Genomic DNA, 114,400 nt, shown 5'->3' on the forward strand with positions numbered 1-114,400 from the left:
TCCCAGTCCATCGGTGCCGACCTCACGTACGCGTGGCCCACCAACGAGATCGCCGTGATGGGCGCCGAGGGCGCCGCCAACGTCATCTTCCGCCGTCAGATCGCCGACGCCGCCGATCCTGAGGGCATGCGTGTGCGCATGGTCAAGGAGTACAAGGCCGAGCTCATGCACCCGTACTACGCGGCCGAGCGCGGCCTGGTCGACGACGTCATCGACCCCGCCGAGACCCGCGAGGTCCTCATCCGCTCGCTGGCGATGCTGCACACGAAGCACGCGGACCTGCCCTCCCGCAAGCACGGCAACCCCCCGCAGTAACCCTGCGGCTCCTCCGCGGCAGCGCCGCGGAAACCTCTCTCACGGAGACTGACACCTATGAACGACCCCGAGATCCGCGTCGAGAAGGGCCACGCCGAGCCCGAGGAGGTCGCCGCCATCACGGCCATCCTCCTGGCCCGTGCCGCCGCCCAGCCGGACACCACCCCCACCCACCGAGGCCGTGCGAAGGCCGGCTGGCGCCGTCTGGAGCGTGAGCCCGGCTTCCGTGCCCCGCACAGCTGGCACGGTTAGCCCGCGGCGCCTGTACGTGACGAAGGGGCCCGCTCCGGATACGGAGCGGGCCCCTTCGTCGTGTCCGGGCCCGTGGTGCCCCGGCCCGTGGTGCCCCGGGCCCGGGGGATTCGGGGCGTGTCGCGACGCACGACGAGGTTTCTCGCCCCCGCCGCCCCTACCCGTCCCATCCCCTGGGGGCTCCGCCCCCGTACCCCCGCTGTCGCCCGAAGGGCTCGTCCTCACACGCCGGACGGGCTGAGGGCGCGGACCTGCGCCGGAGGGCTGGGTGCGGGCTGATGGTGCGGCCCGTGCCGGAGGGGTCGGGGCGGGCTGGAGGTGCGCGCCTGGGGCGGAGGGCTGTGGTCCGGGCGTCAGGCTTGCAGCGCGGGCCCGCACCCTCAGCCCGTCCGGCGTCTCAGGACGAGGCCCTTGAGGCCGAACGGGGGTCCGGGGGACGGAGGGGCGCGGAGAGCGGCTGAGGGCGGCTTCTCCCCGCGGGGAGAAGCCGCCCTCAGTTGGCGTGCGTCGCGCGGAGCGGCTAGCGCAGGCGGGCCATGAGCGCGTGCTCGACCAGGGTGATGAGCGCGCTCTTCGCGTCCGCGCGGTGCCGGGCGTCCGTTGTGATGATCGGAGCGTCCGGGCCGATCTGCAGCGCCTCGCGGACCTCGTCCGGGTTGTACGGCTGGTTCCCGTCGAAGCCGTTGAGGGCGATGACGAAGGGGAGACCGCTGTTCTCGAAGTAGTCGACCGCGGGGAAGCAGTCGGCGAGACGGCGGGTGTCGACCAGGACGATCGCGCCGATGGCGCCGCGGACCAGGTCGTCCCACATGAACCAGAAGCGGTCCTGGCCAGGGGTGCCGAAGAGGTACAGGATCAGGTCCTGGTCCAGGGTGATGCGGCCGAAGTCCATGGCGACGGTGGTGGTCGTCTTGTCTCCGGTGTGCGTGAGGTCGTCGATGCCCGCGGATGCGGACGTCATGACGGCCTCGGTGCGCAGCGGGTTGATCTCCGAGACGGCGCCGACGAACGTGGTCTTGCCCACGCCGAAGCCGCCCGCCACCACGATCTTCGCGGACGTGGTGGAGCGGGAAGGCCCTCCGCTAGAGCTTGCGAAGTCCACTGAGCACCCTTTCGAGCAATGTCACGGCTGGCTGGCCGCCGGCGCTCTCGTCGCCGCCCGGCTGATGAATGGCGACCAGGCCCGCCTCCGCCAAGTCGGCGACGAGAATCCTGGCCACGCCGAGAGGGATGGTCAGCAGGGCCGAGATCTCGGCCACCGACTTGATCTCCCGGCAGAGATTGCAGATCCGCTGATGCTCGGGCAACTGGCCCTGCATCTGGTGCGGTTGTGCGGTGGTGTGCACCAGCGCCTCGATGGCGAGCTGGTAACGGGGCCTGGTGCGGCCGCCCGTCATGGCGTACGGACGCACCAGAGGGTTGTTCGACGAACCCGCGGGCGCCGCCTCCGGCGTGCGTCGCTGCGGCTGCACCGGCTGGATGCGCGGCGCCGGGGGCTGGTCGTACGGCGAGGGGCCGGGGCCCTGCGGCGTGTACGGCTGCTGGCGTCGGTGGCTTGGCGCGGAGGGGAAGTTGTAACGGTTCGGGTTCTGAGAACCGTCACCCTGGCCCTGCCCCTGGCCGGGGCCGTACGACCAGTTGCCCGAAGACGAACCGCCTGGGGGTGTTGCCACTTTCTCCTCCTCCGACTGTGCCTGGCACCCATCAGTGTGGGACCGCGTCCCGAAACCTTACGGCCCCGGGACGCCAAAACGCACGGTCTGACTGTTAGTTGAGAAGGCTCCCTTGGAGCTCCGCTCGTAGATCCGGTGTCAGGACCGTACCCGCACGGTCCACCAGAAGGGCCATCTCGTACCCGATGAGACCGATGTCCGCTTCGGGATGTGCAAGGACCGCGAGCGATGAACCATCGGAAACGGACATGATGAAGAGGAATCCTCGCTCCATCTCCACAACCGTCTGGTTCACGCTGCCGCCCTCGAAGATGCGGGACGCGCCCGCGGTCAGCGAGGTCAGACCGGACGCGACAGCCGCGAGCTGGTCGGCGCGGTCACGGGGAAAGCCTTCGGACATCGCCAGAAGGAGTCCGTCGGCGGAGACCACCACGGTGTGGGACACCCCGGGGGTGTTGTCCACGAAGTTGGTGATCAACCAGTTCAGGTTCTGCGCCGCCTGGCTCATCGGGCTCACACTAACGCTCCTGGTTGTAGGTGCTGTCAGAACCGAAGCCCTGACCGTTCGTGTCACTACTGGCATTGCGCCCCTGCTGCACGCCGCGGCGCAGGTTGCTGAGCCTGCCCCGGATGTCCTCGGGTGCGCGGGAGACCTGGGGGCCGCCCTGCGGGGTCGATTCCGCGGTTCCCTCGACCAGGTTGGCCTTGGGGACCCGACGCGGCAGCCCGGACGAGGTGACCCCGCCCGCCTTGGGCTTCTTGAGCTGCTCGGCACGCTGCCAGCGGTCGTCGTTGTTCGAACGCCAGTCGTCGGTGCCGTTGCCCTCGCCGTTGCTCGCGGTGGCCACGGGCGGAGTCTGGATCCCCTGGGCACCCGGGTCGACAGGGCGCCGGCCGTTCGCCCCGCTCGCGGCGGAACCGCGGCGCGGCAGACCGGCGTCGGTCATCTGGTGAGCGGAGGAGGGCGCAGGTCCCGGACGGCCGAAGCCTACGCGGTCCTGCTCACCCGCGTCAGCGACCTGCGCGGATTCCCCATTCGGAGCGTACCCGGAGCGGACGTCGTTCTGGTACGCGTCCTGTTGCGGCCAGTCGTCCTGGTAGGACGGCTCCTCGAACGCGGAGAAGGTCTCCGGGGCGGTGCCGCGGGCCTCCACGGGCTCTTCCCTGGACTGCTCCGGGTACCCGGGTTCCGGGTAGCCGCCGTTCGTCGGGAAGTACGTCTCGTCGTACGCCGACTGCTGCGGTGCCTCGTACGCCGACTGCTGGTCGTACGTCGCCGGCTGCTCCTCGTACGAGCCCTGTCCGTTGCCGTACGGGGGCTGTGCGTCATCGAAGGACGGCTGAGCGCCGTCGTAGCCGGGCTGGGGCGCGTTGAAGCCCTCCGGGTACTGCCCGGCCTCGAGAGCGTCCGGCTGGCCCGTCGTCTGGGCCTCCAGGGCCGCGCGGCGCTCCTCGCGGATCAGGGAGCGGCCGACCGGGTCCAACTCGCGGATGTCATCCGGGACTTCGGTGTAGCGGCTGTCGTCGAAGCCGAGCTCCGCGGCGGTGCGTGCCGACTCGGCCTGGAAGGACTCCGCCTGGAAGTTCTGCTGCTCCGGGATGATCTGCGAGACGGTGAACTCGTCGCGCTGCACTTGCTGTTCGCCTCCACCACCGTGGGTGATCGCGTCGGGGAGCATGACCAGCGAGGTCGTTCCCGCCTGCTCGCCCGAGGGACGCAGCTGGACGCGGATGCCGTGCCGGTCGGACAGCCGGCCGACCACGAACAGGCCCATGCGCTGGGAGATCGCGGCGTCCACGGTCGGCGGGTTGGCCAGTTTGTGGTTGATGTCCGCGAAGTCCTCGGCGGTGAGGCCGATGCCCTTGTCGTGGATCTCGACCATGACGCGGCCGTCCGGGAGGCGGGTCGCGGTGACGCGGACCTTGGTCTGCGGCGAGGAGAACGTGGTGGCGTTCTCCAGCAGCTCGGCGAGCAGGTGCACGAGGTCGGTCACGGCGCGGCCGTGGATCTCGGCCTCAGGGACGCCGGAGAGCTCGATGCGCTCGTACTGCTCCACCTCGGAGGAGGCGGCGCGCAGGACGTCCACGAGGGGCACCGGCTGGTCCCAGCGGCGGCCGGGCTCCTCGCCGGCGAGGACGAGGAGGTTCTCGCCGTTGCGGCGCATACGGGTCGCGAGGTGGTCCAGGCGGAAGAGGTTCTCCAGCTGGTCCGGGTCGGCCTCGTTGTTCTCCAGGTCGGTGATCAGGGTCAGCTGGCCCTCGATCAGCGACTGGTTGCGGCGCGACAGGTTGGTGAAGATCGCGTTGATGTTGCCCCGCAGGAGGGCCTGCTCGGCGGCCAGTCGGACGGCCTCGCGGTGGACCTGGTCGAAGGCGCGGGCGACCTCGCCGATCTCGTCCGTGGTGGTGATCGGGATGGGCTGCACGCGGGTGTCGACGCGGCCGGGGTCGGTGCGCGAGAGCTGGTCGACCAGCATCGGCAGACGCTGTTCGGCGACACTGAAGGCCGCGTTGCGCAGCTGGCGCATCGCGCGGCTCATCTGGCGGGCCACCATGCCGGCCAGGACGAACGCGGCGAGCAGGGCGAGCACGACGGCGCCGCCGGTGATGAAGGCGTCGGTCTTGGCGTTGTCGGCGATGTCGGCGGCCTCGGCCACCGCCTTGTCGGCGAGGTCCGACTCGATCTGCCGGTAGCCGTTGTACTTGGCGGTGTTGACCGCCCACCAGTTCTGCGGGGTGACGCCGCTCGACGCGAGCTCGGTGAGGTCGGACTGGAGCGGCGACTTAAGGCCGGCGACCTGCGCGACCATGTTGTCCGGCGGGGGGACGTACTTCTCGCCCTGGGCCGCGGCGGCCGTCGCGGCCTGGGTGCCCTGGCTCTTGAGCTCGGCCGTGATCTGCTTCGTGATCGCGTCGAGCTTGGCGGCGTCGGCCTCGGTGCCACCGCCGAGGTACTCCTCGACGGCGATGCGCTCCAGGTAGGCGTACGAGGAGAGGGCGGTGCGCTGGGTGGCGAGAGCACTCAGACCCGGGCCCGGCTTGATCAGGAGGTGCATGCCGATGGACCGCTCGAGGGACAGCGCGGCCTTGGAGAGCGAGATCGCGTAGACCGTGCGGCCGTAGCTGGTGATGTTTCCGGTGCCCAGACCGAGCTCGTTGGCGAACTCCATCAGCGGGTGCTGGATCTGGAGGTAGCCCTCTTCGGTCTTGACCTTCTCGAGCGTGTAGGCGGCCTTGCGCAGGTTGCCGAGACCGGGCTCCACCTTGCGGAAGTTGGCCAGGCGGCGCTCCAGACCCGGCGTCTTCGGCATGTTCTGGGCCGCCCGGTCGAACACGACCGCGGCCTGGTCAGTGTCCTTGTAGGCCTTGACGACCGTGGGGTCGCTGGCGCCCTTGCCGTTCTTGTTCTCCAGCAGCGGCTGGGCCGTGACGTCACGCTCCACGAAGAGCTTGTCGCCGTAGGCCAGCGCGGCCTGCACCAGACGGGCCGTCTTCTCCGCGTCCTGGGCCTGCTGCCAGGTGTTGATCGAACTCTTCACCTGGAAGCCGCCCATGACCAGGCCGACGACCACGGGTATGAGCAGGATCGCGTTCAGCCTGGTGGGTACACGCCAGTTGCGGGGGGACAGACGACCGCCGCTCGGCGCGGGCGCCGGCACGGGCTCCGGAACAGGCACCTGTGCGGGCGCCGCTCCGCGCGGCGGCGGGGTGAAGTTGCCCCGTGCCGACGGCTCGGGACCGTTCTTGCTTCGCCTCACTCGACCAACAACCTCTCGGCGTCGGCACCTACGTTGTGCCGCGGTGTCTCCAGCGCCCTTGACTACTGGGCAGTTCAGCGCATTCCAGCACGTCAGGCAGCGCCCTTCCAAACACTCGGAACCGACGGTTCCGAGTGATGCATCCCCCAGATAAAACGGTCATAAAGAGCGAGCCCCGTCAAAAGACGGGGCTTTTATGAGCGCAGCGGCACCGGGTGACCGCGATGCGTGTTGGTGCCCATCGAATTTCATGTCGAAACGTTATGAACACTGTGGCCGGCCGTGTCAAACGACACAGCCGGCTCCAATGCGTCTACGACAACTTCCTTATGCACCTGTCGACTTGGTTGCTAGCGCAGACGTGCCATGAGCGCGTGCTCGACCAGGGTGATGAGCGCGCTCTTCGCGTCCGCGCGGTGCCGGGCGTCCGTCGTGATGATCGGAGCGTCCGGGCCGATCTGCAGCGCCTCGCGGACCTCTTCGGGGTTGTAGGGCTGGTGTCCGTCGAAGCCGTTGAGGGCGATGACGAAGGGCAGCCCGGAGTTCTCGAAGTAGTCGACCGCGGGGAAGCAGTCGGCGAGACGGCGGGTGTCCACCAGGACCACGGCCCCGATGGCGCCGCGGACCAGGTCGTCCCACATGAACCAGAAGCGGTCCTGACCGGGTGTACCGAAGAGGTACAGGATCAGGTCCTGGTCCAGGGTGATGCGGCCGAAGTCCATGGCGACGGTGGTGGTCGTCTTGTCTCCGGTGTGCGTGAGGTCGTCGATGCCCGCGGACGCGGACGTCATGACGGCCTCGGTGCGCAGCGGGTTGATCTCCGAGACGGCGCCGACGAACGTGGTCTTGCCCACGCCGAAGCCGCCCGCCACCACGATCTTCGCGGAGGTGGTCGCCCGACCTCCGTCAGAGCTTGCGAAGTCCACTGAGCACCCTTTCGAGCAAAGTCACGGCCGGCACGCCGCCGTTGTTCTCATCGCCGCCAGGCTGGTGGATGGCGACGAGTCCGGCTTCCGCGAGGTCCGCGACGAGGATCCTGGCCACACCGAGCGGCATGGACAGGAGGGCCGACACCTCGGCCACCGACTTGACCTCGCGGCACAGGTGGCAGATCCGCTGGTGCTCCGGGAGCAGCCCCATCAACTGCTGGGGGTCGGCCGTGGTGCTGATCAGCGCCTCGATGGCGAGTTGGTACCGCGGCCGGGTCCGGCCGCCGGTCATCGCGTACGGACGTACCAGCGGCTGGTCGCCCTCGTCCCCGTACGGCTCAGCGTACGGATCATGAGAGGCGGTGGGCGGGGTCATGAATCCTCCGGGCGGGACAGCATGTCGGTCAGTCGTGCCGTCTGTTGGGGCCGGTGGGGGGATTGTGGCGGCCGGACGGTGATTTCGTGCAGTCGGTAGAACCAGGAGCCGTCAGTGGAGCAGACTTCCCTGTAGTTCGGCGCGCAGGTCCGGAGTGAGTACAGCGCCCGCCCGGTCGACGAGCAGTGCCATCTCGTAGCCGACAAGGCCGATGTCGCACTCCGGGTGGGAGAGGACCGCCAGGGACGATCCGTCCGAGACGGACATGAGGAAGAGGAAACCGCGCTCCATCTCGACGACCGTCTGGGCCACCGTGCCGCCCTCGAAGATCCGGGATGCCCCGGCGGTCAGTGAGGTCAGCCCGGAGGCGACGGCCGCGAGCTGGTCGGCGCGGTCGCGCGGGAATCCTTCGGACATCGCCAGAAGGAGCCCGTCGGCGGACACGACGACGGTGTGGGACACCCCAGGGGTGTTGTCCACGAAGTTGGTGATCAACCAGTTCAGGTTCTGTGCGGCCTGGCTCATCGGGCTCAACTAACGCTCCTGCTGGTGAGTGGGGCTGGGGAAGCTGCCGGTCTGGCCGGTACCGGCCTGGCGACCCTGCTGAATGCCCCTACGGAGATTGGTCAGCCGGCCGCGTACGTCATCGGGCGCACGGGAGACCTGCGGACCTGTTTGGTGCTGTTGCTGCTGTGCCGTGCCCGCGACGAGGTTGGCTCGCGGGACCCGGCGCGGCAGGCCGGAGGTGGTGACCCCGCCTGCCGACGGTTGACGGACGCGCTCGGCCTGACGGACGAGGTCGTCGTTCGGGGACGTCCGCCAGGAGGCGGAGGCCTGAGGAGTGGCGGCCCGCTGGGGGGCGACGGGAGCCTGGGGCTGCTGCTGGGGAGGCTGCGAGCCGTTGAAGTGGGCACCGTTCTGAACGCCGCCCTGGGCGCCGTTCTGAGCGTTGTTGGGCGCTCCGTTCTGGGAGCCGTTCGCCTGACCGTGGAACCAGTTGGTCTCCAGCGTGTCGTACAGCGGCGTACGTCCGTCACCGGGGCCGGTGGCCGGCGGCAGCGCCTCCGGCTCCTGGGCACGCGCGGGCCGCTGCTGCGGCCGCTCGTACTGTCCGGTGGACGAGGGATCCTGGCCGTTGCCGTAGCCCGGGTTGGCGAACTGGCCGGTGGACGAAGGGTCCTGGCCGTTGCCGTAACCGGGCCGCGCGAACTGGCCGGTGGACGAGGGGTCCTGCGGGTTGCCGTAGCCCGGGTTGGCGAACTGGCCGGTGGCCGAAGGGCCCTGGCCGTTGCCGTACCCCGGGTTCGCGAACTGGCCCGTGGAGGACGGATTCGTGGTCGCGGTGCCGTAGACGTCCGGGCGCACGAACTGGCCGGTGTTCTGGCCGTGGTTCTGCCCGTTGTTCTGCGGCGCGCCCATACCGGGGCGGGGGCCGTCGAAGTCGGGGCGGGCGAACTCGGAGGTGGCGGCGGGACCGTGACGGTCGTCGATGCGCGGCATCTCCGAGGTCGAGGCCGGGCCCTGCCGGTCGTCGACGCGCGGCATGCGCGAGGTGGTGTCGGGCTCCTCGTGACCGCGCGGCGAGTCGAGCGAGGCGCGCGGTACGGGCGGCTGGGCGTTCTCGTCGCTCCAGCTCGGCCGGGACTGCTGCGGGCTGCCACCGGGCAGCTCGGCACGCGGACCACCGCGTCCCGGCAGCTGCGGCCGGCGACGGCCGCCGCCCTTGTTGTTGCCCGCGGGCTGCTGCGGGGGCGTCGCCGCGGGGGCGCTGTCACCGAAGTTGAAGCCCTGGCGGTTGCCGGGTCCGTCACCGAAGCCCTGGGGCGTGCCGGCTCCGGTGGACTGCAGGCCCTGCGAGGCACCCGGCGCGTTCTGCCCGAAGACACTCGCACCGGCACCGGCCGGGGCCGGCCTGCCCTGCTGCGGGTTGCCCGGACCCTGCGGTCCGCGCGCGCCACCCGGAGCACCGGGGTGTCCGCCCTGGCCGCTGCCGGGAAGCGCGGCCCGCGGACCCTGTCCGGCGCCGACCTGGCCGCGCTGCGGCGCACCGCCGAGGAGACCGCCGCCGGCGGCGGGCGCGCCCGCTCCGAGGGACGGACCGCCCTGGCCGCCTCCGCGGCGGGCCGCGGCCACACCGGCCGAGGCCTGCGCGGCGGCCGGGCCGCCGGAGGAGGGAGCGCCCTGGCCCGGCTTGCCCGGAGCCTTCTTGCCGCCCTGGGCGACATCGACGGGGAGCATGACGAGCGCGGTGGTGCCGCCGGAGTCCGACGGACGCAGCTGGATACGGATGCCGTGACGCTGCGACAGACGACCGACCACGAAGAGGCCCATGCGCCGGGAGACGGAGACGTCCACGGTGGGCGGCGCCGCGAGACGCTCGTTGATCGCCGCGAGGTCCTCGGGCGACAGGCCGATACCGGTGTCGTGGATCTCGATCAGCACCCGGCCGTCGGGCAGCGCGTGACCGGTGACCTTGACCTTGGTCTGCGGGGACGAGAACGAGGTGGCGTTCTCGAGGAGCTCGGCGAGCAGGTGCACGAGGTCGTTGACCACCCGGCCGGCGACCTGCGTCGTCGGGACCGAGGCCAGCTCGATGCGCTCGTACTGCTCCACCTCGGAGGCCGCGGCGCGGAGCACGTCGACCAGCGGGACCGGGCGGGTCCAGCGGCGGCCGGGCTCTTCACCGGCGAGAACGAGGAGGTTCTCACCGTTACGGCGCATGCGGGTCGCGAGGTGGTCGAGCTTGAAGAGGGAGGACAGCTGGTCCGGGTCGGCCTCGCGGGACTCCAGTTCGGAGATGAGCGAGAGCTGACGCTGGATGAGGCCCTGGGAACGGCGCGAGAGGTTGGTGAACATCGCGTTGACGTTGCCTCGCAGGAGGGCCTGCTCGGCGGCGAGGCGGACGGCCTCGCGGTGCACGTGGTCGAAGGCCGCGGCCACCTTGCCGATCTCGTCCCGGGAGTGCACACCGACGGACTCGACGGAGGTGTCGACGTCCTGCGGGTCCGACTCCGAGAGCTGCTTGACCAGCTCGGGCAGGCGGTCCTGGGCGACCCTTGTCGCGGTGTCCTGCAGCCGGCGCAGCGAGCGGATCATGGACCGGGCCACGACGAAGGCGCCGACGAGGGAGACGCCGAGGACGAGGAGGATCAGCGCACCGGAGATGATCGCTTCCTGCTGGGAGGCGTTCTTCAGCTCACGGGACTTCTGCGTCATCTCGCCGAGCAGCGAGATCTCGATCCTCGCCATCTGGTCGATCTTGGCGGTGTCGGAGTCGAACCAGTCGCTGTAGGACTGCTTGTCCTGGGTGCTCAGGCCGCCCGCCGAGTCCAGCACGCGCTTGGCGTACTGGTCGGCCACCTGGATGGTCGGGTTGGCCTCGTCGATCGGCTTGGTCAGAGTCTCGGCACCGGCGCCGTAGATGCTCGCGAAGCTGGTGCGCTCGGAAGCCTCGCTGTCCTGGGCCGAGGTCGCGTACAGCCGGTCGTTCTCGGAGAGCTTGCCGAAGGTGGTGTTCCGCGTCGGCAGCGCGGCGGCGATGATCGCGCGCTGGATGGACGCGTACTCCTTGGCCGAGGAGAAGGCCGACAGGGCGCGGGTGCGCTGGATCATCTCCGGGTTGCTGGTCGCCTCCGCCATGTCCTGCGAGAGGTTGATCAGCTCGGTGATGAGGCGGTGATACCCGTCGACCGTCTGCGAGGCGTTCTGCGGGTCGGTGTAGGCCGCGTTGCGGATGGTGCCGAGCTTGTTCAGCTCGCCCGCGATGGCGACGAGGCTGTCACGGACACCGGAGAGCTGTCCGCTCGCGCTGGCGTCGTCGATCTCCTGGGTGCCGGAGAGGAACTGCGTCTTGGCCCGGTCCGTAGCGTCGCGGACCAGCGTGATCCGGGCGTCCTTGACCGAGACACCGTGCGCCAGGGGGCCGGCCGACCCGTCGCGCTCCTTCTGGAGCGCCGCGGCGAGCTCGGTCGCCTGCTTGGTCATGTCGGTCAGCAGCTTCATGTTGTCGAGCTGCTGGATGTCGTCCATGGACTGGTTGATGCGCAGCGCGCCCAGCGTGGTCGCGGCGACCACGGGGAGCGCGAGCAGCGACACCAGTCGCGTGGAGATGCGCCAGTTGCGCAGGGCCACGCGGGGGCCGGGACCCGGAGGGGCCTTCGGCTTCACGGGCGGCGTGTCGGGAGCCGTAGCGCCGGGGCGCGTGGAGCGCTCACCACCGCCGAGCTCTGATTGTCCCGGGTTCTGGGCGTGCTGGGGCGAGGAACCGCGGTCGGTCCCGCCGTGCGGCTCCGGCTCCGCCGAAGCGCTGCCATCCCTCTTGAAACGTCCCTGCACTAGCGTCGCAACCTCTGGACCAGGCGCCCCTCCGCGCAAACGGCGGGACGGTGTCGGCGTCGTTCAGGGGCGCAGACGCGCCCCCTGGTGTGGTCGTGAGTGACCGGCGCTGCTCCCCCTCCCCGCCGCCACTCGGCGCTGAGTCGCGCCTCCTGCGCGCCGGTTCGATCCCGCGGCGGTTCGTGGAATTCCAGCACAGTGCAGGATCTCCAACAAGGCCCGTGTACCAGGCTGTGACCACCGTGACAGCTTGTGAGTGCAAGGTCACGACACGTAGAAAGTGATCTCGTACATTCCGGTCTTATCCCTACGATCCAGCGGGGTGCATGGGGTGTCCCAGTCGCCATGATCAGGAGCGGAATAATGGGTTCAGTGGAGCAATGTCCGTTTCGCCGAGGAGGGTTGGCGGCCTGAATTGACCGGTTTGGCAGCCCCCTAGTGAGCAAACTCACACGCCGATCATGAGGTCTTCACGGCTTCCACCGGGAATCGGATGTTTAGCCTGGCGCTTTACAGGGATGGCAAATCCGACAACCTGCGCCGACGCGGGGGCTCTTGAGCCCACCCGGCGCCCGCTCTGACGAGGTCGAACGCAACAGTGAAGACGACGATGATGTTCCGCAACATAGCCAACCCGCGACGCACCACGCTGGCGCACCTCGAGGACGCCGACGCGATGCAGGCGCAGGAGCAGCCGGAGCACTCGATCGACCTCCCCGCCCAGACCGCCAACCCGCGGCGCACCATCCTCATGGAAGCCCCGGTCGCGGCCTCCGTCGCCGACTAGTACGCGCGCCGGCCGCCGCCCGCTCACCGCGCCGACGGATATGCGCGGGGCGCGGACCCCTCTCCGCGTTAGCCTGGAGCGTCAGACTCCAGCCAGCTCAGTGAGGGGCGCAAGGATCCCGTGCGCATCGCCAGGTTCTCCATCGACGGCAACGTCGCGTTCGGCGCGGTCGAGGGCGACAAGCCGGACGAGCTCGTCCTCGACATCATCAAGGGCATCCCGTTCGCGGACTTCGAGCTCTCCGGCACGAAGGTCCCCCTCAGCAAGGTCCGGCTCCTTCCGCCGGTGCTCCCGAACAAGGTCGTGGCCTTCGGCCGCAACTACGCGGAGCACGCGAAGGAGCTGGGCAACGAGGTGCCCGACGCCCCGTTCGCCTTCTTCAAGCCGTCGACCTCGGTGATCGGCCCCGGCGACGACATCCAGTACCCCTCCTTCTCGAACGAGCTGCACCACGAGGCCGAACTCGCCGTGGTGATCGGCCGGATGTGCCGCGAGGTCCCCCGCGAGCGGGTGAAGGACGTCATCCTCGGCTACACCTGCGCCAACGACGTCACCGCGCGCGACGTCCAGAAGCGCGAGAAGCAGTGGGCGCGGGCCAAGGGCTTCGACAGCTCCTGCCCGCTCGGCCCCTGGGTGGAGACGGACCTGGACCTCACCGCGGTCTCCGAGGGCATCACCATCCAGTGCACGGTCAACGGGCAGCAGCGCCAGCTCGGCCGCACCAGCGAGATGACCCACTCCGTCGAGGACCTGATCGTCAACATCACCGAGGCCATGACGCTGCTCCCCGGCGACGTGATCCTCACCGGCACCCCCGCTGGGGTCGGCCCCCTGAACGTCGGCGACGAGGTCGCCGTCACCATCGAAGGCATCGGCACTCTCACCAACAAGGTGATCAAGCGTGGCTAACGCGTCCGTCCGCGTACGTTTCTGTCCGTCCCCGACCGGCAACCCCCATGTGGGCCTGGTCCGTACGGCCCTGTTCAACTGGGCGTTCGCCCGGCACAACGAAGGCACTCTGGTCTTCCGCATCGAGGACACCGACGCGGCCCGCGACTCCGAGGAGTCGTACGGCCAGCTGCTCGACGCGATGCGCTGGCTGGGCTTCGACTGGGACGAAGGCCCCGAGGTCGGCGGCCCGCACGCGCCCTACCGCCAGTCGCAGCGGATGGACCTCTACAAGGACGTCGCCCAGAAGCTGCTGGACGCCGGCCACGCGTACCCCTGCTACTGCTCCACGGAGGAGCTGGACGCCCGCCGCGACGCCGCCCGCGCCGCCGGCAAGCCCTCCGGCTACGACGGCCACTGCCGCGACCTCTCCGCCGAGCGGAAGGCCGCGTACGAGGCGGAGGGCCGCACGCCGATCGTCCGCTTCCGGATGCCCGACGAGGCGATCACCTTCACGGACCTGGTCCGCGGCGAGATCACGTACCTCCCGGAGAACGTGCCGGACTTCGGGATCGTACGAGCGAACGGCGCGCCCCTGTACACGCTGGTCAACCCGGTCGACGACGCCCTGATGGAGATCACCCACGTCCTGCGCGGCGAGGACCTGCTCTCCTCCACCCCCCGGCAGATCGCCCTCTACAAGGCGCTGACCGAGCTGGGCATCGCCAAGGAGACCCCGGCCTTCGGCCACCTCCCGTACGTCATGGGCGAGGGCAACAAGAAGCTCTCCAAGCGCGACCCGGAGTCCTCGCTCAACCTCTACAGGGAGCGCGGGTTCCTTCCCGAGGGGCTGCTCAACTACCTCTCCCTGCTCGGCTGGTCGCTCTCGGCGGACCGCGACATCTTCGGCATCGACGAGATGGTCGCCGCCTTCGACGTCACGGACGTGAACCCGAACCCGGCCCGCTTCGACCTCAAGAAGGCCGAGGCGATCAACGCCGACCACATCCGGCTGCTCGACGTGAAGGACTTCACGGAGCGCTGCGCCCCCTGGCTGAAGGCCCCCTTCGCCCCCTGGGCGCCGGAGGACTTCGACGAGGCGAAGTGGCAGGCGATGGCCCCGCACGCGCAGTCCCGGCTGAAGGTCCTCTCCGAGATCACGGACAACGTCGACTTCCTGTTCCTGCCGGAGCCGGCCCACGACGAGGCATCCTGGACGAAGGCGATGAAGGAGGGCTCGGACGCGCTCCTGCGTACGGCCCGCGAGAAGCTGGACACGGCCGACTGGTCCTCCGCCGAGTCCCTCAAGGAGGCCGTCCTGGCCGCCGGTGAGGAGCACGGCCTCAAGCTCGGCAAGGCCCAGGCCCCCGTCCGTGTCGCCGTCACCGGCCGCACGATCGGCCTGCCGCTCTTCGAGTCCCTGCAGGTCCTGGGCAAGGACACGACGCTGGCGCGCGTCGACGCTGCGCTGACGAAGCTCGCGGCGCGATAGCGCCCCGCGGCGGACCCACGGCACAGCGACAGCGGGGCGGCGTCCGGTTCGGACGCCGCCCCGCCGCCGTACACCCAGTGGTCGCCGGGAGTTCACCGGTCCCGTCAACTCCCGCTCCCCGAAACGCGTTTGGATGTTCGAGCAGGCGTGTGACGCGCCTGAACACCATGTTCCAGGGGAGGCGAACGTGACCCGTTCACGAAGATTTGTCGGGCTGGCTCTCGGCGGAGCTGTGGCTCTGACCTGTGCGGTGCAGACCGTGCCCGCCCAGGCCGCGCCGACCGCCGACACCCCGGTCGCCACGGTCCAGCTGAACCAGGTCACGCCTCCCGAGGTGCTCTTAGGCTGGGCGGGAGCCTCCGGCTTCCGCTACACGCTGCCCGACACCGGATCGCCGACGGCGCACTGGGCGGACTACCCGGGCTACACGCCACCCGCGCACGCCGGCCCGGACGACCTGGCCACCGGCACCGACGTGATCACCACCGTGGGCGTCGGCACCGTCACCCAGAAGCACCAGTCCACCGGGGTGAGTGTCACGCTCACCGTGCCGCAGGGGCAGACCTACAAGACCGCCGTCGGCTGGAGCGTGCTCACCCAGGGCGCGGACGGCGCCCTGCACGTCCTGCGCGCGGCCGGCGACGGCACGACCACCGACCTCCCGGTCACCGGCCTGCCGTCGGGGGCGACTCCGGACGGCGTGTTCCGCACGGGCGGCTCGGTGCGCAGACTCGCCGTCGGCTACACCCTCGACGGCGTCGACTCGCTCGGACTGCTCGACCTCGCCGACGGCACCTTCCGCTCGTACGTCACCGGCGTCACCACCACGGGAGCGGTCAGGTTCAACGACCGCTGGCTCGTCGCCGGGAACAAGGTGGCCCAGGTGGACGCGGCACCGGGCACCGACCCCGTACCCACCCCCACCTACGGCGACTACAAGGTGCAGGGTGTCGTCGGCGACCAGCTGATGCTCGCCGACCCGTCCGTGGTCTTCAGCCCCGACACCTACCGGCTGGTGGGCATCTCCCTCGCCGACGGCACGCGGACCACGGTCATCGACCGCTCCAGCGGCAGTTACACCCCCACCCTCGACGGCGGCCTGCTCGCCACCGCGGGCCCGTCCAGCGCCGACTGGCACGTCTACCGGGTCACGCCCACCGAGACCGGCGCCACCGCCGCGCAGGTGCTCGACGTCGAGGCGAACCGGTCCACGATCGGGGGCATGATGCTCTCCGGCGGCGAGCTCCTGATGTACGGCAACGTCACCGACCAGGGCGGCTACGACTCCGTCCACGGTGTCCAGCTCGACGCCGCCGGCCGCCCGGCCGGGCCCCAGACCTACCGCGCCTCGATGCTGAACCTCTCGCCGTGCCTGGCAGGGGACGTGGCCTGCCCCCAGTTCGAGGCGCTCGGCGACGGCGGTTTCGCCTACCTGTCCACGGGCGCGGACGGCAAGGAGTCCGTGCACGTCACCGGACGCGAGCCCAACTCGTACGCGGCCGAGCCCACCGGCGCCTCCGGCGGACGCATCGGCACCGGCACCGGCCGCTACGTGCTGTACAACGGCGGAACGCCCGGTGTGCAGAAGGTCGCCGACTTCCCGCGCGGCGCCGACGGCCGGACCGCGCTCGACCGCACCCGCACCGCCGCGGCGGTATGGGGCCAGCGACTGTGGACGCCGGGCACCTCCCAGGGCAGCGTCGTGGGGTACGACCTGAAGTCGGGGAAGAACGTGGCCACCGTCGCCACCGGCGCCCCGTGCACGCCCAGCGAGATCCAGGCCGTGAACGCGTGGCTGTACTGGAGCTGCGGCGCGTCCGGCCCCGCGGGCGTCTACGACCGCGCGACCGGCCGCGCCATCACCGTGCCGGCCGGCCAGGCCCGGCTCGCCGACGGCTACCTGCTCCGCGAGAACCGCACCACGCACGAACTGCTGCTCACGGACTTCCACGCGGGGTCGGCCGTCACCCGCACGGCGGCCGTGCTGCCGACGACCGACCGGGACACGGGCGGCAACACCGGCCGCTGGACCGTCGACCGCTTCGGCGGCAACGTCGCCTACCTGACCGACCGCGGCCAGGTGGCGATCGTCACCGCGGGCGTGCCCACCTCGCCGCTCGCGCAGATGGAGGCCCAGACCGACGCCGCGCCCGGCCCGACGGCCGCCGAGCCGTGGCTGCCCGTGTGGCAGTTGAGCAAGCCCTCGGCGTGGACCCTCCAGCTGATCAGCACCACCGGCACGGTCGTCCGCACCCTCACCGGCACCTCCACCGCCGCCGCGGTGCGCGCCTCCTGGGACGGCGCGACCACGGCGGGGGGCAGGGCGCCCCGGGGGTCGTACACCTGGAAGCTGACCGCCGAACCCCGTGACCACGAGGGGCCCGGCCTCCTCCTGACCGGCACGACCACGGTCGACTGACGGACGTCCCGGCCCGCCCGGGGTTACCGTCGGACCATGACTGTGAGGGCCGTGGTGTGGGACGTAGACGACACGATCTTCGACTACACGACCGCGGACCGGGCCGGGATGCGCGCGCACCTCGCGGCCGAGGGCCTGCTCGACGGCTACGCGTCCGTCGAGCAGGCGCTCGCGCGCTGGCGCGAGGTCACCGACGCGCAGTGGGCGCGGTTCTCGGCGGGTGAGACGGACTGGCACGGCCAGCGCCGGGAACGGGTCCGGGTGTTTCTGGGGGAGTCGTTGGGCGACGCCGACGCCGACGCCTGGTTCGACCGTTACATCACGCACTACGAGTCCGCCTGGACCCTCTTCCCGGACGTCCTGCCCGTCCTGGACGATCTCGTCGCCAGCCACCGGCACGCGGTCCTGTCCAACTCCAGCCTTCTCGTGCAGGACCGCAAGCTGCGTGTCCTCGGTGTGCACGACCGCTTCGAGGCGATCCTGTGCGCCGCCGAACTCGGCGTCGCCAAGCCCGCCGCGGCCGCCTTCCACGCGGCCTGCGAGGCATTGGGCCTGCCGCCGCACCGGGTCGCCTACGTCGGCGACCACCCGGAGATCGACGGACGGGGTGCCGCCGAGGCGGGACTGCTCTCCGTCTGGATCGACCGTGAGGGCACTCACACCGCCGCCGGCGGCCCGCCGACGGGTCCGCACCGGATCGTCTCGCTGGCCGAACTCCCCGCGGTCCTCCGCGCCGATACCCGTTTTGGAGCGCCGTCCACCTTCAGGTAATGTTCTTCCTGCGCCGCCGAGAACGGGCCGTAAGGCCGGAGCTCGGAGGCGCAAGCTAAAACAAGATCCCTGCAGGGGATCGAGTTTCAGTGGCCTATGGTGTAATTGGCAGCACGACGGTTTCTGGTTCCGTTAGTCTAGGTTCGAGTCCTGGTAGGCCAGCTCGCAGAGCTCATCTGCAAACGCGGAGATCGATTCCGCAACGCCCCCGTTGTGTAGCGGCCTAGCACGCTGCCCTCTCACGGCAGTAGCGCCGGTTCGAATCCGGTCGGGGGTACAGATCCTTCCCAGGAAGGCAGTCCGGGTCGCACCCGCTGCCTCTCATGCAGGATCGCTAGGGCCCCCGTTGTGTAGCGGCCTAGCACGCTGCCCTCTCACGGCAGTAGCGCCGGTTCGAATCCGGTCGGGGGTACTGGTCTAAACCATCTGATGGTTTAAACCGCTTTGGGCTATGGTGTAATTGGCAACACTACGGTTTCTGGTACCGTCATTCTAGGTTCGAGTCCTGGTAGCCCAGCTCGGATCTGCGGAAACGCAAGATCCTAGGCCCCCGTTGTGTAGCGGCCTAGCACGCTGCCCTCTCACGGCAGTAGCGCCGGTTCGAATCCGGTCGGGGGTACAGAGTCCTACGGGCCTCCACTTCGGTGGGGGCCCGTAGGCGTTTCCCGGGGCGCGGCCCCGGACCCCGTCGTACGGTCCGACGCGCCCCGCCCGCAGGGCCGGTCACTCGATGCCGTACCGCCGCGCCGACTCCTGCTCCTGCGCCAGCCGGTGCAACGCCCGCAGCACCGGCTCGAAGAGCACGGCCGAGGCGACCGCCGTCTCCACCCGCTCCGCGTCGGACGTGTGCGTCTCCAGGTAGTCCAGGTCCCGCGCGGCCACCTGGTGCATCAACTCCGCGTACGGCGCCAGGAGTTCGGCATCCCAGGAATAGCCGAGCCGGATCAGCGTGGCCACCGCGGCCACCAGCGAACGGTGCACGGGGGAGAGCGGGGCGAGCTCCCGCGCGGTCTCCCAGCCCAGGTCCGCCAGCAACTGGTCCACCTCGCGGCGCGCGGACCGGACGGCCGGGTCCTGATCGTCCGGTTCCGGCTCCTGCGGCAGCGCCCACAGGGCCGCCCCCAGCCGGATCGTCCGGCCCAGGGACTCGTCGTCGACGTGCCCGAGGACCTCCCTGGCCGTGGCCACCGGCACCCGGCCCACCTGGATCAGGGCCCGCACCAGCCGCAGCCGGCGCAGATGACTCTCTTGGTAGTCCGCCGTCGTCGCGTTGACCTGCCGTCCCGGCGTCAACAGCCCTTCCCGCAGGTAGTACTTGATCGTCGCGGTGGACACCCCGCTCCGCTCGCTCAACTCCGCAAGCCGCATCCCTTGCGCCCTTCCTCGGGTGGCGCCACTATCCAAGCATGGCGCCATCGGATAGCGCCGCTCACCAACGGATGGGGACGAGATGCCCGGCACCCGTGGGACCGCAGGCCGTACCACCGCAGCCGCCGAGGGGGACGTGGTCGTCCTGTTGATCGGTATGCGCGTCAACCACTTCTGGGCGGTGCACCAGTGGGTACCGGTGTTCTTCGCCATGCTGCGCATGGTGCGGGACCTGGAGAAGGAGCCGGGCCGGGGCCTGCTCGGCCGCATCCTGCTGACGGCGTCGCCACGCACGTACTACGTCGTCCAGTACTGGGAGTCCAAGGAGAAGCTCTACGCGTACGCGTCGGCGCCCGACATGTTCCACCACAAGGCGTGGGGGATCATCAACCGCAAGGAGCGGGCGGGCAAGCTCCGGCAGCACGTGGGGATCTGGCACGAGACGTACGTCGTGCCGGAGGGGTCGTACGAGTCGATCTACGCGGACATGCCGCCCTTCGGACTGGCCGCGGCACACGGCTCGCTGCCGGTGGAGAAGCGCGGGCGGCGGGGGGCGGACCGGTTCGCGTACCGGGCCGCTCGCGCGGGAGTGGAGACGGGGGCGGAGACGGAGGCGGAGGCGGAGGTCGGGGGTGGCGCGGGTTGATCGGCCTGTGCCGGTCGTTCGTGGCTGAGCGCGCAGTTCCCCGCGCTCCCGGGGGGCGATGGCCGGTCGGAGGGTGATGGTTGTTCGTGGCTGTTCGCCCGGATTCCCGCGCCCCCACGGGGCCGCGGGGCCGGGAGTGTCCGGGGGCGAGCCTGCCGCGGCGTTGAGGCCGGCCCGTTCCCTTGACGTGTCCGCAGTGCGGGTCAGCCGGTGCGGCGCAGGGCCTCCGAGAGGCGGCCGGCGGCGTCGATGACCGCCTGGGCGTGCATCCGGCCCGGGTGCCTGGTCAGCCGCTCGATCGGTCCGGAGACCGAGACGGCGGCCACCACCCGGTTCGACGGCCCGCGCACCGGCGCGGAGACGGAGGCGACGCCCGGCTCGCGCTCGCCGATCGACTGGGCCCAGCCCCGGCGCCGTACGCCCGACAGCGCCGTCGCCGTGAAGCGGGCGCCCTGCAGGCCGCGGTGCAGCCGCTCCGGCTCCTCCCAGGCCATCAGGATCTGGGCCGAGGACCCGGCCTTCATGGTGAGCGTGGAGCCGACCGGCACCGTGTCCCGAAGGCCGGACAGGCGCTCGGCCGCGGCGACACAGATACGCATGTCGCCCTGGCGGCGGTAGAGCTGGGCGCTCTCGCCCGTGATGTCGCGCAGGTGCGTGAGCACCGGCCCCGCCGTGGCGAGCAGCCTGTCCTCACCCGCGGCCGCGGCCAGCTCGGAGAGGCGCGGTCCGAGAATGAAACGCCCCTGCATGTCGCGCGCCACCATGCGGTGGTGTTCCAGCGCCACGGCGAGACGATGTGCCGTGGGTCGTGCCAGTCCGGTCGCCGCGACCAGGCCCGCGAGGGTGGCCGGACCGGACTCCAGAGCGCTCAGGACAAGGGCTGCCTTGTCCAGAACGCCGACGCCGCTACTGTTGTCCATGAAACGATACTCGCGTCTCACTCTGTGAAACGCAAGTTCAATTTCCGGTGGAACGCGCCACCCTTGTAGACACAGCGGCCCGCGGACCAACGGGCCTGGCGGACGACGTCCGGACGAGGGGTACGGACGTCTGCCGCCCCGGAAATCTCTAGTTGGGCCGGCGCCACACAGGCCGGCCGGAGGGAAAGCGATGGGTAGGACACTCGCGGAGAAGGTCTGGGACGACCACGTCGTCCGGCGCGCCGAGGGCGAGCCCGACCTCCTCTACATCGATCTGCACCTGCTGCACGAGGTGACCAGCCCCCAGGCCTTCGACGGTCTGCGTCAGGCGGGGCGCCCGGTGCGCCGTCTCGACCTCACCATCGCCACCGAGGATCACAACACCCCGACCCTCGACATCGACAAGCCCATCGCGGACCCGGTCTCCCGGGTCCAGCTGGAGACGCTGCGCAAGAACGCGGCCGACTTCGGTGTGCGCCTGCACTCCCTCGGTGACGTCGAGCAGGGAGTCGTCCACGTCGTGGGACCGCAGCTGGGCCTGACCCAGCCGGGCACCACCGTGGTCTGCGGCGACTCGCACACCTCCACCCACGGCGCCTTCGGCGCGCTGGCGTTCGGCATCGGCACCTCGCAGGTCGAGCACGTGCTGGCCACCCAGACGCTGCCGCTGGCCCGCCCCAGGACCATGGCCATCACGGTCGACGGCGAGCTGCCCGAGGGCGTCACCGCAAAGGACCTGATCCTGGCGATCATCGCCCGGATCGGCACCGGCGGCGGCCAGGGCTACATCCTGGAATACCGCGGCTCCGCCATCGAGAAGCTCTCGATGGAAGCCCGGATGACCATCTGCAACATGTCGATCGAGGCCGGCGCCCGCGCGGGCATGATCGCCCCCGACGAGACGACCTTCGCCTACCTCAAGGGACGCGCCCACGCGCCGGAGGGCGAGGACTGGGACGCGGCGGTCGCGTACTGGAAGACGCTCAGGACGGACGAGGACGCGGTCTTCGACGCCGAGGTCGTCATCGACGGCCCCTCGCTGGCCCCGTTCGTCACCTGGGGTACCAACCCCGGTCAGGGCGCGCCGCTTTCGGCGTCCGTCCCCGACCCGGCTTCGTACGAAGACGCTTCGGAGCGCCTGGCCGCCGAAAAGGCCCTGGAATACATGGGGTTGACCGCCGGACAGCCGCTGCGCGACATCGAGGTCGACACCGTCTTCGTAGGTTCGTGCACCAACGGTCGCATCGAGGACCTGCGGGCCGCCGCCGCGATCGTCGGGGGCCGCAAAGTCGCCGAGGGCGTACGGATGCTGGTGGTCCCCGGCTCCGCCCGGGTCGGCCTGCAGGCCGTCTCCGAGGGCCTGGACGTGGTCTTCAAGGAGGCCGGCGCCGAATGGCGGCACGCGGGCTGCTCGATGTGTCTGGGCATGAACCCCGACCAGCTGGCCCCCGGTGAGCGCTCCGCGTCCACCTCCAACCGCAACTTCGAAGGCAGGCAGGGCAAGGGCGGCCGTACGCACCTGGTGTCCCCGCAGGTCGCCGCCGCCACCGCCGTGCTGGGCCATCTGGCCTCGCCGGCCGACCTGTCCGACGCGCCCGCCGCCCGTACGCCCGCTGGAGTCCGATAAGCCATGGAAGCATTCACCACGCACACCGGCCGGGCCGTGCCGCTGCGCCGCAGCAACGTCGACACCGACCAGATCATCCCCGCTCACTGGCTCAAGAAGGTGACCAGGGACGGTTTCGAGGACGGGCTCTTCGAGGCCTGGCGCAAGGACTCCTCCTTCATCCTCAACCAGCCCGAGCGCAAGGGCGCCACGGTCCTGGTCGCCGGCCCGGACTTCGGGACGGGCTCCTCGCGCGAGCACGCCGTCTGGGCGCTGCAGAACTACGGCTTCAAGGCCGTCGTCTCGTCGCGCTTCGCGGACATCTTCCGGGGCAACTCGCTCAAGAACGGCCTGCTCACAGTGGTTCTGGAGCAGAAGACCGTGGAGGCGCTGCAGGAACTCACCGAGAACGACCCGCAGGCCGAGATCACGGTCGACCTGGAGGCCCGTGAGGTGCGCGCCGAGGGCATCACCGCTGCCTTCGAGCTCGACGAGAACGCCCGCTGGCGGCTGCTGAACGGCCTGGACGACATCTCCATCACCCTCCAGAACGAGGGCGACATCGCGCAGTACGAGACCAAGCGGCCGTCGTACAAGCCGAAGACGCTCCAGGTCTGACGCCCGGCGCGCGGCGCGATCCGCCGCGCGGCCGTCGCACGGCTGATTTCAGCCACCGCAACACCCCTCTGTACCCCCAATCGTGGACGGTTGGGGGTACAGCTGTGTCTGCCCCCTGAGGGCCTCCGCGCACCGCTTCGAAGGGCTCCAACTACCGCAGGCGCAAAGGGAATTGCCTGGACAGAGGCTTCTCGTGGCGATGGCGCCCGGAGGCATCCAGGACCCCCTGGGGGCGCGGCAGTTACCCCCTGGGCAGGCGACAACTCGCCCCAGATGGCACAATCTGTGCATGGAACACGACGGCCAACTCGAGCTCTATACGGCAGTCGCGGTCCAACTCAAGGAAGCGCACACAAGAGTGCGTGCACTGCAAGTCCCGGAGGGCGTACGGATGGCGCTGACCCGGAAGCTGCTGGTCATTACGGCCGTGGCCAAGCACGATCTCGCCGACGCGGCAAGGCGGCTGGAGAGGTTCACCACCGACCTCGACGAGGGCCGATTCCTCGAAGGGGAACGCTGAGGAACTGCGCTGCAGCCCGAGTTCGTTGCGGCACAAGGGTGATTAGCCCGTTTCGTGTTTGATTTGCGGTATATATCTGCCTAACGTGCGAAAAAGCTTGAACGCATTCGTTCGGGCAATGTCTCCGAAGGGGAAGACGTGAACAAGGCGCAGCTCGTAGAAGCGATTGCCGACAAGGTCGGCGGGCGTCAGCAGGCCGCCGACGCGGTCGACGCCGTACTGGACGCCATCGTCCGTGCAGTTGTCGGCGGGGACCGGGTCTCGGTCACCGGCTTCGGTTCCTTCGAGAAGGTCGACCGTCCGGCTCGTTACGCCCGCAACCCGCAGACGGGTGAGCGTGTTCGGGTCAAGAAGACCTCTGTGCCGCGCTTCCGCGCCGGTCAGGGCTTCAAGGACCTGGTGAGCGGCTCGAAGAAGCTCCCGAAGAACGACGTGGCGGTCAAGAAGGCCCCGAAGGGCAGCCTCTCCGGCGGCGCCTCGGCCACCGTCAAGAAGGCCGCGGCCAAGAAGGCCACCACCGCCAAGAAGGCGACGGCCAGGAAGACCACCGCCGCCGTGAAGAAGACGGCCGCGAAGAAGACCACCACCGCCGCCGCGAAGAAGACGACGACGACCGCGAAGAAGGCCACCGCCAAGAAGACCACGGCGACGGCCAAGAAGGTCGCGGCGAAGAAGACGACGGCGAAGAAGGCCACCGCCAAGAAGGCCCCGGCGAAGAAGGCGACCGCCAAGAAGGCCCCCGCCAAGAAGTCGACCGCTCGCAAGACCACCGCCAAGAAGACCACCGCCCGCTGAGAAGCAGGGGCGCAGGGCAACTCACGCGCCGGGCCGGGCTCCCACGGGGAGCCCGGCCCGCGGCGTGTCCGGGGACGGTCCGAAGGCCCCGGTCAGAACGTCTGGAGCGTCACCAGGGTGATCCGCCGTGCCGCGCCGTCGCCCTCGGTCTCGATGCGCACGCGCTGCCCCGGGCGCAGCAGCCGCAGGCCGCCGGCGTCGAACGCCGCGCCGTCGAAGGGCACGGGGGTGCCGTCGTCGAGCAGCACCTGCCCGCTACGGGTGTCGGGGTCGTACGTGTACGCGGTCGCCTGCATGCCGCGAGTTTATCCAGCGCCGGTCCCGCCGGGGGCGCGTACCGAGGGACCGGGAGGAAGCGTGGCCCCTAGGGTGTCGCGAACGTCCCGTCGTCCGCCCGTGCGGCGAGAGTACGTGCCAGGCGTCGCGAGGCAGGCGGGACTTTCGCAACACCCCCTAGGCGGCCCTGGCGTCCCGGGCCTCGGTTCCCGCCCCGTGCACGGGCCGCCTGGACTCGCCCTCGGGTGCCGTGCTCGGGCGGTCCCGACTGACGCCGAGGGCTTCCGCCGTGGGTCTGGGTCCCGGTGTCCCGGTGCGCGGGTGCGCGGGTGGACCGGTTCCCGGATGCAGGGGCATCCGACGCCCGACGATCACTCCAGGAGCGGCCTGACACCAGCTCCGGGGTCCGGGGCGCCCCTGCGCGAGGCGCGAGGCGCGAGACACGAGACACGAGGCGCGAGACACGAGACACGAGGCCGGAGGGCGGGCCGGCTCCAGCGCCGCCCGTCGCGGGCGCGAGGCGTGAGCGTGGCGCGGACTGCGGGGCGGGCGTCGCGGTAGGGGACGAGGAGCCTCGCGGGTCCGCCGCGTGGACGCCGTGCCCCAGTACGGGCCCCCGCGGGCCTGACGGTGGCCTCCGTGCCCCTGATGCCGGGCCGCGCCGGCCCTGCGCCGGCCTGGTGCACACCGATGCGGGGCCTTCATGGACCCGGCACCCGTGAACCATCCACGCCTCGGACCCGCGAGGGCACCCGCACGCAGAGCGCACGACGTCGGTCCGTCGGACCCTCGGCCCGTCCGGCGCCCGGTGGGTCCGCCGGAGCCGGGGGACCGGGCCTGCCGCGCCCCCCGACCGGTCCGCGGAGCCTCCGGAGACCGGACCGCCACCGGCGGGTGCGCCCGCGGCCGCCCGGGGTCCTGGGCCCCCTTCATGCCCCCGTCCCGCCCTCCGTCGTGCCGCCCTCCGTCACGGTGGCCCCCACCGTGGCCTCCCGCGCGGCCCGGCGTCAGGTGCTGGGCTGGCCCGGGATGAGGAGTTTGGCCGCCACCGTGGCCGTGCGCGGACCCACGCCCAGGGCGAGCGCCGCGCGCAGGTCGTCGCCGGTGTCCACGTCCTGACGTACCGAATCCACCGCCGCGAGGAGGAGTTCCACGGCGCCCGAGGCGCGATGCCGGGCACGGGAATCGGTGCCGAAAGCGGGGCGCAATTCACGGCCGGGTGAGGCGGCCAGCAGCGTGGTCCCGATTGCCGCCGCGTCGGCGAGAAAAGCGCGCGGGAATTCAGCCGCGGCGTCGAGTACCCGGGTCAATTCCAGGGGGCGCAGCGCGGGCAGATCGGCGTTCAGGGCCGCCACCGCGCATTCGGGGCCGCGGGAACGTACGACGGCCGCCGCGTGCGCCAGGGCGGCGTTCAGGCCGCCACCCGGCTCGTCCGGGACGATCCGCGCCCCCAGCGCCGCCAGCTCCCGCCCGGCCAGCGCGTCGTCCGTGACTACCGCCACATCACGGACCGCCGCGCAGGCCAGCGCGGCCGCCACGGTGTCCTGCGCGAACGCGAGGGCCAGCCCCGGGCGTACTCCGTCGTCGGCGGTGTCCGACAGCCTGCTCTTGGCCCGCGCCAGGGGTTTGAGGGGTACGACCAAGGTCCACTGCACCGGCGCTCCGTTCCTGCCTTGTCGCGCCCATTGTGACCCGGTGGCCCTGGCGGTCCGGACGTCGGGGCGTACGGTGTTCTCGACAGACTGGCGGCCTGGGGCGACACTTGTCCGGCCCCCCAGGCTCTAAGAGGAAGGTGCCCGCGTGCCCCGCCGCAGAATCGGCTTCTGGTACCGCTTCGCAGCGGTTCTCTGCAAACCGCCGCTCGTGGTTCTGATCAAGCGGGACTGGCGCGGAATGGAGAACATTCCGGCCGAGGGCGGATTTATCACCGCGGTGAACCACAATTCGCATGTGGACCCGTTCGCGTATGCCCACTATCAGTACAACACCGGGCGTGTTCCGCGTTTCCTGGCCAAGGCCGGGCTTTTCAGGAAGGGATTCGTGGGGGCCGCGATGCGCGGCACCGGACAGATCCCCGTCTACCGCGAGAGCACCGACGCGCTGAGCGCCTTCCGGGCCGCGATCGACGCCGTGGAGCGCGGCGAATGCGTCGCGTTCTACCCCGAGGGCACCCTCACCCGTGACCCCGACGGCTGGCCGATGACCGGCAAGACCGGCGCCGCGCGGGTCGCCCTGCAGACCAAGTGCCCGGTGATCCCGGTCGCCCAGTGGGGCGCCAACGAACTGCTGCCGCCGTACGCCAAGAAGCCCAACCTCCTTCCGCGCAAGACCCACCAGGTACTCGCGGGTCCCCCCGTGGACCTCTCGCGCTTCTACGACAGGGAGATGAGCCCGGACCTCCTCAAGGAGGCCACCGAGGTCATCATGGCCGCCGTCACCGCGCTGCTGGAGGAGATCCGCGGCGAGAAGGCGCCCGGGACGCCCTACGACCCGCGTCAGGTGCGGATCGAGCAGCGCCGCCGCACCGCGGCCCAGGAGAAGGCCCAGGCGCGGGCGCAGGCCCATGCCCGGACCCACGCCCAGGGAACGGCGCAGGTGCAGGCACAGCGGGAAGAGGGGCAGGGCACGTGAGCAAGCCCGTCAAGGCGGCCGTCTTCGGGTCCGGGTCGTGGGGTACGGCTTTCGGCATGGTGCTCGCCGACGCGGGGTGCGAGGTCACCCTGTGGGGGCGGCGCGCGGAACTCGCCGAAGCGGTCAACTCCACGCACACGAACCCGGACTACCTGCCGGGTGTCGAACTCCCCGGGAACCTGCGGGCCACCACCGACGCCGCCGAGGCCGCGCGCGACGCCGACTTCACCGTGCTCGCGGTGCCCTCGCAGACCCTGCGCGCCAACCTCGCCGGCTGGGTGCCGCTGCTGGAGGCGGACACCGTGCTCGTCTCCCTCATGAAGGGCGTCGAACTCGGCTCCGCCATGCGGATGAGCGAAGTGATCGAGGACGTCGCCAAGGTCGGAGCCGACCGCGTCGCCGTGGTCACCGGGCCCAACCTCGCGCGGGAGATCGCCGCCCGGATGCCGGCCGCCGCCGTCGTCGCCTGCACCTCCGAAGCGGTCGCCCAGCGCCTCCAGGCCGCCTGCCACACCCCGTACTTCCGGCCGTACACCAACACCGACGTGGTGGGCTGCGAACTCGGCGGCGCGGTCAAGAACGTCATCGGTCTCGCCGTCGGTATCGCGGACGGGATGGGCCTGGGGGACAACGCCAAGGGCTCGCTCATCACGCGCGGGCTGGCCGAGACCACCCGGCTCGGGCTCGTCATGGGCGCCGACCCGCTGACCTTCTCCGGACTGGCGGGCCTGGGCGACCTGGTGGCCACCTGCTCGTCGCCCCTCTCGCGCAACCACACCTTCGGCACCAACCTCGGCAGGGGCATGACCCTGCAGGAGACCATCGCCGTCACCAAGCAGACCGCCGAGGGTGTCAAGTCCTGTGAGTCCGTGCTGGATCTGGCCCGCCGGCACGGTGTCGACATGCCCATCACCGAGACGGTCGTCGGCATCGTCCACGAGGGCAAGCCGCCGGTCGTCGCGCTCAAGGAACTGATGTCGCGCAGCGCGAAGCCCGAACGCCGCTGAGCCGTCGCAGTGCCGCCCCGGCACCGGCCGGACAGCCCTTCACGGCGGCTCCCGCGGCACCGCGGATCAACGCTGTGCGACCACTCGCGCGACGCTGAGCAACGGCCGCAGCGGGGCGCTGACTCAGCGCCGTACCACCGGGTACTCTCAACGCGATATGAGCACCGAGAACCTCCCCCAGAGCCCTGAGCAGGCGCCTCGCAAGCCGCGCGTGGCCGTCGTCTTCGGCGGGCGCAGCTCCGAACACGGGATCTCCGTGGTCACGGCCGGCGCCGTCCTGCGCGCCATCGACCGTACGAAGTACGACGTCCTGCCGATCGGCATCACCCTGGACGGCCGTTGGGCGCTCACCGCCGACGAGCCGGAGCGGATGGCCATCGTCGACCGGCAGCAGCCGAGCGTGGACCTCCTCGCGGAGTCGGACGAGGGCGCCGTGATCCTGCCCGTCGACCCGTCCAACCGCGAAGTCGTCTACAGCGAGCCCGGATCCGTCCCCAAGGCCCTGGGCGAGGTCGACGTCGTCTTCCCCGTGCTGCACGGCCCGTACGGCGAGGACGGCACGCTCCAGGGCCTCCTGGAGCTCTCCGGGGTCCCGTACGTCGGCTCGGGCGTGCTCGCCTCGGCCGTCGGCCAGGACAAGGAGTACATGAAGCGGGTGTTCACCTCCTTCGGGCTGAAGGTGGGCCCGTACACGGTGATCCGTCCCCGGGAGTGGGAGCTCGACCCGGCCGGCGCCCGCAAGCGGATCGCGGAGTTCGCGGGGGAGCACGGCTGGCCGCTGTTCATCAAGCCCGCCCGCGCCGGCTCCTCGTTCGGCATCACCAAGGTCGACTCCTTCGAGGGCCTGGACGAGGCGTTCGAGGAGGCCAGGCGCCACGACCCGAAGATCATCGTGGAGGCGCTGCTGCGCGGCCGTGAGATCGAGTGCGGGGTCCTCGAGTTCGAGGACGGCCCGCGCGCCAGCCTGCCGGCCGAGATCCCGCCGGTGCAGTCCCACGACTTCTACGACTTCGAGGCGAAGTACATCGACTCGGCCCCGGGCATCGTGCCCGCGCCGCTCACCGAGGAGCAGACCGCCGAGGTGCGGCGCCTGGCGGTCGAGGCCTTCGACGCGGCGTCGTGCGAGGGTCTCGTCCGCGCGGACTTCTTCCTCACCGAGGACGGTGAGTTCGTGATCAACGAGATCAACACGATGCCGGGCTTCACGCCGATCTCCATGTACCCGCGGATGTGGCAGGAGACCGGGGTCGGCTACCCGGAACTGGTCGATCTCCTGGTGCAGGCCGCGCTGCGGCGCTCCACGGGCCTGCGCTAGTCCCTGGACCCGGGCCTTTCCGGTCCGGTCCGGTCACTCCGGCGGGTCGGGTCGGGTCGGGTCGGGTCGCCCCGATCGGGTCCGGCCACTGTGGTCCGGCCCGGCTCGTTCCGTCAGGTCCGGTCGGGTTCCGTCCGTTCGTCTCAGTCGGCGATCCCCGCGGGGATCGCCTTCTTGATGGACGCCGCCAGATCGACGAGCGCGGCCGAACCGTCCCGCTCGGCCCACTTCTTCGGCACGCTGACCTCGACGTACGCCCGGCGCAGGCTGCTGGTGAAGCGGTACGCCCCGTCGCTCCGCTTCTCCATCAGCCAGCCGACGCCGTTCACCTCGCCGCTGAGCGCGTCCTCGTCGCTCATCTTCGAGGGTCGTTCGACACCGCAGCGCAGTATGATCGCCGGGCTTCCCCAGCCCGCGGTCAGCGCGGACCGGGGCTCGGGATCGTTCCGGTCGAGGCCGTCCACCTTCTTCGGCAGCACCTTGTCCAGGTTCCGGCACAGCGCGGAGACCTTCGCGTCCGGACCGGGAACCACGGCCGAGGCGCCGTCGTCTGCTGAGGAGCAGCCCGTGGCGGAGATCAGCAGGGCGAGAACGGGCAGCCCGAGAAGAGTGGTGTGCCGGTGACGGGAAGAGTTCACCGGCCAAGGGTAGACGGGGGCTAGAGGTGCACCACCGGGCAGGTCAGGGTGCGGGTGATGCCATCCACTTGCTGGACTTTCGCGACCACCATGCGGCCGAGATCGTCCACGGTGTCGGCCTGGGCCCGCACGATCACGTCGTACGGTCCTGTCACGTCCTCGGCCTGGATCACCCCCGGGATCTTGCTGATCGTTTCGGCGACGGTCGACGCTTTGCCGACCTCCGTCTGGATCAGGATGTACGCCTGTACCACGGAACCTCCAGGGCGGCCACGAGGATCATGTGGGGAAAAGGAACGCCACGGTATCGCGTCGCCGCTCGCCGCGGGGAGACCCGCGAGGACTGGGGCTTGCGCGCCGGGGTGCGCGGACTGCACAAGTTGACGGTCAACTCGACCGTACCGAGGACAGAGACGGCTCGCTACCGGGCACCGGTAGTGGCAGAGGGAGCAGTACGACGATGAAGGGCACCGTGGGCGAGTTGGGGGAGTTCGGGCTCATCAAGGAGCTCACCTCGCGTCTGACCACCACCCCGGCGGTCCGGGTCGGCCCCGGCGACGACGCCGCGGTGGTGGCCGCGCCCGACCGCAGGGTCGTGGCGAGCACCGACATCCTCCTGGAGGGCCGGCACTTCCGCCGCGACTGGTCGACGGCGTACGACGTGGGGCGCAAGGCGGCCGCCCAGAACCTCGCGGACATCGCCGCGATGGGCGCCGTGCCGACCGCGCTGCTGCTCGGTCTGGTCGTACCGGCCGAACTGCCGGCCACCTGGCCGTCCGAGCTGATGGACGGGCTGCGCGACGAGTGCCAGGTCGCGGGCGCGGCCGTGGTCGGCGGCGATGTCGTACGGGGTGACACCATCACCATCGCGATCACCGCGCTCGGTGATCTGCGCAACCACGAACCGGTGACCCGGGGCGGCGCACAGCCCGGCGACGTGATCGCCGTGACGGGCTGGCTGGGCTGGTCGGCGGCCGGGCACGCGGTGCTCTCCCGCGGCTTCCGTTCGCCGCGGGCCTTCGTCGAGGCGCACCGGCGCCCCGAACCGCCGTACCACGCGGGTCCCGCGGCCGCCGGGCTCGGCGCGACGGCGATGTGCGACGTGAGCGACGGGCTGATCGCCGACCTGGGGCACATCGCCGAGGCGAGCAAGGTCAGGATCGACATCCGCTCGGGCGCCATCGACATCCCGTCGCAGATGAACGACATCGGCCAGGCCGTCGGCGTCGACCCGATCCAGTGGGTGCTCACCGGCGGCGAGGACCACGCGATCGTGGCCGCCTTCCCGCCGGACGTGAAGCTGCCCGCGCGCTGGAAGGTGATCGGAGAGGTCCTCAACCCCTCCGCGTTGCCGCAGGTCACGGTGGACGGCGCACCGTGGACCAGCAAGGGTGGCTGGGACCACTTCGGCGACATCGAGTCGTGAGCCCGTCGGGGCCGGTGCGGTGCGCGTCGAGGGCGTGCGCCGCGCTTGCCCACGCGTCCCTGTCCCGGGCGCTCCTGGCCCGGGAGTCCGTGTGCAGTGCGCCTGTGTCCCGTGCGCCTGTATCCCGTACAACCTGTGCGCGGACAGCAAAAAACCCGCCCACCGTGAGGTGGACGGGTTCAGTGCAAGCGAACCAGCAGTGGCCGCGCGCTGGCGGTTGTCAGCGCGTCACCTTGCCGGCCTTGATGCACGAGGTGCAAGCGTTCACGCGCTTCGGCGTCCCGCTCACCACGGTACGTACACGCTGGATGTTGGGGTTCCAGCGGCGGGACGTACGGCGGTGCGAGTGCGAGATGTTGTTGCCGAAGCCCGGCCCCTTGCCGCAGACGTCGCAGTTGGCAGCCACGGGTCACTCCAAAGACTTCAGATGCACTTACGGTGGATCCCGGCATGCCGGGATCAAGATCTAGGATCTGAGTGGCGGTGCCAGGGGGAAGACCCGATCGGAATCGGGCAACTGGAGCAGCATACAACGACTGCGTCCGGAGAACGAAACTACCATGGCCGCCCCGGGACCGGCCCCGGCCCTCCTCCGGACCCGCTACCGACAGTAACCCGCTCTGGGTCTACGCTGCGTCCCACGTCCAGCAGCTCGAGGAGGCGCAGGTGCCGCAGGTGCCGCAGACATTGGATGCTCTCGCGGTGCGCACCTGGTGCGGCCTCGCGCTCGAGGCGCTGGGACGGGCCCGCGAGGAGATCGACGCCATCAATGTCTATCCGGTGGCCGACGGGGACACCGGGACGAACCTCTATCTGACCGTGGAGTCGGCGACGGCGGCGGTGGAGGCGGTCTTCGCGGGCCACGAGACGGTCGCCGAGACGGGCGACGGCCGCGCGAGCGCGGGGGAGGGACGGCCCACGCTCGCCGACGCCGTGCGGGCGATGGCGCACGGGGCGCTGATCGGGGCCCGCGGCAACTCCGGGACGATCCTCGCGCAGCTGTTGCGCGGTATGGCGCTGGTGCTGGCCGCCGGCGGTGAGAGCGCTCGCACCGACGACGAGGCACTCCGTCTCGCCCTGCGGCAGGCCGCCGACTCCGCGCGCGACGCCGTCGCGCACCCGGTCGAGGGCACCGTCCTCACGGTCGCCTCCGCCGCCGCCGAAGCGGCCGGCGGCGCCGAGGGGGACTGCGGCACGGTCGCGCGCGCGGCCTACGAGGGAGCGCGGGCGGCCCTCGTGGCGACCCCCCGGCAACTCTCCGTCCTGGCCCGTGCCGGTGTGGTCGACGCGGGTGGGCGGGGGCTGGTGGCGGTCCTCGCGGCACTGGTGGAGACCTTCACGGGGGAGTCCCCGCGCGCGGGGTGGGCGCTGGGAGAGGTGCGCACGCGCGTGGCCGTGGCGGCCGGGCCCGAGACCGAGGCCACCGGGGCCGCCGGCGCCCGTCCCGCTCCCGGCGTCGACGCCGGGAGCGCCGACGCCGGGTGCGCGGACGACCGGCCGGACGACGGAGGCCGGGCCTTCGAGGTCATCTACCTCCTGGAGGCGGAGGACACGGCCGTGACGCGGTTGCGCGACCGGCTCGACCGCCTCGGGGACTCGCTCGTGGTCGTCGGCGGCGACGGACTGTGGAACGTCCACGTCCACGTGGACGACGCGGGCGCCGCGGTGGAGGCGGGCGTGGAGGCCGGGCGGCCACACCGCATCAGGATCACGCACTTCGGGCTCGGTGACGCGCACACCGCGGGTGCGGCGGGGCTGCCGCCCCGGGAGCGGGCGCAGCGGGCCGTCGTGGCGGTGGTACCCGGCGAGGGACTGGCCGGGCTGTACGCCGAGGCCGGGGCGACCACCGTGCTCGCGCGGCCCGGCGAGCCGCCCGCCAGCGGGGAGCTCGTGGACGCCGTACGGCGGGCCCACGCGCGCGAGGTGGTGCTGCTGCCCAACGACGCCGACCTGCGGCACACCGCGGCGGCCGCGGCCGAGCAGGCCCGTACGGAGGGGGTGCGGGTCGCGCTGATCCCGACCCGTTCCGCGGTCCAGGGCATCGCCGCGCTGGCGGTGCACGAGCCGGGGCGGCGCTTCGACGAGGACGTCGTCGCCATGACCTCGGCGGCGGGCGCGACCCGGTACGCGGAGGTCGCCGTCGCCGAGCGGCAGTCCTGGACCATGGCGGGGATCTGCCAGGCCGGGGACGTCCTCGGTCTCATCGAGGGGGATGTGGCCGTGATCGGCGCGGACGTCGCGGCCACGGCCGAGGCGGTCATCGACCGCATGCTCGCCGCCGGGGGTGAGATGGTGACGCTCGTTCTCGGTGACGAGGCGCCCGGTGCCATCGCGGCGCGTCTCGAATCCCGGGTCAGGGAAACGTATTTGGCGGTCGACACGGTGGTGTATCGGGGGGGTCGGCAGGGTGCGTTGCTGCTGATCGGCGTGGAGTAGCACCGCCCGTCCGATCCCCGGGGGGTTCTTTCGCCCCTGCCGCCCCTACCCGTCCCATCCCTGGGGGCTCCGCCCCCAGCCCCCCCGCCAGGGGCGCTGCGCCCCTGGACCCCCGCCATCGCCCGAAGGGCTCGTCCTCAAACGCAGGACGGGCTGAAATGCATGGCCTGGGCGTCAGCCTTTCAGCACAGGCCCGCACCATCAGCCCGTCCGGCGCTTGAGGACAAGGCCCTCAAGGCCGGACGGGGGTCTGGGGCGGAGCCCCCAGGAACGGGATGGGACGGGTAGGGGCGGCGGGGGCGAAGGCAAGGTGGTTGACCGGCGGGCGGACGCGGGTCCCCGCTCCGGTCACCCCCCCCACGCCTCACTCCTTACCCCGCTCCTCCATCATCCTCAGCATGTTCTCCGCCTCGGCACACCGTGCCCCCGCGACCTCGTCCCCCTCCGACGCCCCGGCGTAGGCGGACAGAACACCACGTGCCCGCGCGGCCGCGGCGGCGGGCCGGAGCAGGTCCGCCTCCAGCCACCCCGCGGCAAGCTCCGCCCCGGTCCGCGCGTCCAGCCCCTCGTCCCCCAGGGACGCGAACACCGATACGGCTCGCGTGACATGACCCAACGCCTCCTCGAAGAGCCCCCGGGCGACGCCCTCCTGCGCGTCGTCGGTGACCGACCGGGCGACAAGATCACCGAACTGCCGGTGCGTGTGCCCGAGTTCGGAGGCGAGACGGAGGGCGACCGGGCCCCGCGGGTCCTCCTCGCTCCCCGTCCCGGAGAGCGCCCGCACCCCCTCCTCGCACTCCCGCACCGCCTCCGCCATCAGCTCCCGCGCCGCGTCCAGCCCCGAACCCGTACGCAAGGACGCCCAGGACCGCGCCCGCAGCGACCGGACCAGCGCGTGCACGTTGCCGAGCTCCCGCCACAGGTCCCCGGCCCGCACGTAGGCCCGCTCCGCCTCGGCGGGCAGCCCGGCGCGACCGAGCGCTTCGGCGGCGAGATGGGCGAGCATCGCGTGGTCGCGCTGCTCGGGCCAGTGCCGGGCGATGTCCGCGGCCCGCAGCCAGTTCTCGGCCGCGGCCCGGTGCTCACCGAGCTCGGTGAGACAGTCGCCGAGCCACCACCGTGTCTGCACGATGGCACCGTCACCGTGCATGTCACCGGTCAGATCGGGCAGCGCCGACTCCAGGATCTCCGCGGCCTCGGCCCAACGCCCCTGCCGGAGCAGGAAGCCGCCCAGCTGGTGGCGGGCCCAGGCCCCGAGCGTGGGTCCCTGCCCGGCCTCGTCGGCCCAGTGCGCGGCCTCCAGCGCGTGTTCCGCGGCGGCGTCCTGGTCGGTCTCGCCGAGGATCTCGGCGAGCTGGAGGTGCAGCTGCGCCTGCCCCATCGGCTCCAGACGGGGCCCGCCGTGCTCCAGCGCGGCCCGTGCGGCCCGCTCGGCACCCCGCGCGTCGCCCAGGTGCCTGGCGATTCCGGCGAGCCGGGACTCGTACTCCACGGCGAACGACGGCAGTCCGGCCGCCACGAACGCCTCCGCCGCGCGTCCGAGCAGTTCCGCGGCGGCCGCGGCGTCCCCGGAATGCGCCGCGAGCTCGCCGAGCATCGCCTGCGCCTCCGCGGCCCGCGAGGCCATCCGGACGTCCGCGACATGCGGCTCGGCGAGTGCCAGCAGCTCCCGTACGGCCGCCTCGGCGGCCCGGACCCCGTCGGCGTCGGCCGCATCGGGCCGACCCGGCCCGGACCCGTCCGCGTCGCCGCCCTCCTGCACCCGGTGCACCAGGATCCGGGCCCGTCCCACCAGCACGGATGCCGTCTGGGACACGCCCGTCCCGCCGTCCGCGAACAGCGCGAGCGCCTTCCCGTGCAACTCGGTGACGGCCGCCAGCGCCTCCTCGGACCCGCCGACGAGGGCGAGGACGTACGCGGCGCGGGCCCGAGCTGCGAGCGCCTCCCCGGGGTCGCCCGCCGCGTCGTACAGCTCCGCGGCCTCGTGGAAGAGCCCGATGCCCTCGGGCCCGCGCTCCATCGCCGCGTGGTCGGCGATCTCCGCGCGGTCGCGGACCTCCAGCTCCCGGCCCTCGGCCGCGCGCGCGACCGCCGCCCAGGCCGCCACGGCGTCCGGGCTGCGGGACTGCGACAGCCGCCGGGCCTCGGCGAGCAGCGCGGGCAGGTCGGGCCCGAAGGCCGGCTCGGGGCCGTCGTTCCCCGGCCGCGGTGCCCTGTCCGGGCTCGGGACGGACCCGGGACGCGCGTCCGGGTCCGACGCGGTGGCGGCCGTGGCCGTCGGTACGTGCCGTGCCGAGCGCACGCCCAGCGGCAGCCGGTCCACCAGCGGACGCCGGTCCATCCGCGCCCGCGCACGCCCGCTGACGTACGACGTGCCGTTGCGCGCGTCGAAGCGTGCCGCGAGGGAAAGGGCCTGCTCGCGCGCGTGGACGGCGAGTTCGGCCGCGGTCCACGCGCGCCCGGCCGGTCCCGGCACCGTCCGTCCGCCGAGGCCGAGCGCGGTCAGGCGGTCCATCACCAGGGCGGTCACGGCCATGAAGTCGAGCTTGCTGCGCGGGTCGCCGGAGTCCGTGAAGTAGGCGGGCCGCTCGGCGAGCAGTTCCAGGGCGCGCGCCTCGTTCCCCGACAGCGCGCAGAACTCCACGTGGTCCGCGTAGGCCGCGCGCATGCTCTCCATGGGGCGCACCAGACGCAGGCCCCGGAGGTGATGGGCACGGGCCTCCTCCAGGCGGCCCAGGCGCAGCAGCGGGACGAGGGAGGACGCCAGTACGGTGTGCGGCTCGTGGGCACAGCTGTGCTCGCCCTCCAGGACCGGGCGCCACAGCTCCAGCGCCTCCGTGTCGGCGTCGCGCTCGGCCCGCCACCATCCCTGGCTGTGCAGTTCGCACGCGTGGCAGTCCGCCATGCTGTCCCGGTCGGCGGCCAGCCAGGCGGCATGGGCCCGCTCCGCTCGCTCCGTGTCCCCCAGGTGCGCGGACACGCTGAACTCGGCGCCGCGCACGGCCCGTTCGGAGTGACCGGCGAGCCGGTAGCGGTACTCCATCTCGCCGAGCCACTTCTCTATGGAGGCGAGCGGGATGTGCGGCTGGTCGAGCATGCCGGCCGACATCCACTTGAAGACCCAGTGCAGCGAGTGGATCTCGTACTCGTCGAAGTCCTCGGGGTGTTCGTCCCACAGGCGCAGCAGGCGCGCGAAGGGGACGAACATCTTGTCCTTCTCGGAGCTGTAGTTGTAGACCTTCAGCTGGTGTCCGAGCGCTTCGATCACGGCGAGCGGGATGTCCAGCTTCTCCGCCTCGGCGAGCAGCTGTTCCGCGCGCGCGTTGCGGGCGGGCCCCTCCGGCTGCTCGTAGTTGTCCCCCATCGCCTGGCGCAGGGTGTCGAAGTCCATGGCCGGGCCGCTCATCCGCGGTCGTCCTCTCCGGTGTCGGTGTGGGTGGCCCATTCCAGGAGGCCGATGAACGAGCGGTTCAGGAGCGCCGAGTCGGCGGGCCGCAGCGGGCGCTGCGCCATCAGGAGGGCCTGGCCGTAGAGGGACTCGGTGGCGGTGCCGATCAGCTCCGGGTCGCGCAGTGAGCTGATGCGCCGGATCAGCGGGTTGAGATGGTTGAGCACCAGACGCGCGCGTGGAGCGCTGCCCCGCAGCGAGCCGAGAATGCCCGCCCACAGGTCGTCGGCCTGCTCCTCCGCCTGCGCGCGGGCCTGCTCGTGGCGGGCCGCCCGGTCGTCCAGGTGCAGGGCCGGGACCGAGAGCGGGTGGAAGGCACGCAGTGACACGTCGCAGCCCAGCGGGTCGAGCTTGGCCCGCGCGGCCGCCAGGAAACCCGAGAGGGCCAGCTCCTCGGCGGGGTCGATCGCGTCCAGGTGCGCCGTCACGGTGTCGGCGTCCAGCTCCGCGACCACCGCGCCCGGACGCACCGAGGGCAGCGCCTCCACCAGCTCGCTGTCGTAGGTGTAACCGCCGTTGACGACACCGATGCCCTGTGCGGAGGCGATGGGCGCGACCTGGCGGTACTCCTCCACCGTGCGCGTGAAGTGCACCACCGGGTGGCGGAGCGCGAACTCCTCCAGGGACAGCCGTCCGTCGGTCGTTTCGAAGGGCAGCCACGGCAGCATCGTGCGCAGCATCTCGTTGTCGTGCCGCGCCAGGGACTTCACACCCAGGTGGTGGACGGACAGGAAGGCCGCCAGCCGCTCCGGGTCACCCGCCGCGAGTCCCGTCAGCCACGACCGGATGCGCTCGCCGAGGGCCTCGCGCACGGCCGCCAGGGTCTCGTCCTCGTAGAGCGACTCGCGCGACGCGGTGGGCCGCAGGCTGTCGGTGTCCAGGACACAGCGCACGAAGAACGCCCAGTCGGGCAGCAGCTGTTCGGCCCGCTCGGTCAGCAGCATGCCCTTCAGATGCACCCGGTGGCTCGCGCGCTGCGCGGGGCTGACCGCCGTCGGCAGGACGTACGCGACGCCCCGTACCCCCGCGAGCGGCACGTTCAGTTCGATCGAGTCCAGCGGAGTGAAGCCGAACAGCTCGTGGCAGTGCCGGGCCAGGGCCACCCTGCGGGTGGCGGGGCTCGGGTGGGCGCGGTCCCAGGGCGTGGGAAGGTCCGCGATCGCCTCGTCGCCGACGCGTACGTCGTACGGCAGCAGGGAGCCGAAGTCGCGGGCCAGTGACCGCACCCGCTCCTCGGTGAGCCACTCGCCGGCTCCGGCGCGCGCCACCAGGTGCACGGTGGTGCCCGGTTCGGTACGGGCCTCCTGCGGCAGCGTGCGCACGGTGTACGAGCCGTCGTCGGTCGCCGTCCACTCCACGGGCGCCGCGTCGGGCGTCCGGGCGCTGCGGCTGACGACCCGGATGCGCTCGGCGACCACGAAGCACGCCAGCAGTCCGATGCCGAACTGCCCCAGGAAGTCGGAGCGGGCCGCCTGGATGCCGTCGTCCCGCTTGGAGCTGCGGCCGATCGTCGCGAGGAGGCTGTGCACGTCGGACTCGGTGAGCCCGATGCCGGAGTCCTCGACGCGCAGGGTGCCGCCCGCCGCGTGCAGCCGCACGGTGGCGGGCGCGTCCGGCTGTTCGGCACGCCGGGCGGTGATCGCGTCCACGGCGTTCTGCAGCAGTTCGCGCAGATAGACCTTGGGGCTCGAGTACAGGTGATGGGAGAGCAGGTCCACCAGACCACGCAGGTCGACCTGGAACGAATGGGGTGACGGGGATGCCTGGGATGGCTGTGAGGTCTGGGAGTCCATCGTCGCTGCGCCGAGGGTGGGGGGACGGGCGACGGCGCGGGGTCGGGCGGTCCCGGCGGACGGTGACCGCGAAGAGGTCCGGAGCGCGCCATCCTAGGCCCGAACGAGCCGCCTGACCAGCGGATTTCCAGGACGTATACGGCATTGTCGGTGGTGTGGTGTGCAATGGATCTCGTGCCCGCGCTCGATGAACCACTGAAGAAGGTGCTCGGTCCCCCCACCGCGAAGGTGATGGCCGAGCATCTCGGCCTGCACACCGTCGGTGATCTCCTGCACCACTATCCGCGCAGATACGAGGAGCGCGGACAGCTCACCCACCTCGCCGACCTGCCCATGGACGAGCATGTGACGGTGGTCGCCCAGGTCGCCGACGCGCGCCTGCACACCTTCGCCTCCTCCAAGGCACCGCGCGGCAAGGGCCAGCGCCTGGAGGTGACCATCACGGACGGCAGCGGTCGCCTCCAGCTGGTCTTCTTCGGCAACGGCGTGCACAAGCCCCACAAGGACCTGCTGCCCGGCACCCGCGCGATGTTCTCGGGCAAGGTGTCCGTCTTCAACCACCGCCTCCAGCTCGCCCACCCGGCGTACGAGCTGCTGACCGGTGACGGCGACGAGGCCGTGGAGAGCGTGGACAGCTGGGCCGGCGCCCTCATCCCGATCTACCCGGCCACCGCCAAGCTGGAGTCCTGGAAGCTGGCCAAGGCCGTCCAGACGGTACTGCCCAGCGCCCAGGAAGCCGTCGACCCGCTGCCGGACTCCCTGCGTGACGGCCGCGGCCTGGTGACCCTCCCCGAGGCCCTCCTCAAGATCCACCGTCCGCACACCAAGGCGGACATCGGCGACGCCCGCGCCCGCCTCAAGTGGGACGAGGCATTCGTCCTCCAGGTCGCCCTGGCCCGCCGACGCCATGCCGACGCCCAACTCCCGGCCGTGGCCCGCGTGCCCGCACCGGACGGCCTGCTCACCGCTTTCGACGCCAAGCTCCCTTTCACCCTCACCGAGGGCCAGCGGAAGGTCTCCAAGGAGATCTTCGACGACCTCGCGACGGAGCATCCGATGCACCGGCTGCTCCAGGGGGAGGTGGGCAGCGGGAAGACACTGGTCGCCCTGCGCGCCATGCTCGCCGTCGTCGACGCGGGCGGGCAGGCCGTGATGCTCGCGCCCACCGAGGTGCTCGCCCAGCAGCACCACCGGTCGGTCACCGAGATGATGGGGGAGCTGGCCGAGGGCGGGACGCTGGGCGGCGCCGAGCACTCCACCAAGGTCGTGCTGCTCACCGGGTCCATGGGGGCGGCGGGGCGCCGGCAGGCGCTGCTCGACCTGGTCACCGGCGAGGCCGGCATCGTCATCGGCACACACGCGCTGATCGAGGACAAGGTGCAGTTCCACGACCTCGGCCTGGTCGTCGTCGACGAGCAGCACCGCTTCGGCGTCGAGCAGCGCGACGCCCTGCGCGGCAAGGGCAAACAGCCCCCGCACCTCCTGGTGATGACCGCCACGCCCATTCCTCGCACGGTCGCGATGACCGTCTTCGGCGACCTGGAGACCTCCGTCCTCGACCAGCTCCCCGCGGGGCGCTCACCGATCGCCAGCCATGTCGTCCCCGCCGCGGACAAGCCGCACTTCCTCGCCCGCGCCTGGGAGCGCGTGCGCGAGGAGGTGGGCAACGGCCATCAGGCCTACGTGGTCTGCCCCCGCATCGGGGACGGTGAGGACGACCCGAAGAAGGGCGCCAAGAAGAAGTCGCCCGAGGACGAGGCAGAGAAGCGCCCGCCCCTCGCCGTCGTCGACATCGCCCAGCAGCTGGCCAAGGGCCCCCTCCAGGGGCTGCGGGTCGAGATCCTGCACGGCCGTATGCCGCCCGACGACAAGGACGCCGTGATGCGCGGCTTCGCCGCCGGCGAGACCGACGTCCTGGTCGCCACGACCGTCATCGAGGTCGGTGTGAACGTGCCGAACGCCACGGCCATGGTGATCATGGACGCCGACCGGTTCGGTGTCTCCCAGCTCCATCAGCTGCGCGGCCGGGTCGGCCGGGGTTCCGCGGCCGGACTCTGCCTGCTGGTCAGCGAGATGCCCGAGGCGAGCCCGGCCCGTCAGCGGCTGAACGCGGTGGCGTCCACACTCGACGGTTTCGAACTCTCGCGCATCGACCTCGAACAGCGCCGTGAGGGCGACGTCCTCGGCCAGGCCCAGTCCGGCGTCCGCTCGTCGCTGCGCATGCTCACCGTCATCGAGGACGAGGAGATCATCGCCGAGGCCCGCGAGGAGGCGGCCGGGGTCGTCGCCGCCGACCCGGAGCTCGCCGGGTTCCCGGGTCTGCGCACCGCCCTGGAGGCGCTCCTGGACGAGGAACGCGAGCAGTATCTCGACAAGGGCTGACGGGAACTCCCGAGGCCGACGGGAGCCGCGCGGGCCGACCAGGCGGACAGTGACCGTCGGGAGCCCCGCCCGGGAAGCGTCCCTGCCCGGGAAGCACCCGGACGCGGGGAGGCGGGATCCGGGCTCCGGCTGAGACACTGGCAGCCGACACGTCACCAGCGCAAAGGACCCTCATGACCCGCGTGATCGCCGGCCGGGCCGGCGGACGCCGTCTGGCCGTCCCGCCGGGCACCGGCACCCGGCCCACCTCCGACCGGGCGCGCGAGGGCCTCTTCTCCACCTGGCAGTCCCTGCTCGGCGGCCCGCTGGAGGGCGAGCGCGTGCTCGACCTGTACGCGGGCTCCGGCGCCGTGGGCCTGGAGGCGCTCAGCCGCGGTGCCGGACACACCCTGCTCGTCGAGTCCGACGCCCGCGCCGCCCGCGTCATCCGGGAGAACGTGAAGGCCCTGGGCCTGCCCGGCGCCGAAGTCAGGCCGGGCAAAGCGGAACAGATCATTCAGGCGCCGGCGCCCGCGGAACCGTACGACCTCGTCTTCCTCGACCCGCCCTACGCCGTGCCGGACGACGATCTTCGCGAGATTCTGCTCACACTCCGGACGCAGGGCTGGCTCGCGAGCGATGCGCTCGTCACCGTGGAGCGCAGCACCAGAGGCGGCGAATTCAGGTGGCCGGACGGTTTTGACGCGCTCCGGGCCCGTCGTTACGGCGAGGGGACCTTTTGGTACGGTCGCGCCGCCTCTACGTGCGAAGACGCACGATGACCGGACCGGAGAGCGAGGGACCACAGTTGCGCCGCGCCGTCTGTCCGGGGTCATTCGACCCCATCACCAATGGACATCTCGACATCATCGCCCGCGCTTCCAGGCTCTACGACGTCGTGCACGTCGTGGTGATGATCAATCAGTCGAAGCAGGGCCTGTTCACCGTCGACGAGCGGATCGAGCTGATCCGCGAGGTCACCGCGGAGTTCGGCAACGTCCAGGTCGAGCCCTACCACGGCCTGCTCGTCGACTTCTGCAAGCAGCGGGACATCCCCGCCATCGTCAAGGGACTGCGCGCGGTCAGCGACTTCGACTACGAACTGCAGATGGCCCAGATGAACAACGGCCTCTCGGGCGTGGAGACGCTGTTCATCCCGACCAGCCCCACCTACAGCTTCCTCTCCTCCTCGCTGGTCAAGGAGGTCGCGACCTGGGGCGGCGACATCTCCCACCTGGTGCCGCCGGTGGTCCTGGAGGCGCTGAAGGGGCGGCTCGGCCAGGACTGACGGGCTGACAGTCCGTCACCCGGTGTCGGGTGGGGCGGGAGTGGTCGTACAGTCGAACCGTCCGTCTCCATCACAGCTGTAGAGAGTGGCGAGCACACGGTGGACGTGCAGAAGAAGCTCGATGAGATCGTCTCGGCGGTCGGCAGCGCCCGCTCCATGCCCATGTCGGCCTCGTGCGTGGTCAACCGCGCCGAGCTGCTCTCGATGCTCGAAGAGGTGCGCCAGGCCCTGCCCGGCTCCCTCGCCCAGGCCGAGGAGCTCATCGGCGGCCGCGAGCAGATGGTCGAGCAGGCCCGCATGGAGGCCGACCGGATCATCGAGACCGCGCACGCCGAGCGCGGCTCCCTGATCTCCGACACCGAGGTCGCCCGCCGCTCCCAGAACGAGGCGGACCGCATTCTCGCCGAGGCCCGCCAGGAGGCCGAGGAGATCCGCGCCGAGGCCGACGACTACGTCGACTCCAAGCTCGCCAACTTCGAGGTCGTCCTCACCAAGACCCTCGGCTCCGTCGGCCGGGGCCGCGAGAAGCTCCTCGGCACCGGTCCCGGCATCGACGAGCAGGGCTACGAGGACGAGGACGCCCCCGAGCGCAGCCACGACCCCGAGACGCTGCGCCGCAACGCCGACGACTACGTCGACGTGAAGCTCGGCGCCTTCGAGGCCGTCCTCGCCAAGACCCTGGAGGCCGTCGGCCGCGGCCGGCAGAAGCTGCACGGCCGGATCGCCAGCGACGACCTGGGCGACCTGGGTGCCTTCGCCGAGGACGGGACCCCCGTCCAGCACACCAGTGACGCCGACTACCTGGCCGGCCTCGCCGAGCTCTCGGAGGTCCCCGAGCGGGTCGTCCAGAGCCCCGAGGTGCCGGCCCAGCCGTCCTACGCGCAGCAGCAGGACGCCTACGCGTACCAGCAGCAGGCGGACCCCTACGGCTACCAGCAGCAGTACGCCCAGCAGGACGCGTACGGCTACCAGCAGGCCGATCCGTACGCCGCCTACCCGCAGCACGGCTACGACCAGCAGCAGGCGTACGACCAGGGCGGTCAGCAGGGCTATCCGCAGCAGCCGACGCACGCCCTGGACCCGCAGGCGAACGCCCTGGACGAGACCAGCCTCTTCGACACCACCATGATCAGCGCCGAGCAGCTGCGGGCGTACGAACAGGGGCGCTGACACCGGATTGGGCCGAGAGCGAAAGGTCCAGTATCCTGGCTCTTCGGTCGCGTGTACGTCCGCGATCACCGCTGCCCGGGAACACCAGGGGCGGCGCCCCACGAGTTTTTGAAGATCGAAAGCAGGAACGGCTCTGAACACCCACCTCGACCACCGCAACCCTCTCGTGTTCGACACACACGAGCTGGGCCGGCGTCCTGGTGCGCTGCAGCGCCTGACCCGCACGATCGAGGCCCCCAGGGATCTCGGGATCCAGGGAGTCATCGGAGTGCCGGAAGGCACCCCGGTGGAGCTCGAACTCAGGCTCGAGTCGGTCATGGAAGGTGTGCTCGTCACAGGCACCGCCCGTGCACGGGTCGAGGGGGAGTGCGTAAGGTGTCTGGAGCCGCTCGAGCAGTCGCTCGCCGCGGACTTCCAGGAGATGTTCTCGTACCCTGACGCCGACGACCGGGGCCGCGCCAAAGCGGATCCGGCCGACGACGCCGGGGAATCCACGGATAACGAGGACATGCTCTTCATCGAGGACGGCCTGTTCGACCTCGAACCCGTGCTGCGTGATGCGGTGGTGCTCGCACTGCCGATGCAGCCGGTGTGCCAGGACGACTGCCCCGGCCTGTGCTCCCAGTGCGGAGCCCGGCTCGCGGACGACCCGGACCACCACCACGACGCCGTCGACATCCGTTGGGCGGCACTGCAGGGACTCGCTGGTTCATCCGGAGACGGCGAGAAGGACGAGTTGAGCGGCGGCGCGCTTCCATCAGCGCACGTCGACGAGAAGCAGGAGAAGTAGCCGTGGCTGTTCCGAAGCGGAAGATGTCGCGCAGCAACACGCGCCACCGCCGGTCGCAGTGGAAGGCTGCGGTCCCCACCCTGGTTGCGTGCGAGCGCTGCCACGAGCCCAAGCTGCAGCACATCGCGTGCCCGGCTTGCGGCACCTACAACAAGCGCCAGGTCCTCGAGGTCTGAGCGGCCGGTGAGAGGTCTGATGTCTGACGCCAAGGCGGAACCAAACGCCAAGAAAAAGGCGGAGAACACAGCCTCGTCCCACACGCTTCTGGAAGGGCGGCTCGGGTACAAGCTCGAGTCCGCCCTTCTGGTGCGCGCGCTGACCCACCGTTCCTACGCGTACGAGAACGGCGGTCTGCCGACCAACGAGCGGCTGGAGTTCCTCGGGGACTCCGTGCTCGGCCTCGTGGTCACGGACACGCTGTACCGCACCCACCCCGACCTGCCCGAAGGCCAGCTGGCCAAGTTGCGGGCCGCGGTGGTCAACTCGCGTGCGCTGGCGGAAGTGGGCCGCGGCCTCGAACTCGGCTCCTTCATCCGGCTCGGCCGGGGCGAGGAAGGCACGGGAGGCCGGGACAAGGCATCCATCCTCGCCGACACCCTTGAAGCGGTGATCGGCGCGGTCTATCTCGACCAGGGTCTGGAAGCGGCGGGCGAACTCGTCCACCGGCTCTTCGACCCGTTGATCGAGAAGTCCTCGAACCTGGGCGCCGGCCTGGACTGGAAGACCAGTCTCCAGGAGCTCACCGCGACCGAGGGGCTCGGCGTACCCGAGTACCTGGTCTCGGAGACCGGCCCCGACCACGAGAAGACCTTTACTGCTGCCGCCCGCGTCGGAGGCGTCTCGTACGGCACCGGCACCGGCCGCAGCAAGAAGGAGGCGGAGCAGCAGGCCGCGGAGTCCGCGTGGCGTGCTATCCGCTCCGCCGCGGACGAGCGCGCGAAGTCGGCCCAGGCCGCCGAGCAGGTGGCTCAGGCCGCTCAGCAGGCAGCCCAGGCCGCCGAGGAGGCCACCGACGCCCCCTCGGCTCCGACCAGCGATCCGGCCACGGCCTGATTCCTTCGTAAGAACGCCGGCAGCACCCGCGGCGACCGCGGACCCCGCCCCTCAGCGGTGTCAGTGGTCCCGCGGGAACAGCGGCACCAGCAGTAGCGCAGTAACCGCAGGGCCCGAACCCCGTCGCAGCGTCCGTGCCGCGGCGGGGTTCGAGCATCCCCGCAACCACATTCCGAAGGAGCGCCGTGCCCGAGTTGCCCGAGGTCGAAGTCGTGCGGCGCGGCCTGGAGCGCTGGGTCAGCGGGCGGACCGTGACCTCGGCCGAGGTACGCCATCCACGGGCCGTACGCCGTCACCAGGCCGGACCCGAGGGCTTCGCCCAGGCACTCGCCGGGCAGCGCGTCGGACCGGCGATGCGCCGCGGCAAGTACCTCTGGCTCCCCCTGGACGACTCACCGTTCTCCGTACTCGCGCACCTCGGCATGAGCGGTCAGCTCCTGGTGCAGCCGGAGGACGCCCCGGACGAGAAGCACCTGCGCGTCCGCGTCCGCTTCGACGACGCGCAGGGCACCGAACTGCGCTTCGTCGACCAGCGCACCTTCGGTGGCCTCTCCCTGCACGAGACCACCCCGGACGGCCTGCCGGACGTCATCGCGCACATCGCCCGCGACCCGCTCGACCCCCTGTTCGACGATGCCGCGTTCCACACCGCCCTGCGCGCCCGCCGCACGACGATCAAGCGCGCCCTGCTGGACCAGTCGCTGATCAGCGGCGTCGGCAACATCTACGCGGACGAGGCGCTCTGGCGCGCCAGGCTCCACTACGAGCGCCCGGTGGCCGGCTTCACCCGGCCGCAAACCGCCGAACTCCTCGGCCACATCCGTGACGTCATGAACGAGGCCCTCGCCGTCGGCGGCACCAGCTTCGACAGCCTGTACGTCAACGTCAACGGTGAGTCCGGTTACTTCGACCGCTCACTCGACGCCTACGGGCGCGAGGACGAGCCCTGCCGCCGGTGCGGCACGCCCATGCGCCGGCGCGCCTGGATGAACCGGTCCAGCTACTTCTGCCCCCGCTGCCAACGACCGCCCCGGGTCACCGGCTGACGCCGACGCCCGCCCGAAGGGCCCTCGGCGACGGCACGCCCGCGAAGACCTTCTCGTCCCCTCAGGCCTCACGCGTCTCGTCGTAGTGCTCCCGCGCCTCCAGGACGTCGTCCATGCGCCCCTCCAGGAAGTGGATGAGGGTGAGCAGACGCTCCGCGACCTCCTGGCCGAGCGGTGTGAGGGTGTAGTCGACGCGCGGCGGGTTCGTCGGCTGGGCGTCGCGGTGCACGAGGCCGTCGCGCTCCAGCGCGTGCAGCGTCTGGGAGAGCATCTTCTCGCTGACGCCGTCTACCCGGCGCCGCAGTTCGTTGAAGCGGAACGTGCCGCCGTGCAGCGCTCCGAGCGTGAGCGATCCCCAGCGTCCCGTCACGTGCTCCAGCGTGCCCCGGGACGGGCAGCTGCGCGCGAACACGTTGTAGGCGAGGTCCTGAAACTCACCGCTCTCGGCGGTGGGCACGGCGATTTCCATGACATCACCATACTCCGGGACAGCGCTAACCAGAAGGTTGCACTAACTAGAAGTTAGTGCTTTCCTTTTGTTCGTTGTCACCACCTGGAGGAGTCCTATCGTGAGCACCCCTGTTGTCTCCATCGCCTACCACTCGGGCTACGGCCACACCGCCGTTCTCGCCGAGGCTGTCCGCTCCGGAGCGGCCGAGGCCGGTGCCGAGGTCCACCTGATCAAGATCGACGGGATCACCGACGCCGAGTGGGAACGCCTCGACGCCTCGGACGCGATCGTCTTCGGCTCGCCGACCTACATGGGCACGGCGTCCGGCGCCTTCCACGTCTTCGCCGAGGCGTCCTCGAAGCGCTGGTTCGGGCAGGTCTGGCAGGACAAGCTCGCCGCCGGGTTCACCAACTCCGGTTCCAAGAGCGGCGACAAGCTGCACACCCTGCAGTTCTTCCAGATCCTGGCCGCGCAGCACGGCATGAACTGGATCAACCTCGGTCTGCACCCGGGCTGGAACAGCAGCTCGGCGTCGGAGCACGACCTCAACCGCCTCGGCGTCTTCGCCGGCGCCGCCGCGCAGACCAACGTCGACGAGGGCCCCGAGACCGTGCACAAGGCCGACATCGCGACGGCCGAGCACCTCGGCCGCCGGGTCGCGGAGGCGGCACGGGCGTTCTCGCTGGGGCGCGCGGCCGCGTAGGCGACGACGGGAGCGCCCAGGCGTTCTTCGGTGACGAAGCAACCGGATGCCGGGCCGGAGCCGTACTGGCGAGGTGTCGTCCATCGACCGCGGGACAGCGGCCCGCGAGGCGCGGGGGCTCGGGAAACTGGCCTGCCGGTGTCAGGCGTCGGTGTGGCCTTCCTCACCCCGGACGGCCCGGAGGCGGCCCGGAAGGTGCTCACCAGTCGAACCAGCCTCGGGAGGTTTCGTACAGGGTCCCGGGTTCGTCGCAGGTCTGGGATGCCATGATCCGCGCCGCGACGTCGTCCGCCCGCGCGGCGTGACCGTCCGCCAGAACCACCAAGGTCAAAACCGCGGCCGGCGTGAGCACGGGAAGAACCCGCCAACGGCGTACCCGCGACATGACCGGTGCCGCCACGGCCAGCACGACGCCGGCCGGCAGGAGCCACCGTCTCGTACTCGCTTCCCGATGGAGTTCTGCGGCCGGCAGGGGAGGGTACCCGCACATCGGGTACGACTCCGCTCCGACGAACAGGGACGGAAAGCGTTCCAGTCCCGCGGCCGGCACTATGAAAACCCCGAGCACCGGCAGCCGACCGAGAACTCTCTCCGGCCCCGCCACCGACCCGCTCCGTCCTTCGCTCGCTCCCCACGGCCGCCCGCGACTGACGGCCGGATGCGGCGCCATCTGGGACCGATATCAGTTGACTGCGGTTGCGGTGGTTGCTGTACTCCGCTGCTGTACAACTGCTCTGGAGGCCCCGTGACTGCATTGCCGACGAGCGTCGACCGCGCCATCCTCGATCGCCGGATCGTGTTCGCGCTCAAGACGATCCGCGAAACGCTGGGCTGCACGATTCACGAAGCCATCGACGTGTTCGCGGCCCGGTATGAGGAACTGCGCCGCGATCGCCCAGATGACTTCACCGTCGCGCCCGAGGAGTACGGCCGGGGGTTCTACTCCTGATTGGCGGCGCACCGGTGGGACGCACGGCCGTCGATCACCGCTTTAGGAGCGGGGTGGGGCGAGTTGGGGCCTGACCTGCGACATCCATACTTCGCCGGATGCCTGCTGTGTTCGCTGCCGGCATCCGCAGTTTCCCGCAGTTCCCCGCCCGATCTGGCACGGTTGTGGCACGGACCGATCCTTAACCCTCGGTCCGCCCTCGGTTGCCCGACTATCGTCCTGTGTGGAGTGTGGGGCGTATTCGCAGGGGGCGGGCATGACGACAGGTGACCAAGGCGCGGGGGCGACCGATTCCGATGCTACGCAGCAGGACGACCTGGCCCAACGCATGCAGCACATCGCGATGACGCAAGGATTTGACCTGGGCGTGGTCCGGTCAGTGGCTGGCTCTTATGACGAGGTGGAGACTGTCAGCGACAGGGGGCCGATCCTCGTGTCCCTGCGCTCGGACGGGATGATCCATGTGCGGTTTCAGCGCCACAGGACCTTCCCGCTGACGAGTGGTTGGACGGACGAACTCGCCGCCGTGGTGGAAGCGGCAGCCTTGTGGCGCCGAGGATGCACTCTGCGGGAGCTGCATGAACGCTTCCCATTTATGAGCTGGAGCGAACTGGCGCAGGCGTTTGAAGACGGCAACCCGGTCCCTACCAAGTGGAGGCAGCTTCTCTCCAGCGCATGGCACCTGAGTGATCGGCCGTTCATTCAGGCGGCCCACGACCATCCTGAACTGCGTCACTTTTACCCGGACATCAGCCACGGGAGCTTGATGCTGAGCCGGAAGCCATTCGAGATGGACGCCGGCCTGGTGAAGGTCACACCGCTGTCGGAAGCCGACTACCGAGTGACCATGTTCCCGGGTGAGTTCCGGAGGGAAGTGACGTCGTTGGACGAGGCACTTGAGGTCGCGGCAGCCTGTTTCCGTTCGCTTGGCTGAGCGCCTGGTAAGCGGGGATCGAGGCCGAGCGTCGCCAGGCTCCGTCTGGCTCTGGTCCGCGGTTTTGAAAACCGTCGTGGCGCGAGTCACCCGTGGGTTCAAATCCCACACCCACCGCCAGCAGAAACGGACCCTGACCAGGTAAATCGGTCAGGGTCCGTTCTCGTGGCCAGTGTCCACTAGTGTCCGTGACTCCCCGCTGTTTCCCGACCGAACGGGCACGAGAGGGGCACGTCGACTGGTGCCCTCTAGGCGTAGGCGGCCAGCAGCGCGGCAAGTAGCCCAGCCCCCACAGCTGTAAAGACCCGTGGCTTCCTCCAGCCCGGTCCCGAAGCTTGGCGGTTCAGCTCCCACATGAGCACCAGAGCGGCACCAAGGCCCAGCGCGTCGCGCAGCAGGAAAATGGTGGTGTTCACTGGGCGCTTCCAGGGGCTTTCGAACGGCAGACGCTCATGTCAGTCAACGGAGATTGTGCAGTCTTTGGAGGGGATGCCAGCGAGTTCACACGCGGCCGCGTCTTCCTGGCTCGCGGATGGGTGTTGCTGGAGATACGCCGCTGTCGCGCGCGTTCCGGCGTCGAAGCAGGTCGAATTCTGTCGCACGATCGTGCTGAGGATTTTCAGCCGTGCCGTGGCGATCTCGTACTGCCTGATGGTGTCTCCCCCCTTCGCAATCCGCTGCTGCTGCTTCCGGAACTGGCCGGCCCGCGCCTCGAAGTCCTGGTTCGCCTGCGCGCACGTGGTCGACTGCTCGGACGCGTCGTCGTGCTGCGTCGCTCCGACGGCATAGCCGCCCAGGGCGACTGTGATTGCTCCTGCGCTGACCAGCGCGATCATCGAACGCTTCATGGCCGGGGATCGTATACGCCCAGGTGAGGCCACTCGTCATCGACGTCCGCCGGCCTGTGGTCGACGACGTTGAGAGGTTGGCTCCGAGACTTTGGGCGGGAGCTGCCATGGGGCGAGTGATCATGGCCCCTGAAGCTTCCGGCGAGTCGGGCAGTCTGTGGACCTGCCCGTTAAAGCATGACGTTGGGGCCATGATCTTCGAGGCTCGCCCCATGGTGGCTGCCTAATCCCTTGTTAAGGACGTTCCGAAGGAGCGGTAGTTCCTGGGTGCGTTCGAGGGCCGGGAACGCGACACCTCGTGGCTGCCGAGTGGGCCCACCAGCCGCCACTGGTCGAGGACGCGCTCGGCAAGCAGATGCTCGCCCTCCTCATCCAGCTGGAAGCCGCCTGCACCGCCGCCGACCAGCTCGCCAACGCGGTGGAGGAGGTATTCCCCCAGCACCCGGACGCAGAAATCCTGCTGAGCTTCCCCGGGCTCGGCATCCAGCTCGCCGCCCGGATCCTGGCTGAGATCGGGGACGACCAGACCCGCTTCGCCGACGCACGCGGCCTGAAGGCATACGCCGGCTCCTCGCCCATCACCAGGGCCTCCGGCAAGAAGTCGACCATCACACGGCGATGGGTGAAGAACGACCGGCTCAACCACGCCGGCTACCTCTGGGCCTTCGCCTCACTCCGAGCATCCACCGGAGCCAACGCCCACTACCGGCGACGACGCGAGCACGGAGACTGGCACGCCGCCGCCCAGCGCAACCTCTTCAACCGCATGATCGGACAGCTCTACCACTGCCTCCAACGCCGCGAACTCTTCGACGAGCAATCTGCGTTCCCAGCACCATCGCAGGCAGAGGCGGCAGCAGCCTGAACAGCGAAGGCACCTTGCTCACGCTGGCGATGGAAGCTGATCATTCACCCATGAGACCTGAAGTGCAGGCGTTCGTCGCCGACGGCCCGCTCCCCGACTGGGACGCGAGCGAAGAGGAGATCGACAGGCGCGTCGAGCAATTCGAAGCGATTCCGAAGCCGGTCACGGGCGAGGAAGCCCGAGCGCTGGTCTCCTGCTTCGGCCCGGACGATTGCTACGGCGTCGCCTGGGCTCTGCTTCACCTCATCGAGACCGGCCCAAACCCCGTCCTGACCACCGACCCCGGACCCCACGCCAACGAGTGGCACCGGCGGCTCTACGACCGCGGTGTGAACGGAGGTCTCATCCCAAAAACTTGACGGCATAGCAACGTGAGGTGTCTAAAGTCTCGGAGCCAACCGGCCCCGCCGGCGTCTGTGCGGGAGCTCCCTCGTGCCCCGAACTTCTCCACGTGGGCGCGCGTTGGCGCAGCCCGCCGGAGCGGGCCGAAGGCAGGAGCGGCGGCGGAGCGGAGCCAGGAGCGCGCCCGGCGGAGCGGAGCGCAGCCGGGGCTTGATGAGGTAGAGAAACCTGTAACAACTGGGCTCGGCGGAGTCTGATGATCCACGGATGGGAGACACGGAGTTAGCGCACGCGAGCGCCACCATGACCCCGGCTTCACGCTGCGGACGTACACGCACCTGATGCCGTCGAGTGGGACCCGGACCCGGGCCGCTGTGGATCGCGTCTTCGCGGACGAGGAACCCACGGGCGACGGCCCGGACACGGCCCGGGAGGGTTTCTGGCCCTCTGACCCGCGGTTGTCTCAGTAGCCGAAGTCCTGCGTCCACCACGGACCGCCGGCACCGAGGTGCACGCCGACGCCCAGGGTCTTGAAGTCGCAGTTCAGTATGTTGGCGCGGTGGCCCTCGCTGTTCATCCAGGCGTCCATGACCGCTGCCGCGTCTGCCTGGCCACGGGCTATGTTCTCGCCGCCGAGCGCGGTGATGCCCGCCTTCGCCGCACGGTCCCAGGGGCTGAGCCCGCTCGGGTCGGTGTGGTCGAAGAAGTCGCGCAGGGCCATGTCCTCGCTGAAGGACTGGGCGAGGTCCGTCAGGGCGCCGTTCGCCGCGACCGGGGTGCAGCCGACCTTGGCCCGCTCCTCGTTGACGAGCTTGAGCACCTCGGCCTCCGCGGCGGCCTCGGCCGTCAGCGTCACCGGGGCGGTGGTCACCGGCGCCTTCGGCCTCGCGACCTCGGAGACCGGAGCCGAGGGCTCCTCGGGCTCGGCGGCCTTGCCCGGAGCGGTGGTGGCCGGCTCCTGGGAAGGTGTCGCCGTCGGCGCGGTGGCCGCCGACGTGGAGGGGGGCGCGGAAGGGGAGGAAGCGCGGTCGGAGTCGCGGCTCGTCGACTGGTCGTCGCGGCTGTCCGCACTGCCCGAGGTGCCGCCCTGCTGGGTCTCCTGGCTCGACGGGGAACCGACGGCCTGGACCTGGTCGGAGTTGTTGCCCCCGCCGCCGAGCGCGTAGTCCTTCGCGCCGGGCACTACTCCGGCGGCGACGGCGACGGTGCCCAGGGCCACGGCCGCGGAGACACCGAGCAGACCCGTGCGAACGGGCGTCGCGGCCTTCCTCTTGCGGTGCGAGCGCGCGGCGGCCGTGCTCGGGAGGTCGGCGATGGCGGCATAGCCGTACAGGTTCTCCGGCCCATAGCTTTCCGTGAGGGGTCCGTGCGTATCGGTGACCCCGGTGGCGCGGCTTGTGGCGGCGCGGCCGGCGGCGGAGCGTCGGTGGCGTCCCATCTCCTGGCCTTCCTCGATCTTTCGGTCAGCGTCCCTCACTCGAAAGAGTGAGTTTCATATGAGACTCATTGGACCGGGACGGTACCGCATGGCGGGAGGGGAGGAAGTGCCCGGAGAGACTTTGTCCGGTTAGCGTGCACGCATGAACGAGGTTGTACGACTGGTCGTCTGGGTACGCGGGCGCGTCCAGGGTGTGGGTTTCCGCTGGTTCACGCGGGCCAGGGCGCTGGAGATCGGCGGCCTGAGTGGTTTCGCTCTCAATCTTGACGACGGACGGGTCCAGGTGGTCGCGGAGGGCCCCAGACTCGCGTGCGAGGGCCTGCTGGACTGGCTCCAGGGCGACGACACACCCGGGCGGGTGGACGGAGTCACTGAGATCTGGGACACGCCCCGGGGGATCTACGAGGACTTCGCCATCCGGTGACGGTGACGGGCACGAGGCCGCCGCGGGGCGCGGCGGCGCATGCCTCCGGCACCTGCCGGGAGCGGAAACGGCCTGGTGGTTGCCAAGAAGGGCTCGTCGTGGCAGGCTCCCGGGAGAAGGATCATCTCCACACCCCCAGGGCCCCACAGGAGTCGCAGCGCAGCCGCCCCAGAGCCGCGCGACAGCGGGTTGCCCCCCAATACGGGGTGTGATCGTGTTGACCGTCAAACTTTTTGGTGAGACGCTGAAAGCCCCGCGCACCTTAGCTGTTTGGCATGTGGAACCGCAGCAAGAATTTAGCAAGTGCCAAGCATCGCGGGTGCGATTCCCTCACGACCCACACCGCTTCGGTCGGTCACTCAGTGTGGAGGACCATCCATCATGGCAAAGGCGCTTCTCGGTTACGTCGGCGGTTCCGACCCGCGACTCATTGCCGAGATGCGACGGCTCCAGCAGCGCGTCCAGGACCTCGAATCCGAGCTCGGACGGATTCAGGCCGAGAACGACGCGCTCGCGGCTGCCGCTTCTCACGACTCGCTTCTCGAGAGCATCGACGTACCCCAGGCGGAGCCTGCGCTCACCTGATCACTGCACCGCACCACGACAGCAGTGGTTGGGCAGCCCCTATCAACCGCTAAGTTGTCAGATTTGCAAGGGACGCCTCTTCGGCGTCCCTTCTTCTTTCCCCCGCCTGTACTTCAAGCTCTTGTACGTCTGGTGTGCCCTGCACGTTCATGGGTGAAACCGCGGGTTCATGGAGTGAGACCGGCCCGAAAGGTAGAGTCCGGCGGCGTGCACCTCAAGGCCCTGACCCTGCGCGGGTTCAAATCGTTCGCCTCGGCGACCACGCTGCGCTTCGAGCCGGGCATCACCTGCGTCGTGGGCCCCAACGGCTCGGGCAAGTCCAACGTCGTGGACGCCCTGAGCTGGGTGATGGGCGAGCAGGGGGCCAAGTCGCTGCGCGGCGGGAAGATGGAGGACGTCATCTTCGCCGGCACCACCGGCCGCCCGCCGCTGGGCCGTGCCGAGGTGTCCCTGACCATCGACAACTCCGACGGGGCGCTGCCCATCGAGTACGCCGAGGTCACCATCACGCGGATCATGTTCCGCAACGGCGGCAGCGAATACCAGATCAACGGCGACACCTGCCGGCTCCTCGACATCCAGGAACTCCTGTCCGACTCCGGCATCGGCCGCGAGATGCACGTGATCGTCGGCCAGGGGCAGCTCGACTCCGTCCTGCACGCCGATCCCATGGGCCGCCGCGCGTTCATCGAGGAGGCGGCCGGGGTCCTCAAGCACCGCAAGCGCAAGGAGAAGGCGCTGCGGAAACTGGACGCGATGCGGGCGAACCTCGCCCGGGTCCAGGACCTGACCGACGAACTCCGGCGCCAGCTCAAACCCCTCGGCCGGCAGGCCGCCGTCGCCCGCCGCGCCGCCGTCATCCAGGCCGACCTCCGCGACGCCCGGCTCCGCCTGCTCGCCGACGACCTCGTACGTCTCAGGCAGGCGCTCCAGACGGAGATCGCGGACGAGGCGGCACTCAAGGAGCGCAAGGACGCGGCCGAGGCCGATCTGAAGAAGGCACTCCAACGCGAAGCGCTTCTGGAGGAGGAGGTGCGCCGCCTCACGCCCCGCCTCCAGCGTGCCCAGCAGACCTGGTACGAGCTGTCGCAGCTCGCCGAACGGGTACGCGGCACGATCTCGCTGGCCGACGCGCGCGTGAAGAGCGCCACCTCGGCGCCCCCGGAGGAGCGGCGCGGGCGCGATCCCGAGGACATGGAGCGCGAGGCCGCGCGCGTCCGCGAACAGGAGGCCGAGCTCGAGGCGGCCCTGGAGGCGGCTGAGCACGCCCTGGAGGACACGGTCGCGCACCGGGCCGAGCTGGAGCGCGAGCTCGCGGTCGAGGAACGCCGTCTCAAGGACGTCGCGCGGGCCATCGCCGACCGCCGTGAGGGCCTCGCCCGCCTCAACGGCCAGGTCAACGCGGCGCGTTCACGGGCCGCCTCCGCCCAGTCCGAGATCGACCGGCTCGCCGCCGCCCGCGACGAGGCCCAGGAGCGGGCGGTCACGGCGCAGGAGGAGTACGAGCAGTTGAAGGCCGAGGTCGACGGGCTCGACGCCGGCGACGCCGAACTGACGGAGCGGCACGAGGAGGCCAAACGGGCACTCGCCGAGGCCGAGTCCGCCCTCACCGAGGCCCGCGAGGCGGCCACCGCCGCCGAACGCAGACGCGCCGCGACCCAGGCCCGCCACGAGGCACTGGCGCTCGGCCTGCGCCGCAAGGACGGTACGGGCGCGCTGCTGGGCGCGAAGGACCGGCTCACGGGGCTTCTCGGCCCCGCCGCCGAACTGCTGTCCGTCACCCCCGGGTACGAGGTCGCCCTCGCCGCCGCCTTCGGCACGGCGGCGGACGCCATCGCGGTCACCACCCCCGCCTCGGCGGCCGAGGCCATCCGCCTGCTGCGCAAACAGGACGCCGGGCGGGCGGCGCTGCTGCTGGCGGGAGGTCCGGAGGAACCGGCGGCACCACGGAACGGGGACGGCGTCACGGCGGGCGGGACCGGGCGCCGGGACGCGCACACCGGTGAACCGGACGGTGGGGACAGGGCCTGGAGCCATTCCGACATCCGGCAGCCCGCCCGGGGCCACGGCGACGGCGGCGAGACCGCGGGGACCTTGCCGGCGCACCCCACCGGTCCTCCCTACGCCGCGGACCTCGTGCGGGGACCCGCGGAGCTGATGCCGGCCGTACGGCGGCTGCTGCGCGGGATCGTCGTGGTCGGCACCCTGGAGGACGCCGAGGACCTGGTCTACGCGCGGCCGGGGCTGAGCGCGGTCACCGCCGAGGGTGACCTGCTCGGGGCGCACTTCGCGCACGGCGGCTCCGCCGGGGCGCCCAGCCTGCTGGAGGTGCAGGCGTCCGTCGACGAGGCCGCGGCCGAGCTCGAGGAGCTCGCCGTGCGCTGCGAGGACCTCGGAGAGGCACAGCACCAAGCCGTCGAGCGGCGCAAGGAGCGGGCCGCGCTCGTCGAGGAACTGGGGGAGCGGCGGCGGGCCGCCGAGCGGGAGAAGTCGTCCGTGGCCCAGCAGTTGGGGCGGCTGGCCGGGCAGGCGCGCGGCGCCGCCGGTGAGGCCGAGCGGAGCGCCGCCGCCACCGCGCGGGCGCAGGAGGCGCTGGACCGGGCGGTGGAGGAGGCGGAGGTGCTGGCCGAGCGGCTGGCCGTCGCCGAGGAGATGCCCGTGGAGGAGGAGCCCGACACCGCCGTACGCGATCGGCTCGCCGCCGACGGGGCCAACGCGCGCCAGACCGAGATGGAGGCCCGGCTCCAGGTGCGTACGCACGAGGAGCGGGTGAAGGGGCTGGCCGGGCGGGCCGACGGGCTGGACCGGGCCGCGCGCGCGGAGCGTGAGGCACGCGCGCGTGCGGAGCAGCGGCGGGCCCGGCTGCGGCACGAGGCGGCGGTCGCCGAGGCCGTCGCCTCCGGCGCCCGGCAACTGCTCGCGCACGTCGAGGTGTCGCTGGGCCGGGCCGAGGAGGAGCGGGGCGCCGCGGAGAACGCCAGGACGCACCAGGAGCAGGCGCTCGGAGCGGTCCGGGGCGAGGGGCGCGACCTCAAGGCGGAGCTGGACAAGCTCACGGATTCGGTTCACCGCGGCGAGGTGCTCGGCGCCGAGAAGCGGATGCGGATGGAGCAGCTGGAGACGAAGGCGCTGGAGGAGCTCGGCGTCGAACCGGCGGGGCTGGTCGCGGAGTACGGTCCGGATCAGCTCGTACCGCCCTCGCTGCCCGCCGAGGGCGAGGAGCTGCCGGAGGACCCTGAGCACCCGCGCAACCAGCCCCGGCAGTTCCACCGCGCGGAGCAGGAGCGACGGCTCAAGTCGGCCGAGCGGGCCTACCAGCAGCTGGGGAAGGTCAACCCGCTCGCCCTGGAGGAGTTCGCCGCGCTGGAGGAGCGTCACAAGTTCCTCAGCGAGCAGCTGGAGGACTTGAAGAAGACGCGCGCCGACCTCCTCCAGGTGGTGAAGGAGGTCGACGAACGGGTCGAACAGGTCTTCACGGAGGCGTACCGGGACACCGCACGGGAGTTCGAAGGTGTCTTCAGTCGGCTGTTCCCGGGGGGTGACGGGCGGCTGATCCTGACCGATCCCGACAACATGCTCACCACGGGTGTGGATGTCGAGGCGCGGCCCCCCGGCAAGAAGGTGAAGCGGCTGTCGCTGCTCTCCGGTGGGGAGAGGTCCCTCACGGCCGTCGCGCTCCTGGTGTCGATCTTCAAGGCCCGGCCCAGCCCGTTCTATGTGATGGACGAGGTCGAGGCGGCGCTCGACGACACCAATCTGCAGCGGCTGATCCGGATCATGCAGGAGCTCCAGGAGGCCTCGCAGCTGATCGTGATCACGCATCAGAAGCGCACGATGGAGGTCGCCGACGCGCTGTACGGCGTCTCCATGCAGGGGGACGGTGTGTCGAAGGTCATCAGCCAGCGGCTCAGTCAGAAGGCGGCCTCACCGGGCCGGTGAGGCCGCAGCGCGGAGTGCCTTCCGATTCTCGGGGTATCCGAACCACGTCAGCGTCAAGCCTTCAAGACTTGAACACGATGGCCTCACCGGAGCGGGGAAAAGTCACAGCAGTCCGATTATTAACTTCGATACTTGAAGGCATAGTCTCTGCAGCGTTGCTTTTACCTTCAGGTGGTGTGTGGCATGGAGCTGTACGCCACTGGAACCACCACTGAAGGGCTTGCCCCCACACCCCGGCAGCGAGGCCGGTGGCCCGAGGAGTTACACGTGACCAGCACTGCGCAGGCACCCACATCAGGAGCCGGGACGGCTCACCCCGAACATCTCGGGCACGTCATCTTCATCGCGGCGGCGGCCGCGATGGGCGGCTTCCTGTTCGGTTACGACAGCGCCGTGATCAACGGTGCCGTCGAAGCGATCCGCGGCCGCTACGACGTCGGTTCCGCGGCTCTGGCGCAGGTCATCGCCATCGCACTGATCGGCTGCGCCGTCGGCGCGGCGACCGCGGGCCGGATAGCCGACCGCATCGGCCGGATCCGCTGCATGCAGATCTCCGCCGTCCTCTTCACGGTCAGCGCCGTCGGTTCCGCGCTCCCGTTCGCGCTGTGGGACCTCGCCCTGTGGCGCATCATCGGCGGATTCGCCATCGGCATGGCCTCCGTCATCGGCCCCGCCTACATCGCCGAGGTCTCCCCGGCCGCCTACCGCGGCAGGCTCGGATCCTTCCAGCAGGCCGCGATCGTCATCGGCATCGCCATCTCGCAGCTGGTCAACTGGGGCATCCTGAACGCCGCCGGCGGCGACCAGCGCGGCAAGCTCATGGGGCTCGAGGCCTGGCAGGTCATGCTCGGCGTCATGGTCGTCCCGGCCGTCCTGTACGGCCTGCTCTCCTTCGCGATCCCCGAGTCGCCGCGCTTCCTGATCTCCGTGGGCAGGCACGACCGCGCCCACGAGGTGCTCAAGGAGGTCGAGGGCGACAAGATCGACCTCAACGCCCGCGTCGCCGAGATCGAGCACGCCATGAAGAGCGAGCACAAGTCGAGTTTCAAGGACCTGCTCGGCGGCGGCTTCTTCTTCAAGCCGATCGTCTGGGTCGGCATCGGTCTCTCGGTCTTCCAGCAGTTCGTCGGCATCAACGTCGCGTTCTACTACTCCTCGACGCTGTGGCAGTCGGTCGGCGTCGACCCCTCGCAGTCGTTCTTCTACTCGTTCACCACGTCGATCATCAACATCATCGGCACCGTGATCGCCATGATCTTCGTCGACCGGGTCGGCCGTAAGCCGCTCGCGCTCATCGGCTCCGTGGGCATGGTCATCGGTCTCGGCCTCGAAGCGTGGGCGTTCTCCTACGACCTGGTGGGCGGCAAGCTGCCGGCCACCCAGGGCTGGGTCGCCCTGATCGCCGCGCACGTCTTCGTCCTCTTCTTCGCCCTCTCCTGGGGTGTCGTGGTCTGGGTCTTCCTCGGTGAGATGTTCCCGAACCGGATCCGTGCCGCGGCCCTCGGTGTGGCCGCCTCCGCGCAGTGGATCGCCAACTGGGCCATCACCGCGAGCTTCCCGTCGCTGGCCGACTGGAACCTCTCCGTGACCTACGTGATCTACACGGTCTTCGCCGCGCTCTCCATCCCCTTCGTGCTCAAGTACGTCAAGGAGACCAAGGGCAAGGCCCTGGAGGAAATGGGCTAGGCCCGCACCCCCCGACTCGGGGAGAAGGGCCAAGTCCCCGCTGCCCCTCTCCTCGTACTCGTGAGAGACGTCATGCCCCGGCTCGGCCTTCCAGGTCCCTGAGCCGGGGCATCACGTCTTCGCAGAACAGGCGCAGGCTGCGCCAGCCTTCCTCGACGGGCATGCCGCCGGACAGCGGATGGAGCACATGGTGGTCGAGGCCCTGGGCCGCGCACGCCTCGGGCGTCAGGACGCGGTACACGCCCTCGGCGCGCAGCTCCTCGACCGTGGTGGCCGCCGATCTCACCGCCGAGCGGATGTCACCGGACTGCCAGGAGGCGTACGTCCGGGCCTCGTGAAGGAAGTGCCGCCCGTACGCGGCCCACGTCCGGTCCGGGTCCTCGGCGATGTGCAGCAGCGGGGTCTCGGCGGCGGGCATCATGGTCCAGCCCTCGGTGCCGTACTCGGTCAGCCGCTCCTTGTAGTACGCCTCCAGGTCGGGAAGGTGCGCGCTGGGGAAGAACGGCAGGCCGAGCCGGGCGGCGCGGCGGGCGGCGGCCCGGGAGGATCCGCCCACCAGCAGCAGTGGATGCGGATCCGAGAACGGGCGCGGGGTGACCCGTACGGTCCGGCCCCGGTAGCTGAACTCCTCGCCGGTCCACGCCTTCAGCACCGTCTCCAGCACCTCGTCCTGGAGCCGGCCGCGCCGCTTCCAGTCGACGTCGAACAGGGCGTACTCCTCAGGCCGGTAGCCGATGCCCGCCACCGTCACCAGCCGTCCGCCGCTGAGCAGATCGAGCACGGCGACGTCCTCGGCGAGCCGCAGGGGGTCGTGCAACGGGCCGATGATCGCCGAGACGGTGACCGCCAGGTGCCGGGTCGCGCCGAAGACCGCGCCCGCGAAGGTGAACGGCGAGGGCAGCCAGTTGTTGGCGACGCCATGGTGTTCCTCGGTCTGCACGGTGGTGACGCCGTGCTCGTCGGCGTAGGCGGACATCTCGACCGCGGCCCGGTAGCGGGCGCTCAGTGACGCGGGGGTCGCGTCCGGGTCGACGAGGTTGAAGCGCACGACCGTCACGGGCATGGGGAGCCCCCCTTCATGTGTGGAGGGGGACGGTAGCTGACGGATCGTCAGACAGCCATAGTCGCGGACTCCTCGGCGGGTTCCGCCCCGGGGGCCACCGGGGGCTTCGGCAGGGCGGCGTAGAGGACGAAGGAGGTCACCATCGTCGCCGCCCAGCCGAGGCCGTACGCGCCGACCGGATTGCCCGTCGCCAGCGGGCCGGTGAACCAGTCGGACGTGGTGAACAGCAGTCCGCAGCCGAGGCCGATCGCCCACGCCGCGACCGCGGCCGGGCTGAAGCCGCCCCGGTACCAGTAGGCGCTGGTGCGCGTGGTGTCGAGCAGGGCTCCGGCGTCGTACGCCGGGCGGCGCAGCATGTCCGCGCCGAAGACACCGGCCCAGGCCGAGAACGTGACCGCGAGCAGGGTCAGGAACGCGAGGAACGAGCCGATGAAGGAGGGCGCGACCAGCATCAGGACGCCGCCGAGTAGCAGCGAGACGACGGCGTTGACCGCGACCGCCCAGGGGCGGGGCAGTCGGACGCCGAGGCTCTGCGCGGTGAAGCCCGCCGAGTACATCGACATGGCGTTGATCAGCACCATGCCGACCAGCGCGATGAGCAGGTAGGGCACCGCCATCCACAGCGGCAGGACGGCGCCGAGGAACGAGACCGGGTCGGCGGCCGAGGCCAGGTCCGGCGTGGCGACCGCCATGACCGAGCCCATCAGGATCAGCGGGACCACCACGACGACGGCGCCGCCGAGGGAGCAGCACACGATCGCCGCGGACGAGGCCCCGCGCGGCAGATAGCGCGTGAAGTCCGGAGCCGAGGGTGCCCAGCTGATCCCGCCCGCCGCGATCAGCCCGATGCCCGTGATCATCAGGTGCGTCGGCCCCGACGGCCCCCGCAGGACCTCGCCCCAGTCCGTCCTGGCGGCCAGGCGGCCGAGGACGAGCAGGGAGAAGGCGGCGAAGAGGCAGGCCGCCCACCTGTTGCACCGGTGCACGGCGTTGATGCCGAAGCCGGAGATCGCGAACGTCGCGACCACGAAGAGCAGCAGGGTCACGAGGATCAGGAACGTGTTGCTCCTGATACCGAAGACGATGTCCAGGACGGTCAGCAGGGCGTAGGCGCCGGTCACCGCGTTGATCGTCTCCCAGCCCCAGCGCGACACCCAGATCAGCGAGCCGGGCAGGAGGTTCCCGCGCTGGCCGAAGACGGCACGGGACAGGGCCATGCCGGGCGCGCCGCCCCGCTTGCCCGCGATGCCGATCAGCCCGACCAGACCGTACGACACGGTCGGCGCCACGGTGGCGACCACCAGGCTCTGCCAGAGAGCGAGCCCGTACGACACGGCCAGCGTGGCGCCCATGGTCAGCAGCAGGACGGTGATGTTGGCCGCCACCCAGGTGGGGAAGAGGTCGCGGGTTCTCGCATGCCGCCCGGAGTTCGGCACGGGCTCGATGCCGCGCGTTTCGAGGGCGCCATCGGGGGGCTCGGCGGTGCTCATGGGCAATGATCATAGATTATGTCGGTTTGTCGCCTTTCTTGTGTGTGCGCTCCCGTATGAGGTCACGGATTCCCTCCCCGGCAAGGGAATCTCCCTCCCCGGGGAGGGATGACTGATACTGGGGGCGTTATGGAAACCGTCATCCTTGCTGTAGTCATCGCCGTGGTCGTGATCGGCGCACTCGGCGGGCTCGTCATCGGCAGTCGCCGCAAGAAGCAGCTGCCCCCGGCGCCCCCCACCACGCCCGACATCACCGCCCCTCCGGCCGAGCCGCGCCTCGGCGACGAGGCCGAGACCCCGCGCGACGAAGCGCGCCGGACGATAGAGGAGGTGGACCTTCCGGACGGCTCGGCGCCGTCCGGCGTCGCCGTCGAGGAACCCGCGCCCGTCATCGAGGCGCCCGCGATCGAGATCCCGGAGCCCACCGCCGGGCGCCTGGTGCGGCTGCGCGGCAGGCTCTCCCGCTCGCAGAACGCGCTCGGCAAGGGGCTGCTCACGCTCCTCTCGCGCGAGCACCTCGACGAGGACACCTGGGAGGAGATCGAGGACACGCTCCTGACCGCGGACGTCGGCGTGCAGCCCACCCAGGACCTGGTCGAGCGGCTGCGTGAGCGCGTGAAGGTGCTCGGCACCCGCACGCCCGGCGAACTGCGCTCGCTGCTGCGCGAGGAACTCCTGCAGATCCTCGTCCCCGAGTTCGACCGGACGGTCAGGACCGACTCGAACCTCGACACCCCGGGCATCGTGATGGTCGTCGGAGTCAACGGCACCGGAAAGACCACCACCACCGGCAAGCTCGCCCGCGTACTCGTCGCCGACGGCAAGAACGTGGTGCTCGGCGCCGCCGACACCTTCCGCGCCGCCGCCGCCGACCAGCTGCAGACCTGGGGCGAGCGCGTAGGCGCCCGCACCGTGCGCGGCCCCGAGGGCGGCGACCCCGCCTCGATCGCCTTCGACGCGGTCAAGGAGGGCATCGAGGAGGGCGCGGACGTCGTCCTCATCGACACCGCCGGGCGCCTGCACACCAAGACCGGCCTCATGGACGAGCTCGGCAAGGTCAAGCGTGTCGTCGAGAAGCACGCGCCGCTCGACGAGGTGCTGCTCGTCCTCGACGCCACGACGGGCCAGAACGGTCTCATCCAGGCGCGGGTCTTCGCCGAGGTCGTCGACATCACCGGCATCGTGCTGACCAAGCTGGACGGCACCGCCAAGGGTGGCATCGTGATCGCGGTCCAGCGCGAGCTGGGCGTGCCGGTCAAGCTGGTGGGTCTGGGCGAGGGCGCGGACGACCTGGCCCCGTTCGAGCCCGAGGCGTTCGTGGACGCGCTCATTGGTGAGTGATCCCGGCTTAGGCGCACACGAGAGCGCCCGTTCCCCCGGCGCGAGGGGAACGGGCGCTTCGTCGTACCGGGGGAGCGGGCGGGTGTTCGTACCGGGGAAGGGGCGGGTGTTCGTACCGGGGGCCGGCCGCTTCGTGGTACCGGCGGGCGCCGGCCGTGATTACGCGCGCGACCTGTGGGCCACGTAGGCCAGCGTCCCCAGCAGCAGCCGTGCCTGCGGCGGCCTGGTCGCCGAGTCCAGCGCGGGGGAGCGCAGCCAGCGGACCGGGCCGAGGCCGGCGCGGTCGGAGGGCGGCGCCGTGACGAACGCACCGGGGCCCAGGCCGTGCAGGTCGAGGGACGCGTCGTCCCAGCCCATCCGGTAGAGCAGCTCGGGAAGTTCGGCCGCCGCGCCGGGGGCGACGAAGAAGTGGGCACGGCCGTCCGGGGTGGCGGTCACGGGGCCGGTGGGGAGCCCCATCCGCTCCAGCCGGACCAGTGCGCGCCGTCCGGCGGGCTCGGCGACCTCGATCACGTCGAAGGCGCGGCCGACCGGCAGCATCATCGCGGCACCCGGGAACTCGGACCAGGCCTCGGACACCTCGTCGAGCGTCGCGCCCGCCGGGATCGCCGGTGCGAAGTCCAGCGGATGCGCCCCCGGCGCGGAGCAGCCGGCCCTTCCGCACGAACACGCCCCCGCGGCGGCGCGGGCGCCGGGAACCACGTCCCACCCCCACAGTCCGGTGAACTCGGCCACCGCGGTGCACTCCGACGAGCGGCCGCGGCGGCGGGAGCCGGGCCGGATCTCGCGAATCCCCCGGCTGCTGCCGATCGTGAAGCCCATGCCCCCTCCAACGGGTCCGACGCACTCATGGTTACGCCCCGGATGTGATCCGTTACTCAGCGTGCCCGCGCCCGCGCCCATGTCTGCGTTCGTATCTGTGTTCATATCTGCGTTCGTGCCTGTGCCCGTGCCCCTGGATGCCGCGCGGCCCCGGCGGCGCATGGGAGCGCTCCAGGGGTTGCGTTCTGCTCCGCACGCCCCTGTGCGCACCGCTGCGCCCACTTCTGGCTGTCCTATGTCAAGTGAATCGCGTACTGGCGATCCGGAGTTCATTCGAAGGGGTGGCGAAAGGTGGCGTTTCACGGATCGCCATGGCTGGACGGGTGATCGTAGGATTACTTTGAGTGCACGAGTCCTGGAGACGAATGCACTCGTGGGTATGCCGGAGGCAACTCGGCTTCCCGTTCGAAGGGTGAGAACCACCGGACGTGCGGCCGTATTTACCGGCATTCTGATAGGGCTTGGCGCACGCAGCGTACAAGTGGTCTCAGGGATGGGGGCGTTCCAGTGGGCGGCAACGGCGGAAGCGGTGTGAACGCTGACAAGCGCCCGAATGAGCTGTTGGGCTCGTGGTTCGTGCGCAGCGGCTGGTCGAAGGGCGAGCTGGCGCGTCAAGTGAACCGCAGGGCCCGTCAACTGGGGGCCAGTCACATCTCCACGGACACCTCGCGGGTGCGCCGCTGGCTGGACGGCGAGAACCCGCGTGAGCCGATCCCGCGGATCCTGTCCGAGCTGTTCTCCGAGCGGTTCGGCTGTGTCGTCGCCGTCGAGGACCTCGGCCTGCGCGCCGCCCACCAGTCACCTTCGGTGTCGGGCGTGGACCTGCCCTGGACCGGCCCGCAGACCGTCGCCCTGATCAGCGAGTACTCGCGCAGCGACCTGATGCTCGCGCGGCGCGGCTTCCTCGGCAGCTCGCTCGCCCTCTCCGCCGGCCCGTCCCTCATCGAGCCGATGCAGCGCTGGCTGGTGCCCACCCCCACCCCGCCCCCGGAGGAGCCCGAGCACCCCGCCGCCGCCCGTCGCGCCGGCCGGCTCTCCGCGCCGGAGCTGGAGCTCCTGGAGTCCACCACCGTGATGTTCCGCCAGTGGGACGCCCAGTGCGGCGGCGGTCTGCGGCGCAAGGCGGTCGTGGGCCAGCTGCACGAGGTGACCGACCTCCTCCAGGAGCCCCAGCCCGCGGCGACCAGCAGGCGGCTGTTCAAGGTCGCCGCCGAGCTGGCCGAACTGGCGGGCTGGATGAGCTACGACGTGGGTCTCCAGCCCACCGCGCAGAAGTACTTCGTGCTCGCCCTGCACGCCGCCAAGGAGGCCGGCGACAAACCGCTGGGCTCGTACATCCTCTCCAGCATGAGCCGCCAGATGATCCACCTCGGCCGGCCCGACGACGCGCTGGAGCTGATCCACCTCGCGCAGTACGGGAGCCGGGACTGCGCGAGCCCGCGCACCCAGTCCATGCTGTATGCGATGGAGGCCCGCGCCTACGCCAACATGGGACAGCCGGGAAAGTGCAAGCGTGCCGTCCGGATGGCCGAGGACAGCTTCGAGGACGTCCACGACTGGGACGACCCCGATCCCGACTGGATCCGCTTCTTCTCTCAGGCCGAGCTGCACGGCGAGAACTCGCACTCCTACCGCGACCTCGCCTACGTCGCGGGCCGCAGCCCCACCTACGCCTCGCTCTCCGAGCCCCTGATGCAGAAGGCCGTCGACCTCTTCGCCAAGGACACCGAACACCAGCGTTCGTACGCGCTCAACCTCATCGGCATGGCCACCGTGCACCTGCTGCGGCGCGAGCCCGAGCAGAGTGCGGTATCGGCCAAGGACGCGATGGCGGTCGCCAGGAAAGTGCGCTCGGAGCGCGTGAACACTCGTATCCGAAAGACGGTCGACACGGCCGTCCGTGACTTCGGTGACCTCGCGGAGGTCGTGGACCTCGCCGAGCAGCTCGCCGTGGACCTTCCGGAGACCGCCGAAGCGGTCTGAGCCCAGGCCGCGCAAGCGGTCCGACCCCAGTACCCCGGCCACGGCCGGCCGTCCCGAACTGCCCGACTCGGCTCCCCCATGCCAGGTCATCGGACGACCGACCGTGGCCGGTTTCTTCGTATCCGGGGAAGGTTGCGCAACAATAACGATCGCTCCGCCCGGTATCGGGCAGTTCATCCACGCGTAACACACGAGACGCCTTCGTCACTGCGGCGAAACATCGAGGGGCGTCGACGGAAACCGCGCTGCGTCAATCTCATGGCGCATAACCGGCCCACCCCTCATGACCGCTCAGGCTTCGCCCGCACGGGGCCGTACCAACGACGAGGAGACGCCGATGGCACCAGCCATCACGCTAGCCGCAGAAGCTCCCAAGCTCTCGGCCGCCAACACCGGGTTCATGCTCATCTGTTCCGCCCTGGTGCTGATCATGACCCCCGGCCTGGCCTTCTTCTACGGAGGCATGGTCCGCGTCAAGAGCACCCTGAACATGCTGATGATGAGCTTCATCAGCATGGGGATCATCACGATCCTGTGGGTCCTGTACGGCTTCTCCCTCGCCTTCGGCACGGACAAGGGCTCCTTCATCGGCTGGACCTCGGACTGGGTCGGCCTCAGCAACGTCGGCCTGACGGAGCTGTGGCCCGGATACACCATCCCGGTCTTCGTCTTCATGGTCTTCCAGCTGATGTTCGCCATCATCACGCCCGCGCTGATAAGCGGTGCGCTGGCGGACCGGGTGAAGTTCACGGCGTGGTCGCTGTTCATCACGCTGTGGGCCACGGTCGTCTACTTCCCGGTCGCCCACTGGGTGTGGGGCACCGGCGGCTGGGCGTTCGACCTCGGCGTCATCGACTTCGCCGGTGGTACGGCCGTCCACATCAACGCGGGTGCCGCGGCGCTCGGCGTGATCCTGGTCATCGGCAAGCGTGTCGGCTTCAAGAAGGACCCGATGCGTCCGCACAGCCTCCCGCTGGTGATGCTCGGCTCCGGTCTGCTGTGGTTCGGCTGGTTCGGGTTCAACGCCGGTTCGTGGCTCGGCAACGACGACGGCGTGGGCGCGCTGATGTTCGTCAACACGCAGGTCGCCACCGCCGCCGCCATGCTGGCCTGGCTCATCTACGAGAAGATCCGCCACGGCGCGTTCACCACGCTGGGTGCCGCCTCCGGCGCGGTCGCCGGTCTGGTCGCCATCACCCCGTCCGGCGGCGCGGTCTCCCCGCTCGGCGCGATCGCCGTCGGCGCCATCGCCGGTGTGGTCTGCGCCATGGCCGTCGGCCTCAAGTACAGGTTCGGCTACGACGACTCCCTCGACGTGGTCGGCGTGCACCTCGTCGGCGGTGTCATCGGCTCCCTGCTGATCGGCTTCTTCGCCAGCGGCAAGGGCCAGTCCACCGTCGAGGGCCTCTTCTACGGCGGCGGCCTCACCCAGTTCTGGAAGCAGTGCGCCGGCGTCTTCGCCGTCCTCGGCTACTCCCTCGTCGTCTCCGCGATCCTCGCCTTCCTCATCGACAGGACGATGGGCATGCGGGTCAGCGAGGACGAGGAGATCGCGGGCATCGACCAGGCCGAGCACGCCGAGACCGCATACGACTTCAGCGGAGCGGGCGGCGGCATCGTCGGCGGCTCGGTCTCCGCCCTCGCGGGTACGCAGAGCAAGAAGGTGGACGCATGAAGCTCATCACCGCCGTCGTGAAGCCCCACCGGCTCGACGAGATCAAGGAGGCCCTGCAGGCCTTCGGGGTGCACGGCCTCACGGTCACCGAGGCCAGTGGCTACGGCCGCCAGCGGGGACACACCGAGGTCTACCGTGGTGCCGAGTACACCGTCGACCTGGTCCCCAAGATCCGCATAGAGGTGCTGGCCGAGGACGACGACGCCGAGCAGCTGATCGACGTCGTCGTGAAGGCGGCCCGCACGGGCAAGATCGGTGACGGCAAGGTGTGGTCCATCCCGGTCGAGACGGCCGTCCGGGTCCGGACCGGCGAGCGCGGCCCCGACGCGCTCTGAGCGGAAGAACAGAACAGGAGCGCTGGGTGACGAGTACGGGTATGCGTACGGAAGCAGAGGACTCGGGACCCAGCGGCTACGCGGCGGCCCGGCTGCGCCTCCTCCAGGAGGGGGCGCGGTCCGGGCCGCCGCGCCGTGCGGCCCTCGCCGAACTGACCGACGAGTGGCTGACCGGCCTCTTCGGCGCGGGCACCCAGGACGGCAAGGACGGCAAGCGCGGCAAAGACCGCACGGACGGCACGCACGGTACGGACGCCGCGCGGCTCGCCCAGAAGGGCGCCGGCGGGCGACGGGAGGGCCTGCGCGGGGTCTCGCTCGTCGCCGTCGGCGGCTACGGCCGCGGTGAACTCTCCCCGCGCAGCGACCTCGATCTGCTCCTCCTGCACGACGGCAGCGACTCCGGCGCGGTCGCCGCCCTCGCCGACCGCATCTGGTACCCCGTCTGGGACCTCGGTCTCGCGCTCGACCACTCGGTCCGCACCCCCGGCGAGGCCCGCAAGACGGCCGGCGACGACCTCAAGGTGCAACTGGGGCTGCTCGACGCGCGCCACATCGCCGGCGACCTCGGCCTGACCGCCTCACTGCGTACGGCCGTCCTCGCCGACTGGCGCAACCAGGCACCCAAACGCCTCCTCGAACTCCAGGAGCTCTGCGTCGAACGGGCCGAACGCCAGGGCGAACTGCAGTACCTGCTGGAACCGGACCTCAAGGAGGCCCGCGGCGGTCTCCGTGACGCCACCGCCCTGCGCGCCGTCGCCGCCTCCTGGCTGGCCGACGCGCCCCGCGAGGGCCTCGCCGACGCCCGACGGCAACTGCTCGACGTACGCGACGCACTGCATCTGGCCACCGGACGCGCCACCGACCGGCTCGCGCTCCAGGAGCAGGACCAGGTCGCCGCGGAACTGGGACTGCTGGACGCCGACACCCTGCTGCGCCAGGTCTACGAGGCCGCGCGGGTCGTCTCGTACGCCAGTGACGTCACCTGGCGCGAGGTCGGGCGCGTGCTCAAGTCACGCGCCGTACGGCCGCGGCTGCGCGCCATGCTCGGCGGCGGCGCCAAACCCGCGGCCGAGCGCTCACCGCTCGCCGAGGGGGTCGTCGAGATGGACGGCGAGGTGGTGCTCGCCCGCGCCGCGCGTCCCGAGCGCGACCCCGTGCTCCCGCTCCGCGCCGCGGCCGCCGCGGCGCAGTCGGGACTCCCCCTGTCCCTGCACGCCGTCCGGCGCATGGCCGCCGTCGCCCGCCCGCTGCCCACACCCTGGCCCGCCGAGGCCCGGGAACAGCTCGTCACCCTGCTCGGATCCGGGCGCCCGACCGTCGAGGTCTGGGAGGCGCTGGAGGCCGAGGGCCTGATCACCCGGCTGCTGCCCGACTGGGAGCGGGTGCGCTGCCGGCCGCAGCGCAACGCCGTGCACATCTGGACCGTCGACCGCCACCTCATCGAGACGGCCGTCCGCGCCTCCGAGCTGGCCCGCCGGGTGGGCCGCCCCGACCTCCTCCTCGTCGCCTCGCTGCTGCACGACATCGGCAAGGGCTGGCCCGGCGACCACTCCGTCGCGGGCGAGATCATCGCCCGCGACGTGGCCACCCGGATCGGCTTCGACCGCGCGGACGTGGCCGTCCTGGCCACCCTCGTCCGCCACCATCTGCTGCTCGTCGACACGGCGACCCGGCGCGACCTGGAGGACCCGGCGACCGTCCGCTCGGTCGCCGAAGCCGTCGGCTCCCAGGGCACCCTCGAACTGCTGCACGCGCTCACCGAGGCGGACGCGCTGGCCACCGGGCCCGCCGCCTGGTCCTCCTGGCGCGGCTCCCTCGTCACCGACCTGGTCAAACGGGTCGCGGCCGTGCTCGCCGGGGGCGCCCCCGAGGAGCCCGAGGCGGCGGCCCCCACGGCCGAGCAGGAACGGCTCGCCATCGAGGCCTTCCGCACCGGCGGCCCGGTCCTCGCCCTGCGCGCGCAGACCGAACCGCCCACCGAGGACGAGCCCTCCGGGGATCCGGAACCCCTCGGCGTGGAACTGCTCATCGCCGTCCCCGACCAGCCCGGGGTGCTGCCCGCGGTGGCCGGCGTCCTCGCGATGCACCGCCTGACCGTCCGCACGGCCGAGCTGCGCGCGTTCGACCTGCCCGACGGCGTGCGGGGCTCGGTGCTGCTGCTCAACTGGCGGGTCGCCGCCGAGTACGGCTCCCTCCCGCAGGCCGCCCGGCTGCGCGCCGATCTCGTCCGTGCCCTGGACGGTTCCCTGGACATCGCCGCCCGGCTCGCCGAGCGTGACGCGGCCTATCCGCGGCGCCGCGGGACCATCGCGCCGCCGCCCCGGGTCACGGTCGCCCCCGCGGCCTCCCGGCACGCCACGGTCATCGAGGTCCGCGCACACGACGCCCCCGGTCTGCTGCACCGCATCGGCCGCGCCCTGGAGGACGCGAGCGTACGGGTGCGCAGCATGCACGTCTCCACGCTCGGCGCCAACGCCGTGGACGCCTTCTACGTCACCGGACCCGAGGGCACCCCACTGCCGGGGGAGGAGGCTGCTTCCGTGGCCCGTGGGCTGGAGGAGATGCTGCGGGGATGACCGCTACCGGGGCCGCTACCGGTCTCGTACGAACGCGGTGGAGACCCCACGCCACGCGGCCGGATACCCTGGAGGGCGATTCCCATCGCCCCCGACCCCTGAGGACAGACGAGCGCCGTGTTCGATACTCTCTCCGATCGCCTCTCAGCGACGTTCAAGAACCTGCGGGGCAAGGGCCGGCTGTCCGAAGCTGACATCGACGCCACCGCACGCGAGATCCGTATCGCGCTCCTCGAGGCCGACGTGGCCCTGCCGGTCGTGCGGACCTTCATCAAGAACGTCAAGGAACGTGCTCTCGGCGCCGAGGTCTCCAAGGCGCTGAACCCGGCCCAGCAGGTCCTGAAGATCGTGAACGAGGAACTCGTCACGATCCTCGGCGGCGAGACCCGCCGACTGCGGTTCGCCAAGAACCCGCCCACCGTGCTCATGCTCGCCGGTCTGCAGGGCGCCGGTAAGACCACCCTCGCCGGAAAGCTCGGCAAGTGGCTCAAGGACCAGGGCCACTCGCCGCTCCTGGTGGCCGCCGACCTCCAGCGCCCGAACGCCGTGAACCAGCTCAGCGTCGTCGCCGAGCGCGCCGGAGTGGCCGTCTACGCGCCCGAGCCGGGCAACGGCGTCGGTGACCCGGTCAAGGTCGCCAAGGACTCCATGGAGTTCGCGAAGACCAAGGTCCACGACATCGTGATCGTGGACACCGCCGGCCGCCTCGGCATCGACCAGGAGCTGATGCAGCAGGCCGCGGACATCCGCGACGCGGTCAGCCCCGACGAGATCCTCTTCGTCGTCGACGCGATGATCGGCCAGGACGCGGTCAACACCGCCGAGGCCTTCCGCGACGGCGTCGGCTTCGACGGCGTGGTGCTCTCCAAGCTCGACGGCGACGCCCGCGGCGGTGCCGCGCTCTCCATCGCCTCGGTCACCGGCAAGCCGATCATGTTCGCGTCGAACGGCGAGAAGCTCGACGACTTCGACGCGTTCCACCCGGACCGGATGGCCTCCCGCATCCTCGACATGGGTGACCTGCTCACCCTGATCGAGCAGGCGGAGAAGACGTTCAGCCAAGAAGAGGCCGAGAAGATGGCCTCCAAGCTGGCGTCCAAGAAGGGCCAGGACTTCACCCTGGACGACTTCCTGTCCCAGATGGAGCAGGTCAGGAAGATGGGCAGCATCAGCAAGCTGCTCGGCATGCTCCCGGGCATGGGCCAGATCAAGGACCAGATCAACAACCTCGACGAGCGCGACGTCGACCGCACGGCCGCCATCATCAAGTCGATGACCCCGGCCGAGCGCCAGGAGCCGACGATCATCAACGGCTCGCGCCGCGCCCGTATCGCCAAGGGCTCCGGCGTCGAGGTCAGCGCGGTCAAGGGCCTGGTCGAGCGCTTCTTCGAGGCCCGCAAGATGATGTCCCGCATGGCCCAGGGCGGCGGCATGCCGGGAATGCCCGGGATCCCGGGCATGGGCGGCGGCCCCGGCCGCGCCAAGAAGAAGGTCAAGCAGGCCAAGGGCAAGCAGCGCTCCGGCAACCCGATGAAGCGCAAGCAGCAGGAGGAAGAGGCGGCGGCGCGCCGCGAGGCCGGAGCCCAGCCGGGCGGCGCCTTCGGACTGCCCGCCGGCCAGCAGGGCCAGAACTTCGAGCTGCCGGACGAGTTCAAGAAGTTCATGGACTGACGGACCGGTGAACTGACGGACGGATCGCACCGGCGCACGGACGGGCGGTTCGCCCCGCATACCGCCGCCGTCCCGTACGTCACCAGGGGTGCCCCTCGCCGCAGGGGCGCCCCCGGCGCGTTTCCGGCGGCTTCCTGCGCGTGCTGGCGCGCATTACGTGGCATAACGTCCTGATATGAGCAACCCTGTGCCGCCACGCAAGGACCCTGACCAGCCGTGGCGTACCGAGGGCACGCCACCCGAGCCGACCCCGCCGCCCTCCGGGCGGAGGAAGATGCCCGGTGGCTGGATAGGCCTGGCGGTCGCCGCTCTGATCGTGTTCGTGATCGCCGTCCTGGCGCTGTCATTCTTCAACGAGGGCAACGAGCCGACGATCTCGTACACGGAGTTCAGCAAACAGATCGACGGGGGCAACGTCACCAAGATCTACTCCAAGGGCGACGCGATCCAGGGCGAACTCAGGACCGCCCGGGACAAACCGGACGGCGGCGGGAAGTACACCAAGTTCAAGACGCAGCGCCCGTCCTTCGCGGACGACAAGCTCTGGCAGAACCTGGAGAAGCGCGGCGTCACGGTGACCGCCTCGCCGGTGGTCCAGCAGCGCAGCCTGCTGTCCAACCTGCTGCTCTCCCTCGCCCCGATCCTGGTCCTGGTGGCCCTGTGGTTCTTCGTCGCGCGGCGGCTGCGGCCGGGGATGGGCGGCCCGGGCGGCATGCTCGGCCGCAAGGCACCCCCGAAACCCGTCGAGCTGCAGCCCGGCGCCCAGCGCACGACCTTCGCGGACGTGGCGGGCATCGACGAGGTCGCGGGCGAGCTCAACGACGTCGTGGACTTCCTCAAGAATCCGGACGCCTACCGCAGGATGGGCGCCAAGATGCCACGCGGCGTACTCCTCGCGGGCCCTCCCGGCACCGGAAAGACCCTGCTCGCGCGAGCGGTCGCGGGGGAGGCGGGGGTGCCGTTCTTCTCGGCCTCGGCGTCGGAGTTCATCGAGATGATCGTCGGCGTGGGTGCCTCGCGCGTCCGTGAGCTCTTCGCCGAGGCCCGCAAGGTCGCCCCCTCCATCATCTTCATCGACGAGATCGACACCATCGGACGGGCCCGCGCCGGAGGCTCGGCGATGGGCGGCCACGACGAGCGCGAGCAGACCCTGAACCAGATCCTCACGGAGATGGACGGCTTCTCGGGCGCCGAGGGCGTCATCGTCATCGCCGCGACCAACCGCGCCGACATCCTCGACCCGGCGCTGACCCGCCCCGGCCGCTTCGACCGGGTCGTCAACGTCTCGCCGCCCGACCGCGGCGGCCGCGAGGCGATCCTGGAGATCCACACCCGCGAGATCCCGCTCTCCCCGGACGTGGACCTGGCCCAGGTGGCCCGGACGACCCCGGGCATGACGGGCGCCGATCTGGCGAACCTCGCCAACGAGGCGGCGCTGCTCGCGGTCAAGCGCAAACAGGAGCGGGTGACGCGGACGGACCTCTCCGAGGCGCTGGAAAAGGTGCAGCTGGGTGCCGAACGCCCGCTGGTCATGCCCTACGAGGAGCGCCGCCGCACGGCGTACCACGAGAGCGGCCACGCCCTGCTCGGCATGCTGCGGCCGGGCGCCGACCCGGTCCGCAAGATCACCATCGTCCCGCGCGGGCGCGCGCTCGGCGTCACGCTCTCGACCCCGGACGCCGACCGCTACGCGTACACCGAGGAGTACCTGCGCGGCCGGATCATCGGCGCCCTGGGCGGCATGGCTGCCGAACACGTCGTCTACGCGGTCGTCACCACCGGCTCGGAGAACGACCTCGAACAGGTCACCAACATCGTCCGGGGCATGGTCGCCCGCTGGGGCATGACCGAACGCGTCGGCCGGCTCTCCGCCCTCCCCGGCGACGCCCAGCAGGCCTACGGCCTCGCCGCCGCCCCGGCGACCCTCGACTCCATCGACCACGAGATGCACCGCATCGTCGACGAGTGCTACGAGGAGGCATGCCAGAACCTCCGTGACCACCGCGACCAGCTGGACGCCCTGGCGGAGGCACTGCTCGCGAACGAGACGCTGGAGGAGGCGGACGCGTACCGGATCGCGGGCATCACCCGGACGCGGAAGGAGGAGGGCTGAGCCCTCCGCCCTCCGGGGGCGCCGGACTCGCCCGGGTGCCTCGTCCGGGCGCGACCGCATGCCTGTCTCCCGTCCGGTCCGGCCGTCGGGTGCCTGCCCCGTCCGGGTGAGGCGCCTGTCCTCGTCCGGCGCCTCACCCGGACGGGGCCGCTTGCCTGCGTGTCCGGGTGACCGGCGCGTGTCCCGTCAGGGCGACCGCGTGGCCACCTCGTGCCGGCTTGCCTACGGCTCCCTCGTCCGGGCCGGACGGCTGCCCCGTGCGGGCGCGCCGGACGGTTACCTCGTCCGGGCGATCAGATACCGGAAGACGTTCGGCATCCACACCGTCCCGTCCCGCCGGCGGTGGGGATGGAGCGCTTCCGTGAGTTCCTTGTCGACCTGGACCTCGTCGGTCGCGGCCACCGCCGCGTCCAGCAGCCCGGTCGACAGCAGCCCCCGTACCGCGCTCTCCACGTCCGCGTACCCGAAGGGGCACGCGACCCGTCCCGACCCGTCGAGCCCGAGCCCGGCCCGCTGGGCGATCTCCTCCAGGTCGTCCCGCCGGGCGGCCCGCCACCCGCCGCCGCCCCGCAGCGGTTCGGCCAGTCTGCCGACGCCCCGCAGCACGGCGGACGTGGCGCAGCGCTCCGGCGGCCCCCATCCCACGAGCACCACGGCCGCCCCCCGCCCGGCGAGCGGCGCGGCCGCCTCCAGCACTTCGACCAGCCCCTCGGAGTCACCCGCCACGCCTCCGACCGGCTCGAACGCCGTCACCAGGTCGTACGCGGGTCCCCCGGCGCCGGCCAGGTCCGCGGGCGTTCCCCGCACGATCCGGGCGTCGCCGCGCGCGCGTGTGCCGTGTCCCTCGGGAAGCAGCCGTTCCCGAGCGAGCCTCACCCGTTCGGGTGAGGAGTCGTCGACCCCCGTCACCGCGGCGCCCCGGGAGGCCGCCGTCAGCAGGGCCAGTCCGGAACCGCAGCCGAGGCCGAGCAGCCGTGTCCCGCCGCCGACTTCGAGTCGCTCGTAGACGGCCTCGTGGAGCGGAACCAGCATCCGCTCCTGGATCTCGGCCCAGTCACGCGCGCGTACCCGCGAGTCGACACGGGAGGGAGGTCCCGTGTGCCGCGGGTGTTGCCGCACGAGCGTAGGTGTCATCGAAAGCGCCCCAATCCGCCGAGAGTTGTCGCTGTGCCCCGTTTCCCCGACCCCCGCGCCGTGCGCGCGCACTTCCCCCGTATGTCAGGTAACTCCGCACTCGTCGCGGCGTCCAGGGGTTGCGGCGCGCTGCTTGTGCGCCGTCCGCGCGCGGCACGAGAATTCACGTCCCGGCAACGTGTGCCCGTACGATCGCGCCATGGCAAAGGCACCTGTTCTCACGCCCCAGGCGGACGACTTCCCGCGCTGGTACCAGGACCTGATCAACAAGGCCGAGCTGGCCGACAACGGGCCGGTGCGCGGCACCATGATCATCCGGCCCTACGGGTACGGGCTGTGGGAACGGATGCAGCAGGAGATGGACGCCCGCATCAAGGCGGCGGGTGCCCAGAACGCGTACTTCCCGCTCTTCATCCCGCAGTCGTACCTGACGAAGGAGGCCGAGCACGTCGAGGGTTTCGCCCCCGAGCTCGCGGTCGTCACGCACGGCGGCGGCAAGGAGCTGGAGGAGCCGGTCGTCGTCCGCCCCACCTCCGAGACGATCATCAACGCCTCCTTCTCCAAGTGGGTGCAGAGCTACCGCGATCTGCCGCTGCTGATCAACCAGTGGGCGAACGTGGTCCGTTGGGAGATGCGCCCGCGCGTGTTCCTGCGGACCACCGAGTTCCTGTGGCAGGAGGGCCACACCGCCCACGCCACGTACGAGGACGCCCGGGACTACGCCGCGTACATCCACAAGGAGGTGTACGAGGACTTCATGGTGAACGTCCTCGGCATCGACGTGCTGCTCGGCCGCAAGACCCCGAGGGAGCGGTTCGCCGGCGCCGTCAACACCCTCACGCTCGAAGGCATGATGGGCGACGGCAAGGCCCTTCAGATGGGCACCAGCCACGAACTCGGCCAGAACTTCGCGAAGGCATTCAACACCCAGTACCTGTCCAGGGACGGCCGGCAGGAACTCGTCTGGCAGACCTCCTGGGGGTCCTCGACCCGCATGGTCGGTGGCCTGATCATGTCGCACGGCGACGACAGCGGGTTGCGGGTGCCGCCGCGGCTCGCCCCCGTCCAGGCCGTCGTCCTCGCGATCAAGGACGACGAGGCGGTTCTGGCCAAGGTCCGCGAGATCGGCGACCGGCTCTCGGCGGCGGGGGTACGGGTCCAGGTGGACGACCGCACGGACACCCCCTTCGGTCGGCGCGCGGTCGACTGGGAGCTCAAGGGCGTACCCGTGCGCATCGAGGTCGGCCCCCGTGACCTGGAGAACGGCACCGCGATGCTGGCCCGCCGCATCCCCGGGGGCAAGGAGCCGGTCGCCCTCGACGCCCTGGCGGGACTGCTGCCCGCCCTCCTGGAGGAGGACCAGGCGCTCCTCCTCAGGCAGTCGCGGGAGCGCCGTGAGTCCCGTACGTCGGACGTGGCGACGATCGAGCAGGCCGTCGAGGCCGCCACGGCCGGCGGCTGGGCCCGCATTCCGTGGGCCGACCTCGGCGAAGAGGGCGAGGCCAGGCTCGCCGAGCACTCCGTGACCGTACGGTGTCTGGTCGCCGAGGACGGGTCGGTGCCCGGCAGCGACGACGCACCGGGTAACGTCGCGGTCGTGGCGCGCGCCTACTGAGCCGTCCCCGAGGGCGGCCGAAACGCCTCTTGCGCATCTGATGACGACAGGTACCCCGGCGCGCGGACAGCGTCTACGCGCCGGGGCGTACGCGTGACTACGTACCAGCTTGGTGCGAGCTGTGAGGCTTCTCCGCAGATCAGCGCACCCGCCCTCGTCAGGACACATCAGCGGCAACTGACGGGTACGTGCAAATTATTTGGGATGCCCCGGAATAGGAACACACAGGGCCCCAGGCTCGTTGTCACGACGTGAGCACGACACCACCTGTTCTTGCCGCAGAACTGGCAGGGGCGTGGGCCGACATTCAGCGGCACCACCCCGAACTGCCGGATCTGGCCGCGCCCGAGTCCCTGATCGGAGAATCGTCGTCCGCCTGCGGGCACGAACTCTCCTTCGAACGCCTGTTGCACGAGGCAGTCCATGGCATCGCCGCCGCCCGCGGAGTCCGTGACACCTCGCGCGCCGGCCGCTACCACAACCGCAGATTCCTGGCGATCGCCGAGGAGCTGGGCCTCGACCACCCCGACGAACCGCATCCCAGCAGCGGCTTCTCGCTCGTCACGCTCAACCCCGAGGCCAAGCGCCGCTACCGCCCGACCATCGAGCGGCTGCAACGCGCCCTCAAGGCCCACACCGCCGCGACCGCCGCCGACACGGCCCGCTCGTTCCGGGGCCCCGCCGCCCGGCACGGCTCCTCCGGGGGAGGCGTCCGCGTCAAGGCGGTCTGCGACTGCGGCCGCAACGTACGGGTCGTCCCGTCCGTGCTGGCCCAGGCGCCGATCGTGTGCGGGGGGTGCGGCAAGCCCTTCCGGATCCCGGAGGCGGTCGGGGCGGCGGCGAGCTGAGAGGACGGCTGCTCGTGGCAGCCGTGCTCGGCCGCACCGCCCGCCGAGGTGCCGGGTGGCAGCGCCGGCGCCCGGGGGGCGGCGCCGGGTGCCGGTGCCGGGTGCCGGTCAGGCATGGGCACAGGTACGTCCGGTGAGGTGAACCTCCAGGGTGTGGCACAATGTCTAGCTGTACTCGACAGTCGCATAGGACCCCTCTCTCCTCCGGCTGACGCGTCCATCGGGCACTCGGGTACCGCAACCCCACGCGGCCATCTCGCCGTGCCCAACCACGTCAAGACCAGGAGACACCACTTCCGTGGCAGTCAAGATCAAGCTGAAGCGTCTGGGCAAGATCCGTTCGCCTCACTACCGCATCGTCATCGCCGACTCCCGTACCCGCCGCGACGGCCGGGCCATCGAGGAGATCGGCCTGTACCACCCGGTGCAGAACCCCTCGCGCATCGAGGTCGACTCGGACCGCGCGCAGTACTGGCTGGGTGTCGGCGCGCAGCCGACCGAGCCCGTGCTCGCCATCCTGAAGCTGACCGGTGACTGGCAGAAGTTCAAGGGTCTGCCCGCCCCCGCTCCGCTGCTCGTCGCCGAGCCGAAGGCCTCGCGCCCGCTGTTCGACGCCCTGGGCGGCGACGACGAGGGCAAGGGTGAGGCCATCACCCAGAAGAAGAAGGCTGAGAAGAAGGACGAGGCCCCGGCCGCGTCGTCTTCGTCTGAGTCGACCGAGGCCTGAGCATGCTCGAGGAGGCTCTCGAGCACCTCGTGAAGGGCATCGTCGACAACCCCGACGATGTGCAGGTCGCCTCGCGCGACCTGCGCCGCGGGCGCGTACTCGAGGTCCGGGTCCACCCCGACGACCTCGGTAAGGTGATCGGCCGCAACGGCCGCACCGCGCGCGCTCTGCGCACCGTCGTGGGCGCCATCGGCGGCCGCGGTGTCCGCGTCGACCTCGTCGACGTGGACCACGTCCGCTGACGTAACAGGCAGCACCGGCTCGGGCCGGGGAGGGCCATCCGGCCGTCCCCGGCCCGTAGTCGTCTGCGAAGCACCGCCGCAGGCACACCGACAGGAGATCAAGCACAGTGCAGCTGGTAGTCGCTCGCGTCGGCCGCGCCCACGGCATCAAGGGCGAGGTCACCGTCGAGGTACGTACCGACGAGCCGGAGATCAGGCTCGCCCCCGGTGCCGTCCTGGCCACCGACCCCGCCTCCACCGGTCCACTGACCATCGAGACGGGCCGCGTGCACAGCGGACGTCTGCTGCTGCGATTCGAGGGCGTACGCGACCGCAACGCCGCCGAGGCGCTGCGCAACACCCTGCTCATCGCCGACGTCGACCCGGACGAGAAGCCCGAGGCCCCGGACGAGTACTACGACCACCAGCTGATGGACCTGGACGTGGTCACCAAGGAGGGCGACGAGGTCGGACGGATCACCGAGATCTCGCACCTGCCCTCTCAGGACCTGTTCGTCGTCGAGCGGCCGGACGGCACCGAGGTCATGATCCCGTTCGTCGAGGAGATCGTCATCGAGATCGACCTGGACGAGCAGCGCGCCGTCATCGACCCGCCGCCGGGCCTGATCGACGACCGCGCCGAGATCGCGTCCACCCGGGACCCCGCCGAGGAAGCCGAGGAAGAGGCGTAATGCGGCTGGACGTCGTCACGATCTTCCCGGAGTACCTGGACCCCCTGAACGTCTCGCTCGTCGGCAAGGCACGCGCGCGCGGACAGCTGAACGTGCACGTGCACGACCTTCGGGAGTGGACGTACGACCGCCACAACACGGTCGACGACACCCCGTACGGCGGCGGCCCCGGCATGGTCATGAAGACGGACCCCTGGGGCGATGCCCTGGACTCCGTGCTGGCCGACGGCTACGAGACGGGCTCGCACGGGCCCGTCCTCGTCGTGCCCACACCCAGTGGACGCCCCTTCACCCAGGAACTCGCCGTCGAGCTGTCCGAGCGCCCCTGGCTGGTCTTCACACCCGCCCGCTACGAGGGCATCGACCGCCGCGTCATCGACGAGTACGCCACCCGCATGCCGGTCCACGAGGTGTCCATCGGCGACTACGTGCTCGCCGGCGGCGAGGCCGCCGTGCTCGTCGTCACGGAGGCCGTGGCGCGCCTGCTGCCCGGCGTCCTGGGCAACGCCGAGTCCCACCGGGACGACTCCTTCGCCCCCGGCGCCATGGCCAACCTCCTGGAGGGGCCCGTCTACACCAAGCCCCCCGAGTGGCGCGGCCGGGAGATCCCCGAGGTACTGCTCAGCGGCCACCACGGCAAGATCGCCCGCTGGCGCCGCGACGAGGCCCTGCGCCGTACCGCGGCCAACCGGCCCGACCTCATCGAGCGCTGCGAGGCGTCCCTCTTCGACAAGAAGGACCGCGAAATGCTCTCGATCCTTGGATGGCAGCCGGAAGCCGACGGCCGATTTTGGCGCAGGCCCGAGGCCGTGGAAGAATAGGCCGCTGCTCTACGTCGTCCGGCGTGCGCCCCTGCCACAGGGGGACACGACGCCCGCCCCGACGCGGCAGCACTCCTGAAAACCCTTCTCCCGTCGATGACCTGTGGCATTGGCGAAGAAAGCAGATCCGATGTCTCACCTGCTCGACTCCGTCGACAGCGCTTCGCTGCGCACCGACATCCCGGCCTTCCGCCCGGGTGACACCGTCAACGTCCACGTGCGCGTCATCGAGGGCAACCGCTCCCGTGTGCAGCAGTTCAAGGGCGTCGTCATCCGTCGCCAGGGCGCCGGTGTCCGCGAGACCTTCACGGTCCGCAAGGTCTCCTTCTCGGTCGGCGTCGAGCGCACCTTCCCGGTGCACACCCCGATCGTCGAGAAGATCGAGCTCGTCACCCGCGGTGACGTGCGTCGCGCGAAGCTCTACTACCTCCGTGACCTGCGCGGCAAGGCCGCGAAGATCAAGGAGAAGCGCGACAACTGAGCTCGCGCGGAGGCTCATACGGACGCCGGTTAACATCTGGCTCCGATGAACACCGAAGCACAGCACACGGAGCGCGACCGCTCCTCCCGCCCTGCCGAGTCCGAGGAGATCTCGGACACCCAGGGGCCGGAGGGACGGTCGCGTTCCGCGTTGCTGGACCGGGTCGCGGAGTGGCTCCCCGGCGGCCGGATCACCCTGACCGCACTGGTCTGCCTCCTGTTCCTGGTCGGCTTCAGCACCTTCGTGATGCAGCCCTTCGAGATTCCCAGCAGCTCGATGCAGCCCGGATTGAGGATCGGGGACCGCGTTCTCGTAAATAAGTTGGCGTACCGTTTCGGTGCTGAGCCGCAGCGGGGAGACATCGTCGTGTTCGACGGCACCGGCTACTTCGGGAACGCCGACTACGTGAAACGCGTCGTCGGTGTGGGGGGAGACCATGTGGTCTGCTGCGACAAGGAGGGGAGACTCGAGGTGAACGGCCGATCGGTCGACGAGTCGACGTTTCTGCATCCCGGGGACAGCCCGTCGGAGGCGCCCTTCGACGTCGTCGTACCCGCCGGCAGCCTGTTCCTCCTGGGTGACCACCGCAGCGACTCCAGCGACTCCCGGGACCACCTGGGGTCGCCCGGGGGCGGCATGATCCCCGTCGGCGACGTCATCGGCCGCGCCGACTGGATCGCCTGGCCCTCGGACGACTGGGCCCGGCTGAGACGCCCCGGCGCCTACGCGCGCGTACCGGCCGCGGACGGTGCCCATGGGTAACCGCGGAAGGCCGCGCGGAGTCTCCGAGAGCGCGGCCGACAACCTGCTGCCCACCGGGACACGGCGTGCCTCCGGCGGTGCGGTACGCCCCGGCCGCGCCGAGCGCCGCAAGCTCCAGCGCAAGGTGAAGCGACGACGACGGCGCTCCGCGGTCAAGGAGATCCCGCTTCTCGTCGGCGTCGCGGTGCTCATAGCCCTGGTCCTCAAGACCTTCCTCGTCCAGGCATTCGTCATCCCCTCGGGCTCCATGGAGAGCACGATCCAGATCGGCGACCGGGTGCTCGTCGACAAGTTCACGCCATGGTTCGGCTCCAAGCCGCAGCGCGGTGACGTCGTCGTCTTCAAGGACCCCGGGGACTGGCTGGCCGGGGAGAAGACCACCAAGAAGAACGACCCTGTCGTCATCAAGCAGGTCAAGGAGGGGCTGACCCAGATCGGTCTGCTGCCCTCCGACAACGACAAGGACCTCATCAAGCGGGTCGTCGCGGTCGGCGGCGACACCGTCAAGTGCTGCGACACGCAGGGGCGCGTCACGGTCAACGGCATGCCGCTCGAGGAGCCGTACATACACGCCGACAACAAACCGTCGGATTTCCCCTTCGAGGAGACGGTCCCCAAGGGCCGGCTCTGGGTCATGGGCGACCACCGGGCCAACTCGGCCGACTCCAGGTACCACCGCAAGGAGAAGTACGGCGGTACCGTCTCCGAGAAGTCCGTCGTCGGCAGAGCCATGGTCATCGCCTGGCCCTTCGGGCACTGGACCCGCCTGAAGGAGCCGGACACGTACGCGTCGGTGCCGAGCGGGTCGGCCACGGCCATGGGACCGTCGCATAGGGTGGCGTCCGCGGATCTCAATGGATTGATCCCGCTCCCGAGCCCTGCGGAACTCCCGCTCGTTATGGGAGTGGTGGGCCTGCGCCGGATCCGGGGCAGGCGGCGGCACGGAGTGAGGAGTGGATGTGGGGGATTTGGCGGTCGGCGCACGATCCGGACACGATGGCCCCGAGGAACAGCCGGAGCGAACCGACGGATCGGCCACCCCGGCCACGAACGAGGTCGTCGCCACCGGGAGTGAATCCGGGGACGGCGGCGGTACGAAGGAGCACGGCGAGCAGGACGAGAAGCCCAAGAATCCGCGTTCCTTCTGGAAGGAACTGCCGCTCCTCATCGGTATCGCACTGGTCCTCGCGCTGCTGATCAAGACCTTCCTGGTACAGGCGTTCTCGATCCCCTCGGACTCGATGCAGAACACCCTCCAGCAGGGCGACCGTGTACTGGTCGACAAGCTCACACCGTGGTTCGGCTCGGAGCCCTCACGCGGCGAGGTCGTCGTCTTCCACGACCCCGACAACTGGCTGGCGGGCGAGCCGACGCCCAACCCGAACGCCGTGCAGCAGGTCCTCAGCAAGATCGGCCTGATGCCGTCCGCGGACGAGAAGGACCTCATCAAGCGGGTCATCGGCGTCGCCGGTGACACGGTCGAGTGCGAGAACTCCGGCCCGCTGACGGTCAACGGCAAGGCGCTCAACGAGACGTACGTGTACGCCGGGAACACGCCCTGCAGCGTCGACGACCAGGGCGGCCAGTTCAAGGTGACGGTACCGCCGGGCAAAATCTGGGTCATGGGCGACCACCGGCAGAACTCGCTGGACTCCCGCTACCACCAGCAGGACAAGTACCAGGGCTTCGTGCCCGTGGGCAACGTCGTGGGCCGCGCCATCGTGATCGCCTGGCCGCCCACCCGCTGGAACACGCTGCCGATCCCCGACACCTTCGACCAGAACCTCAGCGCGGCCGCCCCGGGCGCCCTGGGACTGGCCGGCGCGGCGCCGCTGGTGCTGTGGCGCAGGCGTCGCCTTACCGCCGGAAACCCCAGGGTTTCTGGACGAGGTACCGCCGGGTAGGGTGCCGTCCCAGATCGCCGATCTTCCGCGGGCCGTACCCAGGACCGCGGGGTCGATTCTCCGAGTCGGGGGAGCACTGGGATGAGCAGCACGTCAGGTCGTACGGACGAGGGCCACGGTCGGCTCGGCAGCGTGCTGTCGGGACTGGCCGTGGCCCTCGGCTGTGTGCTCTTCCTCGGCGGCTTCGCCTGGGGCGCCGTCGTCTATCAGCCGTACACGGTGCCGACCGAGTCGATGGTGCCGACCATCAAGGTGGGCGACCGCATCCTGGCGCAGCGGATAGACGGCAAGGACGTCAAGCGTGGGGACGTCATCGTCTTCAAGCAGAAGAGCTGGGGGGACATGCTGATCGTCAAGCGGGTCGTCGCGGTCGGCGGTGACACCGTCGCCTGCTGCACGAACGGCAAGCTGACGGTCAACGACAAGAAGATCGACGAACCGTATCTCCCCGAGGGCGAGGCCGCCGAGTCGAAGCAGATCCCGACCGTCGAGGTGCCCGAGGGACGGCTCTTCCTGCTCGGTGACGAACGCAGCGGCTCACTGGACTCGACGGCGCACCTCACCGAGGCATTCAACGGCACGGTGCCGCGCGCCGCGGTGAAGGGCCGCGTCGACGCCGTCGCCTGGCCCATGAAGGGCATGCTGAAGCGGCCCACGGGCTTCGAGACGCTCGGCGGGATCTCGACGCCGGGTCCGCTGCGGCCGATCCTTACCGCGGTGGTGGCGGGCGCGGTGCTCGTGCTGGGCGGGGCGGCGGTCGGCCCGGTCGCCAAGCGCCTCGGACGGCGGCGCGGCCGGGGGCGGACGGAGCCGGTCGGTGTCGGCTGAGCCGCCCGGACAGCCCGGCCCGTCCGCGGCGTCACCGGGGCCGGCCGTGTCGTCGGAACGGATCTCGGGCGCGGACCCTGATACGGACTCGTACGCCGGCGGACTGCGGAAAGTCGCCAGGGTGGTGCTCCTCGACGCGCAGGAGCGCATCCTGCTGCTGCACGGTCATGAGCCGGACGATCCCGCGGACGACTGGTGGTTCACGCCCGGCGGCGGCCTGGAGGGCGACGAGACCCGCGAGGAGGCCGCGCTGCGGGAACTCGTGGAGGAGACCGGCATCACCGAGGTCGAACTGGGCCCGGTGCTGTGGCGGCGAAAATGTTCGTTCCCCTTCGCGGGACGCCGCTGGGACCAGGACGAATGGTACTTCCTGGCCCGTACGACCCAGACGGGAACCGTCGCCGCCGGGCTGACGGAGCTGGAACGGCGAAGTGTCGCCGGAGCGCGCTGGTGGACGTGCCGGGAACTGACCGAAGCACATGAGACGGTGTATCCGACCAGGCTCGCCGAGCTGCTGCGCAGGCTGCTCGACGAGGGTCCCCCGGCCAGGCCCGAGGTCCTCGACACCGAAATCGTCTAGGGGCTCGCGGGGCTGGCGCACAATAGGGGGACGCACGGCTGAAGGGGAACATGCCATGAGCGCCGAGGACCTCGAGAAGTACGAGACCGAGATGGAGCTGAAGCTCTATCGGGAGTACCGCGATGTCGTCGGTCTGTTCAAATACGTGATCGAGACCGAACGGCGCTTCTACCTCACCAACGACTACGAGATGCAGGTGCACTCGGTCCAGGGCGAGGTTTTCTTCGAGGTGTCCATGGCGGACGCCTGGGTGTGGGACATGTACAGGCCCGCGCGCTTCGTGAAACAGGTGCGGGTGCTCACATTCAAGGACGTGAACATCGAGGAGCTGAACAAGAGCGATCTGGAGCTGCCCGGCGGGTGACCGCCCCGGTGGATCCGATGATCGCGTGAGTGCGACCGGCGGTCGCCGACGGGCGATGATCACTCGTGAGGGTGATGGAGTTGTCCCCAGTCGGCCGCCTGTCCACCAAGATCCAACAGCGGGCGGGGACGGCCGCAATGTGGGCGCCGGAGGTGGTGCCGACATGAAGACGTCCAAGGCACGCAACGCACTCGGCACATACGGCGAGGACCTGGCCGCACGGCGGCTGACCGAGGCCGGAATGACCGTCCTGGCGCGCAACTGGCGCTCCGGCAGGGCCGGCGAGATCGACATCGTGGCCCGGGACGGCGACGCGCTCGTCGTCTGCGAGGTCAAGACACGCAGGACGGGCGCCTTCGAGCACCCGATGGCGGCCGTCACCCCGGCCAAGGCACAGCGCCTGCGCGGCCTGGCGGAGCGCTGGCTCCAGGAACACGGCGGGGCACCGCCCGGCGGTGTCCGCATCGACCTGATCGGTGTCCTCCTCCCCGCCCGCGGCGCACCCGTGGTCGAGCACGCCCGAGGGGTGGCCTGATGGGGTTCGCGCGTACGTGCTCGGTGGCCCTCGTCGGCGTCGAGGGCGTCGTGGTGGAGGTCCAGGCGGACCTGGAACCGGGCGTCGCGGCGTTCACCCTGGTCGGCCTCCCCGACAAGAGCCTGTCGGAGAGCAGGGACCGGGTCCGCGCGGCAGTGGTGAACTCCGGCGCGGTGTGGCCCCAGAAGAAGCTCACCGTGGGTCTCAGCCCGGCCTCGGTACCCAAGGGCGGCAGCGGATTCGACCTCGCCGTCGCCTGCGCGGTGCTGGGCGCCGCGGAGCGGATCGATCCCCGGGTGCTCTCCGACATCGTGATGATCGGCGAGCTGGGACTCGACGGGCGCGTCCGGCCGGTGCGGGGAGTGCTGCCCGCGGTCCTCGCCGCGGCCGACGCGGGGTACGAACAGGTGGTGGTGCCCGAGTGCGCGGCCGCCGAGGCCACACTGGTGCCGGGCGTCTCCGTGCTCGGCGTGCGCAGCCTGGGCCAGCTGATCGCCGTGCTCACCGACGAGCCGGTCCCCGAGGAGGATCCCGACGAAGCGGGCCGCCCCAGCCCGCTGCTGGCCGGCCTGCGCATGCCGGGCACCGGCGCGGCCACCGGCATGCACGGCGTGGGCGGCGCCCAGCACGACCACGGCCACGACCTCGCCGACGTCGTCGGCCAGCGCTCCGCGCGCACCGCCGTGGAGGTCGCGGCGGCAGGCGGCCACCACCTCTTCCTGGAGGGCCCACCAGGAGCGGGCAAGACGATGCTCGCCGAGCGGCTGCCCGCCGTCCTGCCACCGCTCACCAGGGGCGAGTCCCTGGAGGTCACGGCCGTCCACTCGGTCGCCGGCCTGCTGCCACCGGGCAAACCCCTGGTCGACACCGCCCCGTACTGCGCGCCCCACCACTCGGCGACCATGCAGGCCCTCGTCGGAGGAGGCCACGGAATCGCACGGCCGGGCGCCGTGTCGCTCGCCCACCGGGGAGTGCTCTTCCTCGACGAGACCCCGGAATTCAGCGGCCAGGCCCTCGACGCGCTGCGCCAGCCCCTGGAGGCCGGACACGTGGTGATCGCGCGCAGCGCGGGGGTGGTGCGGTTTCCGGCGCGGTTCCTGATGGTGCTCGCGGCGAACCCCTGCCCGTGCGGGCGCTTCTCGCAGCTCGACGACCTGTGCGACTGCCCACCCTCCGCCGTCCGCCGCTATCAGGCCAGACTCTCCGGCCCGCTGCTCGACCGGGTCGATCTACGCGTCGAGGTGGACCGCGTCACCCGCTCCGAGCTGACCGGGCGCGGGGCGCGGGGCGAATCCACGGAGACCGTCGCCGGCCGCGTACGAGCGGCCAGAGAACGGGCCGCGGCACGACTGGCGGACACCCCCTGGCGGACGAACAGCGAGGTTCCGGGCCACGAGCTGCGCACCCGGTGGCACGCGTCGCCGGGCGCGCTGGACGAGGCGGAGCGGAGCCTGGACCGGGGCGTGCTGAGCGCCCGGGGCCTCGACCGGGTGCTACGCGTCGCCTGGACCGTCGCGGACCTCGTGGGACACGACCGGCCCGACGCGACGGATGTCGCCCTCGCGCTGCAACTGCGCACCGGCGTGCCGCGCGGGGTGCCGATGGCGATCGGCGCGCTGTCGTGAACCACGACAGCCCGCCCGGGGAGAGCACGGGCCAGGAAGCCAGCAACCGGGAAGACGCACGCGGAGAGGACAGGAGTCGGGAAGACGCACGCGGAGAGGACAGGAGTCGGGAAGACGCACGCGGAGAGGACAGGAGCCGGGAAGACGCACGCCGAGACGCCAGGAGTCGGAAAGACGCACGCGGAGAGGACAGGAGCCGGGAGGGCGCGCACCGGCAGGACCCGGTCCGTGCGGACGAGCGCACGCACCGGGCATTTCTCGCCCGCGTCGCCGAACCGGGCGACGCGGTCTTCGGGCGCTGGATCCGTGAGGCGGGGGCGGAGCGGGCCGTCCGGGGGCTCCTGGACGGCGGGGAGCGGCCGCGGGGGGTGACGGACGGGAGATGGGAGGGACTGCGGGCGCGGGCCGAGCGGGCCGACCCGGAGCGGGACCTCGCGGACGCCCATGCGGCCGGTATCCGGTTCGTGTGCCCGGGGGACTCCGAGTGGCCCGCGCAGCTCGACGATCTCGGGGACGGCCGCCCCGTCGGACTCTGGGTACGAGGACGCCCCAGCCTGCGGATGTGGGCGCTGCGGTCCGTCGCCCTCGTCGGAGCGCGGGCCTGTACGGAGTACGGCGCCCACATGGCGGCCACCCTCGGCGCCGGGCTGGCCGAGCGAGGCTGGGTGGTGGTGTCGGGCGGCGCCTACGGTGTGGACGGCGCCGCGCACCGCGGCGCACTGGCGGCAGGCGGCGCCACCGTCGCCGTGCTGGCCTGCGGAGTCGACCGACCCTACCCCCGCGGGCACACCGAGTTGATCACCAGGATCGCCGAACAGGGCCTGGTCGTCGGCGAGTTGCCGCCGGGAGAGCATCCCACGCCGAGCAGGTTCATCCTCCGCAACCGGGTCATCGCGGCGCTCACCCGGGGGACCGTGGTCGTCGAGGCCGCCTATCGCAGTGGCGCCCTGGTCACGGCGCGCGCCGCACAGCGGCTGGGCAGGTTCGCGATGGGGGTGCCCGGCCCTGTCACCAGCGGGTTGTCGGCCGGGGTGCACGAACTGCTGCGGGGGGAGGCGGCGCTGGTCACCGACGCCGCGGAAGTCGCGGAACTGGTCGGCGACATGGGTGAGCTGGCCCCGGACAGGCGAGGGCCCGTGCTGCCGCGCGACCTGCTGGACCCGGGTGCCGGACGGGTGCTCGCCGCGCTGCCGGCCCGCGGACTGGCGGGAGCGGAGGAGATCGCCCGCGGGGCGGGAACCACGACGGACGACGCGGTCGGGAGACTGTACGAACTCCGCTCGCTCGGGTTCGTCGAACGACACGGCGACGGCTGGAAGTTGACACGCCAGATGATGATCCCGGTCCACGATGATCGTCGCGGGCGCTGACCGAGCGTGTTCGGCCGTCCGGGCGAACGCCGACACCCTTGATAAAAACCGCAGTTGGCGCCTGCGGACGGTCACAGACGGCGACGAGGACGACCGACGCAAACACTCAGCGGAACGTATCTGCGCACCACCCACCCCCTGCCCTTCGCGCACTGCGACACTCCAGTCACGCTACGCTCACCTGGGTTCCGGCGCAGACGCGCAACTCGGCATCAGAGCGACAGCTCACCCAGGCACCCCCAGTTCACGGCAGAACGGCACAAGGCGACGAATGCCCCAGCACACCTCCGGGTCCGATCGGGCGGCGATCCCCCCAGCCGCCCGCGACGGCGGTAGCAGGCGGCCGCCCGCTCCCTCGACGCTCGACGAGCTGTGGCGGTCGTACAAGACGACGGGTGACGAGCGGCTGCGCGAGCAGCTGATCCTGCACTACTCGCCCCTGGTCAAGTACGTCGCGGGACGGGTCAGCGTGGGCCTGCCGGCCAATGTGGAGCAGGCGGACTTCGTCTCCTCGGGCGTGTTCGGACTGATCGACGCGATCGAGAAGTTCGACATCGAACGGGAGATCAAGTTCGAGACGTACGCGATCACGCGCATCCGGGGCGCGATGATCGACGAGCTGCGCGCCCTGGACTGGATCCCGCGCTCCGTACGGCAGAAGGCGCGCAACGTGGAACGGGCGTACGCGACGCTGGAGGCCCGACTGAGACGCACGCCGTCGGAGGGCGAGGTGGCCTCCGAGATGGGGATCGCGGTGGAGGATCTCCACGCCGTCTTCAGTCAGTTGTCCCTGGCCAACGTGGTGGCCCTCGAGGAACTCCTGCATGTCGGCGGCGAGGGCGGCGACCGGCTGAGCCTGATGGACACCCTGGAGGACACCGCGGCCGACAACCCGGTCGAGGTGGCCGAGGACCGGGAGCTGCGCAGGTTCCTGGCGCGGGCCATCAACACACTGCCCGACCGGGAGAAGACCGTGGTCACGCTCTACTACTACGAGGGCCTCACGCTCGCCGAGATCGGGAACGTCCTCGGAGTGACCGAGAGCCGGGTGAGCCAGATCCACACCAAGTCCGTACTGCAGCTGCGTGCGAAGCTGGCCGGTTTCGGACGCTGATCCGGAGCGTGGCGCGGGTGCTGAATCGTCCCTTCGTCATCCGGACCGTTATTCCTCCAGGTGGTGGGAGTGGCTGCCGTCATCCGCGGTCCGTCCGTAAAGTGGAGGGCGTGCCAAGGATTCGAGCGGCCTCCGTGGCCGAGCACCGGTCGATGCAGCGAGCCGCCCTGCTGGACGCGGCCCGGTCCCTGCTGTCCGAGGGCGGGACGGAAGCGCTGACCTTCCCCGCCCTCGCCGAGCGGACGGGCCTGGCGCGGTCGTCCGTCTACGAGTACTTCCGGTCCCGTGCCGCCGTGGTCGAAGAGCTGTGCGAGGTCGACTTTCCCGTGTGGGCGGCCGAGGTCGAGGCGGTGATGGCCGCGGCCGACGGGCCCGAGGGCAAGGTCGAGGCCTACGTCCGGCAGCAACTGGCCCTCGTCGGGGACCGGCGGCACCGTGCCGTGGTGGCCATCTCCGCGAGCGAGCTCGACGCCGGGGCCCGCGAGAAGATCCGCGCCGCGCACGGCGGCCTCGTCGCGATGATCGCGGAGGCGCTCCGGGACATGGGCCACGCCGAACCGAGACTGGCCGCGATGCTGCTCCAGGGCGTGGTCGACGCGGCTGTACGGCGGATCGAACTGGGAGCGGCGGAGGACCCTGACGCGATTACGGACGCGGCCGTCACGATGGCCCTGCGGGGCGTGCGCGGCTGAACTTCCGTCCCTCTGCCCCTCCCCCTCCCCCTCCCCGCCCCTCCCTCCCCCCCCGCCCCTCCCCCCCCGCCCCTGCCCCGCGCGCCTGCCCCTCCCGCACATCCGTCGCTTCCTGCGCGCCTACCCCACTCACCCGCGCGCCCCGCGCCCTACTAAGCCCCCGCGCGCCTGCCGGGCTTCACGGGACCCATCGGTGCCGTCCCGACGGGCAAGCCCTCCCGTGGCCCGTCCCTCTCCCGTGCCCCCCTCTCCGTACCCGCTCCCGTGTCGCAGGCGGTCATGGCTGTCTGCGTGCTGTCGGTACCGGCAGCAGCCGGGACGGAGCGCGGTGCAGCAGCCACGGCGGGAGCAGGGAGAGCGGGTCGAGGTAGGTCCGGTCTCGTAGAAGGCCCCAGTGGAGGCAGCTCGTGGGGCAGTGGGAGCCGTCCGCTTCGAGGGTGCCCAGTACCTCGCCCGCGGCCACCTCGTCGCCCTTTCCCACCGTGGCCCGTACCGGGGTGAAGGTGGTGCGCAGGGGTGGGTCGCCGGTGCCCGCCAACTCGACGGCGACCGCTCCGCGGCCCGCGACGCGGCCGGCGAAGGAGACCCGGCCCGGGGCGACGGAGCGGACCGGGGCGCCCGGGGCCGCCCCGAGGTCCACGCCCCGGTGGCCGCGGCCGTAGGGCGTCGCCGGGGGCTGCCAGGCCCGTAGGACCGAGGGGCGCGTGCCCACCGGCCAGAGGCGGGCGACCGCCGGGACCTGCGCGTCGGCGTCGGGCGGCTCCGCGGGGACCGGAGGCGCGGGACCGTTCGTCCGGGACGGGGAGGTCTGGGTGGCCAGGGCGACCGGCGATGGCGCCGGCGCGGCATACACAGCCGACACAGCCGACACGGCTGCGACGGCTGCCACCGCCGACATGGCCGGCACGGCGAGTGCGGCCGTCGTGATTCCCGGTAGCAACTCCAGCCACGTACGCACATATCGTTTCGCTCGCATGCGAGAACGGTCCCGCATCGGGCGGATCTCGGCGGGGGCCTGTGGACCACCGGCCGGTTGTGGACAGCGGCGTCACCCCGCACCTCGCGGGTCCCGTACACTTCTCATGGCGATCCGGGTCACCGGGTCGACTTCGCACGCCCCGACACGCGGTCATCAAAAGCCGGTGTCAGCGCCCCTCGGTCCCTCGTGGCAAGGCGCATCGCGGGCGTCAGGCGCGAGTGCCGTCCGGCACACGCGGCACAACCGAGAACACCAAGGAGAACGGCCATGGCCGTCGTCACGATGCGGGAGCTGCTGGAAAGCGGCGTCCACTTCGGTCACCAGACCCGTCGTTGGAACCCGAAGATGAAGCGCTTCATCTTCACGGAGCGCAACGGCATCTACATCATCGACCTGCTCCAGTCGCTGTCGTACATCGACCGCGCCTACGAGTTCGTCAAGGAGACCGTCGCCCACGGCGGCACGGTCATGTTCGTCGGCACGAAGAAGCAGGCGCAGGAGGCCATCGCCGAGCAGGCCACCCGCGTCGGCATGCCCTACGTCAACCAGCGCTGGCTGGGCGGCATGCTCACCAACTTCTCGACCGTCTACAAGCGTCTGCAGCGCCTCAAGGAGCTCGAGCAGATCGACTTCGAGGACGTCGCCGCCTCCGGTCTCACCAAGAAGGAGCTTCTCGTGCTCTCGCGCGAGAAGGCCAAGCTGGAGAAGACCCTCGGTGGTATCCGCGAGATGCAGAAGGTGCCCAGCGCCGTCTGGATCGTGGACACCAAGAAGGAGCACATCGCGGTCGGCGAGGCCCGGAAGCTCAACATCCCGGTCGTCGCCATCCTCGACACCAACTGCGACCCCGACGAGGTCGACTACAAGATCCCGGGCAACGACGACGCGATCCGCTCCGTCACCCTGCTCACCCGCGTGATCGCCGACGCCGTCGCCGAGGGCCTCATCTCCCGTTCCGGCGCCGGCAAGGCCGCCGAGGGTGACAAGGCCGCGGGCGAGCCGCTGGCCGCGTGGGAGCGCGACCTGCTCGAGGGCGAGAAGAAGGCCGACGAGCCCGAGGTCCAGACCTCCGCCGAGACGGAGAAGGTCGCCGACGCCGAGCAGGCCGAGGCTCCCGTCGCCGAGGCCGAGGCCGAGGCCGAGACCGAGGCCGTCGAGGCTGCCGCCGAGACCCCCGCCGCGGACGCCGAGCAGGCCTGACCCCTCACCCCTTCGGGTCACGGACGGCGGGGGCACACCAAGCCCCCGCCGTCCGGCCCGTAGATCTTCAGACTTCGAGAGAGATTCCAGGAATCATGGCGAACTACACCGCCGCCGACGTCAAGAAGCTCCGTGAGCTCACCGGCGCAGGCATGATGGACTGCAAGAAGGCGCTGGACGAGGCCGACGGCAACGTCGACAGGGCCGTCGAGGAACTGCGCATCAAGGGCCAGAAGGGCGTCGCCAAGCGCGAGGGCCGCTCCGCCGAGAACGGCGCCGTGGTCTCCGTCATCGCCGACGACAACACCTCCGGTGTCCTGGTCGAGCTGAAGTGCGAGACGGACTTCGTCGCCAAGGGCGAGAAGTTCCAGGCCGTCGCCGGCCGGCTCGCCGACCACGTCACCAAGACCTCCCCGGCCGACCTCGAGACCCTCCTGGGCTCCGAGATCGAGCCCGGCAAGACGGTTCAGGCGTTCGTCGACGAGGCCAACGCCAACCTGGGCGAGAAGATCGTCCTGGACCGCTTCGCCCAGTTCTCCGGCGTCTACGTGACCGCGTACATGCACCGCACCATGCCCGACCTGCCCCCGCAGATCGGTGTCCTGGTCGAGCTGGACAAGGCCAACGCCGAGCTCGCCAAGGGTGTCGCGCAGCACATCGCCGCCTTCGCCCCGAAGTACCTCTCCCGGGAGGACGTCCCGGCCGAGGTCGTCGAGTCCGAGCGCCGCGTGGCCGAGGAGACGACCCGCGCCGAGGGCAAGCCCGAGGCCGCCCTCCCGAAGATCGTCGAGGGTCGCGTCAACGCCTTCTTCAAGGAGGCCACCCTGCTGGGCCAGCCCTACGCGCTGGACCAGAAGAAGTCCGTCCAGCAGGTCCTGGACGAGGCCGGTGTCGCCCTGAAGCGCTTCGCGCGCATCAAGGTCGGCATCTGAGTCCGTACAGCGATCGACGCGCGACCCCTATAGGGTCGACAGCAGTCGTCCGCGTACGTCGGCACGCGCGTGTGCGTGCCGGACGACAGCAGATCTGACGAGGAGGCCATTGCCGAGCATGGGAGCCAACACCCCACCGGCAATGGCCTTCTTCGTATGTGCACCATGAGGAGATCTCCATGACCAGCACCCAGGCCGACAAAGGCGAGAAGACCGACGACGGCAAAGGCGCCGGACGCTTCATGCTGAAGCTTTCCGGTGAGGCGTTCGCCGGTGGCGGCGGACTGGGCGTCGATCCCGACGTGGTGCACAAGATCGCCCGCGAGATCGCGGCCGTCGTGCGCGGCGGCGCCCAGATCGCCGTCGTCATCGGCGGCGGCAACTTCTTCCGCGGCGCCGAACTCCAGCAGCGCGGCATGGACCGGGCACGCTCCGACTACATGGGCATGCTCGGCACGGTGATGAACTGCCTCGCCCTCCAGGACTTCCTGGAGAAGGAGGGCATCGACAGCCGCGTACAGACCGCCATCACCATGGGCCAGGTCGCCGAGCCGTACATCCCGCTGCGCGCCGTACGGCACCTGGAGAAGGGCCGTGTGGTCATCTTCGGCGCCGGTATGGGCATGCCCTACTTCTCCACCGACACCACGGCCGCCCAGCGTGCCCTGGAGATCGACGCCGAGGCCCTGCTGATGGGCAAGAACGGTGTCGACGGGGTCTACGACTCCGACCCCAAGACCCACCCCGAGGCCGTCAAGTTCGACTCGCTCAGCTACGGCGAGGTCATCACCCGCGACCTCAAGGTCGCCGACATGACCGCCATCACGCTGTGCCGTGACAACAAGCTGCCGATCCTGGTCTTCGAGCTCCTGGCGGAGGGCAATATCGCTCGGGCCGTCAAGGGTGAGAAGATCGGCACACTCGTGGGTGACCCGAGCGGCCGGGCCTGACCCGGGACGGACCCTGACCGGGGGATGGACAATGTCCTGCCGGTCCGGAACCGTGCAGGAACAAGACGCGACGCAGCCGGCTGCCACCCCGACGAGGAACAGCTGCCGGGCCTACTCAAGACACGCAGGAGCAAGTGGTGATCGAAGAGACCCTCCTCGAGGCCGAGGAGAAGATGGAGAAGGCCGTCGTGGTCGCCAAGGAGGACTTCGCCGCGATCCGCACCGGCCGTGCGCACCCGGCGATGTTCAACAAGATCGTGGCCGACTACTACGGCGCGCTGACGCCGATCAACCAGCTGGCCTCGTTCGCGGTCCCCGAACCGCGCATGGCCGTGGTCACCCCGTTCGACAAGAGCGCGCTGCGCAACATCGAACAGGCGATCCGCGACTCCGACCTGGGTGTCAACCCGAGCAATGACGGCAGCATCATCCGCGTGGTCTTCCCGGAGCTGACCCAGGAACGCCGCAAGGAGTTCATCAAGGTCGCCAAGACCAAGGGTGAGGACGCCAAGATCTCGATCCGCTCCGTGCGCCGCAAGGCGAAGGAGACCATCGACAAGCTGATCAAGGATGGCGAGGTCGGCGAGGACGAGGGCCGCCGTGCGGAGAAGGAGCTCGACGACACCACCGCGAAGTACGTCGCGCAGGTGGACGAGCTCCTGAAGCACAAGGAAGCGGAGCTGCTCGAGGTCTGATGAACGACTCTTCCTGGGGGGCACCGCCGCAAGCCGGGTACTGGGGGCCCTCCGACCAGGGGTCTGCCCAGGGGGCAGGCCCGGCGGGTCCCGCGTACGATGCGCATGACGCGCAGCACACTCGCCCCATGCCCATCGTGCCCGAGGGACCCGCTCACGGCGGAGACCAGGATGACGACCGGGGGGCCGCTCGGCTGAGCGGCCCCCCGGTTCGCGACGACAGACCGGCGGCGGGGTCCTACGGGAACCCGTCGCAGAAGCCGCAGGAGCCCATGCCCAGCGCCGCCCAGCAGCCCGCCCCCGCACCGAAGAAGAGTGCAGGTCGCGACCTCGGTGCTGCGATAGGGGTGGGCGTCGGGCTCGGTGCGGTGATCATCGCGTCGTTGTTCGTCGTCAAGGCCGTCTTCGTCGGTGTGGTCGCCGTCGCCGTGGTGGTGGGGCTGTGGGAGCTCACCTCGCGGCTCGAGGAACGCAAGGGCATCAAAGCGCCGCTCGTGCCACTGGCGGTCGGCGGTGCGGCCATGGTCGTCGCCGGCTATGTACGAGGTGCCGAGGGCGCGTGGGTGGCGATGGCACTCACGGCGCTGGCGGTACTGGTCTGGCGGATGACGGAACCGCCCGAGGGGTACCTCAAGGACGTCACGGCCGGCGTCTTCGCCGCCTTCTACGTGCCGTTCCTGGCGACCTTCGTGGCGATGATGCTGACCGCGGACGACGGTCCGCGCCGCGTTCTGACGTTCCTGCTCCTGACGGTCGTCAGCGACACCGGCGCGTACGCGATCGGCTGGCGCTTCGGCAAGCACAAGCTCGCGCCCCGCATCAGCCCCGGCAAGACCCGCGAGGGCCTGGTCGGAGCCGTCGTCTTCGCCATGGTCGGGGGCGCGCTGTGTCTGCAGTTCCTGATCGAGGACGGCACGTGGTGGCAGGGCCTGATCATCGGCCTCGCGGTCGCGGCCACCGCCACACTCGGTGACCTCGGCGAGTCCATGATCAAGCGGGACCTGGGCATCAAGGACATGGGCACACTGCTGCCGGGTCACGGCGGCATCATGGACCGCCTGGACTCGCTCCTGCCGACGGCACCCGTGGTCTGGCTCCTGTTGGTGATCTTCGTAGGGTCCGGCTGACCCGCGGACTTTCCGGTGAGGGGTCCGTCGTCCACAGGGCGACGGGCCCCTCACCGCATTGAGCGGCGCGATCCCGGATCCCGGGCCGAGGCCGCGTCCTCGGGGGCCGATGGACTCTCCACGGACCCGTCCGACGCGCGCGATTCCCGCGCGTCCGCCTTCGCCCACGGGCAGGTGACCGACCGAAGTCGACGGGCTGCACCCGTAGGTGACCACCCCCACCCCGCTCCGGCCCGGGACGGTCGTGTTGATCTGCGACACTGGAAGGGTTATGCCGAAGCCCGGAGAACTCACATTCGTCGCCCCCCGCGCAGCCAAGAAGCCGCCGCGGCACCTTGCCGACCTCACGCCCGCCGAGCGTAAAGAGGCGGTCGCCGCGATCGGGGAGAAGCCGTTTCGCGCCAAGCAGCTCTCGCAGCACTACTTCGCCCGGTTCGCGCACGACCCCGCGGAGTGGACGGACATCCCGGCCGCCGCGCGCGGCAAGCTCCAGGAAGCGCTGCTTCCCGAGCTGATGACCGTCGTGCGGCATCTGTCGACCGACCAGGAGACCACGCGCAAGACCCTGTGGCGGCTCTTCGACGGCACGCTCGTCGAGTCCGTGCTGATGCGCTACCCGGACCGGGTGACCATGTGCATCAGCTCCCAGGCGGGATGCGGGATGAACTGCCCGTTCTGCGCCACCGGCCAGGCCGGACTCGACCGGAACCTGTCGACCGGCGAGATCGTGCACCAGATCGTGGACGGCATGCGGGCGCTGCGGGACGGCGAGATCCCCGGAGGCCCGGCGCGGCTGAGCAACATCGTCTTCATGGGCATGGGCGAGCCGCTCGCCAACTACAAGCGGGTGGTAGGCGCCATCCGCGCACTCACCGACCCCGAGCCGGACGGCCTCGGGCTCTCCCAGCGCGGCATCACCGTGTCGACGGTGGGACTGGTCCCGGCCATCCACCGGTTCTCCGACGAGGGCTTCAAGTGCCGCCTCGCCATCTCCCTGCACGCGCCGGACGACGAGTTGCGCGACACCCTCGTCCCCGTGAACACGCGGTGGAAGGTGCGGGAGGTGCTCGACGCGGGCTGGGAGTACGCGGCCAAGTCGGGGCGCCGGCTCTCCATCGAGTACGCCCTCATCCGGGACATCAACGACCAGGCGTGGCGCGGTGACCGGCTCGGGCGGCTGCTCAGGGGCAAGCCCGTGCACGTCAACCTCATCCCGCTCAACCCGACCCCGGGCTCGAAGTGGACCGCCTCGCGACCCGAGGACGAGAAGGCGTTCGTCGAGGCCATCGCGGCCCACGGCGTGCCGGTCACCGTCCGGGACACCCGGGGCCAGGAGATCGACGGGGCGTGCGGCCAGCTCGCGGCGACCGAGCGGTAGTCTGACCCGGCACGTACATTTCCATATTCCGACATCTTCATATTCCGACAGGGGAGCGCCACAGCGCTGAGAGTGCGGCAGCCGGAGCACCGGTGGGCCGCAGACCCTCTGAACCTCGCCCAGGTCATTCTGGGTAGGAAGTTCGGGCATCACTCAAGCTGTTGCGCCCTGCCCGGGAACCGCCGAGTTCCCGGGCAGGGCCGCGTCTCTTCCTGGTCACCCCAGGAGGAATTCAGTGAGCACCAAGAAGAGGACGACCGCGGCCGTGGTCGTCGCACTGGGCCTCGTCACGCTGTCCGCGTGCGGCTCGTCCGGCTCCGGCGACAAGGCCGCCGGCCCCGGGACCGTGACCCTCGTCAGCCACGACTCCTTCGCCTACTCCAAGAGCGTGCTGCACGCCTTCGAGCAGGAGTCGGGCTACAAGGTCAGGATCCTCAAGGACGGAGACGCCGGCCAGGCCGTCAACAAGGCCATCCTGACCAAGGACAACCCGCAGGGGGACGTCTTCTTCGGCGTCGACAACACCCTGCTCTCCCGCGCGCTCGACAACGGGCTGTTCCAGCCGTACGAGCCCAAGGGCTCCGACCAGATCGTCCAGCGCTACCGGGTCGACGAGGGCAAGCACCGGGTCACGCCCATCGACTCCGGCGACATCTGCGTCAACTACGACAAGGCCTACTTCAGCAAGCATCACCTGGCGCCGCCCACCTCCTTCGACGACCTGATCAAGCCCGCGTACAAGAACCTCCTCGTCACCGAGAACGCGTCCACGTCCTCGCCCGGCCTCGGATTCCTGCTCGGGACCGCCGCGAAGTACGGGGACGCCGGGTGGCAGGACTACTGGAAGAAGCTCAAGGCCAACGGCGTGAAGGTGGTCGACGGCTGGGAGCAGGCCTACAACGACGAGTTCTCGGGGTCCGCGGGCGGCAAGAAGGCCAAGGCCGACCGGCCGCTGGTCGTCTCGTACGCCTCCTCCCCGCCCGCCGAGGTGATCTACGCCGACCCGAAGCCGAAGACCGCGCCGACCGGGGTCGCCGACGGCACCTGCTTCCGCCAGGTCGAGTACGCGGGGCTGCTGAGCAACGCGAAGAACACGAAGGGCGGCAAGGCGCTCCTCGACTTCCTGATCAGCTTCAGGTTCCAGGAGGACATGCCGCTGAACATGTTCGTGTACCCGGTCCGTGAGACCGCCAAGGTGCCCGAGGTGTTCGTGAAGTTCGGTCCGCAGGCCGAGCACCCCGAGACCCTGGCCCCGGCCGAGATCGCCAAGAACCGTGACCAGTGGGTCAAGTCGTGGACCTCGCTCGTACTGAAGTAGCCGAGGCGGCGCCCAGAAGGCGCGGGAGCGCGACGCGGCTGTGGCTCATGGCCCTGCCGGTCGTGTTCTTCGGCGTCTTCTTCGCCTACCCCGTCGCGGCGATCGTGGCCCGCGGTCTCGAGGCCGACGGGGTCTGGCGGCTCGGACGGATCGGTGAGGTGGTCGGCCGGTCCGACATCCGGCACGTGCTGTGGTTCACCACCTGGCAGGCGCTCGCCTCGACAGCGCTGACCCTGCTGATCGCGCTCCCCGGCGCCTACGTCTTCGCGCGCTTCGACTTCCGGGGCAAGCAGGTTCTGCGCGCGGTGGTGACCGTCCCGTTCGTGCTGCCCACCGTCGTCGTCGGTACGGCGTTCCTGGCGCTGATCGGCCGCGGCGGACTGCTGGACGGCCTGTGGGGTGTTCGGCTCGACACCACCGTCTGGGCGATCCTGCTCGCGCACGTCTTCTTCAACTACGCGGTGGTCGTCCGCACGGTCGGCGGGCTCTGGTCGCAGCTCGACCCGCGACAGGAGGAGGCCGCGCGCGTGCTCGGCGCCTCCCGGTTCGCGGCCTGGCGCACGGTGACGCTCCCGGCCCTGAGCCCCGCCGTCGCCGCCGCGGCGCTCATGGTCTTCCTCTTCACCTTCACCTCGTTCGGGGTGGTCCAGATCCTCGGCGGGCCGACCTTCTCCACCCTTGAGGTCGAGATCTACCGGCAGACCTCGGAGATCTTCGACCTCGCGACGGCGGCGGTGCTGACGATCATCCAGTTCGTGGCCGTCGGCGCGATCCTCGCCGTCCACGCGGGGACCGTACGCCGCCGGGAGACCGCCCTGCGTCTGGTCGCCCCTGAGACGACCGCCCGCCGGCCGCGCGGGGCCGGGCAGTGGGCGCTGCTCACGGGAGTGCTCGCGAGCATCGCGGTCCTGCTCGTGCTGCCGCTCGGAGTGCTGGTCCAGCGGTCCCTGGACACCCCCGGGGGCTTCGGGTTCGGCTACTACAGGGCGCTGACCTCCGACGACGGCGGCATCTTCCTGGTGGCCCCGATCGAGGCGATCGGCAACTCGCTGGAGTACGCGCTCGCCGCCACCGCGATCGCCGTGGTCATCGGAGGTCTGGCAGCCGCCGCTCTCACCGGCCGCGCCGGTCGTCTCGTGCGGGGGTTCGACGCACTGCTGATGCTGCCGCTCGGGGTGTCCGCCGTGACCGTCGGTTTCGGGTTCCTGATCGCGCTGGACGAGCCGCCGCTCGATCTCAGGAGCAGCTGGATCCTGGTGCCGCTCGCGCAGGCGCTGGTGGGTGTCCCCTTCGTCGTACGGACGATGCTGCCCGTGCTGCGGGCCGTGGACGGACGGCTGCGGGAGGCGGCGTCGGTGCTCGGGGCCTCACCGTGGCGGGTGTGGCGGGAGGTCGACCTGCCGATGGTGCGCAGGGCGCTGCTGATCGCGGCGGGGTTCGCCTTCGCCGTGTCGCTCGGCGAGTTCGGGGCGACGGTCTTCATCGCGCGCCCCGACAACCCGACTCTGCCGGTCGCGGTAGCACGGCTTCTCGGGCGCGCCGGTGACCTCAACTACGGACAGGCGATGGCACTTTCGACGATCTTGATGGTGGTGTGCGCGGTGGCGCTGCTGCTGTTGGAGCGTATGCGGACCGACCGGACAGGGGAGTTGTGATGGCGAGGCTCGTCACGAAGGCGACGTCCGGGACGACGGATGCGGGTGCGGGTGCGGGTCCGGGTCCAGGAGCGGCGGCGCCGGAGGTCCTGCTCGGCGTCGAGGCGGCGACCGTGCGCTTCGGAGGCCGGCCCGTACTGGACGCCGTCGATCTGGAGGTCGCCCGGCACGAGATCGTGTGCGTGCTCGGACCGAGCGGCAGCGGCAAGTCCACGCTGCTGCGGGCGGTGGCCGGACTGCAGCCGCTCGACGCGGGACGTGTGCTCCTGACCGGCGACGACCAGGCGGGGGTGCCCGCGCACCGTCGGGGCGTCGGGCTGATGTTCCAGGACCACCAGCTCTTCCCGCAGCGCGACGTGGGCGGCAATGTCGCCTTCGGGCTCCGGATGCGCGGGGCGTCGAAAGAACAACAGGCGCTGCGGGTCGGCGAGTTGCTGGACCTCGTCGGGCTGCCCGGCGCAGCCTCACGGGCCGTCGCGGCCCTGTCCGGAGGCGAGCAGCAGCGGGTCGCGCTGGCCCGCGCCCTCGCCCCCAGCCCCCGGCTGCTGATGCTCGACGAACCGCTCGGCCAGCTCGACCGCTCGCTGCGCGAACGCCTGGTCGTCGAACTCCGCCGGGTCTTCGGACAGTTGGGCACGACCGTGCTCGCGGTCACGCACGACCAGGGTGAGGCATTCGCGCTGGCCGACCGGGTCGTGGTGATGCGCGAGGGGCGGATCGCCCAGTCGGGTACGCCACTTGAGGTCTGGCAGCATCCGGTGGACGAGTTCGTGGCACGTTTCCTCGGCTTCGACAACGTCGTCGACGCGAGGGTGACCGGCCGGGTGGCGGACACCCCGTGGGGGAAGCTTCCGGTGCCGGAGGGCGCGCCACAGGGTCCCGGCACGCTGCTCGTGCGGCCCGCGGGCGTACGGCTGGTCGCTCGCGCCGACGGGCTGCCCTGCACGGTGACCGCACGCACCTTCCGGGGCACCCACGTGGCCGTCCATCTCCAGCCGGAGGGTGCACCGGGGCTGGAGGCGGCCTGCGCGCTGCGGGAGGCGCCCGCGCCCGGCGAGGAGGTCGCGGTGGCGTTCGACGCGGCCGAGGTCGTCGTGCTCGGGGAGTCCTCGGCCGGGTAGGACCTCCGATGCCGGCCGCCTCCGGGCAGTGCCCCGCACAGACGTGTGGCCGGCCCCCTCCGGGAACAGACGTGTGGCCCGCCCCCTCCGGGAGGGGACGGGCCACACGGTCCTACAGGCGTGGTGCGGTTCAGCCGGTCTTCGAGGCGCCGCGGCGGCGCATACCGAAGAAGACCGCTCCGCCGCCGACGACCACGAGGGCACCGGCGATGCCGGCGATCATCGGGGTGTTGGAGTTGGCACCGGTCTCGGCGAGGTTGGAGTCACCGACCGCGGGGGACGGGGCGTTGTCTCCCGGCGTCGCGGGCGCGGCGCTGCTCTCCGACTCCGACGGGGTCGCGGAAGCCGACTCCGAGGGGGCGGGCGAGGAGGAGGTCTCCGACGGCTTCGGCGTCGGAGAGGGCGTCTCGTCGGACTTGCACGCCTTGGAGGGCGTGCTCAGCTGGGGTGAGATGTCCTTGTCGACGATCTTCCCGGCCGTGACGTGGACGCGGTACGTGGCGTTGGGCGCCCAGTCCTCGGAGAAGGTGACAGTGGCGCCCTCACGGGTGCCCTTGACCGTCTCGGAGCCGACCTGGCGGGCGTCCGCGCCGTTGGCCTCGAGGAAGACGGAGACCGTGGCCTCGACGCCGGAGGCGTCGGTGTCGGTCACGGTGATGATGCCCTTCCCGTTGTCGTCGCACGAGGCGACGGCCGAGAAGTCACGGATATTGCAAGCAAGTGCGTTGCCGGCGACACCGAGCGCGAGCGCGGCCGTGGCGGAGGCAACACCGAGGATGCGCACGGAACGTGCGGTACGGCGAGATATGGACACGATTGCCCTTCACAGATTGCGCAACTGCGGGGGGTTTGAGGGGGGTTCTGCTGTGGCAACAGGACTCCCTTAGGCCACACAGGTCTATAAGGGCCAGCTAAGTGCTGTCAATGCATATGCCCTGCCGTACCGTCGGCTTTGCCATGTCGTTAACCACCGAGGCGTTTGAGAGCCTCCGGAGCGTCCTCGATCCGGTCCACCAGAGCGATCCGGGACTCCATCGACCGTTCACGGGCGAGGGATTGGAGGAGCGGCCAGGTGGGATGCCTCTGCGTCCAGTGCGCGCGGTCCACGAGCACCATCGGGGTGGGCTCCCCGCGCGACTCGTAGTAGTTCGGGGTCGCGTTGTCGAAGATCTCCTGTACGGTCCCGGCGGCGCCCGGCAGGAAGACGACGCCCGCGTTCGAGCGCGCCAACAGCCCGTCCTCGCGGGTCGCGTTGGCGAAGTACTTGGCGATGTGCGCGGCGAACGGGTTCGGTGGCTCGTGGCCGTAGAACCAGGTCGGGATGCCGACCGAGGGGCCACCGGCGGGCCAGCGTTCCCGCACGGCGAACGCCGCGCGCGCCCAGTCGGTGACCGAGGGGTTGAACGAGGGTGCCCCGGCGAGGAGCCGGAGTGCCCCGGTGAGCATCGCGTCGTCGAACGGGGCCGCGTACGCGCCGAGGTTCGCGGCCTCCATCGCGCCCGGCCCGCCGCCGGTGGCGACCATGAGGCCGGAGCGCGCCAGTTCGCGGCCCAGGAGTGCCGCGCCCTCGTACGCCTGTGTGCCGCGGGCCATGGCGTGGCCGCCCATCACGCCCACCACCCGTGTGCCGGCGAGGAGTTCGTCGAGGGCGTCCGACACCGCGTCGTCGTGGACCGAGCGCAGCATCGACGCGAAGACGTCGCCGTCGGCCTTGGTCTGCTGGAACCAGGTGTACGTACGGGCGTCCGGTGTCGCCTCGTACCCGGCGTCGAGGGACGCGAAGAGCTCGTCGGGGGAGTGGAGCATTCCCCGGTACGGATCGAAGGGCAGCCCCGGTATGGGCGGGAAGACCAGCGCACCCGTGGCTCTCACCCGGGCCGCCGCCCTGGGATCCATCGGGCAGCCGAGGAAGACGGCGCCCGAGGCGTCCACGCGGAGCAGGGCGTCCGTACGGTCCGTCAGATCCACGGACTGGACGCGGAACCGGGTGAGTGAGCCGTGCTCGGAGACGACCTCGTCGAACTCGGCGAGGGACTCGATCTCACGGTCATGACCGGCGCGGAGGGGAGTTGGCTGCACGCGGCCATGGTAGGGGTGGGTCAAAAAGGCCGCCGGGGCGGGGCGTTGGCGGCCGTGGGCCCCGGGCCCCGGCCCACGACGGGTTCCGGCCACCGACGGGCCGGGCGGCCGCGGACCCGGGCGGCGACGGGGCGGGCGGCGGCGAACCCGGGCGGCGACGGGTCGGCCGTGGCGGACCCGGGCGGCGGCGGCGCCGGGCCACGACGGCCGCCGGGTCTGGGCGCGGGGCACTCAGCCCTGGACGGCCGCCGGGTCTGGGCGCGCGGGGCACTCAGCCCTGGACGGCCGCCGGGTCTGGGCGCGCGGCACTCAGCCCTGGACGGCCGCCGGGTCTGGGCGCGCGGCACTCAGCCCTGGACGGCCGCCGGGTCCGGGTACGCGGGGCACTCAGCCCTGGTGGACGGCCGCCGGGTCCATCCACATGACCTCCCAGGTGTGGCCGTCCGGGTCGTCGAAGGAGCGGCCGTACATGTAGCCGTGGTCCTGGGCCTCCCGGGTTCCCGAGCCGCCCGCCGAGAGGGCCTTGTCGCACAGCTCGTCCACCTTCTGGCGGCTCTCGGCGCTCAGACACAGCAGCACCTCGCTGGTCCGGACCGGATCCGCGATCTCCTTCTTCGTGAAGTCCGCGTAGCGCTGCTTGCTCAGCAGCATCGCGACGATCGTGTCGCTGATGACGACACAGGCGCAGTCGTCCGTCGAGAACTGCGGGTTGATCGTGTAGCCGAGCTCGGTGAAGAACTTCTTCGAGGCGTCGACGTCGTTCACGGCGAGGTTCACGAAGATCATCTGCTGGTACATGAGCGGTCTCTCCCGGTGGAGGCGAAGTCGGGTGCCGTACGGAGAGGTAGACCCTCCGTCCTCGCGGAACTCATCGGCCGTGGCGCAGACGTTTCGTACCCCTGTTCAACGGGCCAGCGGCATCGCGGCCAGTTCCGCGACCAGCCAGGTCAGCGGGCCGAACACGGCGAGCAGTACGCCCGCGCGCAGCAGTGCCGCGTTGCGCAGCACCGAGGCTGGCGCCCCCAGCCGCAGCAGCGCCGCCGTGGTGTCTGCGCGGGCCTGCTTGGCCTCCAGTGCCGCCGTGAACAGCGTCGCGACGGCGCATCCGGCGACGAGCAGCGCTCCGAGCGTGCTGAGCGGTCCGATCGAGGGCCGCGCCCCCGCGTACACGGTCGCCACGGCGTACGCGCCCGAGGCCACCGCGCACACCACTCCCAGCGGGCGCCCGATGCGCCGGGCCTCTCCCTGGAGCCCGCGCCCGGCCAGCAGGCGCAGTGCGCCGGGGCGCACGGCCTGGAGCAGCCATCCGCACACGTGGGTGATCGCGGGTCCGGCCAGGGCCAGTCCGACCGCGGTGAGGGCCCAGCCGCCGAGCACCCCGGCGGGGCTGCCCGCGAAACGGCTCGTCAGGTCGGAGCCGGGTGCGGCTCCGGAACGGCTCGCGTAGGACTCCACGGCGAGCCCCGCCGCGACGACGGCGGTGCCCCAGGGCAGTCCGGCGGGCGCGGGCAGCGGAGGCGGGAGGGGCCGCGGGTCCGCCTGGAGGTCGAGGTGGTCGGCGTCCGGGCCGGCCACGGCCGTCACGGGAGCGGGGTCCCCGGGCGTGCCGGGGGCACCGGGTGCTCCCGCGGAGGTGGCGCTCGGCCGGCCCGTCCGGCCGGGGCCGACGCTCCGCGGGCGCAGTGCGACCGCGCTGGCCAGGGACGCGGCGACCGGCACCAGGAGCAGCAGGGTCAGGGCCGCGGGCAACGGCAGAGGCTGGTCCGAGGCGAGGAAGGCGGTCGCGGCGCCGTCGAAGGGCAGGCCCGTCAGATCGCCGCGCAGGTGCAGGAAGACCAGCAGCGCGAGCATCGAGCCCAGCGTGGTCGACAGGGCGGTGGTCACCGCCGAGAAGGCCATCAGGCGCCCGGGGCCGAGCCCGACCGCCGCGAGCCCGGGGCGGGGCCGGGTCCCAGGGTCCGTACGGGCGACCGCGACCGCGAGGTGGACGCTGGCGGCGGCGGGCGCGAGGCACCACAGGAGCCGGAGCACCGAGCCGGTCGAGGCGTCGGGATGCGCCATGGCGTATCCCAGGGCGCTCAACAGCAGGAAGCCGGTGCCCGCCGAGGCGGCGGCGACCAGCAGCCTGCGCAGCTGGACGAGGGGATGTGCCCCGCGGGCTAGACGGAGAGCGAGCACGCGGCCCGGCCTTCCGTCTCGGTGACCGGGGGCAGGTGGACGGTGTTCACACGCCGTCCGTCGAGCAGCGTGACGGTGCGGTCGGCGAGGGCGGCGGTGTCCGCGTCGTGCGTGGCGAGGACCACCGTGATGCCGTGCGAGCGGGCGGCGGTGGTGAGGGTGCGCAGCACGTGGGCGCGGTCGGCGCGGTGCAGGGGAGCGGTCGGCTCGTCGGCGAAGAGGACCTGGGGGGCGGGCACGAGCGCGCGGGCGATGGCGACGCGCTGCCGCTCGGCCTGGAGCAGCGCGTGCGGCCGTTTGCGGGCGCAGTCGCCGATGTCCAGGCGTTCGAGCCATTCCAGGGCGGCGGTCTTCGCGGCCCGGCGGCCGGTGCCACGCAGCATCAGGGGCAGCGCGGCGTTCTCCCAGGAGTTCAGCTCGGGCACGAGGACGGGCACGGGGTCGATCCAGCCGAAGCGGTCGCGGCGCAGGCGTTCGCGGGCCAGCTCGCCCATGGTGTGCACGGGCACGCTGTTGAACCAGACCTCGCCCTGCTGTGGCAGGAGCTGCCCGGACAGGCACTGGAGCAGTGTGGTCTTGCCGCTGCCGCGCGGGCCGCCGACGGCGAGGATCTCTCCGTCGCGGACGCCGAGCGAGACACCGCTGAGCGCGGGGGAGCCGTTGTGGTTGACGTGCAGGGCGCGTGCCCAGAGCACGTCGTTGTCCGGCGGGGCCACCATCGCGTACACCTCGTTCAGATCTGATTTGCGCTGCCAATCCCCCGGACGGGGGAACGAAGACAGGGCCGATCGGTCACTGGGCACGCTAGGGACTCGGGGGCGGGGGGCCGGACAGCACGCGGCCCCGGGGCGCCCATTCTCACTCGAACGGGCGCCCCGGGGCCGTTGTGGATCAGCCGGGCGGAATCAGAGCTTCGCCCACGCCTCCGTCAGCACCTGACGGACGATCCCCTCGATCTCGTCGAAGGTCGACTGGTCGGAGATCAGCGGCGGCGACAGCTGGATGACCGGGTCACCGCGGTCGTCGGCGCGGCAGTAGAGGCCGTACTCGAAGAGCTTCTTGGAGACGAAGCCGTAGAGCACGCGCTCCGACTCCTCGTCCGTGAAGGTCTCCTTGGTGGCCTTGTCCTTCACGAGCTCGATGCCGTAGAAGAAGCCGTTGCCGCGGACGTCGCCGACGATCGGCAGGTCGTGCAGCTTCTGCAGGGTCTGCAGGAAGTTGGCCTCGTTGTCGAGCACGTGCTGGTTGAGACCCTCGCGCTCGAACAGGTCGAGGTTGGCGAGACCCACCGCGGCGGAGACCGGGTGGCCACCGAAGGTGTAGCCGTGCAGGAAGGTGTTGTCGCCCTTGTAGAACGGCTCGGCGATCCGGTCGGAGACGATGCACGCGCCGATCGGGGAGTAGCCCGAGGTCATGCCCTTGGCGCAGGTGATCATGTCCGGTACGTAGCCGAACTTGTCGCAGCCGAACATCGTGCCGAGGCGGCCGAAGGCGCAGATGACCTCGTCCGACACCAGCAGCACGTCGTACTGGTCGCAGATCTCGCGGACCCGCTGGAAGTAGCCGGGCGGCGGCGGGAAGCAGCCGCCGGCGTTCTGCACCGGCTCCAGGAAGACCGCGGCGACGGTATCCGGGCCCTCGAAGAGGATCTCCTGCTCGATCTGGTCGGCGGCCCAGCGGCCGTAGGCCTCGGGGTCGTCGCCGAAGAGCGGGGCGCGGTAGATGTTGGTGTTCGGGACCTTGTGGGCACCGGGGACCAGCGGCTCGAAGGGCGCCTTCAGAGCCGGCAGGCCGGTGATCGACAGGGCGCCCTGAGGGGTGCCGTGGTAGGCGACCGCGCGCGAGATGACCTTGTACTTGGTCGGCTTGCCCTGGAGCTTGAAGTACTGCTTGGCGAGCTTCCACGCGGTCTCGACGGCCTCGCCGCCGCCGGTGGTGAAGAAGACCTTGTTCAGGTCGCCCGGCGCGTAGTCGGCGAGGCGTTCGGCGAGCTCGATGGCCTTGGGGTGGGCGTAGGACCACACCGGGAAGAAGGCCAGCTCCTGCGCCTGCTTGAACGCCGTCTCCGCGAGTTCGGTGCGGCCGTGGCCCGCCTGGACCACGAACAGACCCGCGAGACCGTCGAGGTAGCGCTTGCCCTTGTCGTCGTAGATGTAGGTGCCCTCACCACGGACGATGGTGGGAACGGGCGCGTTCTCGTACGAGGACATGCGGGTGAAGTGCATCCACAGGTGGTCGTACGCGGTTCGGCTGAGGTCCTTGCTCACGGCTATCGGGTTCCCCACATGTAGGTCTGTTTCTTGAGCTTCAGGTAGACGAAGCTCTCGGTGGAGCGCACGGCGGGCAGCGCCCGAATGCGTTTGTTGATGACGTCCAGCAGGTGGTCGTCGTCCTCGCAGACGACCTCGGCGAGGATGTCGAACGAGCCCGCGGTCATCACCACGTACTCGACCTCCGGCATGGCGGTCAGCGCTTCGGCCACGGGGTCGAGGTCGCCCTCGACGTTGACGCCGACCATCGCCTGCCGGCGGAAGCCCACGGTGAGCGGGTCCGTGACGGCGACGATCTGCATCACGCCCTGGTCGAGCAGCTTCTGCACGCGCTGGCGCACGGCCGCCTCGGACAGGCCCACTGCCTTGCCTATCGCGGCGTACGGACGTCGTCCGTCCTGCTGGAGCTGTTCGATGATGGCGAGGGACACGGAGTCCAGCTGGGGACTGCCGTTCCTGGACTCGCGGGTGGAGTCCCTGGGGTCTGCGCTTCGACTGGCCACGACCTCACTGTGCACGACGTCTCGACGGTTCCGCAAGGCTGTAGCGATGAAATTCGTTGTTTACGGGTACCTAGCTTGCGGATTTCGCAGTCGAGGGGTTGTCAGGGGTGTTGAAAACGTGGAAGCACGGATTAGTGTGGGTGTCTCAGCGATTGGACACCTGAACTTGGAGGGCCGGCAGTGAGCACCGAGCTGCGTCGACTGCGCAATTACATCGACGGCGAGTTCCGGGACGCCGCCGACGGGCGGACCACCGAGGTCGTCAACCCCGCGACCGGCGAGGCGTACGCGACCGCGCCGCTGTCCGGCGCGGCGGACGTGGACGCCGCGATGGCGGCCGCCGCCGCGGCCTTCCCGGCCTGGCGCGACCAGACCCCCGCCGAGCGCCAGAAGGCCCTCCTGAAGATCGCGGACGCGTTCGAGGAGCGGGCCGAGGAACTCATCGCGGCCGAGGTGGAGAACACCGGCAAGCCGATCGGTCTGACCCGGTCCGAGGAAATCCCGCCCATGGTCGACCAGATCCGCTTCTTCGCGGGCGCGGCGCGGATGCTCGAAGGCCGCTCCGCCGGCGAGTACATGGAGGGCATGACCTCCATCGTCCGCCGTGAGCCGGTCGGCGTCTGCGCGCAGGTGGCACCGTGGAACTACCCGATGATGATGGCGGTGTGGAAGTTCGCGCCGGCGCTGGCCGCGGGCAACACGGTCGTCCTGAAGCCCTCGGACACCACCCCCGCCTCCACCGTCCTGATCGCCGACATCATCGGCGGCATCCTCCCCAAGGGCGTCTTCAACGTCATCTGCGGCGACCGCGACACCGGCCGCGCGATGGTCGAGCACCCGACCCCGGCGATGGCGTCCATCACCGGCTCGGTGCGCGCGGGCATGTCGGTCGCCGAATCGGCGTCCAAGGACCTCAAGCGGGTCCACCTGGAGCTGGGCGGCAAGGCCCCGGTCGTGGTCTTCGCGGACACCGACATCGCCAAGGCCGTCGAGGACATCTCGGTCGCGGGCTTCTTCAACGCGGGCCAGGACTGCACCGCCGCCACCCGGGTCCTCGTCCAGGAGGGCATCCACGACGAGTTCGTGGCCGCGCTCGCCAAGGCCGCGGCCGAGACCAAGACCGGCCAGCCGGACGACGAGGACGTGCTCTACGGCCCGCTGAACAACCCCAACCAGCTCCAGCAGGTGATCGGGTTCATCGAGCGGCTGCCCGCCCACGCGAAGGTGGAGGCCGGTGGCCACCGGGTCGGCGACAAGGGCTTCTTCTACGCCCCGACCGTCGTCTCGGGCCTGAAGCAGGACGACGAGATCATCCAGAACGAGGTCTTCGGACCGGTCATCACCGTCCAGTCCTTCACCGACGAGGCCCAGGCCGTCGAGTGGGCGAACGGCGTGGACTACGCCCTCGCGTCCTCGGTGTGGACGAAGGACCACGGCCGGGCGATGCGGCTGTCCAAGGCCCTCGACTTCGGCTGCGTGTGGATCAACACCCACATCCCGCTGGTCGCCGAGATGCCGCACGGCGGCTTCAAGAAGTCCGGCTACGGCAAGGACCTCTCCGGGTACGGCTTCGAGGACTACACGCGGATCAAGCACGTGATGACGTCGCTGGACGCGTAGCCCCGAGCGGTGAGTGAGGGGCAGGGCCCCAGGTGGTGAGCGCGCGGCCCCGGACGGTGGTGATCCGTCCGGGGCCGCGGCGTTCCCGTTCTCTCCGCGCCGGCCCGCGGCGCCGGTCTCCGCTCGTGAGCGGCGTGGGTGGGGGAGCGGTCGTGTCGGGGAGCGGTGATGCACGGGGTGAAAGGCGCGGCCGGGGGTGACCGGCGCGCGGCATACTGGACGGTATGCGTGTGCTGGTGGTCGAGCGGCACGGAGAGCTCACCGGGACCGTGGCCGCCGAGCTGTGCCGGGAGCGCAGGGCGGCGCACCCGGCACCGTACGGTCCCGGCGCCCCGGGGTCCGCGGAGCGCGACGGCCGTGAGATCGCCGTGGCCGAACCCGAGCCCGCCGCGAGGGTCAGGGACGGGCGCTCCGGCCACGGCCCCCGCCCCGGCGGCCGGCGCCGGAACCGCACCGTACGGAGCGACCGCCCGGCGCGCCTTGATCGACAGGGTGTCGGTTCGGCGGGCGAGTGCTCGACGCAGCGTCCATTGTCCGGGCCGTCGCGGGAACGGGATGCTGCCCGCGTGCCAGTGATGCGGAAGACCCCGACCCTGTCCCGCCGGTCCCTGCTGCGCGCCCTGGGTGGGGGCGCGGCGCTCGGTGCCCTGGCGGGATGCGGGGTGCCCGCCGCGTACGTGTCGCCCCGAGACCGTGCCGGAGCCGACCTCTCCGCCCGCGACAAACGGCTGACCTGGTCGAACTGGCCGCTCTACATCGACACCGACGACAAGGACCGCACGAAGCGGCCCACGCTGGACGCCTTCGGGAAGCGCACCGGGATCTCCGTCGACTACATCGAGGAGATCAACGACAACGACGAGTTCTTCGGCAAGATCAGCCCGTCCCTGATGAACCACCAGCAGACGGGCCGCGACCTGATCGTCATCAGCGACTGGATGTGCGCGCGCTTCGTCCGCCTCGGCTGGGTCCAGCGGATGAACCGGGCCGAGCAGCCGAACGTCGCCAAGTACCTGGACCCGCTGCTGAGTTCACCGTCCTTCGACCCCGGCCGCAGGTCCACCGTGCCCTGGCAGTCGGGGATCACCGGCATCGCGTACAACCGCCGCAAGGTGGGCCGCGAGATCAGGCACGTCTCCGATCTGTGGGCCGGTGACCTCAAGGGCCGGGTCACCCTGCTCTCCGGTCTGGACGAGGCGTTCGCGCTGCTCATGCAGGGCAACGGCGTCGACATCACCCGGTGGACCGCCGACGACTTCCACCGGATCTGCGACCAGGTCGAGCGGTATGTCCACAGCGGCCAGATCCGGCGCTTCACCGGCAACGACTACACCAAGGACCTGGTCAGCGGGGACGTGCTGGCCTGTCAGGCGTACTCGGGCGACGTGATCCAGCTCCAGGCCGACAACCCGGACATCCGCTTCGTCGTCCCCGAGGAGGGCGCCGAACTCTGGTCCGACTCGCTGATGATCCCCGACCTGGCGCACCACAAGGCCAACGCGGAGAAGCTCGTCGACCACTACTACCAGCCGGAGGTGGCCGCGGAACTGGCCTCCTGGGTCAACTACGTCTGCCCGGTCCCGGCCGCCCAGGACATCCTCGCCTCCTCCGGGGACAAGGAGACCGCCGCCCTCGCCGGGAACCCGCTGATCTTCCCCGACGCCACCATGCGCAAGCGGCTCGCCATCGCCCGCGACATCACCTCCACCGAACGCACGGCGTTCGCGAAGCGCTGGAACGCGATCGCGGGACTGTGACGCCGTCCGGTGGGGCTTTCTCACTGCCCGACGGTGAGGAACAGAGCTCCGACCAGAACCGACAGGAGAATCTCGTAGCCGAGGACGATGCAGGCCAGGGCCAGTACCGCCTTCTGCCACGGACGCGGTCCGCGGTAGGGAAGGAGCGGCGGCTCGTCCGGGTGTCGGAGCGCCGGTTCGGGCGGGGTCGTGCCGGTCTCCGCGTGGGTGCTCCACCAGTGACGTAGCGTTCGGATCCTGGTTTCGAACTCCGAGTCCCAGAGCACGCGTCCGACACGCGGTACGGGCAACGGCGTCCGGCGGCCGCCGGCTTCGAGGACGACCGGCCTGCGCCCGCCGCGGTGGCGTTCGACGGCGATCCCCTGAATCTCGTCCCAGGCGACGGTCCGGGGCCGCAGCCCTCGTACGACCAGGTGGTCGGCGGTGAGGGTGACACCTCTGCCGAGGCTCAGGAAGCCCGCGCCCAGCAGCAGCGAGATCGCGGCGAGTGCGCCGAGCGTGCGGCTGAGGAGCGTCGGGTGATCGGCGTCGGGCCCCACGGCGAAACCCGCCATCACGGCGTCAGCCGCGAGCCAGCAGAGCAGCAGCACCGTGGGCACCGACCGGCTCGGCGTGGGCCGCATGCCCAGTCGCTCGGGCTGCCGCCCGTAGGTGTCCCCCCAGCCGCCGGATTCACCGGCCCGGTCCGCGGCTCGGGCCGCGCCGCCGTGGGCCAGCCACCAGCTTCGGATCGTCGCGACCTTGTCGTCGAACCGGCGGTCGCGGGACAGGAAACCGGAGCTGGGCATGCGGAGCGGAGTGCGGCGTCCGTCCGTCTCGTAGAGGACCACCCGCCGTCCGCCGGTGACCGGTTCGACCGCGACCTCGGCCACGTCGGCCCAGGGGATGGTCCGGCGCCGCAGGTTGTGGACGACGACCGCCTCAGGGGTCAGGGTCACCCCGACGT

Annotated in this window: 103 protein-coding genes, 5 tRNA genes, 1 pseudogene and 1 riboswitch (1 of these 110 cut by a window edge); of the genes and pseudogenes, 75 read left to right on the forward strand and 34 right to left on the reverse strand. The window is 70.8% G+C overall.

The window, feature by feature from the left end; translation table 11 throughout:
- Together ACFVTC_RS32405 and ACFVTC_RS32410 are read left to right on the forward strand one after the other, a co-directional pair.
- On the forward strand, window positions 1-315 hold a 315-nt coding region (locus tag ACFVTC_RS32405), incomplete at its 5' end, for a carboxyl transferase domain-containing protein (RefSeq protein ID WP_390132042.1).
- 57 nt (window positions 316-372) lie between these two features.
- Window positions 373-567, forward strand: coding sequence for an acyl-CoA carboxylase subunit epsilon (locus tag ACFVTC_RS32410; protein WP_148014275.1), 195 nt, complete (start codon window positions 373-375; stop codon window positions 565-567).
- 520 nt (window positions 568-1,087) lie between these two features.
- On the opposite strand, the gene ACFVTC_RS32415 is transcribed toward ACFVTC_RS32410, so the two are convergent.
- From ACFVTC_RS32415 to ACFVTC_RS32450, 8 genes are all read right to left on the reverse strand, one after another.
- Complete coding sequence (locus ACFVTC_RS32415) at window positions 1,088-1,669, reverse strand: ATP/GTP-binding protein (RefSeq protein WP_030793786.1); 582 nt, start codon at window positions 1,667-1,669, stop codon at window positions 1,088-1,090.
- Window positions 1,650-2,240 carry a DUF742 domain-containing protein gene (locus ACFVTC_RS32420; protein ID WP_153288431.1) on the reverse strand — a complete coding sequence of 197 codons (591 nt, stop codon included), beginning with the start codon at window positions 2,238-2,240 and terminating at the stop codon, window positions 1,650-1,652. Before ACFVTC_RS32420 ends, ACFVTC_RS32415 begins: the two co-directional genes overlap by 20 nt.
- A 94-nt stretch (window positions 2,241-2,334) precedes the next feature.
- Window positions 2,335-2,748: a roadblock/LC7 domain-containing protein gene (locus tag ACFVTC_RS32425; RefSeq protein ID WP_005479603.1), complete on the reverse strand. Its 414-nt coding sequence runs from the start codon at window positions 2,746-2,748 to the stop codon at window positions 2,335-2,337.
- Window positions 2,749-2,758: 10 nt separating this feature from the next.
- The gene (locus tag ACFVTC_RS32430; protein ID WP_390132043.1) at window positions 2,759-5,998 is read right to left on the reverse strand and encodes a nitrate- and nitrite sensing domain-containing protein; all 3,240 of its coding nucleotides are present in this window, start codon (window positions 5,996-5,998) and stop codon (window positions 2,759-2,761) included.
- 350 nt (window positions 5,999-6,348) lie between these two features.
- Window positions 6,349-6,924 (reverse strand): ATP/GTP-binding protein, encoded by a 576-nt coding sequence (locus ACFVTC_RS32435; RefSeq protein WP_028802395.1) that lies wholly within the window; start codon window positions 6,922-6,924, stop codon window positions 6,349-6,351.
- Window positions 6,905-7,303: a DUF742 domain-containing protein gene (locus tag ACFVTC_RS32440; RefSeq protein ID WP_153288429.1), complete on the reverse strand. Its 399-nt coding sequence runs from the start codon at window positions 7,301-7,303 to the stop codon at window positions 6,905-6,907. The genes ACFVTC_RS32435 and ACFVTC_RS32440 overlap by 20 nt, the downstream gene beginning before the upstream one ends.
- A 111-nt stretch (window positions 7,304-7,414) precedes the next feature.
- The gene (locus ACFVTC_RS32445; protein WP_010984127.1) at window positions 7,415-7,828 is read right to left on the reverse strand and encodes a roadblock/LC7 domain-containing protein; all 414 of its coding nucleotides are present in this window, start codon (window positions 7,826-7,828) and stop codon (window positions 7,415-7,417) included.
- 9 nt (window positions 7,829-7,837) lie between these two features.
- A complete protein-coding gene (locus tag ACFVTC_RS32450) occupies window positions 7,838-11,638 on the reverse strand; it encodes a nitrate- and nitrite sensing domain-containing protein (protein WP_390132044.1) in 3,801 nt (1,266 codons plus the stop codon).
- A 598-nt stretch (window positions 11,639-12,236) separates the two neighbouring features.
- On the opposite strand from ACFVTC_RS32450, the gene ACFVTC_RS32455 reads away from it, so the two are divergent.
- The 10 genes from ACFVTC_RS32455 to ACFVTC_RS32500 all read left to right on the forward strand — a co-directional run bounded on the left by ACFVTC_RS32455 (window position 12,237) and on the right by ACFVTC_RS32500 (window position 18,614).
- Entirely contained in the window at window positions 12,237-12,425 is a 189-nt protein-coding gene (locus tag ACFVTC_RS32455) for a hypothetical protein (protein ID WP_390132045.1), read from the forward strand.
- Window positions 12,426-12,545: 120 nt separating this feature from the next.
- Window positions 12,546-13,334 carry a fumarylacetoacetate hydrolase family protein gene (locus ACFVTC_RS32460; RefSeq protein WP_390132047.1) on the forward strand — a complete coding sequence of 263 codons (789 nt, stop codon included), beginning with the start codon at window positions 12,546-12,548 and terminating at the stop codon, window positions 13,332-13,334.
- Entirely contained in the window at window positions 13,327-14,805 is a 1,479-nt protein-coding gene (gene gltX, locus ACFVTC_RS32465; protein ID WP_390132049.1) for a glutamate--tRNA ligase, read from the forward strand. The genes ACFVTC_RS32460 and gltX overlap by 8 nt, the downstream gene beginning before the upstream one ends.
- Window positions 14,806-15,037: 232 nt before the next feature.
- A complete protein-coding gene (locus ACFVTC_RS32470; protein WP_390132050.1) occupies window positions 15,038-17,224 on the forward strand; it encodes a FlgD immunoglobulin-like domain containing protein in 2,187 nt (728 codons plus the stop codon).
- 36 nt (window positions 17,225-17,260) lie between these two features.
- Window positions 17,261-17,995, forward strand: a complete 735-nt coding sequence (locus ACFVTC_RS32475; RefSeq protein ID WP_390132051.1) for an HAD family hydrolase — start codon at window positions 17,261-17,263, stop codon at window positions 17,993-17,995.
- A 90-nt stretch (window positions 17,996-18,085) separates the two neighbouring features.
- A tRNA-Gln gene (locus ACFVTC_RS32480) sits at window positions 18,086-18,157 on the forward strand.
- Between the two features lie 42 nt (window positions 18,158-18,199).
- Window positions 18,200-18,272 (forward strand) — tRNA-Glu (locus ACFVTC_RS32485).
- 62 nt (window positions 18,273-18,334) lie between these two features.
- A tRNA-Glu gene (locus ACFVTC_RS32490) sits at window positions 18,335-18,407 on the forward strand.
- A 33-nt stretch (window positions 18,408-18,440) separates the two neighbouring features.
- A tRNA-Gln gene (locus ACFVTC_RS32495) sits at window positions 18,441-18,512 on the forward strand.
- 29 nt (window positions 18,513-18,541) lie between these two features.
- Window positions 18,542-18,614: transfer RNA gene (locus ACFVTC_RS32500), tRNA-Glu, on the forward strand.
- A gap of 104 nt (window positions 18,615-18,718) precedes the next feature.
- Here the strand turns inward: ACFVTC_RS32500 and ACFVTC_RS32505 are convergent.
- Window positions 18,719-19,363, reverse strand: coding sequence for a MerR family transcriptional regulator (locus ACFVTC_RS32505; protein WP_390132052.1), 645 nt, complete (start codon window positions 19,361-19,363; stop codon window positions 18,719-18,721).
- 82 nt (window positions 19,364-19,445) lie between these two features.
- Between ACFVTC_RS32505 and ACFVTC_RS32510 the strand changes: the two genes are divergently transcribed.
- Window positions 19,446-20,009: a DUF4188 domain-containing protein gene (locus ACFVTC_RS32510; RefSeq protein WP_390132053.1), complete on the forward strand. Its 564-nt coding sequence runs from the start codon at window positions 19,446-19,448 to the stop codon at window positions 20,007-20,009.
- Window positions 20,010-20,212: 203 nt separating this feature from the next.
- On the opposite strand, the gene ndgR is transcribed toward ACFVTC_RS32510, so the two are convergent.
- Window positions 20,213-20,929, reverse strand: a complete 717-nt coding sequence (gene ndgR, locus ACFVTC_RS32515) for an IclR family transcriptional regulator NdgR (RefSeq protein ID WP_037625007.1) — start codon at window positions 20,927-20,929, stop codon at window positions 20,213-20,215.
- 190 nt (window positions 20,930-21,119) lie between these two features.
- Here ndgR and leuC point away from each other — a divergent pair, with 190 nt between their 5' ends.
- The 4 genes from leuC to ACFVTC_RS32535 all read left to right on the forward strand — a co-directional run bounded on the left by leuC (window position 21,120) and on the right by ACFVTC_RS32535 (window position 24,468).
- Window positions 21,120-22,556: a 3-isopropylmalate dehydratase large subunit gene (leuC, locus tag ACFVTC_RS32520; protein WP_390132054.1), complete on the forward strand. Its 1,437-nt coding sequence runs from the start codon at window positions 21,120-21,122 to the stop codon at window positions 22,554-22,556.
- Between the two features lie 3 nt (window positions 22,557-22,559).
- The gene (gene leuD / locus ACFVTC_RS32525; RefSeq protein ID WP_390132055.1) at window positions 22,560-23,153 is read left to right on the forward strand and encodes a 3-isopropylmalate dehydratase small subunit; all 594 of its coding nucleotides are present in this window, start codon (window positions 22,560-22,562) and stop codon (window positions 23,151-23,153) included.
- 289 nt (window positions 23,154-23,442) lie between these two features.
- Window positions 23,443-23,673 carry a hypothetical protein gene (locus ACFVTC_RS32530; RefSeq protein WP_168530399.1) on the forward strand — a complete coding sequence of 77 codons (231 nt, stop codon included), beginning with the start codon at window positions 23,443-23,445 and terminating at the stop codon, window positions 23,671-23,673.
- Between the two features lie 138 nt (window positions 23,674-23,811).
- Window positions 23,812-24,468, forward strand: a complete 657-nt coding sequence (locus ACFVTC_RS32535) for an HU family DNA-binding protein (RefSeq protein ID WP_390132056.1) — start codon at window positions 23,812-23,814, stop codon at window positions 24,466-24,468.
- Between the two features lie 92 nt (window positions 24,469-24,560).
- On the opposite strand, the gene ACFVTC_RS32540 is transcribed toward ACFVTC_RS32535, so the two are convergent.
- Window positions 24,561-24,764, reverse strand: a complete 204-nt coding sequence (locus tag ACFVTC_RS32540; protein WP_099943501.1) for a hypothetical protein — start codon at window positions 24,762-24,764, stop codon at window positions 24,561-24,563.
- A 987-nt stretch (window positions 24,765-25,751) separates the two neighbouring features.
- Window positions 25,752-26,399 carry a 2-phospho-L-lactate guanylyltransferase gene (gene cofC, locus ACFVTC_RS32545; RefSeq protein ID WP_390132057.1) on the reverse strand — a complete coding sequence of 216 codons (648 nt, stop codon included), beginning with the start codon at window positions 26,397-26,399 and terminating at the stop codon, window positions 25,752-25,754.
- A gap of 145 nt (window positions 26,400-26,544) precedes the next feature.
- Between cofC and ACFVTC_RS32550 the strand changes: the two genes are divergently transcribed.
- The 3 genes from ACFVTC_RS32550 to ACFVTC_RS32560 all read left to right on the forward strand — a co-directional run bounded on the left by ACFVTC_RS32550 (window position 26,545) and on the right by ACFVTC_RS32560 (window position 29,697).
- On the forward strand, window positions 26,545-27,375 hold the full coding sequence (locus tag ACFVTC_RS32550; protein ID WP_390132058.1) for a lysophospholipid acyltransferase family protein: 831 nt from the start codon (window positions 26,545-26,547) through the stop codon (window positions 27,373-27,375).
- Window positions 27,372-28,382 carry an NAD(P)H-dependent glycerol-3-phosphate dehydrogenase gene (locus ACFVTC_RS32555; protein ID WP_390132059.1) on the forward strand — a complete coding sequence of 337 codons (1,011 nt, stop codon included), beginning with the start codon at window positions 27,372-27,374 and terminating at the stop codon, window positions 28,380-28,382. Before ACFVTC_RS32550 ends, ACFVTC_RS32555 begins: the two co-directional genes overlap by 4 nt.
- Before the next feature lie 157 nt (window positions 28,383-28,539).
- On the forward strand, window positions 28,540-29,697 hold the full coding sequence (locus ACFVTC_RS32560; protein ID WP_390132060.1) for a D-alanine--D-alanine ligase family protein: 1,158 nt from the start codon (window positions 28,540-28,542) through the stop codon (window positions 29,695-29,697).
- Window positions 29,698-29,840: 143 nt separating this feature from the next.
- Here the strand turns inward: ACFVTC_RS32560 and ACFVTC_RS32565 are convergent, their stop codons facing one another.
- Both ACFVTC_RS32565 and ACFVTC_RS32570 read right to left on the reverse strand, forming a co-directional pair.
- Complete coding sequence (locus ACFVTC_RS32565; RefSeq protein ID WP_390132061.1) at window positions 29,841-30,335, reverse strand: DUF3515 domain-containing protein; 495 nt, start codon at window positions 30,333-30,335, stop codon at window positions 29,841-29,843.
- 20 nt (window positions 30,336-30,355) lie between these two features.
- Window positions 30,356-30,589 (reverse strand): Lrp/AsnC family transcriptional regulator, encoded by a 234-nt coding sequence (locus ACFVTC_RS32570; protein WP_003997603.1) that lies wholly within the window; start codon window positions 30,587-30,589, stop codon window positions 30,356-30,358.
- Between the two features lie 206 nt (window positions 30,590-30,795).
- On the opposite strand from ACFVTC_RS32570, the gene ACFVTC_RS32575 reads away from it, so the two are divergent.
- The gene (locus ACFVTC_RS32575) at window positions 30,796-31,761 is read left to right on the forward strand and encodes a thiamine-phosphate kinase (protein WP_168530406.1); all 966 of its coding nucleotides are present in this window, start codon (window positions 30,796-30,798) and stop codon (window positions 31,759-31,761) included.
- A gap of 220 nt (window positions 31,762-31,981) precedes the next feature.
- Here the strand turns inward: ACFVTC_RS32575 and rpmB are convergent, their stop codons facing one another.
- The gene (gene rpmB / locus ACFVTC_RS32580) at window positions 31,982-32,167 is read right to left on the reverse strand and encodes a 50S ribosomal protein L28 (protein ID WP_168530407.1); all 186 of its coding nucleotides are present in this window, start codon (window positions 32,165-32,167) and stop codon (window positions 31,982-31,984) included.
- A 260-nt stretch (window positions 32,168-32,427) separates the two neighbouring features.
- Between rpmB and ACFVTC_RS32585 the strand changes: the two genes are divergently transcribed.
- The gene (locus ACFVTC_RS32585; RefSeq protein WP_390132062.1) at window positions 32,428-34,197 is read left to right on the forward strand and encodes a DAK2 domain-containing protein; all 1,770 of its coding nucleotides are present in this window, start codon (window positions 32,428-32,430) and stop codon (window positions 34,195-34,197) included.
- A 364-nt stretch (window positions 34,198-34,561) separates the two neighbouring features.
- On the opposite strand, the gene ACFVTC_RS32590 is transcribed toward ACFVTC_RS32585, so the two are convergent.
- Window positions 34,562-37,603, reverse strand: a complete 3,042-nt coding sequence (locus tag ACFVTC_RS32590) for a tetratricopeptide repeat protein (protein ID WP_390132063.1) — start codon at window positions 37,601-37,603, stop codon at window positions 34,562-34,564.
- On the reverse strand, window positions 37,600-39,438 hold the full coding sequence (locus ACFVTC_RS32595; RefSeq protein ID WP_390132064.1) for an HSP90 family protein: 1,839 nt from the start codon (window positions 39,436-39,438) through the stop codon (window positions 37,600-37,602). Before ACFVTC_RS32595 ends, ACFVTC_RS32590 begins: the two co-directional genes overlap by 4 nt.
- A gap of 165 nt (window positions 39,439-39,603) precedes the next feature.
- Between ACFVTC_RS32595 and recG the strand changes: the two genes are divergently transcribed.
- The 8 genes from recG (at window position 39,604) to mutM (ending at window position 47,146) form a co-directional block, all read left to right on the forward strand.
- A complete protein-coding gene (recG, locus tag ACFVTC_RS32600; protein WP_390132065.1) occupies window positions 39,604-41,820 on the forward strand; it encodes an ATP-dependent DNA helicase RecG in 2,217 nt (738 codons plus the stop codon).
- 173 nt (window positions 41,821-41,993) lie between these two features.
- The gene (gene rsmD, locus ACFVTC_RS32605; RefSeq protein ID WP_390132066.1) at window positions 41,994-42,581 is read left to right on the forward strand and encodes a 16S rRNA (guanine(966)-N(2))-methyltransferase RsmD; all 588 of its coding nucleotides are present in this window, start codon (window positions 41,994-41,996) and stop codon (window positions 42,579-42,581) included.
- Between the two features lie 26 nt (window positions 42,582-42,607).
- Window positions 42,608-43,087, forward strand: a complete 480-nt coding sequence (coaD, locus tag ACFVTC_RS32610) for a pantetheine-phosphate adenylyltransferase (RefSeq protein WP_211118255.1) — start codon at window positions 42,608-42,610, stop codon at window positions 43,085-43,087.
- A gap of 99 nt (window positions 43,088-43,186) precedes the next feature.
- Window positions 43,187-44,257: an ATP synthase F0 subunit B gene (locus ACFVTC_RS32615; RefSeq protein ID WP_390132067.1), complete on the forward strand. Its 1,071-nt coding sequence runs from the start codon at window positions 43,187-43,189 to the stop codon at window positions 44,255-44,257.
- A gap of 133 nt (window positions 44,258-44,390) precedes the next feature.
- The gene (locus ACFVTC_RS32620) at window positions 44,391-45,047 is read left to right on the forward strand and encodes a DUF177 domain-containing protein (RefSeq protein WP_168534098.1); all 657 of its coding nucleotides are present in this window, start codon (window positions 44,391-44,393) and stop codon (window positions 45,045-45,047) included.
- A gap of 2 nt (window positions 45,048-45,049) precedes the next feature.
- Complete coding sequence (gene rpmF / locus ACFVTC_RS32625) at window positions 45,050-45,223, forward strand: 50S ribosomal protein L32 (protein ID WP_006139588.1); 174 nt, start codon at window positions 45,050-45,052, stop codon at window positions 45,221-45,223.
- Window positions 45,224-45,242: 19 nt separating this feature from the next.
- Entirely contained in the window at window positions 45,243-46,100 is an 858-nt protein-coding gene (rnc, locus tag ACFVTC_RS32630) for a ribonuclease III (protein ID WP_390132068.1), read from the forward strand.
- Window positions 46,101-46,285: 185 nt separating this feature from the next.
- Entirely contained in the window at window positions 46,286-47,146 is an 861-nt protein-coding gene (gene mutM / locus ACFVTC_RS32635; RefSeq protein ID WP_390132069.1) for a bifunctional DNA-formamidopyrimidine glycosylase/DNA-(apurinic or apyrimidinic site) lyase, read from the forward strand.
- A 61-nt stretch (window positions 47,147-47,207) separates the two neighbouring features.
- Here mutM and ACFVTC_RS32640 read toward each other — a convergent pair whose 3' ends face one another.
- A complete protein-coding gene (locus tag ACFVTC_RS32640; RefSeq protein WP_390132070.1) occupies window positions 47,208-47,615 on the reverse strand; it encodes a winged helix-turn-helix transcriptional regulator in 408 nt (135 codons plus the stop codon).
- Window positions 47,616-47,715: 100 nt separating this feature from the next.
- Between ACFVTC_RS32640 and ACFVTC_RS32645 the strand changes: the two genes are divergently transcribed.
- The 3 genes from ACFVTC_RS32645 to ACFVTC_RS32655 all read left to right on the forward strand — a co-directional run bounded on the left by ACFVTC_RS32645 (window position 47,716) and on the right by ACFVTC_RS32655 (window position 50,183).
- Window positions 47,716-48,300, forward strand: a complete 585-nt coding sequence (locus ACFVTC_RS32645; RefSeq protein ID WP_390132071.1) for a flavodoxin family protein — start codon at window positions 47,716-47,718, stop codon at window positions 48,298-48,300.
- Window positions 48,301-49,045: 745 nt separating this feature from the next.
- Window positions 49,046-49,249, forward strand: coding sequence for a hypothetical protein (locus ACFVTC_RS32650; protein WP_390132072.1), 204 nt, complete (start codon window positions 49,046-49,048; stop codon window positions 49,247-49,249).
- Between the two features lie 256 nt (window positions 49,250-49,505).
- On the forward strand, window positions 49,506-50,183 hold the full coding sequence (locus tag ACFVTC_RS32655; RefSeq protein WP_390132073.1) for a DUF6193 family natural product biosynthesis protein: 678 nt from the start codon (window positions 49,506-49,508) through the stop codon (window positions 50,181-50,183).
- Between the two features lie 248 nt (window positions 50,184-50,431).
- Here the strand turns inward: ACFVTC_RS32655 and ACFVTC_RS32660 are convergent, their stop codons facing one another.
- Complete coding sequence (locus tag ACFVTC_RS32660) at window positions 50,432-50,599, reverse strand: hypothetical protein (protein ID WP_390132074.1); 168 nt, start codon at window positions 50,597-50,599, stop codon at window positions 50,432-50,434.
- A 39-nt stretch (window positions 50,600-50,638) separates the two neighbouring features.
- Window positions 50,639-51,031 (reverse strand): hypothetical protein, encoded by a 393-nt coding sequence (locus tag ACFVTC_RS32665; protein ID WP_390132075.1) that lies wholly within the window; start codon window positions 51,029-51,031, stop codon window positions 50,639-50,641.
- A gap of 289 nt (window positions 51,032-51,320) precedes the next feature.
- Here ACFVTC_RS32665 and ACFVTC_RS32670 point away from each other — a divergent pair.
- Both ACFVTC_RS32670 and ACFVTC_RS32675 read left to right on the forward strand, forming a co-directional pair.
- A pseudogene (locus ACFVTC_RS32670) lies at window positions 51,321-51,896 on the forward strand (transposase); the annotation flags it as partial.
- A 50-nt stretch (window positions 51,897-51,946) separates the two neighbouring features.
- Window positions 51,947-52,255 (forward strand): hypothetical protein, encoded by a 309-nt coding sequence (locus ACFVTC_RS32675; protein ID WP_390132076.1) that lies wholly within the window; start codon window positions 51,947-51,949, stop codon window positions 52,253-52,255.
- Window positions 52,256-52,701: 446 nt separating this feature from the next.
- Here the strand turns inward: ACFVTC_RS32675 and ACFVTC_RS32680 are convergent, their stop codons facing one another.
- Complete coding sequence (locus tag ACFVTC_RS32680) at window positions 52,702-53,676, reverse strand: CAP domain-containing protein (protein WP_390132078.1); 975 nt, start codon at window positions 53,674-53,676, stop codon at window positions 52,702-52,704.
- A gap of 142 nt (window positions 53,677-53,818) precedes the next feature.
- On the opposite strand from ACFVTC_RS32680, the gene ACFVTC_RS32685 reads away from it, so the two are divergent.
- From ACFVTC_RS32685 to ACFVTC_RS32700, 4 genes are all read left to right on the forward strand, one after another.
- Window positions 53,819-54,100, forward strand: a complete 282-nt coding sequence (locus tag ACFVTC_RS32685) for an acylphosphatase (protein ID WP_390132079.1) — start codon at window positions 53,819-53,821, stop codon at window positions 54,098-54,100.
- A gap of 381 nt (window positions 54,101-54,481) precedes the next feature.
- Window positions 54,482-54,685 (forward strand): hypothetical protein, encoded by a 204-nt coding sequence (locus ACFVTC_RS32690; protein ID WP_107021972.1) that lies wholly within the window; start codon window positions 54,482-54,484, stop codon window positions 54,683-54,685.
- 207 nt (window positions 54,686-54,892) lie between these two features.
- Complete coding sequence (locus tag ACFVTC_RS32695; protein ID WP_390132080.1) at window positions 54,893-58,624, forward strand: AAA family ATPase; 3,732 nt, start codon at window positions 54,893-54,895, stop codon at window positions 58,622-58,624.
- A gap of 267 nt (window positions 58,625-58,891) precedes the next feature.
- Entirely contained in the window at window positions 58,892-60,310 is a 1,419-nt protein-coding gene (locus tag ACFVTC_RS32700) for a sugar porter family MFS transporter (RefSeq protein WP_168530421.1), read from the forward strand.
- 70 nt (window positions 60,311-60,380) lie between these two features.
- On the opposite strand, the gene ACFVTC_RS32705 is transcribed toward ACFVTC_RS32700, so the two are convergent.
- Together ACFVTC_RS32705 and ACFVTC_RS32710 are read right to left on the reverse strand one after the other, a co-directional pair.
- Window positions 60,381-61,373 (reverse strand): LLM class flavin-dependent oxidoreductase, encoded by a 993-nt coding sequence (locus tag ACFVTC_RS32705; RefSeq protein WP_390132081.1) that lies wholly within the window; start codon window positions 61,371-61,373, stop codon window positions 60,381-60,383.
- A gap of 47 nt (window positions 61,374-61,420) precedes the next feature.
- Window positions 61,421-62,863, reverse strand: coding sequence for a purine-cytosine permease family protein (locus tag ACFVTC_RS32710; RefSeq protein WP_390132082.1), 1,443 nt, complete (start codon window positions 62,861-62,863; stop codon window positions 61,421-61,423).
- Window positions 62,864-62,992: 129 nt separating this feature from the next.
- Here ACFVTC_RS32710 and ftsY point away from each other — a divergent pair, with 129 nt between their 5' ends.
- Entirely contained in the window at window positions 62,993-64,204 is a 1,212-nt protein-coding gene (gene ftsY, locus ACFVTC_RS32715; RefSeq protein ID WP_390132083.1) for a signal recognition particle-docking protein FtsY, read from the forward strand.
- 159 nt (window positions 64,205-64,363) lie between these two features.
- Here ftsY and ACFVTC_RS32720 read toward each other — a convergent pair whose 3' ends face one another.
- Complete coding sequence (locus ACFVTC_RS32720) at window positions 64,364-65,026, reverse strand: bifunctional DNA primase/polymerase (RefSeq protein WP_390132084.1); 663 nt, start codon at window positions 65,024-65,026, stop codon at window positions 64,364-64,366.
- A gap of 507 nt (window positions 65,027-65,533) precedes the next feature.
- On the opposite strand from ACFVTC_RS32720, the gene ACFVTC_RS32725 reads away from it, so the two are divergent.
- From ACFVTC_RS32725 to ftsH, 6 genes are all read left to right on the forward strand, one after another.
- Window positions 65,534-67,009, forward strand: a complete 1,476-nt coding sequence (locus tag ACFVTC_RS32725) for a hypothetical protein (RefSeq protein WP_390132085.1) — start codon at window positions 65,534-65,536, stop codon at window positions 67,007-67,009.
- 337 nt (window positions 67,010-67,346) lie between these two features.
- Window positions 67,347-68,684, forward strand: coding sequence for an ammonium transporter (locus ACFVTC_RS32730; RefSeq protein WP_390132086.1), 1,338 nt, complete (start codon window positions 67,347-67,349; stop codon window positions 68,682-68,684).
- On the forward strand, window positions 68,681-69,019 hold the full coding sequence (locus tag ACFVTC_RS32735; RefSeq protein ID WP_054235369.1) for a P-II family nitrogen regulator: 339 nt from the start codon (window positions 68,681-68,683) through the stop codon (window positions 69,017-69,019). The genes ACFVTC_RS32730 and ACFVTC_RS32735 overlap by 4 nt, the downstream gene beginning before the upstream one ends.
- Before the next feature lie 26 nt (window positions 69,020-69,045).
- The gene (locus ACFVTC_RS32740) at window positions 69,046-71,595 is read left to right on the forward strand and encodes a [protein-PII] uridylyltransferase (RefSeq protein WP_390132087.1); all 2,550 of its coding nucleotides are present in this window, start codon (window positions 69,046-69,048) and stop codon (window positions 71,593-71,595) included.
- Window positions 71,596-71,712: 117 nt separating this feature from the next.
- The gene (gene ffh, locus ACFVTC_RS32745) at window positions 71,713-73,266 is read left to right on the forward strand and encodes a signal recognition particle protein (protein ID WP_390132088.1); all 1,554 of its coding nucleotides are present in this window, start codon (window positions 71,713-71,715) and stop codon (window positions 73,264-73,266) included.
- Window positions 73,267-73,441: 175 nt separating this feature from the next.
- The gene (gene ftsH, locus ACFVTC_RS32750) at window positions 73,442-75,379 is read left to right on the forward strand and encodes an ATP-dependent zinc metalloprotease FtsH (protein ID WP_390132089.1); all 1,938 of its coding nucleotides are present in this window, start codon (window positions 73,442-73,444) and stop codon (window positions 75,377-75,379) included.
- Between the two features lie 276 nt (window positions 75,380-75,655).
- On the opposite strand, the gene ACFVTC_RS32755 is transcribed toward ftsH, so the two are convergent.
- Window positions 75,656-76,513 carry an SAM-dependent methyltransferase gene (locus ACFVTC_RS32755; RefSeq protein WP_390132090.1) on the reverse strand — a complete coding sequence of 286 codons (858 nt, stop codon included), beginning with the start codon at window positions 76,511-76,513 and terminating at the stop codon, window positions 75,656-75,658.
- Window positions 76,514-76,712: 199 nt separating this feature from the next.
- On the opposite strand from ACFVTC_RS32755, the gene proS reads away from it, so the two are divergent.
- The 18 genes from proS to ACFVTC_RS32845 all read left to right on the forward strand — a co-directional run bounded on the left by proS (window position 76,713) and on the right by ACFVTC_RS32845 (window position 91,692).
- Window positions 76,713-78,128, forward strand: a complete 1,416-nt coding sequence (gene proS / locus ACFVTC_RS32760; protein WP_390132091.1) for a proline--tRNA ligase — start codon at window positions 76,713-76,715, stop codon at window positions 78,126-78,128.
- Window positions 78,129-78,379: 251 nt separating this feature from the next.
- Window positions 78,380-78,976 (forward strand): hypothetical protein, encoded by a 597-nt coding sequence (locus tag ACFVTC_RS32765; RefSeq protein ID WP_390132092.1) that lies wholly within the window; start codon window positions 78,380-78,382, stop codon window positions 78,974-78,976.
- A gap of 298 nt (window positions 78,977-79,274) precedes the next feature.
- The gene (gene rpsP / locus ACFVTC_RS32770) at window positions 79,275-79,703 is read left to right on the forward strand and encodes a 30S ribosomal protein S16 (protein WP_390132093.1); all 429 of its coding nucleotides are present in this window, start codon (window positions 79,275-79,277) and stop codon (window positions 79,701-79,703) included.
- A 2-nt stretch (window positions 79,704-79,705) separates the two neighbouring features.
- The gene (locus ACFVTC_RS32775; RefSeq protein ID WP_005479813.1) at window positions 79,706-79,945 is read left to right on the forward strand and encodes an RNA-binding protein; all 240 of its coding nucleotides are present in this window, start codon (window positions 79,706-79,708) and stop codon (window positions 79,943-79,945) included.
- 107 nt (window positions 79,946-80,052) lie between these two features.
- Window positions 80,053-80,616, forward strand: coding sequence for a ribosome maturation factor RimM (gene rimM / locus ACFVTC_RS32780; RefSeq protein WP_390132094.1), 564 nt, complete (start codon window positions 80,053-80,055; stop codon window positions 80,614-80,616).
- Complete coding sequence (gene trmD / locus ACFVTC_RS32785; RefSeq protein ID WP_390132095.1) at window positions 80,616-81,437, forward strand: tRNA (guanosine(37)-N1)-methyltransferase TrmD; 822 nt, start codon at window positions 80,616-80,618, stop codon at window positions 81,435-81,437. Before rimM ends, trmD begins: the two co-directional genes overlap by 1 nt.
- Window positions 81,438-81,567: 130 nt before the next feature.
- Complete coding sequence (rplS, locus tag ACFVTC_RS32790) at window positions 81,568-81,918, forward strand: 50S ribosomal protein L19 (protein WP_037741626.1); 351 nt, start codon at window positions 81,568-81,570, stop codon at window positions 81,916-81,918.
- A gap of 45 nt (window positions 81,919-81,963) precedes the next feature.
- Window positions 81,964-82,680 carry a signal peptidase I gene (gene lepB / locus ACFVTC_RS32795; RefSeq protein ID WP_390132096.1) on the forward strand — a complete coding sequence of 239 codons (717 nt, stop codon included), beginning with the start codon at window positions 81,964-81,966 and terminating at the stop codon, window positions 82,678-82,680.
- On the forward strand, window positions 82,673-83,755 hold the full coding sequence (gene lepB / locus ACFVTC_RS32800) for a signal peptidase I (RefSeq protein ID WP_390132097.1): 1,083 nt from the start codon (window positions 82,673-82,675) through the stop codon (window positions 83,753-83,755). Before lepB (ACFVTC_RS32795) ends, lepB (ACFVTC_RS32800) begins: the two co-directional genes overlap by 8 nt.
- Window positions 83,640-84,584, forward strand: coding sequence for a signal peptidase I (gene lepB / locus ACFVTC_RS32805; RefSeq protein WP_390132098.1), 945 nt, complete (start codon window positions 83,640-83,642; stop codon window positions 84,582-84,584). The genes lepB (ACFVTC_RS32800) and lepB (ACFVTC_RS32805) overlap by 116 nt, the downstream gene beginning before the upstream one ends.
- A gap of 81 nt (window positions 84,585-84,665) precedes the next feature.
- Window positions 84,666-85,412 carry a signal peptidase I gene (lepB, locus tag ACFVTC_RS32810; protein ID WP_390132099.1) on the forward strand — a complete coding sequence of 249 codons (747 nt, stop codon included), beginning with the start codon at window positions 84,666-84,668 and terminating at the stop codon, window positions 85,410-85,412.
- 46 nt (window positions 85,413-85,458) lie between these two features.
- Window positions 85,459-85,992: an NUDIX hydrolase gene (locus ACFVTC_RS32815; protein WP_390132181.1), complete on the forward strand. Its 534-nt coding sequence runs from the start codon at window positions 85,459-85,461 to the stop codon at window positions 85,990-85,992.
- A gap of 55 nt (window positions 85,993-86,047) precedes the next feature.
- Window positions 86,048-86,356, forward strand: a complete 309-nt coding sequence (locus ACFVTC_RS32820) for a DUF2469 domain-containing protein (protein ID WP_003965949.1) — start codon at window positions 86,048-86,050, stop codon at window positions 86,354-86,356.
- Between the two features lie 163 nt (window positions 86,357-86,519).
- On the forward strand, window positions 86,520-86,891 hold the full coding sequence (locus ACFVTC_RS32825) for a YraN family protein (RefSeq protein ID WP_390132100.1): 372 nt from the start codon (window positions 86,520-86,522) through the stop codon (window positions 86,889-86,891).
- Window positions 86,891-88,516, forward strand: a complete 1,626-nt coding sequence (locus ACFVTC_RS32830; protein ID WP_390132101.1) for a YifB family Mg chelatase-like AAA ATPase — start codon at window positions 86,891-86,893, stop codon at window positions 88,514-88,516. Before ACFVTC_RS32825 ends, ACFVTC_RS32830 begins: the two co-directional genes overlap by 1 nt.
- On the forward strand, window positions 88,513-89,886 hold the full coding sequence (gene dprA, locus ACFVTC_RS32835) for a DNA-processing protein DprA (RefSeq protein WP_390132102.1): 1,374 nt from the start codon (window positions 88,513-88,515) through the stop codon (window positions 89,884-89,886). Before ACFVTC_RS32830 ends, dprA begins: the two co-directional genes overlap by 4 nt.
- A gap of 271 nt (window positions 89,887-90,157) precedes the next feature.
- Window positions 90,158-91,000 carry an RNA polymerase sigma factor WhiG gene (whiG, locus tag ACFVTC_RS32840; protein ID WP_390132103.1) on the forward strand — a complete coding sequence of 281 codons (843 nt, stop codon included), beginning with the start codon at window positions 90,158-90,160 and terminating at the stop codon, window positions 90,998-91,000.
- Window positions 91,001-91,134: 134 nt separating this feature from the next.
- The gene (locus tag ACFVTC_RS32845) at window positions 91,135-91,692 is read left to right on the forward strand and encodes a TetR/AcrR family transcriptional regulator (RefSeq protein ID WP_168534102.1); all 558 of its coding nucleotides are present in this window, start codon (window positions 91,135-91,137) and stop codon (window positions 91,690-91,692) included.
- 277 nt (window positions 91,693-91,969) lie between these two features.
- Here the strand turns inward: ACFVTC_RS32845 and ACFVTC_RS32850 are convergent, their stop codons facing one another.
- Window positions 91,970-92,668: a peptidoglycan DD-metalloendopeptidase family protein gene (locus tag ACFVTC_RS32850; RefSeq protein WP_390132104.1), complete on the reverse strand. Its 699-nt coding sequence runs from the start codon at window positions 92,666-92,668 to the stop codon at window positions 91,970-91,972.
- Between the two features lie 270 nt (window positions 92,669-92,938).
- On the opposite strand from ACFVTC_RS32850, the gene rpsB reads away from it, so the two are divergent.
- The 9 genes from rpsB (at window position 92,939) to ACFVTC_RS32895 (ending at window position 103,047) form a co-directional block, all read left to right on the forward strand.
- Entirely contained in the window at window positions 92,939-93,871 is a 933-nt protein-coding gene (rpsB, locus tag ACFVTC_RS32855; RefSeq protein WP_390132105.1) for a 30S ribosomal protein S2, read from the forward strand.
- 95 nt (window positions 93,872-93,966) lie between these two features.
- Window positions 93,967-94,803: a translation elongation factor Ts gene (tsf, locus tag ACFVTC_RS32860; protein ID WP_390132106.1), complete on the forward strand. Its 837-nt coding sequence runs from the start codon at window positions 93,967-93,969 to the stop codon at window positions 94,801-94,803.
- Window positions 94,804-94,982: 179 nt separating this feature from the next.
- On the forward strand, window positions 94,983-95,753 hold the full coding sequence (gene pyrH, locus ACFVTC_RS32865; protein ID WP_168530444.1) for a UMP kinase: 771 nt from the start codon (window positions 94,983-94,985) through the stop codon (window positions 95,751-95,753).
- 137 nt (window positions 95,754-95,890) lie between these two features.
- Window positions 95,891-96,448, forward strand: a complete 558-nt coding sequence (gene frr / locus ACFVTC_RS32870; protein ID WP_153288324.1) for a ribosome recycling factor — start codon at window positions 95,891-95,893, stop codon at window positions 96,446-96,448.
- Complete coding sequence (locus tag ACFVTC_RS32875) at window positions 96,448-97,575, forward strand: phosphatidate cytidylyltransferase (RefSeq protein ID WP_390132107.1); 1,128 nt, start codon at window positions 96,448-96,450, stop codon at window positions 97,573-97,575. The genes frr and ACFVTC_RS32875 overlap by 1 nt, the downstream gene beginning before the upstream one ends.
- A 271-nt stretch (window positions 97,576-97,846) precedes the next feature.
- Window positions 97,847-98,953 (forward strand): 23S rRNA (adenine(2503)-C(2))-methyltransferase RlmN, encoded by a 1,107-nt coding sequence (gene rlmN / locus ACFVTC_RS32880; RefSeq protein WP_390132108.1) that lies wholly within the window; start codon window positions 97,847-97,849, stop codon window positions 98,951-98,953.
- Window positions 98,954-98,992: 39 nt separating this feature from the next.
- A riboswitch (TPP riboswitch) is annotated at window positions 98,993-99,111 on the forward strand.
- Between the two features lie 77 nt (window positions 99,112-99,188).
- On the forward strand, window positions 99,189-100,271 hold the full coding sequence (locus ACFVTC_RS32885) for a thiamine ABC transporter substrate binding subunit (RefSeq protein ID WP_390132109.1): 1,083 nt from the start codon (window positions 99,189-99,191) through the stop codon (window positions 100,269-100,271).
- Entirely contained in the window at window positions 100,247-101,926 is a 1,680-nt protein-coding gene (locus tag ACFVTC_RS32890; RefSeq protein ID WP_390132182.1) for an ABC transporter permease, read from the forward strand. The genes ACFVTC_RS32885 and ACFVTC_RS32890 overlap by 25 nt, the downstream gene beginning before the upstream one ends.
- Window positions 101,926-103,047 (forward strand): ABC transporter ATP-binding protein, encoded by a 1,122-nt coding sequence (locus tag ACFVTC_RS32895; RefSeq protein ID WP_390132110.1) that lies wholly within the window; start codon window positions 101,926-101,928, stop codon window positions 103,045-103,047. Before ACFVTC_RS32890 ends, ACFVTC_RS32895 begins: the two co-directional genes overlap by 1 nt.
- A 130-nt stretch (window positions 103,048-103,177) precedes the next feature.
- Here ACFVTC_RS32895 and ACFVTC_RS32900 read toward each other — a convergent pair whose 3' ends face one another.
- The 7 genes from ACFVTC_RS32900 to ACFVTC_RS32930 all read right to left on the reverse strand — a co-directional run bounded on the left by ACFVTC_RS32900 (window position 103,178) and on the right by ACFVTC_RS32930 (window position 110,092).
- Complete coding sequence (locus tag ACFVTC_RS32900; protein WP_390132111.1) at window positions 103,178-103,861, reverse strand: LAETG motif-containing sortase-dependent surface protein; 684 nt, start codon at window positions 103,859-103,861, stop codon at window positions 103,178-103,180.
- 149 nt (window positions 103,862-104,010) lie between these two features.
- Window positions 104,011-105,126: an LOG family protein gene (locus ACFVTC_RS32905; protein WP_390132112.1), complete on the reverse strand. Its 1,116-nt coding sequence runs from the start codon at window positions 105,124-105,126 to the stop codon at window positions 104,011-104,013.
- Between the two features lie 387 nt (window positions 105,127-105,513).
- Window positions 105,514-105,924 (reverse strand): VOC family protein, encoded by a 411-nt coding sequence (locus ACFVTC_RS32910; RefSeq protein ID WP_390132113.1) that lies wholly within the window; start codon window positions 105,922-105,924, stop codon window positions 105,514-105,516.
- A 105-nt stretch (window positions 105,925-106,029) separates the two neighbouring features.
- Entirely contained in the window at window positions 106,030-107,304 is a 1,275-nt protein-coding gene (locus ACFVTC_RS32915; protein WP_390132114.1) for a hypothetical protein, read from the reverse strand.
- Entirely contained in the window at window positions 107,286-108,023 is a 738-nt protein-coding gene (locus ACFVTC_RS32920) for an ABC transporter ATP-binding protein (protein WP_390132115.1), read from the reverse strand. Before ACFVTC_RS32920 ends, ACFVTC_RS32915 begins: the two co-directional genes overlap by 19 nt.
- A gap of 186 nt (window positions 108,024-108,209) precedes the next feature.
- Window positions 108,210-109,589, reverse strand: coding sequence for an aspartate aminotransferase family protein (locus ACFVTC_RS32925; RefSeq protein ID WP_390132116.1), 1,380 nt, complete (start codon window positions 109,587-109,589; stop codon window positions 108,210-108,212).
- On the reverse strand, window positions 109,574-110,092 hold the full coding sequence (locus ACFVTC_RS32930; RefSeq protein ID WP_148010704.1) for an Lrp/AsnC family transcriptional regulator: 519 nt from the start codon (window positions 110,090-110,092) through the stop codon (window positions 109,574-109,576). Before ACFVTC_RS32930 ends, ACFVTC_RS32925 begins: the two co-directional genes overlap by 16 nt.
- A gap of 165 nt (window positions 110,093-110,257) precedes the next feature.
- On the opposite strand from ACFVTC_RS32930, the gene ACFVTC_RS32935 reads away from it, so the two are divergent.
- Together ACFVTC_RS32935 and ACFVTC_RS32940 are read left to right on the forward strand one after the other, a co-directional pair.
- On the forward strand, window positions 110,258-111,697 hold the full coding sequence (locus ACFVTC_RS32935; protein ID WP_390132117.1) for a gamma-aminobutyraldehyde dehydrogenase: 1,440 nt from the start codon (window positions 110,258-110,260) through the stop codon (window positions 111,695-111,697).
- 575 nt (window positions 111,698-112,272) lie between these two features.
- Window positions 112,273-113,454 (forward strand): spermidine/putrescine ABC transporter substrate-binding protein, encoded by a 1,182-nt coding sequence (locus ACFVTC_RS32940; protein ID WP_390132183.1) that lies wholly within the window; start codon window positions 112,273-112,275, stop codon window positions 113,452-113,454.
- A 20-nt stretch (window positions 113,455-113,474) separates the two neighbouring features.
- Here ACFVTC_RS32940 and ACFVTC_RS32945 read toward each other — a convergent pair whose 3' ends face one another.
- Window positions 113,475-114,400, reverse strand: the 3' portion of a protein-coding gene (locus tag ACFVTC_RS32945) for a hypothetical protein (RefSeq protein ID WP_390132118.1). Its footprint extends 250 nt past the window's final position; the window shows 926 of its 1,176 coding nt (coding positions 251-1,176); its start codon lies off the right edge, out of view; it ends in the stop codon at window positions 113,475-113,477.

The organism is Streptomyces sp. NPDC057950 (assembly GCF_042887295.1).
Lineage (GTDB): Bacteria > Actinomycetota > Actinomycetes > Streptomycetales > Streptomycetaceae > Streptomyces > Streptomyces kaempferi.

Excerpts from the sequence above, each read along its gene's own strand:
- ACFVTC_RS32410 (WP_148014275.1), top strand. The coding sequence starts at position 373 with ATGAACGACCCCGAGATCCGCGTCGAGAAGGGCCACGCCGAGCCCGAG.
- ACFVTC_RS32425 (WP_005479603.1), bottom strand. The coding sequence starts at position 2,748 with ATGAGCCAGGCGGCGCAGAACCTGAACTGGTTGATCACCAACTTCGTG.
- ACFVTC_RS32440 (WP_153288429.1), bottom strand. The coding sequence starts at position 7,303 with ATGACCCCGCCCACCGCCTCTCATGATCCGTACGCTGAGCCGTACGGG.
- ACFVTC_RS32445 (WP_010984127.1), bottom strand. The coding sequence starts at position 7,828 with ATGAGCCAGGCCGCACAGAACCTGAACTGGTTGATCACCAACTTCGTG.
- ACFVTC_RS32475 (WP_390132051.1), top strand. The coding sequence starts at position 17,261 with ATGACTGTGAGGGCCGTGGTGTGGGACGTAGACGACACGATCTTCGAC.
- ACFVTC_RS32505 (WP_390132052.1), bottom strand. The coding sequence starts at position 19,363 with ATGCGGCTTGCGGAGTTGAGCGAGCGGAGCGGGGTGTCCACCGCGACG.
- ACFVTC_RS32510 (WP_390132053.1), top strand. The coding sequence starts at position 19,446 with ATGCCCGGCACCCGTGGGACCGCAGGCCGTACCACCGCAGCCGCCGAG.
- ndgR (WP_037625007.1), bottom strand. The coding sequence starts at position 20,929 with ATGGACAACAGTAGCGGCGTCGGCGTTCTGGACAAGGCAGCCCTTGTC.
- leuC (WP_390132054.1), top strand. The coding sequence starts at position 21,120 with ATGGGTAGGACACTCGCGGAGAAGGTCTGGGACGACCACGTCGTCCGG.
- leuD (WP_390132055.1), top strand. The coding sequence starts at position 22,560 with ATGGAAGCATTCACCACGCACACCGGCCGGGCCGTGCCGCTGCGCCGC.
- ACFVTC_RS32530 (WP_168530399.1), top strand. The coding sequence starts at position 23,443 with ATGGAACACGACGGCCAACTCGAGCTCTATACGGCAGTCGCGGTCCAA.
- ACFVTC_RS32540 (WP_099943501.1), bottom strand. The coding sequence starts at position 24,764 with ATGCAGGCGACCGCGTACACGTACGACCCCGACACCCGTAGCGGGCAG.
- ACFVTC_RS32560 (WP_390132060.1), top strand. The coding sequence starts at position 28,540 with ATGAGCACCGAGAACCTCCCCCAGAGCCCTGAGCAGGCGCCTCGCAAG.
- ACFVTC_RS32575 (WP_168530406.1), top strand. The coding sequence starts at position 30,796 with ATGAAGGGCACCGTGGGCGAGTTGGGGGAGTTCGGGCTCATCAAGGAG.
- ACFVTC_RS32590 (WP_390132063.1), bottom strand. The coding sequence starts at position 37,603 with ATGAGCGGCCCGGCCATGGACTTCGACACCCTGCGCCAGGCGATGGGG.
- ACFVTC_RS32595 (WP_390132064.1), bottom strand. The coding sequence starts at position 39,438 with ATGGACTCCCAGACCTCACAGCCATCCCAGGCATCCCCGTCACCCCAT.
- recG (WP_390132065.1), top strand. The coding sequence starts at position 39,604 with ATGGATCTCGTGCCCGCGCTCGATGAACCACTGAAGAAGGTGCTCGGT.
- rsmD (WP_390132066.1), top strand. The coding sequence starts at position 41,994 with ATGACCCGCGTGATCGCCGGCCGGGCCGGCGGACGCCGTCTGGCCGTC.
- rnc (WP_390132068.1), top strand. The coding sequence starts at position 45,243 with ATGTCTGACGCCAAGGCGGAACCAAACGCCAAGAAAAAGGCGGAGAAC.
- ACFVTC_RS32640 (WP_390132070.1), bottom strand. The coding sequence starts at position 47,615 with ATGGAAATCGCCGTGCCCACCGCCGAGAGCGGTGAGTTTCAGGACCTC.
- ACFVTC_RS32655 (WP_390132073.1), top strand. The coding sequence starts at position 49,506 with ATGACGACAGGTGACCAAGGCGCGGGGGCGACCGATTCCGATGCTACG.
- ACFVTC_RS32665 (WP_390132075.1), bottom strand. The coding sequence starts at position 51,031 with ATGAAGCGTTCGATGATCGCGCTGGTCAGCGCAGGAGCAATCACAGTC.
- ACFVTC_RS32675 (WP_390132076.1), top strand. The coding sequence starts at position 51,947 with ATGAGACCTGAAGTGCAGGCGTTCGTCGCCGACGGCCCGCTCCCCGAC.
- ACFVTC_RS32680 (WP_390132078.1), bottom strand. The coding sequence starts at position 53,676 with ATGGGACGCCACCGACGCTCCGCCGCCGGCCGCGCCGCCACAAGCCGC.
- ACFVTC_RS32685 (WP_390132079.1), top strand. The coding sequence starts at position 53,819 with ATGAACGAGGTTGTACGACTGGTCGTCTGGGTACGCGGGCGCGTCCAG.
- ACFVTC_RS32690 (WP_107021972.1), top strand. The coding sequence starts at position 54,482 with ATGGCAAAGGCGCTTCTCGGTTACGTCGGCGGTTCCGACCCGCGACTC.
- ACFVTC_RS32705 (WP_390132081.1), bottom strand. The coding sequence starts at position 61,373 with ATGCCCGTGACGGTCGTGCGCTTCAACCTCGTCGACCCGGACGCGACC.
- ACFVTC_RS32710 (WP_390132082.1), bottom strand. The coding sequence starts at position 62,863 with ATGAGCACCGCCGAGCCCCCCGATGGCGCCCTCGAAACGCGCGGCATC.
- ftsY (WP_390132083.1), top strand. The coding sequence starts at position 62,993 with ATGGAAACCGTCATCCTTGCTGTAGTCATCGCCGTGGTCGTGATCGGC.
- ACFVTC_RS32720 (WP_390132084.1), bottom strand. The coding sequence starts at position 65,026 with ATGGGCTTCACGATCGGCAGCAGCCGGGGGATTCGCGAGATCCGGCCC.
- ACFVTC_RS32730 (WP_390132086.1), top strand. The coding sequence starts at position 67,347 with ATGGCACCAGCCATCACGCTAGCCGCAGAAGCTCCCAAGCTCTCGGCC.
- ACFVTC_RS32735 (WP_054235369.1), top strand. The coding sequence starts at position 68,681 with ATGAAGCTCATCACCGCCGTCGTGAAGCCCCACCGGCTCGACGAGATC.
- ftsH (WP_390132089.1), top strand. The coding sequence starts at position 73,442 with ATGAGCAACCCTGTGCCGCCACGCAAGGACCCTGACCAGCCGTGGCGT.
- ACFVTC_RS32755 (WP_390132090.1), bottom strand. The coding sequence starts at position 76,513 with ATGACACCTACGCTCGTGCGGCAACACCCGCGGCACACGGGACCTCCC.
- proS (WP_390132091.1), top strand. The coding sequence starts at position 76,713 with ATGGCAAAGGCACCTGTTCTCACGCCCCAGGCGGACGACTTCCCGCGC.
- ACFVTC_RS32775 (WP_005479813.1), top strand. The coding sequence starts at position 79,706 with ATGCTCGAGGAGGCTCTCGAGCACCTCGTGAAGGGCATCGTCGACAAC.
- trmD (WP_390132095.1), top strand. The coding sequence starts at position 80,616 with ATGCGGCTGGACGTCGTCACGATCTTCCCGGAGTACCTGGACCCCCTG.
- rplS (WP_037741626.1), top strand. The coding sequence starts at position 81,568 with ATGTCTCACCTGCTCGACTCCGTCGACAGCGCTTCGCTGCGCACCGAC.
- lepB (WP_390132096.1), top strand. The coding sequence starts at position 81,964 with ATGAACACCGAAGCACAGCACACGGAGCGCGACCGCTCCTCCCGCCCT.
- lepB (WP_390132097.1), top strand. The coding sequence starts at position 82,673 with ATGGGTAACCGCGGAAGGCCGCGCGGAGTCTCCGAGAGCGCGGCCGAC.
- lepB (WP_390132099.1), top strand. The coding sequence starts at position 84,666 with ATGAGCAGCACGTCAGGTCGTACGGACGAGGGCCACGGTCGGCTCGGC.
- ACFVTC_RS32820 (WP_003965949.1), top strand. The coding sequence starts at position 86,048 with ATGAGCGCCGAGGACCTCGAGAAGTACGAGACCGAGATGGAGCTGAAG.
- ACFVTC_RS32825 (WP_390132100.1), top strand. The coding sequence starts at position 86,520 with ATGAAGACGTCCAAGGCACGCAACGCACTCGGCACATACGGCGAGGAC.
- ACFVTC_RS32830 (WP_390132101.1), top strand. The coding sequence starts at position 86,891 with ATGGGGTTCGCGCGTACGTGCTCGGTGGCCCTCGTCGGCGTCGAGGGC.
- whiG (WP_390132103.1), top strand. The coding sequence starts at position 90,158 with ATGCCCCAGCACACCTCCGGGTCCGATCGGGCGGCGATCCCCCCAGCC.
- ACFVTC_RS32850 (WP_390132104.1), bottom strand. The coding sequence starts at position 92,668 with ATGCGAGCGAAACGATATGTGCGTACGTGGCTGGAGTTGCTACCGGGA.
- rpsB (WP_390132105.1), top strand. The coding sequence starts at position 92,939 with ATGGCCGTCGTCACGATGCGGGAGCTGCTGGAAAGCGGCGTCCACTTC.
- tsf (WP_390132106.1), top strand. The coding sequence starts at position 93,967 with ATGGCGAACTACACCGCCGCCGACGTCAAGAAGCTCCGTGAGCTCACC.
- pyrH (WP_168530444.1), top strand. The coding sequence starts at position 94,983 with ATGACCAGCACCCAGGCCGACAAAGGCGAGAAGACCGACGACGGCAAA.
- ACFVTC_RS32875 (WP_390132107.1), top strand. The coding sequence starts at position 96,448 with ATGAACGACTCTTCCTGGGGGGCACCGCCGCAAGCCGGGTACTGGGGG.
- rlmN (WP_390132108.1), top strand. The coding sequence starts at position 97,847 with ATGCCGAAGCCCGGAGAACTCACATTCGTCGCCCCCCGCGCAGCCAAG.
- ACFVTC_RS32895 (WP_390132110.1), top strand. The coding sequence starts at position 101,926 with ATGGCGAGGCTCGTCACGAAGGCGACGTCCGGGACGACGGATGCGGGT.
- ACFVTC_RS32910 (WP_390132113.1), bottom strand. The coding sequence starts at position 105,924 with ATGTACCAGCAGATGATCTTCGTGAACCTCGCCGTGAACGACGTCGAC.
- ACFVTC_RS32920 (WP_390132115.1), bottom strand. The coding sequence starts at position 108,023 with ATGGTGGCCCCGCCGGACAACGACGTGCTCTGGGCACGCGCCCTGCAC.
- ACFVTC_RS32940 (WP_390132183.1), top strand. The coding sequence starts at position 112,273 with ATGCGGAAGACCCCGACCCTGTCCCGCCGGTCCCTGCTGCGCGCCCTG.